Origin of the sequence: Pseudomonas sp. R28(2017), from assembly GCF_002112505.1 — a bacterium.
Lineage (GTDB): Bacteria > Pseudomonadota > Gammaproteobacteria > Pseudomonadales > Pseudomonadaceae > Aquipseudomonas.
Genome location: NZ_NEHW01000004.1, coordinates 112,402 through 227,332, shown reverse-complemented (window position 1 = coordinate 227,332; position 114,931 = coordinate 112,402). Strand labels below are relative to the sequence as shown.

106 protein-coding genes and 1 other RNA gene (2 of these 107 running past the window's edge) are annotated in these 114,931 nt (G+C 63.4%); 45 read left to right on the top strand and 62 right to left on the bottom strand.

Annotated features, from left to right (window positions below; translation table 11 throughout):
* The 6 genes from CAF78_RS09085 to CAF78_RS09060 all read left to right on the top strand — a co-directional run.
* Positions 1-837, top strand: partial view of an imelysin family protein gene (locus CAF78_RS09085; protein WP_085675109.1) — the 3' portion only. It extends 501 nt beyond the left edge of the window; 837 of the gene's 1,338 nt are visible here — the last part of the coding sequence; its start codon lies off the left edge, out of view; the stop codon is at positions 835-837.
* A gap of 198 nt (positions 838-1,035) precedes the next feature.
* Positions 1,036-2,463 (top strand): di-heme oxidoredictase family protein, encoded by a 1,428-nt coding sequence (locus tag CAF78_RS09080; protein WP_085675108.1) that lies wholly within the window; start codon positions 1,036-1,038, stop codon positions 2,461-2,463.
* Positions 2,464-2,482: 19 nt separating this feature from the next.
* A complete protein-coding gene (locus CAF78_RS09075) occupies positions 2,483-3,547 on the top strand; it encodes an imelysin family protein (RefSeq protein WP_085675107.1) in 1,065 nt (354 codons plus the stop codon).
* A gap of 2 nt (positions 3,548-3,549) precedes the next feature.
* A complete protein-coding gene (locus CAF78_RS09070) occupies positions 3,550-4,647 on the top strand; it encodes a DUF1513 domain-containing protein (RefSeq protein ID WP_085675106.1) in 1,098 nt (365 codons plus the stop codon).
* 229 nt (positions 4,648-4,876) lie between these two features.
* Entirely contained in the window at positions 4,877-6,025 is a 1,149-nt protein-coding gene (locus tag CAF78_RS09065) for an efflux RND transporter periplasmic adaptor subunit (RefSeq protein ID WP_085675105.1), read from the top strand.
* Between the two features lie 13 nt (positions 6,026-6,038).
* Positions 6,039-9,083 carry a multidrug efflux RND transporter permease subunit gene (locus CAF78_RS09060; RefSeq protein WP_085675104.1) on the top strand — a complete coding sequence of 1,015 codons (3,045 nt, stop codon included), beginning with the start codon at positions 6,039-6,041 and terminating at the stop codon, positions 9,081-9,083.
* A gap of 95 nt (positions 9,084-9,178) precedes the next feature.
* On the opposite strand, the gene CAF78_RS09055 is transcribed toward CAF78_RS09060, so the two are convergent.
* The 5 genes from CAF78_RS09055 to colR all read right to left on the bottom strand — a co-directional run bounded on the left by CAF78_RS09055 (position 9,179) and on the right by colR (position 12,867).
* Positions 9,179-9,400: a hypothetical protein gene (locus CAF78_RS09055; protein WP_085675103.1), complete on the bottom strand. Its 222-nt coding sequence runs from the start codon at positions 9,398-9,400 to the stop codon at positions 9,179-9,181.
* Positions 9,397-10,098, bottom strand: a complete 702-nt coding sequence (locus tag CAF78_RS09050; RefSeq protein WP_085675102.1) for a lipopolysaccharide kinase InaA family protein — start codon at positions 10,096-10,098, stop codon at positions 9,397-9,399. The genes CAF78_RS09055 and CAF78_RS09050 overlap by 4 nt, the downstream gene beginning before the upstream one ends.
* A gap of 6 nt (positions 10,099-10,104) precedes the next feature.
* Positions 10,105-10,785, bottom strand: coding sequence for a class I SAM-dependent methyltransferase (locus tag CAF78_RS09045; RefSeq protein ID WP_085675101.1), 681 nt, complete (start codon positions 10,783-10,785; stop codon positions 10,105-10,107).
* 107 nt (positions 10,786-10,892) lie between these two features.
* Positions 10,893-12,194, bottom strand: coding sequence for a HAMP domain-containing sensor histidine kinase (locus tag CAF78_RS09040; protein WP_085675100.1), 1,302 nt, complete (start codon positions 12,192-12,194; stop codon positions 10,893-10,895).
* A complete protein-coding gene (gene colR, locus CAF78_RS09035; RefSeq protein WP_003255215.1) occupies positions 12,184-12,867 on the bottom strand; it encodes a two-component system response regulator ColR in 684 nt (227 codons plus the stop codon). The genes CAF78_RS09040 and colR overlap by 11 nt, the downstream gene beginning before the upstream one ends.
* Before the next feature lie 179 nt (positions 12,868-13,046).
* Here colR and CAF78_RS09030 point away from each other — a divergent pair, with 179 nt between their 5' ends.
* Positions 13,047-13,775: a phosphatase PAP2 family protein gene (locus CAF78_RS09030; RefSeq protein ID WP_085675099.1), complete on the top strand. Its 729-nt coding sequence runs from the start codon at positions 13,047-13,049 to the stop codon at positions 13,773-13,775.
* Between the two features lie 97 nt (positions 13,776-13,872).
* On the opposite strand, the gene groL is transcribed toward CAF78_RS09030, so the two are convergent.
* The 5 genes from groL to CAF78_RS09005 form a co-directional block, all read right to left on the bottom strand.
* Positions 13,873-15,513 carry a chaperonin GroEL gene (gene groL, locus CAF78_RS09025; protein ID WP_085675098.1) on the bottom strand — a complete coding sequence of 547 codons (1,641 nt, stop codon included), beginning with the start codon at positions 15,511-15,513 and terminating at the stop codon, positions 13,873-13,875.
* 50 nt (positions 15,514-15,563) lie between these two features.
* Positions 15,564-15,857: a co-chaperone GroES gene (locus CAF78_RS09020; protein ID WP_009684394.1), complete on the bottom strand. Its 294-nt coding sequence runs from the start codon at positions 15,855-15,857 to the stop codon at positions 15,564-15,566.
* Positions 15,858-16,110: 253 nt separating this feature from the next.
* On the bottom strand, positions 16,111-16,572 hold the full coding sequence (locus CAF78_RS09015) for an FxsA family protein (protein WP_085675097.1): 462 nt from the start codon (positions 16,570-16,572) through the stop codon (positions 16,111-16,113).
* A 67-nt stretch (positions 16,573-16,639) separates the two neighbouring features.
* Complete coding sequence (locus CAF78_RS09010; protein WP_085675096.1) at positions 16,640-17,371, bottom strand: HugZ family protein; 732 nt, start codon at positions 17,369-17,371, stop codon at positions 16,640-16,642.
* Positions 17,372-17,446: 75 nt separating this feature from the next.
* Positions 17,447-18,457, bottom strand: a complete 1,011-nt coding sequence (locus CAF78_RS09005; protein ID WP_085675095.1) for a DUF481 domain-containing protein — start codon at positions 18,455-18,457, stop codon at positions 17,447-17,449.
* 153 nt (positions 18,458-18,610) lie between these two features.
* On the opposite strand from CAF78_RS09005, the gene CAF78_RS09000 reads away from it, so the two are divergent.
* Positions 18,611-18,964, top strand: a complete 354-nt coding sequence (locus CAF78_RS09000; RefSeq protein WP_085675094.1) for an MGMT family protein — start codon at positions 18,611-18,613, stop codon at positions 18,962-18,964.
* Positions 18,965-19,007: 43 nt separating this feature from the next.
* Positions 19,008-20,555 (top strand): AmpG family muropeptide MFS transporter, encoded by a 1,548-nt coding sequence (locus CAF78_RS08995; protein WP_085675093.1) that lies wholly within the window; start codon positions 19,008-19,010, stop codon positions 20,553-20,555.
* Between the two features lie 132 nt (positions 20,556-20,687).
* On the opposite strand, the gene CAF78_RS08990 is transcribed toward CAF78_RS08995, so the two are convergent.
* The 3 genes from CAF78_RS08990 to CAF78_RS08980 all read right to left on the bottom strand — a co-directional run bounded on the left by CAF78_RS08990 (position 20,688) and on the right by CAF78_RS08980 (position 23,598).
* Positions 20,688-21,932, bottom strand: a complete 1,245-nt coding sequence (locus CAF78_RS08990) for an MFS transporter (protein WP_085675092.1) — start codon at positions 21,930-21,932, stop codon at positions 20,688-20,690.
* Positions 21,933-22,156: 224 nt separating this feature from the next.
* Positions 22,157-22,999, bottom strand: a complete 843-nt coding sequence (locus CAF78_RS08985) for a mechanosensitive ion channel family protein (RefSeq protein ID WP_085675091.1) — start codon at positions 22,997-22,999, stop codon at positions 22,157-22,159.
* A gap of 113 nt (positions 23,000-23,112) precedes the next feature.
* Positions 23,113-23,598, bottom strand: coding sequence for a YajQ family cyclic di-GMP-binding protein (locus tag CAF78_RS08980; protein ID WP_054884610.1), 486 nt, complete (start codon positions 23,596-23,598; stop codon positions 23,113-23,115).
* A 102-nt stretch (positions 23,599-23,700) separates the two neighbouring features.
* Here CAF78_RS08980 and CAF78_RS08975 point away from each other — a divergent pair, with 102 nt between their 5' ends.
* Genes CAF78_RS08975 through CAF78_RS08965 form a run of 3 tightly spaced genes read left to right on the top strand, consistent with a single transcriptional unit; the run spans position 23,701 to position 27,247 of the window.
* Complete coding sequence (locus CAF78_RS08975; protein WP_085675090.1) at positions 23,701-24,618, top strand: putative 2-dehydropantoate 2-reductase; 918 nt, start codon at positions 23,701-23,703, stop codon at positions 24,616-24,618.
* Positions 24,619-24,648: 30 nt separating this feature from the next.
* Complete coding sequence (locus CAF78_RS08970) at positions 24,649-26,679, top strand: ATP-binding protein (protein WP_085675089.1); 2,031 nt, start codon at positions 24,649-24,651, stop codon at positions 26,677-26,679.
* A 1-nt stretch (position 26,680) separates the two neighbouring features.
* Positions 26,681-27,247 (top strand): cob(I)yrinic acid a,c-diamide adenosyltransferase, encoded by a 567-nt coding sequence (locus CAF78_RS08965; protein ID WP_085675088.1) that lies wholly within the window; start codon positions 26,681-26,683, stop codon positions 27,245-27,247.
* A 129-nt stretch (positions 27,248-27,376) separates the two neighbouring features.
* On the opposite strand, the gene CAF78_RS08960 is transcribed toward CAF78_RS08965, so the two are convergent.
* From CAF78_RS08960 to secA, 4 genes are all read right to left on the bottom strand, one after another.
* On the bottom strand, positions 27,377-28,318 hold the full coding sequence (locus CAF78_RS08960; RefSeq protein ID WP_085675087.1) for a Nudix family hydrolase: 942 nt from the start codon (positions 28,316-28,318) through the stop codon (positions 27,377-27,379).
* Positions 28,315-28,947, bottom strand: coding sequence for a glutathione S-transferase family protein (locus CAF78_RS08955; RefSeq protein ID WP_085675086.1), 633 nt, complete (start codon positions 28,945-28,947; stop codon positions 28,315-28,317). Before CAF78_RS08955 ends, CAF78_RS08960 begins: the two co-directional genes overlap by 4 nt.
* A 153-nt stretch (positions 28,948-29,100) precedes the next feature.
* Positions 29,101-30,318: a bifunctional glutamate N-acetyltransferase/amino-acid acetyltransferase ArgJ gene (gene argJ / locus CAF78_RS08950; RefSeq protein ID WP_085675085.1), complete on the bottom strand. Its 1,218-nt coding sequence runs from the start codon at positions 30,316-30,318 to the stop codon at positions 29,101-29,103.
* 87 nt (positions 30,319-30,405) lie between these two features.
* Positions 30,406-33,141, bottom strand: coding sequence for a preprotein translocase subunit SecA (secA, locus tag CAF78_RS08945; RefSeq protein ID WP_085675084.1), 2,736 nt, complete (start codon positions 33,139-33,141; stop codon positions 30,406-30,408).
* Positions 33,142-33,457: 316 nt separating this feature from the next.
* On the opposite strand from secA, the gene CAF78_RS08940 reads away from it, so the two are divergent.
* Entirely contained in the window at positions 33,458-33,919 is a 462-nt protein-coding gene (locus CAF78_RS08940) for a DUF721 domain-containing protein (RefSeq protein ID WP_085675290.1), read from the top strand.
* Between the two features lie 52 nt (positions 33,920-33,971).
* On the opposite strand, the gene lpxC is transcribed toward CAF78_RS08940, so the two are convergent.
* The 18 genes from lpxC to rsmI all read right to left on the bottom strand — a co-directional run bounded on the left by lpxC (position 33,972) and on the right by rsmI (position 53,359).
* Positions 33,972-34,883, bottom strand: coding sequence for a UDP-3-O-acyl-N-acetylglucosamine deacetylase (lpxC, locus tag CAF78_RS08935; RefSeq protein WP_060508542.1), 912 nt, complete (start codon positions 34,881-34,883; stop codon positions 33,972-33,974).
* Positions 34,884-34,997: 114 nt separating this feature from the next.
* Positions 34,998-36,194, bottom strand: a complete 1,197-nt coding sequence (gene ftsZ / locus CAF78_RS08930; protein WP_003251871.1) for a cell division protein FtsZ — start codon at positions 36,192-36,194, stop codon at positions 34,998-35,000.
* Positions 36,195-36,249: 55 nt separating this feature from the next.
* On the bottom strand, positions 36,250-37,512 hold the full coding sequence (gene ftsA / locus CAF78_RS08925) for a cell division protein FtsA (protein WP_008097595.1): 1,263 nt from the start codon (positions 37,510-37,512) through the stop codon (positions 36,250-36,252).
* A 14-nt stretch (positions 37,513-37,526) separates the two neighbouring features.
* Positions 37,527-38,396 carry a cell division protein FtsQ/DivIB gene (locus CAF78_RS08920; RefSeq protein ID WP_085675083.1) on the bottom strand — a complete coding sequence of 290 codons (870 nt, stop codon included), beginning with the start codon at positions 38,394-38,396 and terminating at the stop codon, positions 37,527-37,529.
* Positions 38,397-38,401: 5 nt separating this feature from the next.
* Positions 38,402-39,358 carry a D-alanine--D-alanine ligase gene (locus CAF78_RS08915; RefSeq protein ID WP_085675082.1) on the bottom strand — a complete coding sequence of 319 codons (957 nt, stop codon included), beginning with the start codon at positions 39,356-39,358 and terminating at the stop codon, positions 38,402-38,404.
* Positions 39,355-40,803 (bottom strand): UDP-N-acetylmuramate--L-alanine ligase, encoded by a 1,449-nt coding sequence (gene murC, locus CAF78_RS08910; RefSeq protein WP_027917994.1) that lies wholly within the window; start codon positions 40,801-40,803, stop codon positions 39,355-39,357. The genes CAF78_RS08915 and murC overlap by 4 nt, the downstream gene beginning before the upstream one ends.
* Positions 40,796-41,875 (bottom strand): undecaprenyldiphospho-muramoylpentapeptide beta-N-acetylglucosaminyltransferase, encoded by a 1,080-nt coding sequence (gene murG / locus CAF78_RS08905; RefSeq protein WP_085675081.1) that lies wholly within the window; start codon positions 41,873-41,875, stop codon positions 40,796-40,798. Before murG ends, murC begins: the two co-directional genes overlap by 8 nt.
* On the bottom strand, positions 41,865-43,079 hold the full coding sequence (ftsW, locus tag CAF78_RS08900) for a putative lipid II flippase FtsW (protein ID WP_085675080.1): 1,215 nt from the start codon (positions 43,077-43,079) through the stop codon (positions 41,865-41,867). Before ftsW ends, murG begins: the two co-directional genes overlap by 11 nt.
* Positions 43,076-44,422, bottom strand: coding sequence for a UDP-N-acetylmuramoyl-L-alanine--D-glutamate ligase (murD, locus tag CAF78_RS08895; protein ID WP_085675079.1), 1,347 nt, complete (start codon positions 44,420-44,422; stop codon positions 43,076-43,078). The genes ftsW and murD overlap by 4 nt, the downstream gene beginning before the upstream one ends.
* 6 nt (positions 44,423-44,428) lie before the next feature.
* Complete coding sequence (gene mraY, locus CAF78_RS08890; protein ID WP_079226637.1) at positions 44,429-45,511, bottom strand: phospho-N-acetylmuramoyl-pentapeptide-transferase; 1,083 nt, start codon at positions 45,509-45,511, stop codon at positions 44,429-44,431.
* A complete protein-coding gene (gene murF, locus CAF78_RS08885; protein ID WP_085675078.1) occupies positions 45,511-46,878 on the bottom strand; it encodes a UDP-N-acetylmuramoyl-tripeptide--D-alanyl-D-alanine ligase in 1,368 nt (455 codons plus the stop codon). The genes mraY and murF overlap by 1 nt, the downstream gene beginning before the upstream one ends.
* Positions 46,871-48,361, bottom strand: coding sequence for a UDP-N-acetylmuramoyl-L-alanyl-D-glutamate--2,6-diaminopimelate ligase (locus CAF78_RS08880; protein WP_371856888.1), 1,491 nt, complete (start codon positions 48,359-48,361; stop codon positions 46,871-46,873). Before CAF78_RS08880 ends, murF begins: the two co-directional genes overlap by 8 nt.
* Positions 48,358-50,091, bottom strand: coding sequence for a penicillin-binding protein 2 (locus CAF78_RS08875; RefSeq protein WP_177408517.1), 1,734 nt, complete (start codon positions 50,089-50,091; stop codon positions 48,358-48,360). The genes CAF78_RS08880 and CAF78_RS08875 overlap by 4 nt, the downstream gene beginning before the upstream one ends.
* Positions 50,091-50,384: a cell division protein FtsL gene (gene ftsL / locus CAF78_RS08870; protein WP_054899260.1), complete on the bottom strand. Its 294-nt coding sequence runs from the start codon at positions 50,382-50,384 to the stop codon at positions 50,091-50,093. The genes CAF78_RS08875 and ftsL overlap by 1 nt, the downstream gene beginning before the upstream one ends.
* Positions 50,381-51,328: a 16S rRNA (cytosine(1402)-N(4))-methyltransferase RsmH gene (rsmH, locus tag CAF78_RS08865; protein ID WP_085675076.1), complete on the bottom strand. Its 948-nt coding sequence runs from the start codon at positions 51,326-51,328 to the stop codon at positions 50,381-50,383. The genes ftsL and rsmH overlap by 4 nt, the downstream gene beginning before the upstream one ends.
* The gene (mraZ, locus tag CAF78_RS08860) at positions 51,325-51,780 is read right to left on the bottom strand and encodes a division/cell wall cluster transcriptional repressor MraZ (protein WP_011535546.1); all 456 of its coding nucleotides are present in this window, start codon (positions 51,778-51,780) and stop codon (positions 51,325-51,327) included. Before mraZ ends, rsmH begins: the two co-directional genes overlap by 4 nt.
* A 309-nt stretch (positions 51,781-52,089) precedes the next feature.
* Positions 52,090-52,449: RNase P RNA component class A (gene rnpB / locus CAF78_RS08855), an RNA gene on the bottom strand.
* A gap of 67 nt (positions 52,450-52,516) precedes the next feature.
* Entirely contained in the window at positions 52,517-53,359 is an 843-nt protein-coding gene (gene rsmI / locus CAF78_RS08850) for a 16S rRNA (cytidine(1402)-2'-O)-methyltransferase (protein WP_177408512.1), read from the bottom strand.
* Between the two features lie 221 nt (positions 53,360-53,580).
* Here rsmI and CAF78_RS08845 point away from each other — a divergent pair, with 221 nt between their 5' ends.
* From CAF78_RS08845 to CAF78_RS08825, 5 genes are all read left to right on the top strand, one after another.
* Positions 53,581-55,398: a penicillin-binding protein activator gene (locus tag CAF78_RS08845; protein WP_085675074.1), complete on the top strand. Its 1,818-nt coding sequence runs from the start codon at positions 53,581-53,583 to the stop codon at positions 55,396-55,398.
* On the top strand, positions 55,398-55,769 hold the full coding sequence (locus CAF78_RS08840) for a YraN family protein (RefSeq protein ID WP_085675073.1): 372 nt from the start codon (positions 55,398-55,400) through the stop codon (positions 55,767-55,769). Before CAF78_RS08845 ends, CAF78_RS08840 begins: the two co-directional genes overlap by 1 nt.
* Positions 55,770-55,855: 86 nt before the next feature.
* On the top strand, positions 55,856-56,449 hold the full coding sequence (locus tag CAF78_RS08835) for a phosphoheptose isomerase (protein ID WP_008097558.1): 594 nt from the start codon (positions 55,856-55,858) through the stop codon (positions 56,447-56,449).
* A complete protein-coding gene (locus CAF78_RS08830) occupies positions 56,446-57,024 on the top strand; it encodes a BON domain-containing protein (protein ID WP_085675072.1) in 579 nt (192 codons plus the stop codon). Before CAF78_RS08835 ends, CAF78_RS08830 begins: the two co-directional genes overlap by 4 nt.
* A 79-nt stretch (positions 57,025-57,103) precedes the next feature.
* Positions 57,104-57,322 (top strand): YgdI/YgdR family lipoprotein, encoded by a 219-nt coding sequence (locus CAF78_RS08825; protein WP_085675071.1) that lies wholly within the window; start codon positions 57,104-57,106, stop codon positions 57,320-57,322.
* A 51-nt stretch (positions 57,323-57,373) separates the two neighbouring features.
* On the opposite strand, the gene CAF78_RS08820 is transcribed toward CAF78_RS08825, so the two are convergent.
* From CAF78_RS08820 to rplM, 7 genes are all read right to left on the bottom strand, one after another.
* Positions 57,374-57,805 carry a ClpXP protease specificity-enhancing factor gene (locus CAF78_RS08820; RefSeq protein ID WP_085675070.1) on the bottom strand — a complete coding sequence of 144 codons (432 nt, stop codon included), beginning with the start codon at positions 57,803-57,805 and terminating at the stop codon, positions 57,374-57,376.
* Between the two features lie 10 nt (positions 57,806-57,815).
* Positions 57,816-58,439, bottom strand: coding sequence for a glutathione S-transferase N-terminal domain-containing protein (locus CAF78_RS08815; RefSeq protein WP_085675069.1), 624 nt, complete (start codon positions 58,437-58,439; stop codon positions 57,816-57,818).
* A gap of 117 nt (positions 58,440-58,556) precedes the next feature.
* Positions 58,557-59,336: a cytochrome c1 gene (locus CAF78_RS08810; RefSeq protein WP_027918011.1), complete on the bottom strand. Its 780-nt coding sequence runs from the start codon at positions 59,334-59,336 to the stop codon at positions 58,557-58,559.
* Complete coding sequence (locus CAF78_RS08805; RefSeq protein WP_016395499.1) at positions 59,336-60,547, bottom strand: cytochrome bc complex cytochrome b subunit; 1,212 nt, start codon at positions 60,545-60,547, stop codon at positions 59,336-59,338. The genes CAF78_RS08810 and CAF78_RS08805 overlap by 1 nt, the downstream gene beginning before the upstream one ends.
* On the bottom strand, positions 60,547-61,140 hold the full coding sequence (gene petA / locus CAF78_RS08800; protein WP_016395498.1) for a ubiquinol-cytochrome c reductase iron-sulfur subunit: 594 nt from the start codon (positions 61,138-61,140) through the stop codon (positions 60,547-60,549). The genes CAF78_RS08805 and petA overlap by 1 nt, the downstream gene beginning before the upstream one ends.
* A 264-nt stretch (positions 61,141-61,404) precedes the next feature.
* On the bottom strand, positions 61,405-61,797 hold the full coding sequence (gene rpsI / locus CAF78_RS08795; RefSeq protein ID WP_003260797.1) for a 30S ribosomal protein S9: 393 nt from the start codon (positions 61,795-61,797) through the stop codon (positions 61,405-61,407).
* Between the two features lie 14 nt (positions 61,798-61,811).
* Positions 61,812-62,240: a 50S ribosomal protein L13 gene (rplM, locus tag CAF78_RS08790; protein ID WP_003251819.1), complete on the bottom strand. Its 429-nt coding sequence runs from the start codon at positions 62,238-62,240 to the stop codon at positions 61,812-61,814.
* Positions 62,241-62,497: 257 nt separating this feature from the next.
* Between rplM and CAF78_RS08785 the strand changes: the two genes are divergently transcribed.
* Together CAF78_RS08785 and CAF78_RS08780 are read left to right on the top strand one after the other, a co-directional pair.
* On the top strand, positions 62,498-63,538 hold the full coding sequence (locus tag CAF78_RS08785; protein ID WP_085675068.1) for an NADP(H)-dependent aldo-keto reductase: 1,041 nt from the start codon (positions 62,498-62,500) through the stop codon (positions 63,536-63,538).
* 223 nt (positions 63,539-63,761) lie between these two features.
* The gene (locus CAF78_RS08780; RefSeq protein WP_177408515.1) at positions 63,762-64,682 is read left to right on the top strand and encodes a GlxA family transcriptional regulator; all 921 of its coding nucleotides are present in this window, start codon (positions 63,762-63,764) and stop codon (positions 64,680-64,682) included.
* Between the two features lie 32 nt (positions 64,683-64,714).
* On the opposite strand, the gene zapE is transcribed toward CAF78_RS08780, so the two are convergent.
* From zapE to CAF78_RS08765, 3 genes are all read right to left on the bottom strand, one after another.
* On the bottom strand, positions 64,715-65,809 hold the full coding sequence (gene zapE, locus CAF78_RS08775) for a cell division protein ZapE (RefSeq protein WP_085675067.1): 1,095 nt from the start codon (positions 65,807-65,809) through the stop codon (positions 64,715-64,717).
* Positions 65,810-65,894: 85 nt separating this feature from the next.
* Complete coding sequence (locus CAF78_RS08770) at positions 65,895-67,244, bottom strand: tryptophan--tRNA ligase (protein ID WP_085675066.1); 1,350 nt, start codon at positions 67,242-67,244, stop codon at positions 65,895-65,897.
* 25 nt (positions 67,245-67,269) lie between these two features.
* The gene (locus CAF78_RS08765) at positions 67,270-67,905 is read right to left on the bottom strand and encodes an alpha/beta hydrolase (RefSeq protein ID WP_085675065.1); all 636 of its coding nucleotides are present in this window, start codon (positions 67,903-67,905) and stop codon (positions 67,270-67,272) included.
* Positions 67,906-68,040: 135 nt separating this feature from the next.
* On the opposite strand from CAF78_RS08765, the gene CAF78_RS08760 reads away from it, so the two are divergent.
* On the top strand, positions 68,041-68,478 hold the full coding sequence (locus CAF78_RS08760) for a YhcB family protein (RefSeq protein WP_027918018.1): 438 nt from the start codon (positions 68,041-68,043) through the stop codon (positions 68,476-68,478).
* Positions 68,479-68,763: 285 nt separating this feature from the next.
* On the opposite strand, the gene CAF78_RS08755 is transcribed toward CAF78_RS08760, so the two are convergent.
* Positions 68,764-69,960 (bottom strand): methionine gamma-lyase, encoded by a 1,197-nt coding sequence (locus tag CAF78_RS08755; protein WP_085675064.1) that lies wholly within the window; start codon positions 69,958-69,960, stop codon positions 68,764-68,766.
* A gap of 127 nt (positions 69,961-70,087) precedes the next feature.
* On the opposite strand from CAF78_RS08755, the gene CAF78_RS08750 reads away from it, so the two are divergent.
* The 6 genes from CAF78_RS08750 (at position 70,088) to CAF78_RS08725 (ending at position 74,236) form a co-directional block, all read left to right on the top strand.
* Entirely contained in the window at positions 70,088-70,567 is a 480-nt protein-coding gene (locus tag CAF78_RS08750; RefSeq protein WP_085675063.1) for an Lrp/AsnC family transcriptional regulator, read from the top strand.
* A gap of 113 nt (positions 70,568-70,680) precedes the next feature.
* The gene (locus CAF78_RS08745) at positions 70,681-73,059 is read left to right on the top strand and encodes an S-type pyocin domain-containing protein (protein WP_085675062.1); all 2,379 of its coding nucleotides are present in this window, start codon (positions 70,681-70,683) and stop codon (positions 73,057-73,059) included.
* Complete coding sequence (locus tag CAF78_RS08740) at positions 73,056-73,319, top strand: bacteriocin immunity protein (protein ID WP_085675061.1); 264 nt, start codon at positions 73,056-73,058, stop codon at positions 73,317-73,319. Before CAF78_RS08745 ends, CAF78_RS08740 begins: the two co-directional genes overlap by 4 nt.
* Before the next feature lie 121 nt (positions 73,320-73,440).
* Positions 73,441-73,797: an S-type pyocin gene (locus tag CAF78_RS08735; protein WP_371856887.1), complete on the top strand. Its 357-nt coding sequence runs from the start codon at positions 73,441-73,443 to the stop codon at positions 73,795-73,797.
* Positions 73,794-74,057 (top strand): bacteriocin immunity protein, encoded by a 264-nt coding sequence (locus tag CAF78_RS08730; RefSeq protein WP_085675287.1) that lies wholly within the window; start codon positions 73,794-73,796, stop codon positions 74,055-74,057. Before CAF78_RS08735 ends, CAF78_RS08730 begins: the two co-directional genes overlap by 4 nt.
* A complete protein-coding gene (locus CAF78_RS08725) occupies positions 74,054-74,236 on the top strand; it encodes a hypothetical protein (protein ID WP_085675059.1) in 183 nt (60 codons plus the stop codon). The genes CAF78_RS08730 and CAF78_RS08725 overlap by 4 nt, the downstream gene beginning before the upstream one ends.
* A 258-nt stretch (positions 74,237-74,494) precedes the next feature.
* Here CAF78_RS08725 and cysN read toward each other — a convergent pair whose 3' ends face one another.
* The 3 genes from cysN to CAF78_RS08710 form a co-directional block, all read right to left on the bottom strand.
* Entirely contained in the window at positions 74,495-76,396 is a 1,902-nt protein-coding gene (cysN, locus tag CAF78_RS08720) for a sulfate adenylyltransferase subunit CysN (protein WP_085675058.1), read from the bottom strand.
* Positions 76,397-76,411: 15 nt separating this feature from the next.
* The gene (gene cysD, locus CAF78_RS08715; RefSeq protein ID WP_060508578.1) at positions 76,412-77,329 is read right to left on the bottom strand and encodes a sulfate adenylyltransferase subunit CysD; all 918 of its coding nucleotides are present in this window, start codon (positions 77,327-77,329) and stop codon (positions 76,412-76,414) included.
* Between the two features lie 229 nt (positions 77,330-77,558).
* Positions 77,559-78,317: a Nif3-like dinuclear metal center hexameric protein gene (locus tag CAF78_RS08710; protein WP_085675057.1), complete on the bottom strand. Its 759-nt coding sequence runs from the start codon at positions 78,315-78,317 to the stop codon at positions 77,559-77,561.
* A gap of 169 nt (positions 78,318-78,486) precedes the next feature.
* On the opposite strand from CAF78_RS08710, the gene algW reads away from it, so the two are divergent.
* Positions 78,487-79,647 (top strand): Do family serine endopeptidase AlgW, encoded by a 1,161-nt coding sequence (gene algW, locus CAF78_RS08705; protein WP_085675056.1) that lies wholly within the window; start codon positions 78,487-78,489, stop codon positions 79,645-79,647.
* Between the two features lie 134 nt (positions 79,648-79,781).
* Here algW and CAF78_RS08700 read toward each other — a convergent pair whose 3' ends face one another.
* From CAF78_RS08700 to CAF78_RS08685, 4 genes are all read right to left on the bottom strand, one after another.
* Complete coding sequence (locus CAF78_RS08700) at positions 79,782-80,546, bottom strand: amino acid ABC transporter ATP-binding protein (protein WP_003251792.1); 765 nt, start codon at positions 80,544-80,546, stop codon at positions 79,782-79,784.
* A 10-nt stretch (positions 80,547-80,556) separates the two neighbouring features.
* Positions 80,557-81,654 (bottom strand): amino acid ABC transporter permease, encoded by a 1,098-nt coding sequence (locus CAF78_RS08695; protein ID WP_085675055.1) that lies wholly within the window; start codon positions 81,652-81,654, stop codon positions 80,557-80,559.
* A 10-nt stretch (positions 81,655-81,664) separates the two neighbouring features.
* Positions 81,665-82,843 (bottom strand): amino acid ABC transporter permease, encoded by a 1,179-nt coding sequence (locus CAF78_RS08690; protein ID WP_085675054.1) that lies wholly within the window; start codon positions 82,841-82,843, stop codon positions 81,665-81,667.
* A gap of 66 nt (positions 82,844-82,909) precedes the next feature.
* Positions 82,910-83,938 carry an amino acid ABC transporter substrate-binding protein gene (locus CAF78_RS08685; RefSeq protein WP_085675053.1) on the bottom strand — a complete coding sequence of 343 codons (1,029 nt, stop codon included), beginning with the start codon at positions 83,936-83,938 and terminating at the stop codon, positions 82,910-82,912.
* A 331-nt stretch (positions 83,939-84,269) separates the two neighbouring features.
* Between CAF78_RS08685 and CAF78_RS08680 the strand changes: the two genes are divergently transcribed.
* Entirely contained in the window at positions 84,270-84,926 is a 657-nt protein-coding gene (locus CAF78_RS08680; RefSeq protein ID WP_085675052.1) for an alpha/beta hydrolase, read from the top strand.
* Between the two features lie 101 nt (positions 84,927-85,027).
* Positions 85,028-86,503 (top strand): ATP-dependent RNA helicase RhlB, encoded by a 1,476-nt coding sequence (gene rhlB, locus CAF78_RS08675; RefSeq protein ID WP_085675051.1) that lies wholly within the window; start codon positions 85,028-85,030, stop codon positions 86,501-86,503.
* A 160-nt stretch (positions 86,504-86,663) separates the two neighbouring features.
* Here rhlB and moaE read toward each other — a convergent pair whose 3' ends face one another.
* From moaE to CAF78_RS08650, 5 genes are all read right to left on the bottom strand, one after another.
* Positions 86,664-87,110 carry a molybdopterin synthase catalytic subunit MoaE gene (gene moaE, locus CAF78_RS08670; RefSeq protein ID WP_079226613.1) on the bottom strand — a complete coding sequence of 149 codons (447 nt, stop codon included), beginning with the start codon at positions 87,108-87,110 and terminating at the stop codon, positions 86,664-86,666.
* Between the two features lie 2 nt (positions 87,111-87,112).
* Entirely contained in the window at positions 87,113-87,358 is a 246-nt protein-coding gene (locus CAF78_RS08665; protein ID WP_085675050.1) for a MoaD/ThiS family protein, read from the bottom strand.
* Positions 87,358-87,828 (bottom strand): cyclic pyranopterin monophosphate synthase MoaC, encoded by a 471-nt coding sequence (gene moaC / locus CAF78_RS08660; RefSeq protein ID WP_085675049.1) that lies wholly within the window; start codon positions 87,826-87,828, stop codon positions 87,358-87,360. Before moaC ends, CAF78_RS08665 begins: the two co-directional genes overlap by 1 nt.
* A 96-nt stretch (positions 87,829-87,924) precedes the next feature.
* On the bottom strand, positions 87,925-89,319 hold the full coding sequence (locus tag CAF78_RS08655) for a PhoH family protein (protein ID WP_085675048.1): 1,395 nt from the start codon (positions 89,317-89,319) through the stop codon (positions 87,925-87,927).
* A gap of 283 nt (positions 89,320-89,602) precedes the next feature.
* Positions 89,603-90,730 carry a polysaccharide deacetylase family protein gene (locus CAF78_RS08650; protein ID WP_085675047.1) on the bottom strand — a complete coding sequence of 376 codons (1,128 nt, stop codon included), beginning with the start codon at positions 90,728-90,730 and terminating at the stop codon, positions 89,603-89,605.
* Between the two features lie 137 nt (positions 90,731-90,867).
* Between CAF78_RS08650 and yaaA the strand changes: the two genes are divergently transcribed.
* The 15 genes from yaaA to CAF78_RS08575 all read left to right on the top strand — a co-directional run bounded on the left by yaaA (position 90,868) and on the right by CAF78_RS08575 (position 110,187).
* Positions 90,868-91,647 carry a peroxide stress protein YaaA gene (yaaA, locus tag CAF78_RS08645; RefSeq protein WP_085675046.1) on the top strand — a complete coding sequence of 260 codons (780 nt, stop codon included), beginning with the start codon at positions 90,868-90,870 and terminating at the stop codon, positions 91,645-91,647.
* Between the two features lie 803 nt (positions 91,648-92,450).
* A complete protein-coding gene (locus CAF78_RS08640) occupies positions 92,451-93,767 on the top strand; it encodes a nucleotide sugar dehydrogenase (protein WP_085675045.1) in 1,317 nt (438 codons plus the stop codon).
* Between the two features lie 74 nt (positions 93,768-93,841).
* A complete protein-coding gene (locus CAF78_RS08635) occupies positions 93,842-95,323 on the top strand; it encodes a glycosyltransferase family 2 protein (RefSeq protein WP_085675044.1) in 1,482 nt (493 codons plus the stop codon).
* Between the two features lie 37 nt (positions 95,324-95,360).
* Entirely contained in the window at positions 95,361-96,527 is a 1,167-nt protein-coding gene (locus CAF78_RS08630) for an alginate biosynthesis protein Alg44 (protein WP_085675043.1), read from the top strand.
* Positions 96,528-96,668: 141 nt separating this feature from the next.
* Positions 96,669-98,063 (top strand): alginate biosynthesis TPR repeat lipoprotein AlgK, encoded by a 1,395-nt coding sequence (algK, locus tag CAF78_RS08625; RefSeq protein WP_085675042.1) that lies wholly within the window; start codon positions 96,669-96,671, stop codon positions 98,061-98,063.
* Positions 98,060-99,538, top strand: coding sequence for an alginate export family protein (locus tag CAF78_RS08620; protein ID WP_085675041.1), 1,479 nt, complete (start codon positions 98,060-98,062; stop codon positions 99,536-99,538). Before algK ends, CAF78_RS08620 begins: the two co-directional genes overlap by 4 nt.
* A 16-nt stretch (positions 99,539-99,554) precedes the next feature.
* Positions 99,555-101,114 carry a mannuronan 5-epimerase AlgG gene (gene algG, locus CAF78_RS08615; RefSeq protein WP_085675040.1) on the top strand — a complete coding sequence of 520 codons (1,560 nt, stop codon included), beginning with the start codon at positions 99,555-99,557 and terminating at the stop codon, positions 101,112-101,114.
* A 13-nt stretch (positions 101,115-101,127) separates the two neighbouring features.
* On the top strand, positions 101,128-102,570 hold the full coding sequence (locus CAF78_RS08610; RefSeq protein WP_085675039.1) for an alginate O-acetyltransferase: 1,443 nt from the start codon (positions 101,128-101,130) through the stop codon (positions 102,568-102,570).
* A 7-nt stretch (positions 102,571-102,577) separates the two neighbouring features.
* Positions 102,578-103,681, top strand: coding sequence for a mannuronate-specific alginate lyase (locus CAF78_RS08605; protein WP_085675038.1), 1,104 nt, complete (start codon positions 102,578-102,580; stop codon positions 103,679-103,681).
* A gap of 194 nt (positions 103,682-103,875) precedes the next feature.
* Positions 103,876-105,333: an MBOAT family protein gene (locus tag CAF78_RS08600; protein ID WP_085675037.1), complete on the top strand. Its 1,458-nt coding sequence runs from the start codon at positions 103,876-103,878 to the stop codon at positions 105,331-105,333.
* 10 nt (positions 105,334-105,343) lie between these two features.
* A complete protein-coding gene (locus CAF78_RS08595) occupies positions 105,344-106,501 on the top strand; it encodes an alginate O-acetyltransferase (protein ID WP_085675036.1) in 1,158 nt (385 codons plus the stop codon).
* 20 nt (positions 106,502-106,521) lie between these two features.
* Positions 106,522-107,169, top strand: a complete 648-nt coding sequence (locus CAF78_RS08590) for an alginate O-acetyltransferase AlgF (protein ID WP_085675035.1) — start codon at positions 106,522-106,524, stop codon at positions 107,167-107,169.
* Between the two features lie 35 nt (positions 107,170-107,204).
* Entirely contained in the window at positions 107,205-108,659 is a 1,455-nt protein-coding gene (locus CAF78_RS08585; protein WP_085675034.1) for a mannose-1-phosphate guanylyltransferase/mannose-6-phosphate isomerase, read from the top strand.
* A 100-nt stretch (positions 108,660-108,759) separates the two neighbouring features.
* The gene (locus CAF78_RS08580; RefSeq protein WP_085675033.1) at positions 108,760-109,224 is read left to right on the top strand and encodes a multidrug transporter; all 465 of its coding nucleotides are present in this window, start codon (positions 108,760-108,762) and stop codon (positions 109,222-109,224) included.
* Between the two features lie 150 nt (positions 109,225-109,374).
* On the top strand, positions 109,375-110,187 hold the full coding sequence (locus CAF78_RS08575; protein ID WP_085675032.1) for an SDR family oxidoreductase: 813 nt from the start codon (positions 109,375-109,377) through the stop codon (positions 110,185-110,187).
* Between the two features lie 121 nt (positions 110,188-110,308).
* Here the strand turns inward: CAF78_RS08575 and CAF78_RS08570 are convergent, their stop codons facing one another.
* The 4 genes from CAF78_RS08570 to CAF78_RS08555 form a co-directional block, all read right to left on the bottom strand.
* A complete protein-coding gene (locus tag CAF78_RS08570) occupies positions 110,309-111,103 on the bottom strand; it encodes an SDR family NAD(P)-dependent oxidoreductase (RefSeq protein WP_085675031.1) in 795 nt (264 codons plus the stop codon).
* A gap of 152 nt (positions 111,104-111,255) precedes the next feature.
* On the bottom strand, positions 111,256-112,695 hold the full coding sequence (locus CAF78_RS08565; RefSeq protein ID WP_085675030.1) for an efflux transporter outer membrane subunit: 1,440 nt from the start codon (positions 112,693-112,695) through the stop codon (positions 111,256-111,258).
* Positions 112,692-113,753: an HlyD family secretion protein gene (locus CAF78_RS08560; RefSeq protein WP_085675029.1), complete on the bottom strand. Its 1,062-nt coding sequence runs from the start codon at positions 113,751-113,753 to the stop codon at positions 112,692-112,694. Before CAF78_RS08560 ends, CAF78_RS08565 begins: the two co-directional genes overlap by 4 nt.
* 27 nt (positions 113,754-113,780) lie before the next feature.
* Positions 113,781-114,931, bottom strand: the 3' portion of a protein-coding gene (locus tag CAF78_RS08555; protein ID WP_085675028.1) for an MFS transporter. Its footprint extends 391 nt past the window's final position; the window shows 1,151 of its 1,542 coding nt (coding positions 392-1,542); its start codon lies beyond the right edge, outside the window — the gene reads right to left on this strand; its stop codon occupies positions 113,781-113,783.

Here is a 114,931-nt window from a genome sequence, read left to right as displayed (position 1 = left end):
GTCGGCGAAGAGAAGGTCGACGTCAAGGACATCACCGCCGAGAAGCTGGCCAGCCTGAACGAACTGGCAGGCTCCGAAGCCAACGTCGCCACCGGCTACCACGCCATCGAATTCCTGCTCTGGGGCCAGGACCTCAACGGCACCGGCCCAGGCGCCGGCGCCCGCCCGGCGTCCGATTACCTGGAAGGCAAAGGCGCCACCGGCGGCCACAACGACCGTCGCCGTGCCTACCTGAAGGCGGTCACCGAGCTGCTGGTCAAGGACCTCGAAGAGATGGTCGGCAACTGGGCGCCAAACGTCGCCGACAACTACCGTGCCACGCTGGAAGCCGAGCCTGTGGCCGATGGCCTGCGCAAGATGCTGTTCGGCATGGGCAGCCTGTCGCTGGGTGAACTGGCCGGTGAGCGCATGAAGGTCTCGCTGGAAGCCAACTCGCCGGAAGACGAGCAGGACTGCTTCAGCGACAACACCCACTACTCGCACTTCTACGACGCCAAGGGCATCCGCAACGTCTACCTGGGCGAATACACCCGTGTCGACGGCACCAAGCTGACCGGCCCGAGCCTGTCCTCGCTGGTGGCCAAGGCCGATCCGGCAGCCGACGCCACCCTCAAGGCCGACCTTGAAGCCACCGAAGCGAAGATCCAGGTGATGGTCGACCACGCGCTCAAGGGCGAGCACTACGACCAGCTGATCGCCGCCGACAACGCTGCCGGCAACCAGATCGTGCGCGATGCCATCGCCTCGCTGGTCAAGCAGACCGGTTCGATCGAGCAGGCTGCAGGCAAGCTGGGTATTGCCAACCTGAACCCGGACACCGCCGATCACGAATTCTGATCTGCAGTAACGGTACTGAAAGAGGCGGCCTTCGGGTCGCCTTTTTTCTGTGCGGCCCTTTTGCGGGCAAGTACAGGCTCATGAAAATGCTGGCATTTCACATCCTTTTCACCCGGGTAATTGCAAATTGCTCTTATTCAAACAACGCCGGCCTGCTAAGCTTGCACGCCGGTTTTTCGTCCACGCCCAGGATTTTGCATGTCCTCGTCGCTGTCCCGACTCTCCCCCCTGCTGCTGGCCCTCGCCCTTGCCGCCTGTGACGACGCCCCGCGTTTCACCCAGGCCGAGCCCGGCGAAGCGCTGTCTGGTGGCCAGGCAACGGTCCAGCGCGACGACCGCAAGGCGTTTTCCCTGCCCTCGGCCAACCTCTCGGCCGAACGGCGCCTGGACTTCGCCGTGGGCAACAGCTTCTTCCGCAGCCCATGGGTGATCGCCCCGTCCACCACCACCGCGCGTGACGGCCTGGGCCCGTTGTTCAACACCAATGCCTGCCAGAACTGCCACGTGCGCGACGGCCGCGGCCACCCGCCAGAGCCGGGCGACAGCAATGCCGTGGGCATGCTGGTGCGCCTGTCGATCCCCGATCAGCCTTACCTGGCCAAAGAAATCGAGCGCCTGGGCGTGGTCCCCGAACCCGTCTACGGCACCCAGTTGCAGGACATGGCCATCCCCGGCGTGGCGCCGGAGGGCAAGGTGCGGGTGAGCTACACCACCCAGACCGTCACCTTCAACGACGGCCACCCAGTCGAGCTGCGCCGCCCGACCCTGCAGATCACCCAGCTCGGCTATGGCCCGATGCACCCCGATACGCGCTTCTCCGCCCGCGTGGCCCCGCCGATGATCGGCCTGGGCCTGCTCGAGGCCATCCCCGAGGCGGACATCCTGGCCAACGAAGACCCGGACGACCGCAACCACGACGGCATCCGCGGCCGCGCCAACCGGGTCTGGGACGACGCCCAGGGCAAGACCGTGATCGGCCGCTTCGGCTGGAAGGCCGGGCAGCCCAACGTCAATCAGCAGAACGTGCACGCCTTCAACGGTGACATGGGCCTGACCAGCACCTTGCAAGCGAAGGACGACTGCACCGCGGCCCAGCTCGACTGCCTGGCCGCGCCCAATGGCAACGGCGAAGGCGACGAGAAGGAAGTCAGCGACAACATCCTGCGCCTGGTCACCTTCTACACCCGCAACCTCGGCGTGCCTGCCCGTCGTGACGTCGGCGCGCCGCAAGTGCTGGCCGGCAAGAACCTGTTCTTCCAGGCCGGTTGCCAGGCCTGCCATACCCCGCAGTTCACCACCGCCGCCAACACCGCCGAAGCGGAGCTGGCCAACCAGGTGATCCGCCCATACAGCGACCTGTTGCTGCACGACATGGGCCCGGGCCTGGCCGACGAGCGCACCGAATTCGCTGCCAACGGCCAGGACTGGCGTACCCCGCCGTTGTGGGGCATCGGCCTGACCGAAGCGGTCAGCGGCCACACCCAGTACCTGCACGACGGCCGCGCCCGCAACCTGCTCGAAGCCGTGCTCTGGCATGGCGGCGAAGCCCAGCCGGCGCGCGACCATGTCTTGACCTTCAATGCCGAGCAGCGCGCCGCGTTGCTGGCCTTCCTGAACTCACTTTAAAACGCGCAAGGAGCCGGGCATGTTCCGACCCAAACTGTTGTTCACCAGCCTCGCCGCACTCGCCCTGGGTGCCTGCTCGCCGCAGGACCCACAGGCAGTGACTTCCGCCGCCATCGCCAAGCAGGTGATCCTGCCGACCTACAGCCGCTGGGTCGAAGCCGACCGCCAGCTGGCCGCCAGTGCCCTGGCCTACTGTGAAGGCAAGGAAAGCCTGGACACCGCACGCGCCGATTTCCTCAACGCGCAGAAAGCCTGGGCCGAACTGCAACCACTGCTGGTCGGCCCGCTGGCCGAAGGCAACCGCGCCTGGCAGGTACAGTTCTGGCCCGACAAGAAGAACCTGGTCGGCCGCCAGGTCGAACAGCTGGTCAACGGCGACAAGCCGGTCGATGCCGCCGCCCTGGGCAAGGCCAGCGTCGTGGTGCGCGGCCTGTCGGCTTACGAATACATCCTCTTCGACAGCAAGCCGGACATCGCCACCGCCGAGCAGAAAGCCCGCTACTGCCCGCTGCTGGTGGCCATCGCCGATCACCAGAAGGGCCTGGCCGAAGACATCCTCAAGACCTGGAACAGCACCGACGGCATGCTGTCGCAGATGACCAAGTTCCCCAACCAGCGCTACGCCGATTCCCACGAGGCGATCGCCGACCTGCTGCGCTCTCAGGTCACCGCCCTGGATACCCTGAAGAAGAAGCTGGGCGCGCCGATGGGCCGCCAGAGCAAGGGCATTCCACAGCCGCTGCAGGCCGAAGCCTGGCGCAGCCACTCCTCGCTCAAGAGCCTGGAAGCCACCCTCAAGGCTGCCCAGGCCGTGTGGGTCGGGGTCGACAACCAGGGCCTGCGCGGCCTGCTGCCCAGCGATCAGAAAGCCCTGGCGCAGAAGATCGACGACGCCTACGCTACGGCGCTCAAACTGCTGGCCGACAACCAGAAGACCCTCGGCGAGCTGCTGGCCGACGACGCCGGGCAGCAGACCCTCAACCAGATCTACGATGCCCTCAACGCCGTCCACCGCCTGCACGAAGGCGACCTGGCCAAGGCGCTGAACATCCAGCTGGGCTTCAATGCCAACGACGGTGACTGATCATGCTGCGACGCCAGGCCCTCAAACTCGGTAGCGTATTGCTCAGCGCCCTGACCCTGGGCGGTTGGAGCCTGCTGCGCAACAAAGGCAGCGAACCTTTGCTGCTGTCGGCGCGTGACGATGGCGACGGCAAGCATTATGCGGTCGGGTTCCGCCTGGACGGCACCCAGGTGTTCAGCACCCAGGTCGCCCAGCGTTGCCATGCCATCATCAACCACCCCGAGCTGCCGATCGCCCTGTTCGTCGCGCGCCGCCCCGGTACCGAAAGCTACCTGGTCGACCTGCGCGACGGGCGCCTGCTGCAGACCGTCACCTCGCAACCGAACCGGCACTTTTATGGCCATGCGGTGATCCACAAAGGTGGCGAATGGCTGTATGCCACCGAGAACGACACCACCGACCCCGGCCGTGGCGTGCTCGGCGTGTACCGTTTCGAGGGCGAACGCCTGGTACACACCGGCGAGATCCCGACCCACGGCATCGGCCCTCATGAAGTGGCCTGGCTGCCGGACGGCGAAACCCTGGTCGTGGCCAACGGCGGTATCCGCACCGAGGCCGAAAGCCGGGTCGAGATGAACCTCGACGCGATGCAGCCGAGCCTGGTGCTGATGCAGCGCGACGGCACCCTGCTGAGCAAGGAGACCCTGGCCCAGCAGATGAACAGCGTGCGCCACCTGGCGGTGGGCGACGATGGCACCATCGCCGCCTGCCAGCAGTTCATGGGCGCTGCCGACGAAACCGCCGAGCTGCTGGCGATCAAGCGCCCGGGTGAGCCGTTCAAGGCCTTCCCGGTACCAGAGCGCCAGCTGCAATCGATGGCCCAGTACACCGCCAGCGTCGCCATCCACAGCGACCTGCGCCTGGTGGCGCTGACCGCACCGCGGGCCAACCGCCTGTTCGTCTGGGACCTGGACAGCGGCGCGGTGAAGCTCGATGCACCGATGCCCGATTGCGCCGGAGTTGGCGCGGTCAAGGATGGCTTTGTCGTCACCTCCGGGCAGGGCCGTTGCCGCTTCTACGACTGCCGCAAGGCCGAACTGATCGGGCAACCGATGGACCTGCCGTCCGGGTTCTGGGACAACCACCTGCACCTGGTCTGATCTGACACCTGTACCAGCCTCTTCGCGGGCAAGCCCGCTCCCACAGGGTTCTCACTAATCCCGAGATTACACCGCTCCTGTGGGAGCGGGCTTGCCCGCGAAGAGGCCGACGCAGGTAATCATCTCCCCTTCCCTCGAAAAACAGTCAATACTTCCCTCATCCGCACGTGGGCAGGATCGCCCGTTGTCGTGTCAAAACGAATAACAACACATCCAAGGAACCGGACTTATGCTGCGCCGCCGCATGCTCATCATGTTGGCCGTCGTTCTGCTGATCGTGCTGGCCCTGGGGGGCTACAAAGGCTTCTCGATCTACCAACAGATCCAGATGTTCTCCGCCCCTCGGCCGCCCATCACCGTTGCCGCTGCCCCGGCCGAACAGCGCCAGTGGCAAGAGCGCCTGCCTGCCGTAGGCAGCCTGAAGGCATTGCAGGGCGTCGAGCTGAGCCTGGAAGTGGAAGGCATCGTCAAGGCCCTGTACTTCGACTCCGGGCAAAAGGTCAAAGCCGGGCAGCCGCTGCTGCAGCTCAACGACGACCAGGAAACCGCCCTGCTCGGCACCGCCCAGGCCGACCTGGGGCTGGCCAAGGTCGACTTCGGCCGCGGCAGCCAGCTGGTCGGCGATGCCGCCATCTCCCGCGGTGAGTTCGATCGCCTGTCCTCCCAGTACCGGCGCAATCAGGCGGTGGTCGAACAGCTCAAGGCGCAGAAGATCAAGAAAAGCATCAACGCGCCGTTCAGTGGCACCATCGGCATTCGCCAGGTGGACATCGGCCAGTACCTGGCCGCCGGCACGGTGATCGCCACCCTGCAGGACCTGTCCAGCCTGTACGTCGACTTCAACGTACCGGAGCAGGCCTTGCCGCACCTGAGCCTGGGCCAGCAGGTGCTGGTGCAGGTGGCGGCGTATCCGGGGCAGACGTTCCCGGCCAGCCTCAGCGCGATCAACCCCAAGGTCGATGAGAACACCCGCAACCTGCTGGTGCGCGCGACCCTGGCCAACCCGGACGACAAGCTGCTGCCCGGCATGTTCGCCAACCTGCTGATCCTGCTGCCCGACCCGCAGCCCCAGGTGGTCGTCCCGGAAAGCGCCATCACCTACACCCTGTACGGCAACTCGGTGTACGTCGCCACACCGAAGAAGGACAAGGACGGCAACCCTGAAAACGACGAAAAGGGCCAGCCGCAGCTAAGCGCCGAACAGCGCACCGTACAGACCGGTGAGCGCCGCGATGGCGTGGTGGTGGTCAGCAAGGGCCTCCAGGCCGGCGAACAGGTGGTGACCGCCGGGCAGCTCAAGCTGACCCCGGGTGCGGCCATCCGCATTGGCCAGGACAGCGCGCTCAAGCCCGAACAGGGCACACCGCGCACCGACTGAGCAGGAGGCAGGCATGGCGTTCACCGACCCGTTCATCCGCCGCCCGGTGCTGGCCAGCGTGGTCAGCCTGCTGATCCTGCTGCTCGGCTTCCAGGCCTGGAACAAACTGCAGATCCGCCAGTACCCGAAAATGGAAAACGCCCTGATCACGGTGACCACCGCCTACCCCGGGGCCAACGCCGAGACCATCCAGGGCTACATCACCCAGCCGCTGCAACAGAGCCTGGCCAGCGCCGAAGGCATCGACTACATGACCTCGGTCAGCCGGCAGAACTTCTCGGTGATTTCCATCTACGCACGCATCGGCGCCGACAGCGACCGCCTGTTCACCGAGCTTTTGGCCAAGGCCAACGAGGTGCGCAACCAGTTGCCGCAGGACGCCGAAGACCCGGTCCTGAGCAAGGAAGCCGCCGATGCCTCGGCGCTGATGTACATCAGCTTCTACAGCAAGGAGATGAGCAACCCGCAGATCACCGATTACCTGTCGCGGGTGATCCAGCCCAAGCTGGCGACCCTGCCGGGCATGGCCGAGGCGGAGATCCTCGGCAACCAGGTGTTCGCCATGCGCATCTGGATCGACCCGGTGAAGCTGGCCGGCTTCGGGCTTGCGGCCACCGACGTGACCAATGCCGTACGCCGCTACAACTTCCTTTCCGCCGCCGGCGAGGTGAAGGGCGAGTACGTGGTCACCAGCATCAACGCCAGCACCGAGCTGAAATCGGCCGAAGCCTTCGCCGCATTGCCAGTCAAGGTGTCCGGTGACAGCCGGGTGCTGCTGGGCGACGTGGCACGGGTGGAGATGGGCGCAGAGAACTACGACACGGTCAGCTCCTTCGATGGCACGCCGTCGGTCTACATCGGCATCAAGGCCACCCCGGCGGCCAACCCGCTGGACGTGATCAAGGAAGTGCGGCGCATCATGCCGGAACTGGAAAGCCAGCTGCCGTCGGCGCTGAAGGTCTCGATCGCCTACGACGCCACGCTGTTCATCCAGGCTTCCATCGACGAAGTGATCAAGACCTTGGGCGAGGCGGTGCTGATCGTCATCGTGGTGGTGTTCCTGTTCCTCGGCGCCCTGCGCTCGGTGCTGATCCCGGTGGTGACCATTCCGCTGTCGATGATCGGCGTGCTGTTCTTCATGCAGATGATGGGTTATTCGCTGAACCTGCTGACACTGCTGGCGATGGTGCTGGCCATCGGCCTGGTGGTGGACGATGCCATCGTGGTGGTGGAGAACATCCACCGGCACATGGAGGAAGGCAAGTCACCCTTCGATGCGGCCCTGGAAGGTGCGCGGGAAATCGCCATGCCCGTGGTGTCGATGACCATCACCCTGGCAGCGGTCTACGCCCCCATCGGCTTCCTCACCGGGCTCACCGGCGCGCTGTTCAAGGAGTTTGCCCTGACCCTGGCCGGCGCGGTGGTCATCTCCGGCATTGTCGCCCTGACCTTGTCGCCGATGATGTGCGCCCTGCTGTTGCGCCAGGAGCAGAACCCCAGCGGCCTGGCCCATCGGCTGGACGTGCTGTTCGAAGGCCTCAAGGTGCGCTACCAGCGCCTGCTGCACGCCACCCTGGACAGCCGCCCGGTGGTGCTGGTGTTTGCCGTGATCATCCTGTGCCTGATCCCGGTGCTGCTCAAGTTCACCCAGAACGAACTGGCGCCCAACGAGGACCAGGGCGTGATCTTCATGATGAGCAGCTCGCCGCAGCCGGCCAACCTCGATTACCTGAACGCCTACACCGACCAGTTCACGCCGCTGTTTAAGAGCTTCCCAGAGTACTACTCGTCGTTCCAGATCAACGGTTTCAACGGCGTGCAGAGCGGCATCGGTGGCTTCCTGCTCAAGCCATGGAATGAACGCCAGCGCACCCAGATGGAGCTGCTGCCGCTGGTGCAGGCCAAGCTCGAGCAGATCGGCGGGCTGCAGATCTTCGGCTTCAACCTGCCGTCGCTGCCGGGTACCGGTGAGGGCCTGCCGTTCCAGTTCGTTATCAACACCGCCGGCGACTACCCTGCCCTGCTGGAAGTCGCCCAGCGGGTCAAGCAACGGGCCCAGGAATCGGGCAAGTTCGCCTTCCTCGACATCGACCTGGCGTTCGACAAACCCGAAGTGGTGGTCGACATCGACCGGGCCAAGGCGGCGCAGATGGGCGTTTCGATGGATGCGCTGGGCGGTACCCTGGCTACCCTGCTGGGCGAGGCGGAAATCAACCGTTTTACCCTCGAGGGCCGCAGCTACAAGGTGATTGCCCAGGTCGAGCGGCCCTATCGGGACAACGCCGGCTGGTTGAACAACTACTACGTGAAGAACGAGCAAGGGCAGCTGCTGCCCTTGTCGACCCTTATCACCCTCAGTGACCGCGCGCGCCCGCGCCAGCTCAACCAGTTCCAGCAGCTGAACTCGGCAATCATCCAGGGGGTACCGATGGTCAGCATCGGCGAGGCGTTGCAGACCGTGGGCGATATTGCCCGGGAAGAAGCACCGGAAGGCTTTTCCTTCGACTATGCCGGCACAGCACGGCAGTACGTGCAGGAAGGCAGCGCGCTGTGGGTGACCTTTGGCCTGGCGCTGGCGATCATATTCCTGGTGCTGGCCGCGCAATTCGAGAGCTTCCGCGACCCGCTGGTGATTCTGGTAACCGTGCCGCTGTCGATCTGTGGCGCGCTGCTGCCGCTGTTCCTGGGCATCTCCAGCATGAACATCTACACACAGGTGGGGCTGGTGACGCTGATCGGCCTGATCAGCAAGCACGGCATTCTGATCGTCGAGTTTGCCAACCAGTTGCGTGAGGAAAAGGGCTTGAACGTTCGCCAGGCCATCGAGGAAGCTGCCGCCATTCGCCTGCGGCCGGTACTGATGACCACGGCGGCGATGGTGTTCGGCATGGTGCCGCTGATCCTGGCCACCGGGGCAGGTGCGGTGAGCCGGTTCGATATCGGCACGGTGATCGCCACCGGGATGTCGATCGGCACCTTGTTTACCCTGTTCGTGCTGCCGTGTATCTACACCTTGCTGGCACACAAGTCAGCCGCCCGGCAGCCGATAGCTGCATGAACGCGCCCCCTGTAGGAGCGCGCAAATGCTTTGAGTCACAAAAACAAAGGCCTCGCGATTGCGAGGCCTTCATCTTGCATCTTGCTCGAGCTGTATCAGCCAAACGGCCGAAGCCCCTGGCGCATGCCGAAGAGGAACAGCAACAGGTCCTGATCCGGCTGGGCCTGGCTCTGCTGCGCCTTGACCTCACGCGGTATCGCACACTGGTCTGCCTTGCTGAATACCACAGGCCGCGGCTCTTCCCAGGCCGCTACCGCCGCCGTGGTCACGGCCAAGCCAGCCACCAGGAACAAAGCTCGAGCGATTTCTAGTTTCATTGCCCTAACCCTTTGACAGCGCTGCCAAACGCCATCTGGTAAAAATAGAGCAGCGTTTGCCATTCCGTGTCATTTAGCGACGAGTGGCGGCGCAGCTGGCGCAGGTCGTTACCCGCAGCCCGCTGACAGCTGATGCGTCGTCGGCACTTTTCCAGGTCCAGGAGTGCTACCTCGACGCGGGCCTGCTCACCCTCGCCGATGACCTTGATGAAGACGTGCTTGCCGTACAGGCAGCCATGCTGCCAGTGGCCCAGGTGCATGCGCGCCAGGTTGTCGGCCAGGTCCTTGAGCATGCGTTCATGCACGGCCTGAGGATAGCGCTCGCGGGCGCCTTCGGCGTGCCACGTGTCGAGTTCGACAAAGCCGTCCAGCGCCTCGCTGACCAGCAGCGCCCGCCATTGGTGCTCGGGGTCACGCTCGGCACCACAAAACACGATGCGTGGCACGCGCACACCCAGTTGCTCGAAGCTGTTCAGTGCATCGAGTTCGCGCAGCACGGTCGGCCTGCCGAATGGGTGCAACAGGCTGCGATAGATGTGGCCGACCTGACGCTTGGCATACAACACCTTGCCGTTGCCATCGTTCAGGCGTTGCACGCCACTTTCACCACCGCGCCGCTGGTTGGGTTCCTCGACCCATTCGCCCTGCTGGCGCCAGTAATAATCGAACCGCGACTCCCCATTTTGGGCTACAGCCATCAAACACTACCCCTTACGCAATACATATACCCGCCACATGGCATAGAACGGCAGGAAGTCGAGGTGTTCCTGGATTCTGAAGCCGGCGGCCTTGAATTCTGCTTCAACCGTTTCTGCCGGTAACACGAAACGGTTCTGATAGCTGCCCTGCTCGGCCTTGGCACTGCGCTTGCGCTCGAGCTTCTGGCGGCGCCAGGCCTTGAAGTTACCGTCCACCCACAATGACAGGATTACACTGTCACGGCTAACCCTTTGAAACTCGTCGAGAATGGTCTTGCGGTGAGCCGCCTCGCCAATATGGTGGAACAACCGCATGCAGAAGATGCTGTCGACCGAATTATCCGGCAAGTCGATCGCGAATGCCGATGTTTGCAAAGGACGTACCCGCGCCACCACCGCTGGCGGTTGTGCGGCACATGCCGTCTGGATCATCGCCTCGGAGTTGTCGGCACCGATGATCACCCGGTTGGGCTTTTCCGCCAGCAGCGGCCAGAAACGGCCCGCGCCGCAGGGCAGGTCAAGTACAAGGCCCGGCTCCCCGGCCAGCGCCAGGGCACGACGGGCCAACTGCTCGTCACGCTTGTGGGACAGGCGCCGTGCCAGTCCGTCCTGGTGCTTGAGGAAGTACTCCCTGGCATGTTGCTGGTCGTACTTCTCGGAAAATTCGAGTTTGATCGGGCTGCGCATCGAATGGCTCCTGTTTCCAATGCGCTTACCTTAGGTAGCGGATCGTTGGAAACAGGTCATGCCAATGTGAAAATAATGTCATCAGCCTGTAGCTATGTTTCACGTTGTTACTGCGTGGGATCGGTCTTTTCCGCGCTCTGGCTAAGGTCTACCTGGAAGCGGCAGCCATGCGGCGCCGTGGCGGTCAGTGTCACCCGCCAGCCCTGGTCATCGCAGATCCGCTGCACCAGCGACAGGCCCAGGCCAAGGCCCTCGCCACGGCGCTCCTCGCCGCGCACGAAAGGCTGGAACATGGCCTCGCGCTGCTCTTCCGGAATCCCCACGCCACTGTCCTCGACGCTGAATCCATTGAGCTGCAGGCTCAGGCGGATGTAACCGCTATCGGTGTAATGCGCGGCATTGCGCAGCAGGTTGCCCATCACCGATTGCAGGAACGTGGCGTTGTACAGGAGCGGGCCAGCACTGACCTGGCCATCGTAATAGAGCGCCAGGCCCTTCTGCTCGATGGTGTCACGCCATACCCCCGTCAGGTCGTCGGCGACTTCGCGCAGGGTTGCCTGGGACGCCACGGCCCCTTGGTCACGCTGGGCACGCGCCAGCATCAGGAAGGTCTTGACCAGCTCGCGCATCTCTTCCGTAGCACGCGCAATGCGCTCCACCTGGCTGCGCGAGCGGGTATCCAGATTGGGGTTTTCCATCAGCAGTTCGCACGAGGTGGCCAGCACCATCAGCGGCGTGCGCAGCTCATGGCTGACATCGCTGGTGAACAAGCGCTCGCGGGTCAGCGCATCGCGCAGCCGGCCCAGGGTATCGTCGAACGCCACCGCCAGCTGGCCCACTTCGTCGGCGGCATAGTCCGGCGCCAGCGGCGGCGCCAGGCCAAGCAACTGATCACGATGGCGAACCTGTCGCGCCAGGCGGATGACCGGTGCCATCACCCTGCGCGCCAGCAGCCAGCCGAGCACCACCGCCAGCACCAGACTGAGCACGAACCCCACCACCACGACGGCAAACAGCACGCGCTCGCGCTCTTCGAAATCGCTCTGGTCCTGCAGCAGCACATAGCGGCGACCATCGACGATCTCGACCATCGCGTGGTAGGACAGCTGGTCGCGAAACACCTCATGGAAGCCGACATCGAGGTGGCGCAGGTCCTTGGGCAGCTCGAAATCGTCGCGTCCGCCACTGAAATAGAACAGCTGGTCAGGCCGTGGCCGGTGGCTCCAGTCGCTGACGCTGTCCATGCGCAGCAAGCGCTGCAGGTCGCCGCCGAGCACCGATGAGATCAGGCGCTCCTCGACCAGGTGCACGGTGGCGACGATACCGAAGGCGAAGGCGCCAGCCACCAGCGCGCTCATCAACGCGAAGGCGATGATGATGCGCTGGGCAAGGCTTTGCTTAAACTCCATCGCGGCCCTCGGCGAGGCGATAGCCGACGCCATGGACGGTATGCAACAGGGGTTTTTCGAACGGTTTGTCGATCACCTGGCGCAGCTGGTGCACATGGCTGCGCAAACTGTCGCTGTCAGGGCAGTCATCGCCCCACAGGGCTTCTTCCAGCACCTCGCGGCGCAGCACGTGCGGGCTCTTCTGCATCAACACGGCGAGCAGCTTGAGGCCAACCGGGTTGAGCTTGAGCAGGCGGCCCTGGCGGGTCACTTCGAGGGTATCGAGGTCATAGCTCAAGTCCGCGACCTGCAAAGTGCGGCGCCCGCCGCCCTGGGCACGGCGCAGCACTGCTTCGATGCGCGCGGCCAGCTCGGACAGGGCAAATGGCTTGAGCAGGTAGTCATCGGCACCGGAGCGGAAGCCCTGCAGGCGATCGTCCAGCTGGTCGCGGGCCGTGAGCATGATCACCGGGGTATCGCGGCGGGCATCCTCGCGCAGGCGCTTGCACAGGGTATAGCCATCGATACCGGGCAGCATGATGTCGAGCACGATCAGGTCGTAGTGCTCGGTGGCGGCCAGGTGCAGGCCGGAGAGGCCGTCCTGGGCGCAGTCGACGGTGTAGCCTTTCATGCCCAGGTAATCGGCAAGGTTGGCCAGAATATCGCGGTTGTCTTCAACCAAAAGAATACGCATCGGGTTCTCCTGTGCGGCGCTTCGCAAGGGTGCGCGGCAGGCGCAGCTTAAGGCCATCGCCGGTACTGTGCCAGCCCTTGGGCAAATTCAGCGAACTTGACAGTTTTTTCACTGATCCTTCACGGACAGAGGATAGCGGGCGCATGACAATGCCCGGTCTTTTTACCCCTGGAGTCGTCATGCAACAACGCACTCGTCCGCGTCCGATCAATCCCTGGCTGTACCTGGGCATACCCCTGGCTGTGGCTGCGACCCTGCTGCTGCTGGAACTGACCTCGATCGACATGGACGTCGCCAACCTGTTCTTCGACCCCGCCGCCGGGCAGTTCATCGGCCGTCACAGCTACCTGCTGGAAACCGTCATGCATGACCGGGTCAAGCAGGGCGTGATCCTGCTCGGGCTGATTTCCCTCGGCGCGTTCGCTTCGAGCTTCGTCTGCAAGCCGCTGTTCAGCTGGCGTCGCGAGCTGGGTTGCCTGGTGTTGGCATTGGGGCTGTCGACGGCCTTCGTCACGCCGTTGAAGAAGGTGACCCAGGTGCAATGCCCGTGGAGCCTGACCGAGTTCGGTGGCAAGGAAACCTACAGCAAGCTGCTGGAGCACCGCCCGGCGACCGACAAGCCCGGCCTGTGCTGGCCGGGTGGGCATGCCGCCACCGGTTTCTGCCTGTTCGGCCTGTTCTTCATGCTGCGTGACCGCCGCCCTAAACTGGCGCGGGTGGCGTTCGGGGTGGCCCTGGTGGCCGGCTCGACGCTGGGGTTGGGGCGGATGCTGCAGGGCGCGCACTTCCTGTCGCATAACGTGTGGACAGCGGTGTTCTGCTGGTTGATCGGCTTGGGGTCGTATTACCTGGTGCTGTATCGCAGGGGCATGGCCGAAGCGCCAGCCGGCGAACGTAGCGTCGCCTGACAGAGGGGCTGCTTTGCAGCCCCAGTGGCCGGCACAGGAAAACGAAAAAGCCCCGCACTAGGCGGGGCTTTTTCTTGTTGCAGGGGGTGAGGCTGGCTTACATCATGCCGCCCATGCCACCCATGCCGCCCATGTCAGGCATGCCAGCTGCTGGCTTGTCTTCCGGCAGGTCGGCAACCATGGCTTCGGTGGTGATCATCAGACCGCCGATCGAAGCTGCGGCTTGCAGAGCCGAACGGGTGACCTTGGCTGGGTCGAGGATACCCATCTCGATCATGTCGCCGTATTCGCCGGTAGCGGCGTTGTAGCCGTAGTTGCCCGAACCTTGCTTGACCTTGTCAGCGACAACGCTTGGCTCGTCGCCGGCGTTGGCAGTGATCTGGCGCAGCGGCGCTTCTACAGCGCGACGCAGCAGGGAGATACCGACGTTCTGGTCTTCGTTGTCGCCTTTGAGGTCAACGATGGCAGCCAGGGCGCGAACCAGGGCCACACCACCGCCAGGCACCACGCCTTCTTCGACGGCTGCACGGGTAGCGTGCAGGGCGTCTTCAACGCGGGCTTTCTTCTCTTTCATTTCAACTTCGGTGCCAGCACCGACCTTGATCACGGCAACACCGCCAGCCAGCTTGGCCAGACGCTCTTGCAGCTTCTCACGGTCGTAGTCCGAAGAGGTTTCTTCGATCTGGGCACGGATCTGCTTGACGCGTGCTTCGATGTCGGCGTCAACGCCAGCACCGTCGATGATGGTGGTGTTTTCCTTGGACAGGATCACGCGCTTGGCGTTACCCAGGTGCTCCAGGGTGGTGGTTTCCAGGGTCAGGCCGATTTCTTCGGAGATGACCTGGCCGCCGGTCAGGACGGCGATGTCCTGCAGCATGGCCTTGCGGCGGTCGCCGAAGCCCGGTGCCTTGACCGCAGCAACCTTGACGATGCCGCGCATGTTGTTGACCACCAGGGTAGCCAGGGCTTCGCCTTCGACGTCTTCGGCAACGATCAGCAGTGGGCGGCCGGCCTTGGCAACGGCTTCCAGAACTGGCAGCAGCTCACGGATGTTGGAGATCTTCTTGTCGACCAGCAGCAGCAGCGGGCCTTCCAGCTCGGCAACCATGGTGTCTGGCTTGTTGACGAAGTACGGCGACAGGTAGCCGCGGTCGAACTGCATGCCTTCTACAACCGACAGTTCGTTTTCCAGGCCCGAGCCTTCTTCAACGGTGATCACGCCTTCTTTACCAACTTTTTCCATGGCTTCGGCGATGATTTCACCGATGGAGTTGTCGGAGTTGGCGGAGATGGTACCTACCTGGGCGATGGCCTTGGAGTCGGCGCATGGCTTGGACAGGTTCTTCAGCTCGGCGACAACGGCGGCGGTGGCCTTGTCGATACCGCGCTTCAGGTCCATCGGGTTCATGCCGGCAGCGACGGCTTTCAGGCCTTCGTTGACGATGGCCTGAGCCAGAACGGTAGCGGTGGTGGTGCCGTCACCGGCAGCGTCGTTGGCCTTGGAAGCGACTTCCTTGACCAGCTGGGCGCCCATGTTTTCGAAGGCGTCTTTCAGCTCGATTTCTTTGGCGACGGAAACGCCGTCCTTGGTGATGGTCGGAGCGCCGAAGCTCTTGGCCAGCACTACGTTACGGCCTTTCGGGCCGAGGGTCGCTTTTACTGCGTCGGCCAGAACGTTGACACCAACCAGCATTTTCTTACGGGCGGAATCGCCGAATTTTACGTCTTTAGCAGCCATGATCGTTTAATCCTTGGAATTCTTTGGAGTAACGGGAAGTCGGAGGGAAATCAGCCTTCGATGACGGCGAGGATTTCGTTCTCGGCCATGACCAGCAGGTCTTCGCCATCGACTTTCACGGTGTTGCTGCCCGAGTAAGGGCCGAAAACCACTTTGTCACCGACTTTGACGGCCAGTGCACGTACTTCGCCGTTTTCCAGGACGCGACCGGTGCCAACAGCAACGACTTCGCCGCGGTTTGGTTTTTCAGCGGCCGAACCCGGCAGGACGATACCGCCAGCGGTTTTCGATTCTTCTTCGCTGCGACGGATGACTACGCGGTCATGCAGAGGACGAAGCTTCATTGTCGATCTCTCCCAAATTGTGGTTTTCATCGGCCGGTATCGACACCGGCGGGGTTGATGCGGTCCGGCGTTGCCGGGGGTGGCCCGCCGAGGGCGAACCACCTGTGTCATGTCTGGTGTTGCCACCAGAAACCTTGCGGTGACCACATACATGAGGCCGCCATATTCAATTACAAGGCTTGAGATGGAAAATTTTTCAGCCCGTTGAAAAAGACCGGGGCCGCTTGTGCGGCCCCGGAGGTTACAGGTGTATCTATTTGTCGCGGCGCTCGTACTCGCCTTCGATCACGTTCGGGCGATGGCCGCCATCACGCGGCTGTGCCTGGAACGGGTCGTCCTGGAACGCGCGCTGGCGCATGGCCTGGGCTTCGGCACGCTCGCGCATCTTGCGCGCCGCCAGGTGGCGGGTGAACGGCAGCAGGCACAGCAGGCCCAGCACGTCGCTGATGAAGCCTGGCAGCAGCAGCAAACCACCCCCCACGGCCAGCATCAGGCCCTGGAACATGTCCTCGGCGGGCAGTTCGCCACGCTGCAGGCTTTCACGGGCACGCAGCGCGGTGGCGAGGCCCGCCACACGCACCACCAGCACCCCGAGGGCGGAGCCGGCGATGATCAGCAGCAGCGCCGGAAAGAAACCGATCGCGGCGCTGACCTTGACGAAGACGAACAACTCCAGCACCGGGAACAACAGAAACAGCAATAGAAAAGCACGCATCAAAGCATTCCTCGTCGGAAGAAACCCTTCCAGTAAGACCTACAAATGGATGCGTGCGCTCGGTATTTCAAGCCTCGACTTCCGTCGCAGTCGGCCATTGGTCGGCGCGCGCCAGCAAAACCAGGGCTTCGCGCACTTGTGTCGGCGTGTTGCAAGACGCGGGGAACGCCAACCAGTAGATACCCTGGCCGATACGCAGGTGCATGCCTTCGCTGTCGATGCCGACCATCTGTGCCGGTACGTTGCTCGGCAGGTCGCTCAGCGCTACGTAATGGGCGATGGCACTGGCATGGTCGCTGTTCATGTGTTCGATCATGCTCGCCTCGGCCTTGCCGGCGAACGGATTGGCCAAGGTCACCTGGTCGAGCCAGTGGATGGCACCGAAGCCGCCAATGTAGCGATGGCGCACCGGCTGCAGGACCCAGAAGTCGAAATCGTGGGCCTTGTGATAGTTGGCCGCATCGGGGAAATAGCGGTAGTAGCGTTCGGCCGCCGCCTCGATGGCCGTCTCATCGACTAACTTGTGCGCCTCGGCCATGACCGTCAGGCGGCCAACGGCCTGCACGTCCTCTGCCTCACGTTCACCCACCAGCAGCGAGCACTTGGGGTCCTTGAGCAGGTTGTGGGTGTGTTGGGCGATGCGGCTGATCAGGATCAGCGGGTTGCCCTCGGCATCCAGGCAGTAAGGCACCACCGAACCGAACGGGAAACCCGGCATGGACTTGGAATGGGTCGAGAGCACGCCGCGGTATTCCTTGAGCAGCAGTTCCCGGGCGGGGCGGATGGCATGGGTACTCACTGAGGGCGGCTCCTGTTGGCGGCTGGATGGGTGACAAGATAAGCATTATCACCCACCACCGCCACTGGCGAGCGCTTACCAGGTCACGCCAAACCCTGCGGTGTAGCGGGTCTTGTCCAGGTCGCTTTCGCGCGTGCCGGTGATGATGTCCTTCTCCGCCTTGAGGTTGAGCGAGGCCCATTCGGTGACCTTGTAACGCAGCCCCACCTCGGCATCCAGCGAGTAGTCGGCCACGCCGCCCAGCGGCTTGGCGAACTCGCCATTGGTGAACAGCTGGACGTTCTTGCCGATCAGGTAGCGGGTGTAGTCCCACTTCACTGCCGCCGAGTAGAAGTTGTCCTTGGCACCGTCCTGGTACTCGAAATCGGTACGGTTGATCAACGAGCCCAGCGAGAACGCGCCCAGCTCGTCGTCCCAGAACTGGTAGCCAGGGCCGGTACCGACGGTGCGCTGGCGGGCCAGGTCTTCGACCCGGTCGCGCTTGTACTCCATGCGCCCCTGCCAGAACCACTTCTCGGTGATGAAGCGGTCGAGTGCGTACTCGGCGCTCCAGTTCTCGGTGGTGGTCACGTCGTCCTTGGTCTCGCGGTTGTACTCGCCTTCGGCGTTGTGCCGCCAGCGACCGTGCCGCGCGGTGGTCTTGAAACCGATGTCATAGTCGTCGGTATCGTTCTCGGCACGCTTGTAATCCATGGCCACGTCGACGTTGCCCTTCCAGACGAAGTCCTCGACCAGTGGCTTGGGCTTCATGATCTGCTCGATACTGGCAAGCTCCACGGTTTTGGGTGCATCACCATTGGCCAGGGTGACCTTGCCTGGCTCGGCAGCCTTGAGCGATTTGGCCTTCTCACCGGTGTAGGCGTCCTGCTTGACCAGCATCTCCTGGTCGCTTTCCAGCGTCTGGACCTGTTTCCAGTCCAGTGCGATGGAGCCGCCGTAGGGGGTCTCGAGCAACAGCTTGCCGCCGTCGAACACCTTGATCTTGCCCGAAAGGCGGTCACCGTTCTTCATCCACACGGTGTCGGCGAACGCCGGGGCGGCGCACAGGGAAGCGGTCAACAGGCACAGCAAGGATCTAGAATACATAAGCGCGCTACAGGTTCGATTTGACGAAAAAAGCCGGGCATTATCCAGATACCGACGACCAGAGCAAGGACAGACCCAGGAGCATGCCATTGAGTTCAACTCTCATTTGCCGCAACCATTCGTCCGGTTTCATCCCAGGCCAGGGCTGCCCTGATGTCTGAGGGATATGAGCACACGCAGGCGTCGCCCGAAGCCCGACGAACGGCCCTGTATTCGGTGCTTGGCCAGGTACCCGAAGGCAAGGTGGTCAGCTATGGCCAGCTTGCCGAGCTGGCAGGGCTCGGGCGAGCGGCACGCTGGGTTGGCCGCACCCTCGGGCAGTTGCCAGCCGATACCCGCCTGCCCTGGCATCGGGTACTCGGCGCGGGCGGGCGCCTGAGCCTGGCGCTGGGCACGCTTTCGGGCGATGAACAGCGGGCCAGACTGCGCGCAGAGGGGGTGAATGTGACTAACAATCGTGTGGATATGATGCGCCATGGCTGGCGCCCGATGGAGCACAGCGGTTAGAGTGCGCGCTTTGTTTTCGCAAATTTGAGGCAGATGTTGGCCCATGCCCCGTAAAACCTGGCGCGCTGCGCTCGCTGCCTATGCCAGCCCGTCAACCTTGGTACTTTTGCTGCTGGGCTTCGCCGCCGGCCTGCCCTACATGCTGGTGTTCTCGACCCTGTCGGTGTGGCTGCGCGAAGCGGGTGTGGCCCGTGAAACGATTGGCTATGCCAGCCTGATCGGCTTGGCCTACGCCTTCAAATGGGTCTGGTCACCCCTGCTCGACCAGTGGCGCCTGCCGTTGCTTGGCGGCCTGGGGCGGCGGCGTTCGTGGCTGTTGCTCTCGCAGTCGCTGGTGGTGATCGGCCTGGTCGGCATGAGCCTGTGCGACCCGCAGCAACACCTTTCCTGGCTGATTGCCCTGGCGGTGCTGGTGGCCTTTGCCTCGGCCACCCAGGACATCGCCGTCGACGCCTACCGCCTCGAAATCGCCGACGATCAGCGCCAGGCCGCCCTCGCCGCCAGCTACATGGCCGGTTACCGGGTTGCCGCCCTGCTCGCCACCGCGGGCGCACTGTTCTTTGCCGAATGGTTCGGTTCCACCGGTTTCAGCTACCTGCACAAGGCCTGGGCCGGCACCTACGTGCTGTTCGGCGTGATGATGCTGCCGGCACTGTTTACCACTCTGGTGATGCGGGAGCCGCCGGTGCCGATGCGCACCCAGCTGTCGGCTGCGCGCTACGGCCTGATGCACCAGATGGCCTCGGTGTTCGTGCTGATCATCCTGCTGGTGTCGGTACCGGCCAGCTTCACCCAGATGTTCAACACCGGCTGGTCGAGCGTCATTTCCGGCGATGCGACCCCCCTCGACCTGCTGCTCGAAGACCGTGCCTTCCTGCGCCTGATCCTCTACGTGCTGCTGACCTGGGCCTGCCTTTCGAGCCTGGGCCGCCGTGGCCTGGCGCCGGTGCTGACACCGGTGCACGACTTCATCGCCCGCTACCGCTGGCAGGCCCTGTTGCTGCTCGGGCTGATCGCCACCTATCGCATGTCGGACACGGTCATGGGCGTGATGGCCAACGTGTTCTACATCGACATGGGCTTCACCAAGGACCAGATCGCCAGCGTCAGCAAGGTCTTCGGCCTGATCATGACCCTGGTCGGTGCCGGCGTCGGTGGCTTGCTGATCGTGCGTTTCGGCATTCTGCCGATCCTGTTCATCGGCGGTGCGGCCTCGGCGGCCACCAACATCCTGTTCCTGATGCTGGCCGACATGGGGCCGAACCTGGAGATGCTGGTGGTGACCATTTCGCTGGACAACTTCAGCTCGGGCCTGGCCACCTCGGCGTTCGTCGCCTACCTGTCGAGCCTGACCAACCTGAAGTTCTCGGCCACGCAATACGCGCTGCTCAGCTCGATCATGCTGTTGCTACCGCGGCTGATCGGCGGGTATTCAGGGGTGATGGTGGAAAAGTACGGGTACCACGACTTCTTCCTGATCACTGCGCTGCTCGGCGTGCCCACGCTGATCCTGATTGCGCTGCACTGGCGCCAGGAAGTGAGCCGGGGAAAGCAGGTGCCGGTGGATAACCCGGCGGCCGAGCAGCCCTGACAGCGCTCTACTGCCTGTACCGGCCTCTTCGCGGGCTCGCCCGCTCCCACAGGTTCTCCACTTGCCCTGAAAGCAGTGGTGTACCTGTGGGAGCGGGCGAGCCCGCGAAAGCGCCGCTGCAAGCAACCAGGATTATTGCGCCACAGCCCCTTCCCCAGGCCGCCCGCCTACCACGAACCAGAGCGGCCACAGCGCCAAGGCCCCTGCCACGCCCGCCGCCAGGGCAAAGTGCAGCAAGCTCGCCCCTGCCCCGATCATCGCCAGTACCGCGCCACCCAGCCCCAGCAGGGCAATGGTGATCATCCCCAGCATCGCCGACACCAGCCCCTTGCTCTGCTCGCTGGCGAACAGCGTCATGCGGTACAGCACCGCATTGGCCACACCCAGCCCCAACGCATACAGCGACATGCCCGCGACCACGCTGGTGACCGTCGGCCAGCACCAGGTCGCCAGCACCATCAGGCACAGCCCGGCCAGGTACGGCCACAGCGCACCGCGCACCAAGGCCGGCAGCGGGTAACGATCAGCGATGCGGTTGATGATCAGGTTACCCAGGATCAGCCCACCGAACACCGGCAACTGCCACAGTGCATATTCCATCGTGCTCAGCCCCTCATCGTGGATCAGCAACACCGGCGACAGGCCGATCCAGCCAATCAGCGGCAGGCCTACCAGGCCCAGCGCGGCACTGCCGGCGACGAACTTGCGGTTGGCCAGCAGCTGGCCGTAGCCGACGAGCAGTGGCAGCAGGTGGATCGGCGTGAACGGCAGGCGTGAGCCATCACGACGCTCCACACCGAGGGTTTCCGGCATGAGGCGGTACAGCAGCAACCAGCAGAGCACCGCACCGATGGCAAAGGCCACGAACAGCCAGCGCCAGTCCAGCCACTGCAGCATCAGGGTACCGACCAGCGGGCCGAGCAGCGGCGACAACAAGGCGATGTTGGCCAGCAACGCCATCATGCGCACCGCGTCGGCTTCGCTGAACGACTCGTTGAGCGCCGGGTAGCTGACCGTCACCACGAAGCCCAGGCCGATGCCCTGCAGCAGGCGCAGCAGGTTGAACAAGCCGATGTCCTGCACCCAATAGGTGGCCAGGCAGGCAACGCCAAAGAAGGCACAGCCGGCCAGCAGCAGCGGGCGGCGCCCATAGCGGTCGGCCAGCGGGCCGATCAGCCATTGCAGCACCACCCCACCAAGCAGGTACAGGTTGAGCGCATGGGGAATGTATTCGGGGCTGGCGTTCAGGTGCTCGACCACCACCGGCATGGCCGGCATCACGGCATCGCTGGCCAGGTAGGTGAGCAGCTCGAACAGGGCCAGGGTCAGGCCGAACAACAAGGCCCGGAGGGGGGTGATGTATAGCAGTGGTTTCATGATGGCGTATCGGGTGCAGGCAGGACGGGTCAGGGTATATGCCAGAAATGGCGGGCAATTGCTGTGAACAAGTGTAAGGAGCTGAAAAAGCCGGGGCCGCTGCGCACCCCTTCGCGGGCAAGCCCGCTCCCACAGGTCTGCACAGGGATCGAAGCCCGCGACATTCCTGTGGGAGCGGGCTTGCCCGCGAAGAGGCGCACAGCGGCCCCAGCTTTCAAATCGCGTTACTGCGCTGCAGTCTCCTGCACCACGCGAATCACCCGCTGCGGGAACGGGATATCGATCCCTTCGGCCTTCAACCGGTCACGGGCATGCTCGTTGAGCATGAACATCACGTCCCAGTAGTCGGAGGTCTTGGTCCACAGGCGCAGCGACACGGTGATCGAGCTGTCGCCCAAGGTCGCCACCACCGCCTGCGGAGCAGGGTCCGGCAGCACGCGCGGGTCCTGCGCCAGCTCCAGTAGCACGTTGCGCGCCTTCTGCAGATCGGCCTCGTAGTCCACGCCTACGTCGAACACCACCTTGCGCGTCGGCTGGCGGTTGGTGTTGGTGATGATGCCGTTGGACAGGCTGCCGTTGGGCATGATCACGGTCTTGTTGTCACCGGTACGCAGCACGGTGTGGAAGATCTGGATGCTGTCGACGGTGCCGGATACGCCCTGCGCTTCGATCCAGTCGCCGATGCGGAACGGGCGGAACAGCAGGATCAGCACACCACCGGCGAAGTTGGCCAGGCTGCCCTGCAACGCCAGGCCGATGGCCAGCGTGGCACCACCGATCGCCGCCACGAACGAAGTGGTTTCAATGCCGATCATCGAGGCAACGCTGATCGCCAGCATGACCTTGAGGATGATGTTGGCCAGGGTGCGGATGAAGCCCTGCAGTGCCGGGTCTTGTACGCGCAAACCCACCAGCCTGGCGAGGCGATCGCTGACCACATTGGTAAGCCACCAGCCAATGGCCAAGGTCAGCAGTGCCAGCAGCAGGCGGCTGCCGTATTCCATGATCAAGGGGACCCAGGTCTGCGATTGGCGGACCAGCTGATCGACTTCAGCGTTCAAATCCATGTTCATCTCCTGATGCCGAACGGCATGTACACGTATAGCAGGCCGCCGTCGGTTCGGCGGCCATGGACCCCATGGACATCATTACGCCATCGGGGTTCCGGACAACCCTGCGATCAGTCGCGGAAGTTGTTGAACTGCAGCGGCATGTCGAATTCCTTGGTGCGCAGCAGGGCGATGGCTTCCTGCAGGTCGTCGCGCTTCTTGCCGGTGACACGCACCTGCTCACCCTGGATGGCGGCCTGGACCTTGAGCTTGCCGTCCTTGATGGTGGCGACGATCTTCTTGGCCAGGTCCTTGTCGATGCCTTCGCGGAACTTGGCTTCCTGTTTCTTTTCCTTGCCCGAGGCGTACGGGTCCTTGGTTTCCAGGCACTTCACGTCGATCTTGCGCTTGACCAGCGCCAGGCGCAGGATTTCCAGCATGGCTTCGAGCTGGAACTCTTCCTCGGCGGTCAGCACCACGGTCTGCTCCTTGTCCTTGAACTCGAAGCTGCCCTTGCCCTTGAGGTCATAGCGGCGGTCGAGGTCCTTGATGGCGTTGTCGACCGCGTTCTGCACTTCGTGCTTGTCCAGTTCCGATACCACGTCGAACGAAGGCATGGGTATTCTCCATAAAATAAAAGCGCGCTCAGTCTGAACATGGAGCGCGTCGGTGTTAGAAGGTTAAAATGCGGGCTCATTATAACGGGTTGCGAAACGCAGATGAGCAGCACCTGGCATATTCTCGGCGCCGGTAGCCTCGGCAGCCTCTGGGCCTGCCGCCTGGCCCGCGCCGGCAAGGCGGTACGCCTGATCCTGCGCGATGCGCAGCGCCTGCAGGCCTACCAGCAGGCCGGTGGCCTGACGCTGGTCGAACAGGACCAGGCGAACCTCTACGCCATCCCGGCCGAAACAGCCGAGTCCGGCGGCCCCATTCATCGCCTGCTGGTGGCCTGCAAAGCCTACGATGCCGCGCCCGCCATCGCCCGCCTGGCACCGCGCCTGGCTGAAGGCGCGGAAATCGTGCTGTTGCAGAACGGCCTCGGCAGCCAGGACGAAGTCGCCGACCAAGCCCCCCTCGCCCGCTGTATCTTCGCATCCAGCACCGAAGGCGCGTTCCGCGAGGACGACTGGCGGGTGCATTTTGCCGGCCATGGCTTCAACTGGCTGGGGGACCCGGCCAACCCCACCACCCCCGAATGGTTCGATGACCTGAACGACGCCGGCATCCCGGGCCAATGGACTGTCGACATCCTGACCCGCCTGTGGCGCAAGCTGGCGCTGAATTGCGCCATCAACCCGCTGACCGTGCTGCACGATTGCCAGAACGGCGGTTTGCTCGGGCACCTCGATGAGGTCGAGGCGCTGAGCAGGGAACTGGCCGAATTGCTGCGCCGTTGCGGCCAGCCCGAGGCAGCGGCCGATCTGGACGAAGAAGTGCAGCGGGTGATCCTCGCCACCGCCGCCAACTACTCTTCCATGTACCAGGACGTGCGCGCTGGCCGGCGTACCGAGGTGCACTACCTGCTGGGCCACGTCTGCCGGGCAGCCGCGCGCCACGGCATGTTGCTGCCAGGGCTGGAACACCTGCACCGGCGCCTGGTCGATAACCTGCGTGCGCGTGGTTTGCCCAGCGCCTGACCCCAACCCAATACGGACATTGCCTTGCCCATGAGCCTGCGCCAACGCCTGGAAAACCTCCCGGTCGGGCAGAAACTGCTGGCGGCCCTGCTGGTCCTGCTGGTGACCATCCTGCTGGTGGCCAACCTGACCTTCATCAGCGCCGCCTACTGGATCACCCAGGAGAGCATGGCGCCGCAGGCGCTGCAGACCATCGGCAAGCTGGTGGCAACCCCGCAGCTGTCGGCCCGTGCCGGCGACTCCGCCGAGACCGCCACGGCCCTGCTCAAGGAGCTGGACAGCTACACCCCGCTACGTGCGGCCGCCGTCTACGGCGGCGACGGCAACATGCTGGCCCAGCTGCAGCACGGCGAGCCACTGGTCCTGCCCAAGCGCTATCGCAACATCGACGGCTGGCGCCTGATGGAGTTCCGCAGCACCCAGCTGATCCGCATCCCCCGCGATGCCAGCCCACCGGCACACTTGCTGCTGGTGGCCAGCAGCGAGTTGCCCACCGCGTTCTACACCGGCACGCTCAGCGCCAGCCTGGCGATCCTGGTGTTCAGCATCCTGCTGTGGATGATCATCGCCCGGCAGATCAAACGCCTGATCACCCAGCCGATCAACCAGCTCGAAGAACTCAGCCGCCAGGTCACTCGCGAGGAAAGCTATGCCCTGCGCGCCACCCGCGGCAACGACGACGAGATCGGCAGCCTCGCCGAAGCCTTCAACACCATGCTCTCGCGCATCGAGGCCCGCGAGCAGCAGCTCAAGCGCACCCGCGACGAATTCCAGACGGCCTACGACCAGGCCCAGGGCCTGGCCGAAGAAACCCGCCACACCAACCGCAAGCTGGAACTGGAAGTCCAGGTGCGCAGCAAGATCGAAAAGAAACTCACCGGTTTCCAGAACTACCTCAACAGCATCATCGACTCCATGCCCTCGGCACTGATCGCCCTCGATGAGCAGCTCTACGTCACGCAATGGAACCACGAGGCCACGGTGCTCTCCGGCACGCCGCTGGACGAAGCGCTGAACCAGCCGATCTTCATCGCCTTCGAGCCGCTCAAGCCGTTCCTGCCACAGCTCAAGGAAAGCGTCGAGAAACACCGGGTGGCGAAGATCGAGCGGGTCACCTGGCCCAAGGGCGAGGACCTGCGCCACTACGCCCTGACCTTCTACCCGCTGATGGGCGGTGGCGGCCGCGGCGTGGTCATCCGTATCGACGACATCACCCAGCGCCTGTCGCTGGAAGAGATGATGGTGCAGTCAGAGAAGATGCTCTCGGTCGGGGGCCTCGCGGCCGGCATGGCCCACGAAATCAACAACCCGCTGGGCGCAATCCTGCATAACGTGCAGAACATTCGCCGGCGCCTGTCGCCGGAACTGCCGCGCAACCAGGAACAGGCGAGCGAACTGGGCATCGACCTGCCCAGCGTCAACCGCTACCTCGAGAACCGCGAAGTGCCGCAACTGCTCGACGGCATTCAGCAGGCTGGCGCGCGCGCCGCCAAGATCGTCACCCACATGCTCAGCTTCAGCCGCCGCAGCAACCGCCAGCTGGCGCCCTGCGAGCTGCCGGCGCTGATCGACCAGGCCGTGGAAATTGCCAGCAACGACTTCGACCTGACCATCGGCTTCGACTTCAAGGGCCAGGCCATTGTCCGCCAGTTCGACCCCAACCTCGGCCCGGTGCCCTGCACCGCCAACGAGCTGGAACAGGTGCTGCTGAACCTGCTGAAGAACGCTGCCCAGGCCATCCACCAGCGGCCACAGCCCAGCGAGCCAGGGCGTATCACCCTGCGCACCAAACTCAACCCACCCTGGGCCGAGATCCAGGTCGAGGACAACGGCGTGGGCATGCCCGAAACCGTGCGCAAACGCACCTTCGAGCCGTTCTTCACCACCAAGGAAATCGGCCAGGGCACCGGGCTCGGGCTGTCGGTTTCGTACTTCATCATCACCAACAACCACAAGGGGCAGATGGAGGTGCAGTCCACGCCCGGCCAGGGCACCTGCTTCACCCTGCGCCTGCCCCTCGGCCAGCCGCCAGCGGCGGTGCCGACCCACACGGAGGCATGACATGGGCTATCGCCTGTCGAAGATCTACACCCGCACTGGCGACCAGGGCGAGACCGGCCTGGGCGACGGGCGGCGGGTGCCCAAGGACCACCCGCGGGTCGAAGCGATCGGCGAGGTGGACAGCCTCAACAGCCAGCTCGGGCTGTTGCTGGCGGGCCTTGCCGAGCAGGGGCTGGAAGAAGTGAGCAACGTTCTGGCGCCTTGCCAGCATCGCTTGTTCGACCTTGGCGGCGAGTTGGCGATGCCCAGCTACCAGGCCTTGAACCAGGCAGAGGTGGAGCGGCTGGAGGCAGCGATCGATATATGGAACGAGGAACTGGGACCACTGAAGAATTTCATTCTGCCCAGTGGTTCGACGCTGGTGGCGCAGGCCCATGTGTGCCGCAGCCTGGCGCGGAGCGCGGAGCGGCGGTGCCAGCAGTTGAATGCGCTGGAACCGTTGGCGGGGGTTGGGTTGGCGTATATCAACCGGCTTTCCGATCTGCTGTTTGTGGCGGCGCGGATCATCGGGCGGCGGCAAGGTGTTGCAGAGGTGCTGTGGCAGCCTGCAGAGAAGCCTCAGGGCTGATATCACCGGGGCTGCTTTGCAGCCCATTCGCGGGCAAGCCCGCTCCCACAGGTACGGCGCATCGTTCGAATCCGGCGCTGTACCTGTGGGGGCGGGCTTGCCCGCGAATGGGCCGCAGCGCGGCCCCAGTTATTCCGGCCAGAACGCGCGGATCCCGGCGACACCTTGGGCTCCGGCTTCCCAGGCCTTTTCCCGCTCACCCGGCCCCACCCCACCCAGCAGATACACCGGCTGGTTGAACCCGGCAATCAGCCGTTGCGCCTCATCCCACCCCAGCGGTACCGCCTCGGGATGGGTCTGGGTCGCCTGCACCGGCGACAGGGTGACGAAGTCCACGCCCATCTGCTCGGCCAAGGCCAACTCTTCGGCGCTGTGGCACGACGCCGCCAGCCAGCGCTCCTTTGGGAACGGACGGCCTTTGGCGGCATACTTGCGCAGCTGCGCGGCGGTCAGGTGCCAACCGGCGGACGGGAAGTCTCCCAGCCACTCCAGCGGCCCCTTGAGCATCAGCTGCGCCTTGCCGGCGCACAGGCCCACCGCGTCCACCGCCACATCGCGGTACTTGGGGTCGTACATGTCCGGGGCGCGCAGCTGGATCAGGCGGATACCACTGGCGACGGCCTTCTGGATACCCTTGAGCATCGCCGGCACTCCCAGGCCATCCGGCGTGATCAGGTACTGATCCGGCAAGCGCGCAGCCGCGACGATCGGCTTGTTGGCCTCTGGGAATTCGTACTGCGCCAGGTCACGCGGCGCGACCCAGGCCAGAGGCTGGCCTTCCGCGCCATGGGGCTCGCCGGTAAACGCGTCGACCTCGCGAACATCCAGCAGCACCTGCTTGTCCGGGTAGTCGTGGCTGACCTTGATCAGCGCCCGTGAAGCGGTCACCTCAATGCCCAGTTCTTCACGCAGCTCACGGGCCAGCGCCGCTTCGACGCCTTCGCCTTCTTCCACCTTGCCGCCAGGGAATTCCCACAGGCCACCCTGGTGCTGGGTATCGGCGCGGCGCGCAATCAGAATGCGCCCGTCAGCACCGCGGATCACCGCGGCTACAACATGAATCCGTTTCAACCTTCACACTCCGCCAGGCCAGCTTGCTGCCAGGCCTGGAAGGCCGGCCACTGGTAAATGGTTTCGATATAGGTGGCGGCCTCAGCAGGCACTTCCACGCGGTAGGTGCGCAGGCGCACCGCCACCGGGGCGAAGAAGGCATCGGCCAGGGTCGGTTTGCCGAACAGGAACGGCCCGCTGTCCTTGGCGACCAGGCGGCACTCGGACCACAGCGCGACGATACGGTCAATGTCCACTTGCACGTCCAGCGGGATGTTCTCCAGCGCCTGGTCACGGGTCAGGTCGAACGACATGGCACCGCGCAGGGCGAAGAAGCCGCTGTGCATCTGCGCGCAGGCCGAACGAGCCTGGGCACGGGCGGCCACATCGGCCGGCCACAGCTGGGCCTCGGGGTGGCGTTCGTTGAGGTATTCGGCGATGGCCAGGGAATCGGCGATCACCCCGTGCTCGGTCTTGAGCAGCGGCACCTTGCCGGTGGCGGAGAATTCGAGGATGCGCTTGCGGGTGTCGGGCTGGTTCAGTTTGATCAGCGATTCTTCGTATGGCACGCCAGCCAGCTCGAGGGCCAAGGCGCCACGCAGCGACCAGGAGGAATATAGCTTGTCGCCGATAATCAATTGATAGGTCATGGTTCGGCTCCATGGATTTGGGGATTTTGGGGCTGCTTTGCAGCCCTTCGCGGGCTTGCCCGCTCCCACAGGTACAGCACAAGGCCTGAATATTGTGCAGTACCTGTGGGAGCGGGCAAGCCCGCGAAGGGCCGCAAAGCGGCCGCATTAACATCAGGTGCGATATTCGGCGTTGATCTTCACGTACTCGTGGGACAGGTCGGTGGTCCAGATGGTTTCGCTGCACTGGCCACGGCCAAGCTCGATACGGATGGTGATCTCTTCCTGGGCCATCACTGCCGAACCCTGCGCTTCGGTGTAGCTCGGGCTGCGGCCGCCCTGGCTGGCGATGCACACGTTGTCGAGGTACACGTCGATCAGGCTGACATCCAGCTCCGGCACACCAGCACGGCCCACGGCAGCCAGAATCCGGCCCCAGTTCGGGTCGGAGGCGAACAGTGCGGTCTTGATCAGTGGCGAGTGGGCCACGGCGTAACCGACATCCAGGCACTCCTGGTGGTTGCCACCACCGTTGACCTGCACGGTGACGAACTTGGTGGCGCCTTCGCCATCACGGACGATGGCCTGGGCCACGTCCATGCACACTTCGAACACCGCCTTCTTCAGCGCTTCGAACAGCGCGCCGCTGGCTTCGGTCACTTCCGGCAGGTTGGCCTTGCCGGTGGCGATCAGCATGCAGCAGTCGTTGGTCGAGGTGTCACCGTCGATGGTGATGCGGTTGAACGACTTGTTGGCGCCGTCGAGCATCAGGTCCTTGAGCACCGCCGGGGCGACCTTGGCGTCGGTGGCGATGTAGCCGAGCATGGTGGCCATGTTCGGGCGAATCATGCCGGCGCCTTTGCTGATACCGGTCACGGTGACGGTCACGCCATCGTGCTGGAACTGGCGGCTGGCACCTTTTGGCAGGGTGTCGGTGGTCATGATGCCGGTGGCGGCTTCAGCCCAGTGGTTTTCCGACAGGTTGTCCAGGGCGGCCTGCAGCGCGCCTTCGATCTTCTCGACCGGCAGTGGCTCACCGATCACACCGGTGGAGAACGGCAGCACGGATTCGGCCGGCACGCCGGTCAGCTCGGCCAGCTTGGCGCAGGTACGTTCGGCAGCGGCCAGGCCTGGCGCGCCGGTACCGGCGTTGGCATTGCCGGTGTTGGTCAGCAGGTAGCGCACGGTACCCTGCACGCGTTGCTTGGACAGGATCACCGGAGCGGCACAGAAGGCGTTGAGGGTGAACACGCCAGCCACGCTGGAGCCTTCGGCACAGCGCATGACCACCACATCCTTGCGCCCGGGGCGCTTGATGCCAGCAGAAGCGATGCCGAGTTCAAAACCCGGAACCGGGTGCAGGGTGGGCAAAGGACCAAGACCAACAGCCATTAGAGCGCTCCTAGAAAACGGTGAATATGGAAAAAGGGGGCCGCAATGCGGCCCCCAGGGTTGTCACGATACAACAATCAGCTCAGGTCACTCGATCTGACCATGGCAATGCTTGAATTTCTTGCCCGAACCACACCAGCACGGCTCGTTGCGGCCCAGCTTCAGGTCGTTGCGCACCGGGGCAGCGGCCACGGCCACTTCGGCGCCCTCCTCGCTCAGCTGCTCGCTTTCAAGGCCCGGCGCGGCGGCATGCTGGAACTGCATGCGGCTGGCCAGTTCCTCGGCTTCGCGGCGCAGGCGGGCTTCTTCTTCGGCCGGGTCTTCGCGGCGCACCTGAACGTGCGACAGCACGCGGATGGTGTCGCGCTTGATCGATTCGAGCAGTTCCTGGAACAGCGAGAACGACTCGCGCTTGTACTCCTGCTTCGGGTTCTTCTGCGCATAACCACGCAGGTGGATACCGTGACGCAGGTGGTCCATGGTCGACAGGTGGTCTTTCCACAGGTCATCCAGCACGCGCAGCAGGATCTGCTTCTCGAAGGTACGCAGGGCCTCGATACCGGCCTGGTCTTCCTTCTCGGTGTAGGCGGTGGTGATCTCGTTCAGCAGCTTCTCGCGCAGGGTCTCCTCGTAGAGGTGATCGTCCTCGTCCAGCCACTGCTGGATCGGCAGCTTCATGGCGAAGTCGCTGGCCAGCGATGCTTCGAGGCCGGCCACGTCCCACTGCTCTGGCAGAGACTGTGGCGGAATGTGCTGGCTGATGGTGGCGTCCAGCACCTCCTGACGGAACTCGGCGATGGTGTCGCCAATGTTCTCGGCCGCCAGCAGGCTGTTGCGCATGTGGTAGATCACCTTGCGCTGTTCGTTGGCCACGTCATCGTATTCGAGCAGCTGTTTGCGGATGTCGAAGTTGCGGCCTTCGACCTTGCGCTGGGCTTTCTCGATGGCGTTGGTGACCATGCGGTGCTCGATGGCCTCGCCGGACTGCATGCCCAGTGCCTTCATGAAGTTCTTCACCCGGTCAGAGGCGAAGATGCGCATCAGGCTGTCTTCCAGCGACAGGTAGAAGCGGCTCGAACCCGGGTCGCCCTGACGGCCGGAACGGCCACGCAGCTGGTTGTCGATACGGCGCGATTCGTGGCGCTCGGAGGCGATCACGTGCAGGCCGCCGGCTTGAATCACCTGCTGGTGACGCTTCTGCCAATCGGCCTTGATCTGGGCGATCTGCTCGGGCGTCGGGTTTTCCAGGGCGGCCACTTCGGCTTCCCAGTTACCGCCCAGCAGGATGTCGGTACCACGGCCCGCCATGTTGGTGGCAATGGTCAGCGCACCCGGAGCACCGGCTTGCGCGATGATCTCGGCTTCCTTCTCGTGGTACTTGGCGTTCAGTACCTTGTGGTCGATACCTTCCTTCTTCAGCAGGTTCGACATGTGCTCCGAGGTTTCGATGGTGGCGGTACCCACCAGGATCGGGCGGCCCTGGGTCATGCTCTCTTTGATGTCGGCGATGATCGCGGCGTATTTCTCGTCGGCGGTCAGGTACACCAGGTCGTTGAAGTCCTTACGCGCGAGCGGCTTGTTCGGCGGAATGACCATCACGTTGAGGGCGTAGATCTGGGCGAACTCGAACGCCTCGGTGTCAGCGGTACCGGTCATGCCGGACAGCTTGCTGTACAGGCGGAAGTAGTTCTGGAAGGTGGTCGAAGCCAGGGTCTGGCTTTCGGCCTGGATGTTCAGGTTTTCTTTCGCCTCGATGGCCTGGTGCAGGCCTTCGGACAGGCGACGGCCGGGCATGGTACGGCCGGTGTGCTCGTCAATCAGCAGGACCTGGCCGTCCTGGACGATGTACTCGACGTTGCGGTGGAACAGCTTGTGCGCACGCAGGCCGGCGTAGACGTGGGTCAGCAGGCCCAGGTTGTGCGCCGAGTACAGGCTCTCGCCTTCGGCCAGCAGGCCAGCCTGGGTGAGCATTTCTTCGATGTACTGGTGACCGCCTTCGTTGAGCTCGACCTGGCGGCTCTTCTCGTCGATGGTGAAGTGGCCTTCCTGGGTGACCTGGCCTTCGACTTCTTCGATGTGCTGGGTCAGGCGCGGGATCAGGCGGTTGATCTCGATGTACAGCTTGGAGCTGTCTTCGGCCTGGCCGGAGATGATCAGCGGGGTGCGCGCTTCGTCGATGAGGATCGAGTCGACTTCGTCGATCACGGCGAAGTTCAGTTCACGCTGGAACTTCTCTTCCTGGCTGAACGCCATGTTGTCGCGCAGGTAATCGAAACCGAATTCGTTGTTGGTGCCGTAGGTGATGTCGGCGGCGTAGGCGGCGCGCTTTTCTTCAGGCGGCTGGAAGGCCGAGACGATGCCCACGGACAGGCCGAGGAATTCGTACAGCGGGCGCATCCAGTTGGCGTCACGACGGGCCAGGTAGTCGTTCACCGTGACCACGTGTACACCCTTGCCGGACAGGGCGTTGAGGTAAACGGCCAGGGTACCGACCAAGGTCTTGCCTTCACCGGTACGCATTTCTGCGATCATGCCCTCGTGCAGGGTCATGCCGCCGATCAGCTGCACGTCGAAGTGGCGCATGCCCATGACGCGCTTGCCGGCCTCACGGGCCACGGCGAAGGCTTCGGGCAACAGCTGGTCCAGGGTCTCGCCTTTGGCCAGGCGCTCCTTGAACTCTGCGGTCTTGGCCCGCAGTTGCTCATCGGAGAGGGCCACCATCTTCTCTTCGAAGGCATTGACGATAGATACCGTCTTGAGCATGCGTTTGACTTCACGCTCGTTCTTGCTTCCAAAAAGTTTCTTTAACAAAGGCGCAAACATATCGGCAGGATCTTCCACACGTAGGGATGGAGGGCGGCCCCATGAGTCGCCCGTGCAGCCCTGAGGCCGCATGCGAACGAGCATTCTACCCGGAAACGATGGTGAGGAAAGTGGTCGATTGCCACGATGCTGGCACAGCGCTTAGGCGGGGGCTTTTCTAAGATAGGGGCATTTTCCCTGAGTTCAACCCAGAGGAGGATGAAAGGTATCGAGAATGGCTCGTATCTTGTATCGCCTGTACCGGCCTCTTCGCGGGCAGCACGAGCAACAGAGGTGTTAGACTGCCCATCTTGGTTGCCACCTCATGCATATCGCCATGGCCTTCAAACCCTCCCCCGCCCAGCCGCCCGCCGCCCTGCTGCGCCAGAACCGCCCGCTGCGCCTGCTGCTGAACCAGGCCGAACGCCTGGAGCACCTGCAGCGCCTGCTGGAAAGCCAGCTGCAACCGGCTGCCCGCGAGCATTGCCATGTGGCTTCGTGGCGCGATGGCACCCTGCTGCTGGTGGTTACCGACGGCCACTGGGCTACCCGCCTGCGCTACCAGCAAAAGCGCCTGCAGCGGCAGCTGCAGGCGCTGGAAGCCTTCGGCAACCTGCAGCGCATCCTCTACAAGGTGCAGCCACCGCTGGTGCCGGCCAAGCGCGGCAGTAACACGACCGAGCTGTCGGACAATGCCGCCGAGAGTATCCGCGACTCCGCTGAAGGCATCGCCGATCCCAAGCTGCGTGCTGCCCTGGAGCGACTGGCCAGCCACGCCAAGCACAAAGAAAAGCGCTGAAATAAAAAAGGCCACCCGAAGGTGGCCTCAATGAACTAGAGAGTGTTCGAACTTACACGGCCGCAACAGGGCGCATGTACGAGATCGGTGCCGTGCTGGCATCTTCGAAAGTGACCACTTCCCAGGCATCGGTTTCCGCAATGAGCTTGCGCAGCAGCTGGTTGTTCAGCGCGTGGCCGGACTTGTAGCCCTTGAACTCGCCGATCAGGCTGTTGCCCAGCAGGTAAAGGTCGCCAATGGCGTCGAGGATCTTGTGCTTGACGAATTCGTCATCGGAACGAAGGCCGTCTTCGTTGAGCACACCAGTCTCGTCGACCACGATGGCGTTCTCGACACTGCCACCCAGCGCAAGGTTGTGCTTGCGCAGGTACTCGATGTCACGCATGAAACCGAAGGTACGGGCGCGGCTGACTTCCTTCACGAACGAGGTGCTGGAGAAGTCGACGACCGCACTCTGGGTCTGGCCCTTGAGGACCGGGTGATCGAAGTCGATCTCGAAGCTCACCTTGAACCCGTCGAATGGCAGGAAGGTGGCGCTCTTGTCGCCCTCCACCACTGTCACTTCGCGCAGGATGCGGATGAACTTCTTGGCTGCGTCCTGTTCTTCCAGGCCGGCAGACTGAATCAGGAATACGAAGGGACCGGCGCTGCCATCCATGATCGGCACTTCCGAGGCGGAGAGCTCGACGTAGGCGTTATCGATGCCCAGGCCCGCCATGGCGGAGAGCAGGTGCTCGACCGTATCGACCTTGACGTCACCGTTGACCAGCGTGGTGGACATGGTGGTCTCACCGACATTGGCCGCACGCGCCGGGATCTCGACCACAGGGTCAAGGTCGGCGCGACGGAAGACGATGCCGGTGTCGACAGGCGCAGGCTTGAGGGTCAGGTAGACCTTCTCCCCGGAGTGCAGGCCGACGCCCGTGGCACGGATGGTATTCTTCAGGGTGCGTTGTCTAATCATGGCATTGGCCGCTTCAGCGCAAATAATGCGAACAGGTATCAACAAAGGCTGGGGATGATAACAGACCCGGCCTTTGCTGAACACCAATCACCCTTATACCCCTGATAAATTCCATCAATCGGCCTGACGACGCAGGAAGGCTGGGATATCGAGGTAGTCCAGGTCATCCTGAGGGTTGAGTTTAGCTGCCGCAGCGGCACCTGCGTGGGCCTGGTTGCGCATCACGGTCGGGCGCTCCAGGTCACGGTAGTTGACGGCTGGCTGCTCCTGGCGAACGGGCGCCGGGTTGGAAGCCTCGTAGGCCTGCTGAGCGGTCTGCAGGGTGTTGTCGACCACCTTCACCGGTTTTTCGATGCGCGCGCCCAGACCCGTGGCAACCACGGTCACGTGCAGTTCGTCGCGCATGTCAGGGTCGATCACGGTGCCCACCTTGACCATGGCGTGGTCGGAGGCGAAGGCTTCGATGATGCTACCCACGTCGGAGTATTCACCCAGCGACAGGTCCGGACCTGCGGTGATGTTCACCAGAATGCCGCGGGCGCCCTGCAGGTTGACGTCTTCGAGCAGCGGGTTGCGGATCGCCGCTTCGGTGGCTTCGCGAGCGCGGTTCGGGCCGCTGGCGCAGCCGGTACCCATCATCGCCATGCCCATTTCACCCATGACGGTGCGCACGTCGGCGAAGTCGACGTTGATCATGCCCGGGCGCTTGATGATGTCGGAGATACCGCGAACGGCACCGGCCAGGACATCGTCGGCCTTGGCAAAGGCGGACAGCAGGCTGGCATCCTTGCCCAGGATGGTCAGCAGCTTCTCGTTGGGGATGGTGATGAGCGAGTCGACGCTCTCAGCCAGCATGCGGATGCCTTCGTCGGCGATCTGCATGCGCTTGCGGCCCTCGAACGGGAACGGACGGGTCACCACTGCAACGGTGAGGATGCCCATTTCCTTGGCCACTTCGGCGATGATCGGCGCCGCGCCGGTACCGGTACCGCCGCCCATGCCGGTGGTGATGAACACCATGTTGGTGCCCTGCAGCACCTCGGCGATGCGCTCACGGTCTTCCAGCGCGGCCTGACGGCCGACTTCCGGATTGGCACCGGCACCCAGACCCTTGGTCACGCCGGTACCCAGTTGCAGGATGGTGCGTGCGCCGATGTTTTTCAGCGCCTGGGCATCGGTGTTGGCGCAGATGAACTCGACGCCTTCGATGCTGCTCTTCACCATGTGGTTGACGGCGTTGCCGCCGCCACCGCCGACGCCGATCACCTTGATGACCGGACTTTGCGGGACGTTGTCTACGAGCTCGAACATTTTCCCTCTCCTTACAGTTCTCTAGTTGTCGCGCCTACCACTACTGCTTTGAAACTTAGAAGTTGCCCTGGACCCAGCGCTTGAAGCGTTCAAGCACTGGAGCCTTCGGTTCATCGCCATAGCTGTTGTTGCTGCTGTTGCTGTTACCGGTCAGGACCATGTCCTCGGACTGCTTGAGCAGGCCGTAGGTGAGCAAGCCCACGCCGGTGGAATAGATCGGGTTGCGCACCACGTCGCTCAGCCCCCGAACGCTGTGCGGCACGCCCAGGCGTACCGGCATGTGGAAGATTTCCTCGGCCAGTTCAACGGCGCCTTCCATCTTCGCGGTGCCGCCGGTGAGGACGATGCCGGCCGGCACCAGGTCCTCGTAGCCGCTGCGGCGCAGCTCGGCCTGGATCAGGGTGAAGAGCTCGTCGTAACGAGGCTCCACCACCTCGGCCAGGGCCTGGCGCGACAGCTCGCGCGGTGGGCGGTCGCCCACGCTCGGCACTTTGATGGTCTCGCCGGCGCCGGCCAGTTTGGCCAGGGCGCAGGCGTAGCGGATCTTGATTTCTTCGGCGTACTGGGTCGGCGTACGCAGGGCCATGGCGATGTCGTTGGTGACCTGGTCACCGGCAATCGGGATCACCGCGGTGTGGCGGATCGCGCCCTCGGTGAAGATGGCGATGTCGGTGGTACCACCACCAATGTCCACCAGGCACACGCCCAGCTCTTTCTCGTCATCGGTCAGCACCGAGTAGGCCGAGGCCAGCTGCTCGAGGATGATGTCGTCGATTTCCAGGCCGCAGCGGCGTACGCACTTCTCGATGTTCTGCGCCGCGTTGACCGCGCAGGTGACCACGTGGACCTTGGCTTCCAGACGCACGCCGGACATGCCCAGCGGCTCGCGCACGCCTTCCTGGTTGTCGATCACATAGTCCTGCGGCAGGGTGTGCAGCACGCGCTGGTCAGCCGGGATGGCCACGGCCTGGGCAGCGTCGAGCACGCGCTCGAGGTCGGCCACGCTGACCTCGCGGTCGCGGATGGCGACGATGCCGTGGGAGTTCAGGCTGCGGATGTGATTGCCGGCCACGCCGACGAACGCCGAGTGGATGCGGCAGCCGGCCATCAGCTGGGCTTCTTCCACCGCGCGCTGGATCGACTGCACGGTCGACTCGATGTTCACCACTACGCCTTTCTTCAGGCCGCGGGACGGATGGGTGCCGATACCCACGATCTCGAGGGTGCCGTCTTCGCCCACTTCACCCACCAGCGCCACCACCTTGGAGGTGCCGATGTCCAGCCCGACGATCATTTTGCCGCTATGCGCGTTTGCCATGGTCCTGCCTCTCTCTAATTCTTCGCAACGGCGGGTTGGGCCGTCGTCGGTGCGTTCGGTTCCCGCCAGCCAACGGCAAGTCCGTTGGCGTAACGCAGATCAATGCGGGCGATATTGGTGATCTGCTCTTTGAGTGTCTTGTCGTAAATGGCAATGAAACGGCGCATCTTCTCCACCAGATGGTCGCGCCCCAACAGCAGTTCGATACCTGGCCCTGCGCTGCTCGCACCGGTGGTCAGGAACCAGCTGCCGCGCTCGCGCAGCTCCAGGCGAGCGATGGAAAAGCCCAGGGGGCGCAGCATCTGGCTCAATACCTGATACTGCTGCATGACTTGCTGCTGAGCGCGCTGCGGCCCGGCCAGCTGCGGCAGGTGCTCGTAGTTGGCCAGTTCGCGCGGGGTGAACGCCTGGCCCTGGTTGTTGAGCAGGGCCTCGTCACCCCAGCGTGCCACCGGCAGCTGTTCTTCCAGGCGAATCACCACTTCATCCGGCCACACCCGGCGCACTTCGGCGTGGGCGATCCACGGCATCTGCTCGAGCTCGGCACGCATCGCCGTGAGGTCGACGCTGAAGAAGCTCGCCGCCACATACGGGGCTATGCGCTGTTGCACCGACTGCTGGCTGATGTAGCTGAGGTCACCCTGCACGTCGATCTTGGTGATCGGCCGGTCGGCATAGGGCATCAGGCGGATGGCGCCCTCATAGGCGCCGAAGCCTGCAGCCACCAGCACGATCGGCCACAGCAGGCGCTTGAGGCCGCCCAGGCTTGGCCGCGGCAGGCGCGCCGATACGGGCTCGTCGGCCACCAGTCGGCTGGCACCGCGCGGCACCGGCTTGCTACGGCCGGTAACGGGTTGCTGCTGACGTATCATTGCGCCTTGCATGATGGTTAACCTCGCGTCGCCACGCTTTCAGCCAGGATCGCCAGCACCAGTTGCTGGAAGTCCAGGCCGGCCGCGCGGGCCGCCATGGGCACCAGGCTATGGTCAGTCATGCCGGGTGCGGTGTTGACTTCGAGCAGCCAGAACCGGCCCTGCTCGTCCTGCATCACGTCCAGCCGGCCCCAGCCTTCGATGCCGATGGCATCGCAGGCGCGCGCGGTCAGGTCGATCAGTTCCTGCTCCTTGGCACTGTCCAGGCCGCACGGGATGCGGTACTGGGTGTCATTGGCGATGTACTTGGCGTCGTAGTCGTAGAACACATGCGGAGTGCCCAGGGCGATCGGCGGCAGCACCTGGCCACGCAGAACGGCGATGGTGAACTCCGGGCCGTGAATCCATTGCTCGACCAGGACTTGCGAATCGTATTGGGCGGCATCCTTCCAGGCGTCGACCAGCGCTTCCACGCTGTTCACCTTGGCCATGCCGATGCTGGAACCTTCATGGGCCGGTTTGACGATCAACGGGAAGCCCAGTTCCGTGCCGGCGGCAACACAATCGTGTTCGCTGGCCAGCACCGCGTGACGCGGGGTCGGAATACCCAGGCTCTGCCACACCTGCTTGGTGCGCAGTTTGTCCATGGCCAGCGCCGAAGCGAGGATGCCGCTACCGGTGTATGGGATGCCCAGGCACTCGAGCAGGCCCTGCATGCTGCCGTCTTCACCGCCACGGCCGTGGAGGATGATGAAGGCGCGGTCGATCTTCTCGTTCTGCAGGCGAGCCAGCAGGTCGTCACCCACATCGATGCCGACCACGTCGACACCGGCGGTGGTCAGCGCATCGATCACTGCGGCGCCGGACTTCAGCGACACTTCACGCTCGGCGCTCTTGCCGCCGTACAGCACGGCCACGCGGCCGAACGCGTTCACGTCCAGGGTCGAGTGCAGTTGTTCGTAAGCGCTGGTCATTTCGACTTCTCCTGCTTGGCGCCTGCGAACAGCGGGCTTTTCATCAGTTGCGGGGCCAGGCCACCGACATCACCGGCACCCTGGCAGATCAGGATGTCGCCGGCACGCAGCAGCGGCTTGACCAGCGGCGCCAGCTCGGCACCACGTTCGATGTAGATCGGGTCCAGCTTGCCGCGCTGGCGGATGCTGTGGCACAGCTGACGGCTGTCGGCTCCGGGGATCGGCTCTTCACCGGCCGGGTACACCTCCATCAGCAGCAGCACGTTGGCATCGCCCAGCACCTGGACGAAATCGTCGTACAGGTCGCGGGTACGGCTGTAGCGGTGCGGCTGGTAGACGATCACCAGGCGGCGGCTTGGCCAGCCACCGCGCACGGCCTTGATCACCGCGGCCACTTCGGTCGGGTGGTGGCCGTAGTCGTCGACCAGCATCACGCTGCCGCCGTCGACCGGCAGTTCGCCGTAAACCTGGAAGCGCCGGCCGACGCCCTGGAAGCCGGACAGGCCCTGGACGATGGCTTCGTCGCTGATGCCTTCGTCAGTGGCGATGGCGATGGTGGCCAGGGCGTTGAGCACGTTGTGATTGCCGGGCATGTTCACCGACACTTCAAGCGGCTCGCGGTCGCGACGCAGCACGGTGAAGTGGGTCTGCATGCCCTGCTGGCGCACGTTGATGGCGCGGATGTCGGCCTCTTCGCTGAAACCGTAGGTGACGGTAGGGCGCTTGACCTGCGGCAGGATCTCGCGCACCACAGGGTCGTCCAGGCACATCACGGCCAGGCCGTAGAACGGCAGGTTGTGCAGGAACTCGACGAAGGTTTTCTTCAGCTTGTTGAAGTCGCCTTCGTAGGTCGCCATGTGGTCGGCGTCGATGTTGGTGACCACGGCAACCATCGGCTGCAGGTGCAGGAAGCTGGCATCGCTTTCGTCAGCTTCGGCGATCAGGTAACGGCTGGTGCCCAGCTGCGCATTGGTGCCGGCAGCGGTCAGGCGGCCACCGATGACGAAGGTCGGGTCCAGGCCACCGGCGGCGAACACCGAAGCCAGCAAGCTGGTGGTGGTGGTCTTGCCGTGGGTACCGGCAACCGCGACGCCATGGCGGTAGCGCATCAGCTCGGCGAGCATCTCGGCACGCGGCACCACCGGAATGCGGCGTTCCAGGGCAGTGGCGACTTCCGGGTTGGCCGGGTTGATCGCACTGGACACCACCAGCACATCGGCATTGGCGGCGTTCTCGGCGCGGTGGCCGACGAAGATTTCGGCACCGAACGACTCCAGGCGCTCGGTAACCGGCGACGCCTTGAGGTCGGAACCGGACACCTGGTAGCCCAGGTTCAGCAGCACTTCAGCGATGCCGCACATGCCCACGCCGCCGATACCGACGAAGTGGATGCGGTTGATGCGGCCCATCTTCGGCTGGGGCATGGCTTTCTGGCTTTCAACCATGGGCCACCTCCAGGCAGATATCGACCACGGTGCTGGTTGCAGCAGGTTTGGCCAGGCGCCGTGCGGTGCCAGCCATGGTGTTGAGTTTTTCGGGTTGCATCAGCACCTCGTTCAGGCGTTCAGCGAGTTGCGCTGCGCCAGTTGTCGCTTGTGGCATGAGGAAGGCAGCGCCTTCCCGGGCCAGATATTGGGCATTGTGGGTCTGGTGGTCGTCGATCGCGTGGGGCAACGGCACCAGCATCGAAGGCAGGCCGGCCGCCGCGAGTTCGCTGACGGTCAGGGCACCGGCCCGGCAGACCACGATATCGGCCCAGCCATAGGCATGGGCCATGTCCTTGATGAACGGTTCGACCTGGGCCTCGACGCCCGCTTCGCGGTAACGCTCGGCAGTGGCCGGCGCATGGTGCTTGCCGGCCTGGTGGAACACCTCTGGGCGCAGGCTCGCCGGCACTTCGGACAGGGCCTTAGGCAACAATTTGTTCAATGGTTCCGCACCCAGGCTGCCACCCATCACCAGCAGGCGCGCGCGGCGCTCGGCCAGGGGTGCACGCCGGGCATCCATGAACAGCTCCGGACGCACCGGGTTGCCGGTGGTACGCAGCTTGTCGCTGGCGTCGAAGGTTGCCGGGAAGGCTTCGCAGACACGCGCAGCCAGCGGCAGCAGCAGCCGGTTGGTGGTGCCGGCGCGGGCGTTCTGCTCGTGGATCACCAGCGGCACACCGCACAGCCGAGCGGCAACGCCGCCCGGGCCGGTCACATAGCCGCCGAAGCCGACCACGCACACCGGCTTGAGCTCGCGCACGATACGGCGCGCCTGGAGCACCGCCTTGACCAGGGTGAACGGCGCCTTGAGCAACGAGAGCTTGCCCTTGCCGCGCAGGCCGCTGACCTGGATCAGGTGCAGTGGCAGACCGGCTTGCGGCACCAGCTCGTTCTCGATGCCGCGCGGGGTGCCCAGCCAGTGCACGGTGTAACCGCGCGCCTGGAATTCACGGGCGCAGGCCAGGGCCGGGAACACATGCCCCCCAGTGCCACCGGCCATGATCAGTACGTTCTTGCCGTCAGCGGCCATGACTGGTCTCCTCGGCAAAATCGCTTTCTTTGAATTCGTGCTCCTCGCTGCCCAGGTGCGTGCGACTCTCCCATTCGATGCGCAGCAACAACCCCACACAGGCACAGCAGATCACCAGCGATGAACCGCCATAACTGAGGAACGGCAGGGTCAGCCCCTTGGTCGGCAGCAGGCCGACGTTCACGCCGATGTTGATCAGGAATTGGCCGATCCACAGGAACGCCAGGCCGAACGCCATGTAGGCGGCGAAGAACTGCTTGGCCTTCTCTGCCCACAGGCCGATGTACAGCGCGCGGATGGTGACGAAGACGAACAGCGCGATGGTTACCAGCGAACCGACCACGCCCAGCTCTTCGGCCAATACCGAGAACACGAAGTCGGTATGCGCTTCGGGCAGGTAGAACTGCTTCTGCACGCTATTGCCCAGCCCCACGCCCAGCCACTCACCACGACCAAAGGCGATCAATGCCTGGGTCAGCTGGTAGCCGGAGCCGAACTGGTCGGACCAAGGGTCGGTGAAGGTGATCAGACGCGCCATCCGGTACGGCTGCGCCTGCACCAGGATGAACACCGCGGCCACCGCCAGCACCACCATCAGGCTGAAGCGGAACAGCCCCACCCCGCCGAGGAACAGCATGGCTGCGGCAGCACCCATCATGACCACGGTGGCGCCGAAGTCCGGCTCCATCAGCAACAGGGCGGCCATCGGCAGCAGCACGATGAAGGGCTTGAAGAAGCCCATCCAGGTTTCGCGCACCTCGGTCTGCCGACGTACCAGGTAACCGGCCAAATAGATGACCACGAAGACCTTGGCGATTTCCGATGGCTGCACGTTGAAGAAGCTGAAGCCGATCCAGCGCATCGAACCGTTCACTTCGCGGCCGATCCCCGGCACCAGCACCAGCACCAGCAGGCCGAAGGCACCGATCAGCATCATGAAGCCCATGCGCTGCCAGGTGGCGATCGGCACCATCATGGTCGCACCGCAGGCGACCAGGCCAAGGAACACGTACACCAGGTGGCGGAACATGTGGTACAGCGGGTTGCCGGACTGCACCGCGGCCACTTCCGAGGACGCCGAGGTGATCATCACCAGGCCCAGGCCGAGCAGCGCCAGGCAACCGGCCAGCATGGCGAAATCGAGGTCGATGCCACGGCCGCTGATCAGCGGCGACGGGTAAGGCTTGAGGATGCCGAAGATCATGCCAGCCCTCCCGCCGCCTGGGCGAACAGCCGCCCGCGTTCTTCGAAGTTCTTGAACATGTCGAGGCTGGCGCAGGCCGGCGACAGCAGTACGGCATCGCCGGCCACGGCCAGCTCGGCGCATTGCTGCACCGCGTCGTCCAGGGTCTTGACCCGCACCAGCGGCACGTCATCGCCCAGGGCCTCGGCCAGGCGTTCGGCATCACGGCCGAGCAGCACCACGGCGCGGCAGAAGCGTTTGACCGGCTCGCGCAGGGCGGCGAAATCGGCCCCCTTGCCGTCGCCACCGGCGATCAGCACCAGCTTGCCGTCGATGTCCGCCCCCAGGCCTTCGATCGCTGCCAGTGCGGCACCGACGTTGGTGGCCTTGGAATCGTCATACCAGTTGACGGCGTTGCGCTCGCGGATCCACTGGCAGCGGTGCGCCAGACCCTTGAACTCACGCAGCGCTTCGAGCATCGGTGCGAACGGCAGGCCGGCGGCATGGCCAAGGGCCAGGGCCGCCAGGGCGTTGCTCTGGTTGTGGGCGCCACGAATCTTCAGCTCACGCACCGGCATCAGCGTCTGGAATTCGTACGCCAGGTATTTTTCGCCGTCGACTTCACGCAGGCCAAAAGCCTTGAAGTCCGACTGGTTGAGGCCAAAGGTGAAGCATGGGCGACCTTCCACCGGTAATGGCCGGCTCAGGGCATCCTGGCGGTTCACCACGACCTGGCGGGCACCGCGGAAGATCCGGTGCTTGGCCAGGTGGTAGGCCGGCAGGCCGCTGTAGCGGTCCATGTGGTCTTCGCTGATGTTCAGCACGGTGGCCACTTCGGCGTTGAGCTGGTCGGTGGTTTCCAGCTGGAAGCTGGACAGCTCCAGCACATACAGCTCGACATCGTCGCTCAGCAGATCCAGCGCCGGGGTGCCCAGGTTGCCACCCACGGCCACGCGCTTGCCGGCCTTGGCGGCCATTTCACCGACCAGGGTGGTGACGGTGCTTTTCGCGTTGGAGCCGCTGATCGCCACGATCGGTGCCTTGGCATGGCGGGCGAACAGTTCGATGTCACCGGACAGTTGCACGCCACGCGCCGCCGCCTGCTGCAGGGCCGGTGTGGCCAAGGCCAGGCCAGGGCTCACGTACAGCTCGTTGGCGCGGCACAGGAAGTCCACGTCCAGCTCACCACAGCGCACTTCCACCTGCGGGTAATCACGGCGCAGGGTTTCCAGTTCCGGCGGTTGCTCGCGGGTGTCGGCGACCGCAAAGGCAATGCCCCGGTTCGCCAGGAAGCGAACCAGGGACATGCCGCTCTTGCCGAGGCCGACAACGATGCGGAATTGGTCGGAAGCGATCAATGACACGCTTTTCTACCTCAGTTTCAGGGTTGCCAGGCCGATCAGCACCAGAATCACGGTGATGATCCAGAAGCGGACGATCACGCGCGGCTCAGGCCAGCCCTTGAGTTCAAAGTGGTGGTGGATCGGCGCCATGCGGAACACGCGCTTGCCGGTGAGCTTGAACGAAGCGACCTGGATCACCACCGACAGGGTTTCCATCACGAAGATGCCGCCCATGATGAACAGCACGATTTCCTGGCGCACGATCACGGCGATGGTGCCCAGTGCGGCGCCCAGCGCCAGTGCGCCGACGTCGCCCATGAACACCTGGGCCGGATAGGTGTTGAACCAGAGGAAGCCCAGGCCGGCACCGATCAGCGCACCGCAGAACACGATCAGCTCGCCAGAGCCCGGCACGTAGGGGATCAGCAGGTATTCGGCGAACTTCACGTTACCCGACAGGTAGCAGAAGATACCCAGCGCACCGCCGACCATCACGGTTGGCATGATTGCCAGACCGTCGAGGCCGTCGGTCAGGTTGACCGCGTTGCTCGAACCGACGATGACGAAGTAGGTCAGGACCACGAAGCCGATGCCCAGCGGGATGGTGACGTCCTTGAGGAACGGCACGATCAGGGTGGTTTCGACGCTGGTCGGTGCGGTCATGTACAGGAACACCGCCGCGCCAAGGCCGAACACCGACTGCCAGAAGTACTTCCAGCGGCTCGGCAGGCCACGCGAGTTCTTTTCGATCACCTTGCGGTAGTCGTCGACCCAGCCGATGGCACCGAACAGCAGCGTGACGATCAGCACGGTCCAGACATAACGGTTGGACAGGTCGGCCCACAGCAGGGTGCTGACGCCGATGGCAGACAGGATCAGTGCACCACCCATGGTCGGGGTGCCGGACTTGGACAGGTGCGATTGCGGGCCGTCGTTACGCACGGCCTGGCCAATCTGGCGAATCTGCAGGGTACGGATCATCCACGGCCCCAGCCACAGCGCCAGCGACAACGCGGTCAGTACGCCAAGAATCCCGCGCAGGGACAGGTACTGGAAGACCGCGAAGCCCTTGTGGAACTGTTGCAGATACTCGGCCAACAGCAGCAGCATTAATGTTTCTCCCCGCTGGCACCGCACAGTGCAGCCACGACGTTTTCCATCGCAGCGCTGCGCGAGCCCTTGATCAAGATAGTGGTGTCGCTGGCAGTCTCGCCGCGAACGGCGTCGATCAGCTCAGCTTGAGTAGCGAAATGACGGCCATTGGCGCCGAACGCCTTGACCGCATGAATCATGTTGGAACCCGTTGCATACACGGCGTCAACCTTGCCACGTGCGTAGTCACCCACCTGCCGGTGGCCTTCTTCCGCCCACTGGCCCAGTTCGCCGATATCTCCAAGCACCAGAACGGTGCGCCCGGAAAAGCCGGCGAGTATATCAATGGCCGCACACATGGAGGTGGGATTTGCGTTGTAGCTGTCGTCGATGACCCGCACACCGTTCGGCGCGATTTGCGCCACGGTGCGGCCCTTGACCGGTTGCACGGCGTTGAGGCCGGCGGCGATGCCGCTCAGGCTCAGACCAACGGCATGGGCAGCGGCGGCAGCGGCCAGGGCGTTGCTGACATTGTGGGTGCCCAGCAGGTTCAGTTGCACCGGCACACTGCCATCAGGACCATGCAAGGTGAACGACGGGCAGCCACGGGCATCACGGCCTATGTCGCTGGCATGGAAGTCGGCCTGCGGGTTGTCCAGGGCGAAACTGAAGATGCGGTGGTTGCCAGCGCGCTTGCGCCAGATCTCGAACGCCTTGTCGGCCAGGTTGAGGATGGCGGTGCCGCCCTCGCCCAGGCCTTCGAGGATCTCGCCCTTGGCTTCGACGATTTTCTCCGGGCCACCGAACTCGCCAACGTGGGCAGTGCCGGCGTTGTTGATGATCACCACCTGCGGCTGGGTCAGGCCAACGGTGTAGCGGATCTCGCCGATGCGCGAGGCGCCCAGCTCGATCACCGCGGCGCTGTGCTCCGGGGCGATTTCCAGCAAGGTCAGCGGAGCACCGAGGTCATTGTTCAGGTTGCCGCGGGTGGCATGCACCAGGCCACGGGTGCGCAGGATGCTGGCGAGCATCTCCTTGACCGTGGTCTTGCCGCTGGAACCGGTGATGGCGACGACTGGCTTGTCGAAGGCGGCGCGGTTCAGCGCACCAAGCTGGCCAAGTGCAGCGCGACAGTCGGCGACCAGCAGCTGCGGCAGATCGACATCGGCGATTTCACGCTCGACCAGCGCGGCGACGGCACCCTTGGCCTTCACGTCGGCGAGGTAGTCATGGCCATCGAAGCGCGGCCCGGTCAGGGCCACGAACAGCTGGCCGGCAGCGACGCTGCGGCTGTCGATGCTGACGCCGGTGAAGCTGGCGTCGGCGTTAACCAGGCGCGCATTCAAGTCGCCGGTCAGCTGGCTGAGGGTCATGGGCTTAAGCATGTGGAGCCTCCCAGGCTGCAAGTGCCTTTTCGGCTTCGATCAGGTCGGAGAAGGCATGGCGCTCGCCATGGATCTCCTGGTAATCCTCGTGCCCCTTACCGGCCAGGACGATCACGTCATCGACCGCTGCGGTGGCGATCAGGTGGGCGATGGCCTCGCCACGGCCAGCGACGAACTCGACCGCGGCTGGCTTGGCGAAACCGGGGCGAATGTCGTCGAAGATACGCAGCGGGTCTTCGGTGCGCGGGTTGTCGTCGGTGACCAGCACGCGATCGGCCAGGCGCTCGGCCACTTCGGCCATCAGCGGGCGCTTGCCGCGATCGCGGTCGCCACCACAGCCGAACAGGCACAGCAGCTTGCCGTGAGCGTGCGGGCGCAGGGCTTCGAGGACCTTTTCCAGTGCGTCGGGGGTGTGGGCGTAATCGACCACCACCAGCGGCTTGTCACCGCCACCCAGGCGCTGCATGCGTCCGACCGGCCCCTGCAGTTGCGGGGTGACCTTGAGAATCTCGTCCAGCGAGTAGTCCAGCGCCAGCAGCGTGGCCACGGCCGCGAGCATGTTGCTCAGGTTGAAGCGGCCCAGCAGCTGGCTGCGCAGGGTGCGTTCGCCTTGGGCGGTGACGAGAATGGCGCGCACACCATCATCATCGAAATGCGCTTCGCGGCAGAACAGCGAAGCATCCGGGTTTTCCAGGCTATAGCTGAGCAGCCGCGTCTCGATATGGTCGGCAGCCGGGCGGCAGGCGTAATCGTCGGCCAGGCGGCGACCGAATGCATCGTCCAGGTTGACCACCTGGCAACGCAGGCTCGGCCAGGCGAACAGCTTGGCCTTGGCGGCCTCGTAAGCCTCCATGCTGCCGTGGTAATCCAGGTGGTCACGGGACAGGTTGGTCATGACCGCGATGTCGAATTCCAGCGCAGCGACACGGCCCTGCTCCAGGGCGTGGGAGGAAACCTCCATGGCCACGGCCTTGGCGCCACCTTTCTTGAGGTCGTTCAGGGTCGACTGCACGGCAATCGGATCAGGCGTGGTCAGGCGGCCGCTCTGCAGCTCACCATAAAAGCCGGTACCCAAGGTGCCAATCAGACCACAGCGCTGGCCCAGCGCATCGAGCGCCTGAGCCACCAGTTGCGTGACGCTGGTCTTGCCGTTGGTGCCGGTGACGCCCACCAGGTTCAGCTGGCGGCTCGGCTCGCCGTAGAAGCGCCCGGCAATCTGCGACAACTGGCCGATCAACCCCTTCACCGGAATCAACGGCACATCGGTGATCGGCAGCACGTTGACGCCCTGCTCTTCATACGCCACGGCCGCAGCACCACGCGACAGCGCATCGGCAATGTGCTCACGGCCATCAACCTTGGCACCGGGCACCGCCAGGAACAGGTCACCCTGGCGCACCTGACGGCTGTCCAGGGTCAGTTCACGGATCAGCGGATCGCGGCTGGCATGGGCGAAAAGCTTGCTCAATGGCATCGTCATCATCCACGCCCTCCCTTGGCGGGTACTGCACTGGCCTGCTGCGGATCGCTCGGCGGCGGCAGGTTGTCTGGCGGCACGTTCATCAGGCGCAGGGTGCCCGACATGACCTTGCTGAATACGGGGGCCGATACCAGGCCGCCGAAGTAGCCACCCTTGCCCGGCTCGTCGATGACCACGACGATGGCGTAGCGCGGGTCGCTCATCGGGCCGAAGCCGGCGAACAGCGAACGGTAGGCGTTTTCGGTGTAGCCCTTGGAGCCAACGGTGGCCTTACGTGCGGTACCGGACTTGCCGGCCACGTGGTAGAACGGCACCTGGGCACGGAACACCCCGCGCGGCGCTTCGATCACTTGCTGCAGCATGCCCTGGATGGTTTCGGCGGTTTCCTTCGGAATGGCCTGCACCGCTTCTGGCGCCTTGTCGACCTTGAGGATCGACAGCGGCACCATCTTGCCGTCGTTGGCCAGCGCCGCGTAGGCGTGCACCAACTGCAGGGCGGTGACCGACACACCGTAGCCATAGGACAGGGTCGCGGTTTCAGCCTTGCGCCATTCGCGGTGGTTGGGCAGGTTGCCGACGCGCTCGCCCGGGAAGCCAAGGCCGGTGTACTGGCCCAGGCCGACCTGGGACATCACCCGGTAGATGGCCTCACCGCCGATGTCGAAGGCGATCTTGCTCATGCCGACGTTGGAGGAGTTGATCAGGATGCCGGTCAGGTCGAGGATCGGGCCCTCGCTCTTGGACACGTCCTTGATGGTGTAGCGGCCGATCTGCAGGCTGCCCGGATACACCTCGACCTTGTCGGTCGGCTTCCAGCGGCCGCTCTGCAGCGCCGCACTCATCGAGATCGGCTTCACCGTCGAACCCGGCTCGAACACGTCGATGATCGCCCGGTTACGCATGGCGGCCGGGAACATGCTGCGGCGGTTGTTGGGGTTGTAGGTCGGCTGGTTGACCATGGCCAGGACCTCACCGGTCTTGACGTCCATGATCACCAGGCTGCCGGCCTTGGCGTCCTGTTCGGCGATGGCGTTGCGCAGTTCGCGGGTGGCCAGGTATTGCAGGCGTAGGTCGATCGACAACGCCAAGGTCTTGCCGGCCTTGGCGTTCTTGGTAACCTGGATGTCCTTGATCAACCGGCCACGCCGGTCCTTGATCACTTGCCGCTTGCCGGGCACGCCGGCCAGCCATTCATCGTAGGCCAGCTCCACGCCTTCACGACCGTGGTCGTCGAGGTCGGTGAAGCCGACCATGTGCGCGGTCACGTCACCGGCCGGGTAGAAACGCCGGAACTCTTCCAGGCCATACACGCCCGGCACCTTCAGGTCGAGCACGTGCTGGCCCTGCTCCGGGGTCAGTCCGCGGACCAGGTAGATGAATTCCTTGTTGGCCTGCTGGGTCAGGCGCTCGGTCAGCTGCTGGGCGTTCTGCCCGAGGGCAGCGGCCAGTTGCGGCCAGCGGTCCTTGGCCACCTGCATTTCCTTGGGGTTGGCCCACAAGGTGGTGACCGGAGTACTGACGGCCAGGGGCTCGCCGTTGCGGTCGGTGATCAGGCCACGGTGCGCGGGAATAGGAATGTGACGCAGGCTGCGGGCATCGCCCTGGCCCTTGAGGAAGTCACGGTCGACAACCTGAAGGTCGATGATGCGCCAGCAGATCGCTCCGACCATCAGCGCCAGCAAACCGATCACTACCCGGAAGCGCCAAGGGTAGAGTGCGCCTTCGAGCTTCATCATGGCGCCACCATCCGTACTTCGTCAGCAGCAGGCACGCGCATCTTCAGCTGCTCGGAGGCGAGGTTCTCGATGCGGCTGGAGGCGGTCCAGGTGCTCTGTTCAAGAATCAGCCGGCCCCACTCGGCCTGGGCCTTGTCCCGCTCGTTCAACTCGCCGTACAGGGTGTTGAGCAGCTGGCGATTCCAGTGGGCGCTGTAAGACACGGCGATGGCCGAAACGAGCACACCGACAAACAGCAGAAGCATCAGGAAGCTTCCGCCTGGCAGAGGTTTGGCGAATAGCCGGCTCACCGAAGCTTCTCCGCCACCCGCATCACGGCGCTGCGCGACCGCGGGTTGGCCTTGAGTTCGGCTTCGGAGGCAAACTGGGCCTTGCCGATCAGCTTGATCTTCGGCTCGAAGACCTTGTGCTGCACCGGCAGGTTGCGCGGCAGGTTGTCGGCCTCGCCCTTGACCAGCTTGCGCATGAACAGTTTGACGATGCGATCTTCCAGCGAGTGGAAGCTGATCACCGCCAGGCGGCCGCCCACTTCCAGGGCGTCGAGCGCAGCCTCAAGGCCAGCCTCGAGGTCACCCAGTTCGTTGTTGACGTGGATGCGCAGCCCCTGGAAAGCACGGGTCGCCGGGTTCTTGCCCTTTTCCCAGGCCGGGTTGGCGACCTTGAGCACTTCCGCCAGGTCGGCGGTGCGGGTGAAAGGCTGCTTCTCGCGGCGCTCGACCACGGCACGCGCCATGCGCCCGGCGAAGCGCTCTTCGCCGTATTCCTTGAAGACGCGGGCAATTTCTTCGACAGGTGCGGTGGCGATGAACTCGGCGGCGCTGATGCCCTGGTCCGGGTTCATGCGCATGTCAAGCGGGCCGTCGTTGAGGAAGCTGAAGCCGCGCTCGGGGTCATCCAGCTGCGGCGAGGACACGCCCAGGTCAAGCAGAATGCCGCTGACCTTGCCGGCCAGGCCGCGCTCGGCCACTTCCGCGCCCAGCTCGGCAAAGCTGCGCTGCACAATGACAAAGCGGCCGTCTTCGGCCGCCAGCGCTTGCCCGGTGGCAATCGCTTGAGGATCTTTGTCAAAGCCCAGCAGCCGCCCTTGCGGCCCGAGCTTGCTGAGGATCAGGCGGCTATGGCCGCCACGCCCGAAGGTGCCGTCCAGATAGCAACCGTCGGCGCGCAGGGCCAATGCCTCGACAGCTTCGTCGAGCAGGACGGTGATGTGGTTGAAGCCGCTATCTATGGTCACAGGATCAGGTCACGCAAATCGTCGGGCATGGCGCCCGGTTGTTGAATAGCTGCAAGGTCGGCTGCCGAAACCGCGTTCCAGGCATCCTCATCCCACAGCTGGAATTTGTTCAGTTGCCCCACCAGCATCGCCTTCTTGTCCAGCTTGGCGTACTCACGCAGGCGGGGCGGTACCAGGAAACGCCCACTGCCATCGAGCTCCAGGTCAACCGCATTGCCGATCAGCAAACGCTGCAGGCGGCGGTTTTCCTCACGCAACGACGGCAAGGCACGCAACTTGGCTTCAATCTGTTCCCACTCATCGAGGGGATAAACACACAAGCAGGGGTCAACGGCGTCGATGGTCACGATCAGCTGACCATTGCAACGCGAATCGAGCTCGTCACGGTACCGGCTCGGCATGGCGAGACGGCCCTTGGCATCGAGGCTGACGGCGTTGGCTCCGCGGAACACGGCTGCGATTCCCCACAATGTTAGCTTTTTTGTGCCAGAAAACCCACTTCATCCCACTTTCTGCCACTTGCGCACACTATAGGAATCCGCCTGCTGCACCGTCAAGGCACGTTCATAAGGAAAACCCTTACAGGACCGAGATTTAGCGCATTAAAGGAAGGAGGAAGGTGTACCGGAGGATGAAAAAAACGTGAAAAATCAAACCCACTCAAACGAATGCCGTTCGAAGTTAAAGTGAATTATTAAGAGTAAGATCTTTTTGGTATTACCAGGAGGGATCTGCTATCGATTCAAGCAGGGGATGAAAAGGTGGAGAGTCGATCTGTAAGCCGGGTTTTGTCGAGGACAGTCATTCCTCTACGACGGCCATCACTGGACGCCTCTAGCAACCTACCCGGTTCCGACGCGGGCCACGCCTGATGGAACCCTATTTGGTCTTGCTCCGAGTGGGGTTTACCTAGCCACGAACTGTTGCCAGCCGTGCGGTGCGCTCTTACCGCACCTTTTCACCCTTACCGGCACCGAAGTGCTTAGGCGGTTATTTTCTGTGGCACTTTCCGTAGGCTCGCGCCTCCCAGGCGTTACCTGGCACTCTGCCCTATGGAGCCCGGACTTTCCTCCCCCATCTTTTGCGGAACAAAAGACGGCAGCGACTGTCCGATCGACTCTCCGCCGACAAGGTTAACGGCACGCGCGCGCAAGAACAAGCGATACCGTCAACTCTGTCTAATTGCCACTACTGTGCTTTCTGTTTTTCCAGAGCCGCCTGATACAGCAGGTTCTTGCGCACACCGGTGATTTCCGCAGCCAGTGCCGCCGCTCTTTTCAGCGGTAGTTCGGCCAGCAACAGGTCCAGCACGCGCTGCGCCTCGGCGCTGATCGCATCCTCGCCTTCAGGCGCACTCCAGCCACCGACCAGCACCACGCATTCACCCCGCTGCTGATTGCTGTCGCCGGCGACAAACGCACGCAGCTCTGCCAACGGCAGGCCTTTGAGGGTCTCGAAGGTCTTGGTCAGTTCGCGCGCCAGCAACGCCGGGCGCTCGCCCCCGAACACCAGCTCCATGTCTTCCAGGCACTCCAGGATGCGGTGCGGTGCCTCGTAGAAGATCAGCGTGCGCGGCTCTTCCTTGACTTGCTCCAGACGCGCCCGACGGCCGGCAGTCTTGGCCGGCAGGAAGCCTTCGAAGATGAAGCGGTCGGATGGCAGGCCGGCAGCCGATAACGCGGCAATCAATGCGCAGGCGCCCGGCACCGGCACCACGCTGACGCCAGCGGCCCGGGCCTGACGCACCAGGTGATAGCCCGGGTCGGAAATCAGCGGCGTACCGGCATCGGAGACCAGCGCCACGTCTTCGCCCGCGAGCAACTTGGTGATGAAGCGCCCGCCTTCGTCGCGTTCGTTGTGCTCATGGCAGGCCGCCAGCGGCGTATCGATGCCGAAGTGCTGCAGCAGACGAACCGAATGCCGGGTGTCCTCGGCGGCGATCAGGGCGACATCGGCCAGCACCTTGAGCGCCCGTGCGCTCATGTCGTCAAGGTTGCCGATGGGGGTCGCGACCACATAAAGCGTCCCCATGGTGGATTTCGAAGTCCCGGCCACATCAGTCACTGCACACACCCTGCCTTTCGGATCAAAGGCGCCATTGTAGCCCGAGCGCCGGTAACAGGGCGCAAAGAACTTCATCGGCGACCCTCGGCGAGCGGCCTATAGTGAAGGTTCTGCCAACGGCAGATCGCGCCCCGGCCGCCGCTTGGGTACAATTGCCGGCCAACTTGATCGAGTAACAGGACCTTTACATGATCGCTTGCCTGCGGCTGTTCACAGCCCTCTGCCTCGCTGCTCTGCTGGCAGCCTGCGCCAGCTCGCCCTCATCCAGCCTGGGCGAACTGCCACGCACCCCGGATGCCAGCATCGAGCAACTGCTCGAGAAGGCCGCCACCAGCAAGTCCGCCGAAGACGCTGCCCTGCTGCGCCTGAGCGCCGCCGACCTGGCCTACAAGCAGAAGGACTTCCCACGCGCCGCACGCATCCTCGAGCAGGTGCCGATGGACACGCTCAAGCCGGCCCAGCAGATATTCGCCGCCACCCTCGGCGCCGAGCTGGCCATGAGCCGCAACCAGCCCAAGGCCGCCCTGACCGCCCTGTCCCACCCGAGCCTGCAGCACATCGCCGAGCTGCCTGAGCAACAGCAGGTACGCACCTACAGCGTCCACGCCGCCGCCCTCGAGGCCGACGGCCAGGCCCTGGCCGCCGCCCAGCAACGCGTGCTGCTGAGCCCGCTGCTCAGCGGCCAGGCTGCCAGCGCCAACAATGACGCGACCTGGGCCCTGGTCGCCTCGCTGCCGGCCGAACAACTGCAACAACCGGCCAACAACGAGATCCTGGCCGGCTGGACCAGCCTGGCGCTGGCGGTGAAAAGCGCCGGCACCCTGGAGCAGCAGCAGGCCGCCATCGAAACCTGGCGCAAGCAGCACCCTGACCACCCGGCCGCCAGGCAACTGCCGCTGGCCCTGACCAAGCTCAAGGAACTGGCCAGCCAGCCGCTGACCAAGATCGCCCTGCTGCTGCCTCAGGAAGGCCCACTGGCCGGTGTTGCCCGCGCCCTGCGTGACGGCTTCATGGCTGCCCACTTCCAAGCCCAGCAGGCGGGCGGGCAAGCGCCTGCCGTGCAGGTGTACGACAGCTCGCGCATCGGCTCGCTCGACGATTTCTATCGCCAGGCCCAGGCCGACGGTGTACAGCTGGTAGTCGGCCCACTGGAAAAGCCGCTGGTGAAAAAGCTCGCGGCCAACGCGCAACTGCCCATCACCACCCTCGCCCTGAACTACGCCGACGCCGGCCAGAAGGCACCGCCGCAGCTGTTCCAGTTCGGCCTCGCCGCCGAGGACGAAGCCCGCGAAGTGGCACGCCGCGCCCGCGCCGACGGCATGGTCCGCGCCGTGGCCCTGGTACCGAGCGGTGAGTGGGGCGACCGCGTGCTGGCCGCCTTCCGCCAGGACTGGGAAGGCAATGGCGGCACCATCATCGCTGCCGAGCGCATCGCTCAACCCGTCGCCCTGGCCCAGCAGATCGCCAACCTGTTCCAGCTGCGCCAGAGCGAAGGCCGCGCCCAGAGCCTGCAGAGCACCGTGGGCGGCAGCATCGCAGCACAACCGTCGCGCCGCCAGGACATCGATTTCATCTTCCTCGCCTCGACCCCACAGCAGGCGCAGCAGATCAAACCGACCCTGAACTTCCAGTACGCCGGTGACGTACCGGTCTACGCCACCTCGAACCTGTACAGCGCCAGCGGTGACGTCAACCAGTACAACGACATGAACGGCATTCGCTTCTGCGAAACCCCGTGGCTGCTCGACACCAGCAACAGCCTGCGCCAGCAGGTGGTGCAGCAATGGCCACAAGCCGCAGGCAGCCTCGGCCGCCTGTACGCCATGGGCGTCGACGCCTACAGCCTGGCGCCACGCCTGGGTCAGCTCAAGGCGCTGCCGGACAACCGTGTGCAAGGCCTGTCTGGCAGCCTGAGCATCAACGCCAGCCAGCGCGTCGAGCGCCAACTGCCGTGGGCCGAGTTCTCTGGTGGCCAGGTCAAGCGCCTGCCAGACACCACGCACTGATGCCCGAAGCATCGCCCAGCAGCGCCGGCCAGGCGGCAGAAACCCAGGCCCTTGAGTACCTTCAAGGGCAGGGCCTGCAACTGCTGGCACGCAATTGGCGATGCAAAGGCGGCGAGCTTGATCTGGTCATGCTCGACGCCGATACAGTAGTATTCGTCGAAGTCCGCTATCGGTTGCACGCGGACTTCGGTGGCGCCCTCGGCAGCATTGACGGGCGCAAGCAGAAACGGCTGGTGCTCGCCGCCACACTGTTCCTGCAGAAGGAGTCCCGCTGGGCCGATCACCCCTGCCGCTTCGACGTTGTCGCCCTGCAGGGCAGCCACCATGCAGGCCGGCCATTGCAATGGCTGAAAAACGCCTTCGAATGCTGAACCCACTCCGTATTTTTTGCTCTATGTTTCGCGGGCTGGTCCCTGTTGCGCGTCGCGCCGGCCACCGCCCCACTTAAGGTCACCAGATGGACATGCAATCCCGAATTCGCCGGCTGTTCCAGGCCAGCATCGACACCAAGCAACAGGCAATGGACATCCTGGCACCGCACATCGAGCAGGCAAGCCTGGTCATGGTCAATGCGCTGCTCAACGAGGGCAAGATGCTCGCCTGCGGCAACGGCGGCTCGGCCGGCGATGCCCAGCACTTCTCTTCGGAGCTGCTCAACCGCTTCGAGCGTGAGCGCCCGAGCCTGCCGGCCATCGCCCTGACCACCGACAGCTCGACGCTGACCTCGATTGCCAACGATTACAGCTACAACGAGATCTTCTCCAAGCAGATCCGCGCCCTGGGGCAACCCGGCGACGTACTGCTGGCGATTTCGACCAGCGGCAACTCTGCCAACGTGATTCAAGCGATCCAGGCCGCACATGATCGCGAAATGATTGTCGTAGCATTGACCGGACGTGACGGTGGCGGCATGGCTTCGCTGCTGCTGCCCGAAGACGTGGAAATCCGCGTACCGTCGACGGTCACTGCACGTATCCAGGAAGTCCACCTGCTGGCGATCCACTGCCTGTGCGATCTGATCGACAGCCAATTGTTCGGGAGTGAAGAATGACCCCCATCCGCCTCGGCCTGATGGCCCTGACCCTGTGCCTGAGCGTCACCGGCTGCAGCTCGGTACTGACCTCGACCCGCAATTCACCGATCGAGGATGATCGTGGCACCCGCACCATCGGCAGCAAGATCGACGACTCGCTGATCGAGACCAAGGCCTCGGTCAACATTGCCAAAGCCAGCCCTGACCTGGACAAGAGCTCGCACATCGTCGTCAGCAGCTACAACGGTATCGTCCTGCTCGCCGGGCAAACCCCGCGCGCCGACCTCAAGAGCCTGGCCGAACAGACCGCCAGCCAGGTCCAGCGAGTGAAGAAAGTACACAACGAACTGCAGGTGATGCAGCCCTCGTCCATCCTGGCGCGCAACAACGACGCCTGGCTGACCACCAAGATCAAGACCCAGATGCTCACCGACAATGCCGTGCCCAGCTCGCGGATCAAGGTGATCACCGAGAACGGCATCGTCTACCTGCTGGGCCTGGTGACCCAGCAAGAGGCCAACTCCGCCACCGCCGTGGTTCAGGGCGTGTCTGGCGTACAGAAGATCGTCAAGCTGTTCGAGTACATCGACTGATTCGGTTGCCGCCGATACCAGCTTCTGGCCGGCACTGGCGGCAACTTGCTCCACTTGTCCAATTTCTAGGAAACACCGCATGAAAAAGCTTCTGCTGCCCGCCCTGCTGTTCGGCACCTTCGCCACCCTGGCCGGCTGCTCCACCCCAAGCCTGATCACCCTCAACGACGGCCGCGAAATCCAGGCCGTCGACGCGCCGAGCTTTGACAAGGACACGGGCTTCTACGAGTTCCAGCAGCTCGACGGCAAGCGCACCCGCATCAACCGTGACCAGGTCCGCACCATCAGCGACCTGTAAGCACGACTTCGCGGCAAACAAAAAGGCGATCCATGCGGATCGCCTTTTTTGTTACTTGACCACCTTCAAGCTGGGTCGCCCGCTTGGGCGCGGTGGCTGCCCCCCCCCTTGCGGCGGGCCATCGTCATCCGGCTCGACGTCTTCGTCTTCAATGTCATCGCCATCCATCATCGGCGACTCCAGTTCGAAGACCATGCCTTGGCCGTTCTCCCGGGCATAGATACCCAGAATGGCACCCGCCGGCACGAACAGCGAATGGGAGACGCCACTGAAGCGCCCCTCGAAACTGACCGCCTCATTGTCCATGTGCAGATTGCGCACAGCGCTCGGCGAGATATTCAGGACGATCTGACCATCACTGGCGAAGCCCTGGGGCACCTGGACCGCCGGGAATTCGGCATTGACCAGCATATGGGGGGTGCAATCGTTGTCGACGATCCACTCGTACAGTGCTCGAACCAGATAGGGGCGACTGGAGTTCATCAACGGCTCCTTAAAGCTTGCGCATTTCACGTTCAACGGAGGACAGGCTCGCCAGGAAAGGCTCGCGAGCGAACTGTCGCTCCATGTAATCCAGCAGCGGCTTGGCCTGCCGCGGCAATTCGATACCCATGACCGGCAAACGCCATAGTATGGGCAATAGACAACAGTCGACCAGGCTTTGCTCCTCGCTCATGAAGCAAGCGAACTCGCCGAACAGCGGCGAGACGCCGGTCAGGCTCTCGCGCAGCGCCTTGCGCGCCTCGGTGCGGGCGGCCTCGGCGCTGCGTGGATCGAGAATGATATCAGCCAGGGCGCACCAGTCACGCTGGATGCGGTGCATCAGCAGGCGGCTGTTGCCTCGCGCCACCGGGTACACCGGCATCAACGGCGGATGCGGATAACGCTCCTCGAGGTACTCCATCACCACGGTCGATTCGTACAACGCCAGATCACGATCCACCAGGGTCGGCACGCTGCCATAAGGGTTCACCTCTGCCAGCTTGGGCGGCAGCCGCGCCGGGTCGACGTCGATGACCTGCACGCTGACACCCTTCTCGGCGAGCACGAGCCGCACCCGATGAGAATAAGGATCAGCAGGGTCGGAATAGCAGGCTAACCGGTTGGTTGCGCCCATGTAGCGCCTCCTCGCAAGGAATGCTTGTAGAACTCTAAATGAAAACGCGCCCGCGGGCCCCTGGCAAAACTGCCAGGGGCCCGCGGGCGCGTTCAACTACCAGAAATTACTGCGTGATCAGTGCACGTCCTTCCAGTATTCGCGCTTGAGCAAGTAGGCAAATACGAAGAAGAAAGCCAGGTACAGCAACACGTAGGTACCGATGCGCTGGCTTTCCAGTTTGACCGGGTTGGCCGAATAGGCCAGGAAGGTCACCAGGTTCTTGACCTTCTCGTCGAACTGCTCGGTGTTCAGGGTACCGGAATTCGGCGTAATGGTCAGCTGGTCGCAGGCCTCATGGGTCAGCGGGCTACCCGTCAACGGGTCGAATTGCTTCTTGCCATCGACCACCATCTGCACCTGCTTGCAGCCAACCACCTGATTGCCCTGCAGGCCGACCAGCACGTTGGGCATGCCGACGTTCGGGAACACCTTGTTGTTGACCCCGTACGGGCGCGACTTGTCTTCATAGAAGCTGCGCAGGTAGGTGTACAGCCAGTCGGTACCGCGCACCCGGGCGACCAGGGTCAGGTCAGGCGGTGCGGCACCGAACCAGGTCTTGGCATCGCTGGGCTGCATGCCGATCTGCATGTGGTCACCGATCTTGGCACCGGTGAACACCAGCTTCTCGAGCATCAGCTCATGGGGGATGCCAAGGTCATCGGCCACCCGCTCATAACGCTGGAACTTGGCGCTGTGGCAACCCATGCAATAGTTGGCGAAGGTGCGCGCACCGTCCTGCATGGCCGCCTTGTCGGTGAGGTCGATGTCGACCTTGTCCAGCTCCAGGCCATGTTCGGCAGCGAAGGAAAAGGCAGGCATCACTGCCAGCAAAAATACTGCAATCAACTTTTTCATCAGCCAGTCACCCTTTCCGGAACCGGTTTGGTCTTCTCAAGCCTTGTGTAGAACGGCATCAACAGGAAGTAGGCGAAGTACAGCACCGTGCACACCTGTGACAGCAAGGTCCGCCCAGGCGTAGGGGCCAGGACGCCGAGAATGCCGAGGATGACGAAGGCAATGCAGAACACCAGCAGGAAGACCTTGCTGATCCAGCCCTTGTAGCGCATGGAACGCACCGGGCTGCGGTCGAGCCAGGGCAGCACGAACAGCACGGCGATCGCCGCGCCCATGGCGATTACGCCCATGAGCTTGTCAGGCACGGCGCGCAGGATTGCGTAGAACGGCGTGAAGTACCACACAGGGGCAATATGCTCTGGCGTCTTGAACGCGTTCGCCTGCTCGAAGTTGGGTTTTTCCAGGAAGTAACCGCCCATTTCCGGGAAGAAGAACACCACGGCGCAGAACACGAAGAGGAATACCACCACGCCGACGATGTCCTTGACGGTGTAGTACGGGTGGAACGGAATACCGTCGAGCGGGATGCCGTTTTCGTCCTTTTTCTTCTTGATGTCCACACCATCAGGGTTGTTCGAACCCACTTCGTGCAGGGCCAGGATATGCAGCACGACCAGGCCGAGAATCACGATCGGCAGGGCCACCACATGCAGGGCGAAGAAGCGGTTCAGGGTGATGCCCGAGATCAGGTAGTCACCGCGGATCCACTGGGTCAGGTCGCCGCCGATCACCGGGATGGCGCCGAACAGCGAGATGATCACCTGGGCGCCCCAGTACGACATCTGCCCCCATGGCAGCAGGTAGCCCATGAAGGCTTCGGCCATCAGCGCCAGGTAGATCAGCATGCCGAACAGCCATACCAGCTCTCGGGGCTTCTGGTAGGAGCCGTAGAGCAGGCCGCGGAACATGTGCAGGTAGACCACGATGAAGAACGCCGAGGCGCCCGTGGAGTGCAGATAGCGCAGGATCCAGCCGTACTCGACGTCACGCATGATGTACTCGACCGAGGCGAAGGCCTCTTCCGCCGAGGGCGTGAAGCTCATGGTCAGCCACACACCAGTGACGATCTGGTTGACCAGCACCAGCAGCGCCAGCGAGCCGAAGAAATACAGGAAGTTGAAGTTCTTGGGCGCGTAATACTTGCTCAGGTGATCTTCCCACATCTTCGTGGCGGGGAAGCGAGCGTCAATCCAGTCCATGAACTTGCTCATCATGCTTTCTCCTGGTCGACGCCGATGACGACGATGTCGTCCGACTCATAAGAATGCGGCGGCACTGGCAGGTTGAGAGGCGCCGGCTGCGACTTGTAGACACGACCGGCCAGGTCGTAGTGGGAGCCGTGGCACGGGCAGAAATAGCCACCGACCCACTTCGGCCCCAGGTCGGCGGGCGCGACTTCCGGGCGGAAGGTCGGCGAGCAGCCCAGGTGCGTGCAGAGACCGACGAGAATGAGGATTTCCGGCTTGATCGAGCGAACCTCGGGGTCGACATAGGTCGGCTGCACCGAACTCTTCGACTGGGGGTCGGAGAGGTCACCTTCGATCTTCTTCAGGTTGCCAAGAATCTCCTGCGTTCGCCGCACGATGAACACCGGCTGGCCACGCCACTCGGCAACCATCTGCTGCCCCGGCTCGACCTTGGCAATATTGACCTTCACCGGTGCGCCGGCCGCCTTCGCCTTGGCACTGGGAAACCATGACCCCACGAACGGTACCGCAGCCCCCACTGCCCCCGCTGCCCCGACCACGGATGTCGCGGCTACGAGGAAGCGGCGCCGGCCTGCGTTGACGCCGTCATTGCTCATTCAGTCCTCTCCCATCAGCTTTGCTTGGCCAGTTGGACCTGGCCTGTACTTAGGTTGTGTCTGTGGCGCTAAAAATTGGCCGCCATGGTAAGAAACAAATCCACACAGTGACAAGGTGATTACCCCCACAGGGAGCTATAACCCGCGCTTTGCTTGATCTGCGTCTATGCGACAAGTGGTCACCGACATGCTGACAGGTTAGTTCAAGCACAAAAAAAAGCCCGGTTCCAAGGAACCGGGCTTTTTTCGACTGCCGAAGCGGTATTAACGCTTGGAGTACTGAGGACGCTTACGCGCTTTACGCAGACCCACTTTCTTACGCTCGACTTCACGAGCGTCGCGGGTGACGTAGCCAGCACGACGCAGAGCGCCACGCAGGGTTTCGTCGTATTCCATCAGCGCGCGGGTGATACCGTGACGGATCGCACCGGCCTGACCGCTGACACCACCACCGGAAACGGTGACGTAGATGTCGAACTTCTCAACGGTTTCGGTCAGCTCGAGCGGCTGGCGAACAACCATGCGAGCGGTTTCGCGACCGAAGAACACGTCCAGAGAACGGTTGTTGATGGAAATGTTACCAGTACCCGGACGCAGGAAAACGCGAGCGGTTGCGGTCTTGCGACGGCCAGTGCCGTAATTTTGAGTCGCCGACATAATGAACTTTCCCGTTAGATCTTCAGTTCTTGAGGCTGCTGAGCAGTGTGTGGGTGAGCAGCACCCGCGTACACTTTCAGCTTGCGGTACATGTCGCGACCCAGCGGGTTCTTAGGCAGCATGCCCTTGACCGCGGTTTCGATAACACGCTCAGGGGCCTTGGCGATCAACTTCTCGAAGTTGATTTCCTTGATACCGCCTGGGAAACCGGAGTGGGAGTAGTACATTTTGTCGGAAGACTTGGCACCAGTCACACGAACCTGTTCAGCGTTGATGACGACGATGTAGTCGCCGGTGTCAACGTGAGGGGTGTATTCTGGTTTGTGTTTGCCACGCAGACGGGTAGCGATTTCGGTAGCCAGACGACCCAGGGTCTGGCCAGCGGCGTCAACTACGAACCACTCGCGCTTTACTGTTTCCGGTTTAGCAGTAAAAGTTTTCATTCTCTAAAGCCTCAGAGGCCGCCCAGCGAAAAATAGACGGCGAATCTTACTGGATAGTGCACAGCTTGCCAAGGGCAAGCGCGCAGCCGAACGCTGACGCTTTTGGGGGCTCGGGTCAGGCACGCCAATGTTCGACGGGGTTCTTCCTGCGTGGTGGTGCATCACTTCCGCCACACGGAGAGGGGCAGAATTATCCAGATTGCGCGAAAAATTTCAACCTGCTTTGATGGGCTTCTTTGCCAAGGAGTGTTTTCCCGATGGAATACCGCAAGCTCGGCCGTACCGACCTCGACGTCAGCGCCCTGTGCCTGGGCACCATGACCTGGGGCGAGCAGAATACCCAGGACGAGGCCTTCGAGCAGATCAAGCTGGCCAAGGCCAGCGGCATCAACTTCATCGACACCGCCGAGATGTACCCGGTGCCGCCCCGCCCCGAGACCTACGCCGCCACCGAGCGCATCATCGGCAACTGGTTCCGCGCCAACGGCGACCGCGACGACTGGGTGCTGGCCAGCAAGGTCGCCGGCCCCGGCAACGGCATCAGCCACATCCGCGACGGCCAGCTCAAGCACAACCGCCAGCACATCGTTGCCGCGCTGGACGAGAGCCTCAAGCGCCTGCAGACCGACCGCATCGACCTCTACCAGCTGCACTGGCCGGAGCGCAGCACCAACTTCTTCGGCAAGCTCGGTTACCAGCACCTGGCCAACGACCTGTTCACCCCACTGGAAGAAACCCTCGAAGTGCTCGACGAGCAGGTGCGTGCCGGCAAGATCCGCCACATCGGCCTGTCCAACGAAACCCCGTGGGGCACCATGAAGTTCCTGCACCTGGCCGACAGCCGTGGCTGGCCGCGGGCGGTGTCGATCCAGAACCCGTACAACCTGCTCAACCGCAGCTTCGAAGTGGGCCTGGCGGAAGTGGCGATCCGTGAGCAATGCGGCCTGCTGGCCTATTCGCCGCTGGCGTTCGGCATGCTTTCGGGCAAGTACGAGAAAGGAGCCCGGCCAGAGAAAGGCCGCCTGACCCTGTTCAGCCGCTTCGCCCGCTACTCCAACCCACAGACCGTGGCGGCCTGCAGCCGCTATGTGCAATTGGCCCAGGCGCATGGCCTGGACCCGGCGCAGATGGCCCTGGCGTTCGTCACCCGGCAGCCGTTCGTGACCAGCAACATCATCGGCGCGACTGACCTGGTGCAACTGCAGAGCAACCTGGACAGCCTGCAGCTGAACCTCAGCGACGAGCTGCTCGCGGCGATCGAGGCGATTCACCAGGACCAGCCGAACCCGGCGCCTTGAGCTGAACCCGGTGTCGACTTCTTCGCGGGTAAACCCGCTCCCACAGGGTTCGGTGCAGACCTGGGAGTGCGGGGTAGACACAATCGCCAAAAAATAAGACGATCCAGCCGGTGATTGACCACTCTACCCTATAAGAACAATGACAATGATGTTTACCCAACCCTCCGCGTCGTTGCGGCGCGTCAGCATCCTGGCCATTGACAAGGTGTTCGCTTCGACCTTGATGCAGGCCAAGGATTTCTTCCATCTCGCCAGCCTGCGCTACAGCAAGCAGCTGGGCCTGGGCTTGCAGCCCATGTTCGAGATCCACCTGGTAAGCCCCGATGGCCAGCCGGTGGACAGCTTCAGCAACGTGCAGTTGCCGGTCGATGGCGGCCTCGATGATGCCGACGTGATCATCCTCCCGGCCTTCTGGGAAGATTTCGACACCCTCCAGCAACGTTATCCACAGGTGCTGCCATGGCTGCGTGAACAGCACGCCCGTGGCGCGGTGTTGTGCGCGGAAGCCAGCGGGGTGTTCTGGCTGGCCGAGTCCGGCCTGCTCGACGGCAAGGAGGCGACCACCTACTGGCGCTTCTTCAGCAGTTTCGCCGAGCGCTTCCCGAAGATCCGCCTGAACCAGGACAAGCACCTGACCGACGCCGACAACCTGTACTGCGCCGGTGGCACCACGTCAGCCTGCGACCTGTACATCTACCTGATCGAGCGTTTCTGCGGCGCCCACGTGGCCCGTGCCGTGGCCCGCGACATCCTCTACGAGGTGCAGCGCAACTACACGCCAGGGCGCATGGGCTTCGGCGGCCAGAAACTGCACCAGGACCTGATCATCCTGCAGATCCAGCACTGGCTGGAGGAGCACTTTGCCGACAAGTTCCGCTTCGAGGATGTGGCCCGCAACCATGGCATGAGCATCCGCAACTTCATGCGCCGCTTCCAGGGGGCGACAGGGGACAAGCCGCTGCACTACCTGCAGCGGCTACGCATCGAGACGGCCAAGGGGCTGCTGTCGAGCACGCGCAAGAGCATCAAGACCATCAGTTATGAGGTCGGCTATGACGATGCGAGCTTCTTTGCGCGACTGTTCCGCCAGCATACGGAGTTGTCGCCGAACCAGTATCGGCAGCAGTTCATGCAAGAGGCTTGAGGCCAATGGGGCCGCTTTGCGGCCCCAGGATCTCAGGGCTTGTGCGCGCGCGCGAGGAATTCGTGCGACTGCATTTCCAGCAAGCGGCTCAGGGTCCGCTGGAACTCGAAGCTCAGGCGCCCACCGGTGTACAGGTCTTTCAGCTCCACCTCGGCCGAGATGATCAGCTTGACGTTGCGGTCGTAGAACTCGTCCACCATGTTGATGAAGCGGCGGGCGATGTCGTCGGTAGTGACGCCCATCTGCTCCACGTTGCTCAGCAACACGGCATGGAAGATCTTGCCCAGTTCGATGTAGTCGTTCTGGCTGCGCGGCCCGTCGCACAGGGCGCGGAAGTCGAACCAGGCAACGTCGTCGCAGGTGCGCAGGGCATTGATCGGGCGGTTTTCGATCATCAGCACGTCGTTCTCGACGGCCTGGGTGCACTCGGGCGTCAGCGCCTTGAAGCTGGCGCGCATGCTCTGGTGCGCCGCGTCATCGAGCGGGAAGTGGAACAGTTCGGCCTGCTCCAGGTGGCGCAGACGGTAGTCGACACCGCTGTCGACGTTCACCACATCGGTAAACTGCTTGATCATGGCGATGGCCGGCAGGAAGCGCGCACGCTGCAGGCCGTCCTTGTACAGGCCGTCAGGGACGATGTTGGAGGTCGCCACCAGCGAGACACCGTTCTTGAACAGCTCTTCCATCAGGGTGCCGAGGATCATGGCATCGGTGATGTCGGACACGAAGAATTCGTCGAAGCAGATCACCTTGGCCTCTTCGCTGAAGCGCTTGGCGATGATGGTCAGCGGGTTCTTCTCACCCTTGAGGGTTTTCATTTCCTCGTGGACGCGCTTCATGAAGCGGTGGAAGTGCGTACGCATCTTCTGCTTGAACGGCAGCGCTTCATAGAAGGTGTCGACCAGGTAGGTCTTGCCGCGCCCTACTCCGCCCCAGAAGTACAGGCCCTTGACCGGCGTCTGTTCCTTCTTGCCGAACAGCTTGCCGAACACGCCCGGCTTGTTGTTCTGCGCGTGCACCAGGTCGTCGTACAGACGCTGCAGGTGACGCACCGCAGTTTCCTGCGCCGCGTCATGGAAGAAGTCGGGACGTTTCAGATCTGCTTGATATCGTTCTAGGGGCGTCATGATTTCGTTAGCGAGGCAACAAAAAACGGGCCGTCACTGTAGCGACAGGCCCGCTTAATGGCAATCAGACTTGCGGCGAAATGCCTCAGTCTTGTTGTGGCTGAAGCGCTACACGCAGGCTTTCGATAGCCGAATCTCGGGCTTCGGCGCTGTCGAACTGCGGCCCGTCGGCAACCTGCTCGCCGCTCAGCCACAGGCTGAAGCCCAGGCCTTCGACACGCACGTCGGCTTCGCCACCTTGCTGCAACTGCTTGCTTACGGCACCGGCGCTCTTGCCGTCGGCGAAGCTGCGCGACAGCAGCAGTTGCTCGCCATCGGCGGCCAGCAGGCGGAAGCGGAAGCTGCCATCTTCATCACGGAAGCTGACGAAGCGCGCGCTCTTGGCCGCTTTCTTCTTCACTTCGGTACTGGCCTGCACGCTGCTGCGGAACGAACGCAGACCAACGGCCTCACGCAGCTGCTCGAGGAACGGGGTGGCGATCTTGCGGGCCTTGGCGGCGCCAGCCAGGAGGATGTCCTCGAGGTCGTTGGGGCGCGAGATCAGCTGGTGGTAATGCTCGCGTTTCTCTGCCAACTGGCCGTCGAGCAGCTGGAACAGGCGCTGCTTGGCCTCGCCCCAGCCCAGGCCCTGCAGCAGCTCTTCGCGGAATTCGGCGCACTGCCCCGGCGTCGAGAACGCCTGGAACAGGGTGAACAGGTGCGAATTGTCCGGATCCTTGGCTTCGCCAGGGGCACGCGAGTCGGTGACGATGCGCGAAATGGCGTCTTTCATGTCCTTGGCGCTGGTGAACAGCGGGATGGTGTTGTCGTAGCTCTTGGACATCTTGCGCCCGTCCAGGCCCGGCAGGGTCGCCACACTCTCCTCGATCACCGCTTCGGGCAGGGCGAAGAAGTCCTTGCCCTGGCCGAACAGGTGGTTGAAACGCTGGCCGATGTCACGGGCCATTTCCACGTGCTGGATCTGGTCGCGGCCGACCGGCACCTTGTTGGCGTTGAACATCAGGATGTCCGCCGCCATCAGCACCGGATAGCTGAACAGGCCCATGGTCACGCCGGCATCCGGGTCTTCACCGTTCTCGACGTTCTTGTCAACCGAGGCCTTGTAGGCGTGGGCGCGGTTGAGCAGGCCCTTGGCCGCGACACAGGTCAGCAGCCATGTCAGTTCCGGGATCTCGGGGATGTCGGACTGGCGATAGAAGGTCACCTTGTTCGGGTCCAGGCCACCGGCCAGCCAGGTGGCGGCGATTTCCAGGCGCGAGCGCTGGATGCGCAGCGGGTCGTCGCACTTGATCAGGGCGTGGTAGTCGGCCAGGAAGTAGAACGAGTCGACACCGGGCTGCTGGCTGGCGACGATCGCCGGGCGGATGGCGCCGGCGTAGTTGCCCAGGTGCGGGGTGCCGGTGGTGGTGATACCGGTGAGGATGCGCGTGGTCATGGGTGTTCGCTTATTCAGGCTTGGCTCAGTTCGAAAGGCGCGGCAGCAGCAGATCCTTCAGATCGGTCAGCTTGCCATGGAAGAAGTGTCCGCATTCTGCCACTTTCAGCAGCTCATGGGGGCGGCCGAGTGCGTCGGACCATTGGTAAACCAGCTGTGGATCGACGACTTCGTCGGCATCAGGCTGCACCACGGCGATCGGGCAGCGCTGCGGCAGCGGGAAGTCGGCAGTCAGGCGCATCACCGCCGGGGCGATCATGAACAGCTGCTGCAGCGCCACACCTTGCGCCTCCAGGCGCCCGGCCAGGCTGGCGGCGACGAAGCCGCCGAACGAGAAGCCCATCAGCACCAGCGGCAGCTCGGGGTGCTTCGCGCGCAACCACGCTGCGGCGGCCTCGGCATCGGCCACCTCGCCAGCGCCCATGTCATGGCTGCCGGCACTCTGGCCGACACCGCGGTAGTTGAAGCGCAAGGTCACATAGCCGGCGTCACGCGCGGTACGCTGCAGGGTCGAGACCACCTTGTTGAGCATGGTGCCGCCCTGTACCGGGTTGGGGTGACAGATCAGCACCGCACCGCGGGCATCGGCCACATCCAGGTACAAAGCTTCCAGCTGGCCGATCGGGCCGTCGATGAACAAGGGGGTTTCGCGAACAAGCAAGGCACTACTCCGTGACCTCGAGGGGGGTCGTTTCGTCTAGGTGAGGAATTCTGTTCTGATTTGCGATCGCTCGCGGTATACAGCGCAGGTCTGAGCCGTTAACGTAAAGCAAAGCCGTTTATAGAGGAAGGACTCGTGGAACTCTCGCTCCTTGTTTGGTTGTTGCCAACCCTGGCCCTGGTCATCGGTGTGGCGGTCGGTTTCATCGTGGCCCGCCTGCTGCCCAATGCGGCGCCCAGCAGCACCCAGCGTCAGCTGGACGATATCCAGCAGCGCTTCGACAGCTACCAGAACCAGGTGGTTACCCACTTCAACAGCACCGCGGTACTGGTCAAGAAGCTGACCCAGAGCTACCAGGACGTGCAGGATCACCTGGCCGACGGCGCCAACCACCTGGCGCTCGACGAGCTGACCCGCCAGCGCCTGCTCGCCGCCCTGCACTCCGAGGGCACCCAGGGGCCACGTGACCGCCTGACCCCGCCGAAGGACACCGCCGAAGTGCCACGCGACTATGCACCGAAGTCGCCGAACTCGCCGGGCATGCTCGACGAGAGCTACGGGCTCAAGCGCTGAACCGTTAAAGTGAAAAAGGCCTCGAAAGAGGCCTTTTTTCTTGCACGTTCGAAACACACCAGGCAACCCCGCCATGGCGGAGCGCCCGCTCAGCTCAAGGCTTGCGCCACGACTGACCACCCTCATCGTCATCCCCGCCCGCGCGGCGGATGATCAGGTCGAGTTCGTTTGCAGATACATTCATGGTGATACTCCTCTGGGATGCGCTGGTCATGACACCAGCGCGGCCAGAGTGCCTGCGCCATGCCGTTGCAAGGCATCGGGCAGCGCTTCCCGAACCGTGCGTCATGCACAGGCGCTCAACGCCTGCTCGACGTCCGCCAGCAGATCCGCCACATCCTCAAGCCCCACCGACAACCGCACCAGCCCTTCGGAAATGCCGTGATGCGCCCGCTCTTCAGGCGTATAGCTGGAATGGGTCATGCTCGCCGGATGCTGCGCCAGCGATTCGGCATCACCCAGGCTGACCGCCCTGGCAAACAGTTGCAGCGCATTCATGAAACGCCGCCCGGCCTCGATCCCGCCCTTGAGCTCGAAAGCGATCATCCCGCCCGGCAAGCGCATCTGCCGCTGCGCCAGCTCGTATTGGGAAAACGAGGGCAGCCCCGGATACTGGATCAGCTCCACCTGCGGCTGGCGCGCGAGAAATTCGGCAACCTGCTGGGCATTCGCGCAGTGGCGGTCCATGCGCAACGCCAGCGTCTTGATGCCACGCATCAACAACGACGCGTCGTGCGGCGACAGCACTGCGCCAGTCATGTCCTTGAGGCCTTCCAGGCGGATCCGGTCCAGCAGTGCCTTGCGCCCGATCACCAGGCCAGCCGTGATATCACCGTGGCCGCTGAGGTACTTGGTCGCCGAATGCACCACCAGGTCGGCGCCCAACTCCAATGGCCGCTGCAGGTACGGCGTGCAATAGGTGTTGTCGACCACGATATGCAGGTCATGCCCCCGCGCCGCTTCGGCCACCGCGGCGATGTCGACCAGCTGCATGTTCGGGTTGGCCGGGGTTTCGAAGTAGATGATCCGTGTCTTGCTGTTAATCGCTGCTTTCAGCGCCTTGGTGTCATTCAGGTCGACATGGCGAATCTTCACACCGAACTCGCCGATCCCATGGTGCATGAACGCGAAGGTGCAGCCATATACCGTGCGCCCGACGATCAGTTCGTCACCAGGGCGCAGCAGGGTCCACAAGGTCGAGGTGATGGCGCCCATGCCCGACGCCAGCGCCAGGCCCGCCTCCCCCCCTTCCAGCGAGGCCATGCGCTGCTCCAGCAAGGCCAGGGTCGGGTTGGAAATGCGGCTGTAGAAGTGCCCGCCCTCCTCTCCGGCAAAACATGCCGCGCCGTATTCGGCGCTGGGGAAGGCATAGGTTGCAGTCTGGTACACCGGCGGCACCAAGGCACCGCCGTGGGAAAGCGGGTCGTAGCCATGGTGGATGGCGCGGGTGGAAAAACCGGTGTTGTTATGGGAGTCGCGCATGGCAACAGCCTCTGGTGGTTTGTTATAAGCTTATGCCACCGAGCTGCCTGAATTTTTCCAAAATTGCTCACGTATTTGCGCACTTTTTGGGAAGAAAACAACAAATAAAACACCAGGAGGGCAAATTATGCCTTCAAGCCTCGACCGCACCGACCGCGCCCTGCTCGCAGCCTTGCAGGACAACGCCCGCCTCACCGTTTCCGAACTCGCCGATCAGGTCGCGCTGACCACCTCGCCGTGCTGGCGGAGGGTCAAGTTGCTGGAGGACAACGGATATATCACCGGTTATCAGGCCATCTTGTCGCCCAAATCGCTGGGGTTTGGGGTAACGGCGTTTGTCAGCATCATGATGGATTCGCATACCAAGGACATGGCGCTGGCGTTCGAGCAACGGTTAATGGAGATTCCCGAGATTGTTGCTTGTCACAACATCTCTGGACGGTATGACTTTCTATTGGAGATTCTGGCGAGGGATCTGGAGTCGTTTGGGGAATTTACCCGGGAAGTGCTGCAGCGGTTGCCTGGGGTGAAGGAGATCTATTCGAGTTTTTCCTACAAGGCTGTTAAGGAAAAACGCGTTATTCCTGTTGCTGAAAAACACATCTGAAACAGATCTTTCCAGTCAGTAGGAATCCTCCTACTGATTGACGAGCAGCGCCTGACATACGGGAAACACTGCCTGGAGCACGCTTGCCATGTAGCGACCAGGAGGATGACTACATGGCTCAAAATGAAACCGTCAAATTTGGTGAACCCTTCCGTGATTCCCGCGGTGCGCTGAATCTGAATGAGGGTGTCTTGACGCGCGCGCAAGCCCCAGATCGAGTGCCTCTCAGCCCGTTGCCCCCGCTGTCTGGGACCGGCTATGGCGGCTGGGGGCTGGATGCAGGGCGGCCTCGAGGTACTGGAGGGCCTAGCCCTTTCGCCCAGGAAAAAGGCTGGCGAACGGTTTTCGGCGAGGAGTTTACTGCCGTCAACAATATCCACGCCGAACAATATGCACCCGCTCTTGAGCAACTTCCCGCGCAAATCAACGCTGAACGCGCTGCCATCGAACAACAGGCAATCTCGGGAGCTGCGGGTCAGCCTGTCCAGCATCTGGTACTACGCCAACAACTGGCCACGACAAACTTGCAACAAAGGCGCGCCGAGTATCTCCAAATCGCTCCCGTGGCAACCAGCTTCTACGGTGCCATTCCTTTTTATAAACGCTACGACTCATTCGCCACCCGGTTGAATGACGATGGCGCATTCCCGATAGGCACCTCTGGCGAGGCATGGGGCCGACAGGTCTGGGAGACTTTCAACGCTTCTGTCGATGCCGCCTACCGCTTGCACATCGCAGCGCAGAAGTTTCAGGCGTTGGCGGTGGACCTGCCTGAAATGGCTCGCCAGGTCGACGAGGCAGAAATTGCGCAACCTGCTGTCGACCTCGCCAAAGCCATCGAACGGCGGTATGGGCAAATTCTTCATGAACAGCAGATCTGCTTCGACTGCCTGCCCAGCTTCCTGCAGCAGCAAGTGGCTCAATCCACCCCAACCCAGGAAACCGATACCCTCATTCAGCGCTTTTCGGCCTATGCAAACACTGCCAATGCGCTGATCACAGCGAAGCAAGCCGAGATACCTGCTTTCAGTGACTCCAACCCGAACATCGTCGGGCCACTTTCCAAGCCTCAAACCGAGGCACTGCAAGACCTCGTCGACGAACAGGCCACCCGCCGGGCCGGCGTGCTTTGGGCAGCTTATCACCGGGCCCTGGCGCTCACAGAGTCCATCCGCTATTTGCAGCAATTCAGCGCGTCCATGGCGAACCTCACCCAGCGAGCGGTGGAAATGGAACAACTGCAGACAAGGATTGCGGCCGAGCATGCAGCTGCCGAGGAGGCTGCACGTCAGCAAGCAGAGGCCGAACGAGTAGCTGCCGAAGAGGCTGCACGTCAACAAGCAGAGTCCGAGCGAATAGCTGCCGAAGAGGCTGCACATCAACAAGCTGAAGCAGAGCGTCAAAGTATCAACTTCATCAACGACACGCGCATAGCCGCATCTGCGCCTGCCATCATTCCAATTGGCGTAGCGACCTTTGCAATCGCCGAAGCAGCCAGGATCGCCCTTCGGGTAGCGATCAGTGCTGCCGTGGCCCGCCTGGCTACGGCAGCGGCAGCCTCTGCCCCCACCTTGGCCGTGGCCGTGCTGTCGGTGGCATGGCCAGCAGCCCTGGGCAATGCCGAAAGGCGCTACCTGATCAGTACGCCCCTTTCCAGCCTTTCTCCTCCCGGCGGCCCTGACCTGGCCGCCCTTGCCCTTTCGTCAGCAAGCATCGATGTGCCTTATCTATTGGCAAGCAGCGAAGAGGAAAGCGGCCTCGGCCTGTATGTGGTGCCAGGCGGGAAACCGGTGGCCGTAAGGGCGGCGACATTTGATACAGAACGGCAGGTTTACAGCCTGGCGCTCGACAATCCACAGCGCATCCTCACCTGGACACCGGCCAGCGCACCAGGAGGTGAAGAAGGTAGCGCCACCAGCTTGCCGCCAGTTCCGCAGGGCACGATTGTTTACACTGGCAGCAGCCTGAATCCAGCGAGCAACGAAACGGAAAGCTATCCCGCACTGGATCTGCTGGATCAGGAACGGCTGATCATTACCTTCCCGATTGACTCGGGATTGCCGCCTATTCTGGTGGTGTTCAAGAGTCCTAGGTATGAGCCAGGTACCGCCACCGGAATCGGTGCACAAGTAACAGGGCTCTGGCTTGGCGAGGCCACACGCGGCGAAGGCGCGCCGATACCGGCACATATTGCTGACCAGCTTAGAGGTATAGAATTTCGGAGTTACGATGCTTTTCGAGAAAAACTCTGGAAAATCGTAGCAACTGACCCCGAGCTTTCAAAGCAGTTTTCCAAACAGAACATTATTCGCATGCGAGAAAATGGGTACGCACCCAGAGCAAGAAATCCTGACGTTTACGGAAAAAGGAAGAGCTTTGAACTGCATCATGTTGTGCCAATCAGCGAAGGCGGCGAAGTGTACGACATCGACAACATAAGGGTTGTCACACCAGCAGCTCATCACAAGATTCATTATGGAGACAAGTCATGAGTATTAAACCCAACTACAGCGATTACACGGAGTTGGAGTTCATTGAATTTTTAAAGGAAATCTATCGCGCCAATGCCGAGGAGCCAGATGAGATACTAGATCCATTGCTGGAGCACTTTTCTGCAGTTACCGAGCACCCTAGCGGTACAGACCTGATTTACTGGCCTGAAAATGATGAGCAAGGTGAGCTTGAAGCAGTTCTGAGCATTATCAAAGCGTGGCGTGCAGCTAACGGAAAACCTGGATTCAAGGAAAACTGAACGTACACCCCGCTCCGGCGGGGTGCCTGTCTTTGGAGTGAGAACGCTCCTACAGATTCTTCAAAAATAACCTACATCCAATGTAGCACGGTGAATATTTCCATCCCCAGAAAGCACAGCCATGATCTCGGCATCACTTCAAGAGAGAAACAATGACATGGCACTCCCACTCCCCGAGCACATCGCAAACAAACTTGCTGAACAAACCTTCAACGACTTCGACGATTTCTCCCAAGCCTTCTGGCTGGCAATCGCTGAGGACCCGATCTACTCCCAACAATTCGTTACCTCGCAACTCAACCGCATCAAGCAAGGCTGGCCACCCCGCGCGCCTTTCGGTGAAACCGCAAAAGGCGTGCGCAACTATCAGATCTGCCACCTCGACCCACCCGCCTTTGGCGGTGCGATGTACGACGCCGAGAATCTACGGATCATGAGCGCCCTGCAGTACGCGCTGTCATCGGAGGTGAAGTGGTGATCAGTCAAAAACACTCCCTTGCCGACTACACCTGCGCCGAATTCAGGACGGTGGTTGAGGAATTGCTACAGGCATCTGGTACCTCCGTCTGGCAGGATCGCTTGCTCGAACACTTTATCGACATGGCCGGACATCCGGATGGCTCTGACCTCCTCTACTACTCGGCAAACCATCTGAAGGGCTGCGCCGTGGGGGTGATCGCACGGATCATCACTTGGCGAAAATCAAAGGAACTTCCCCTGTTCAAGGACATGCAATGAACAAATCTGTAGGGGTGTTGATACTGCTTCTATCAGGTTGCGCCGACGGCAGGATCCTCATTCTGCCTGATCTGCAGGACCAGAAGTTCGCCTGCGACATGGATCCTTACAAACAAGGTTGCGAACGCCATAGTGACTATGACCGGCACTACAAGTTGCTCGAGGACAAAAAGGGCTAGCTAGCATATGCCGTTAATTCAGCGCTACCCGTCAGCGGTCTACACGGTGACGGGGTCGATGCAGGGGTGCAACCTTGTCTTGTTCGAAGGCCGTGAGTGCCAAGTCGACGCACTAAGTCACCAACTTGCCTATGCACAGAGGCTATGGGCGCCTCACTACACATGTCAATCTGTCAATTAGTCTGCATGTAAAGATTTTGCTCACTTTACAGATACAAAAAACCCCGCCGAAGCGGGGTTTTTCTCAAGCAGCACTAGTTAGATCGCGCCACGCTGACGGAGCACATCCAGCACCTGCTTCACGCCTTCTTCAACGCTGGTGTTCTGGGTATCGATCACCAGGTCAGCATCCAGCGGCACATCGAACGGGAAGCTTTCGCCCGGGATGTTGTCGCCACCGGCAGCGTACAGGCCCTGTGGGTCGCGCTCGCGGCACGCCAGCGGCGAGGCCTGAACGTAAACGGTCACCAGGCGCTCCTTGCCGATCAGCGCCTTGGCCTGCTCGCGGCCTTCGGCATCCGGGGCGACGAACGCAGCCAGGGTCAGCAGGCCGGCTTCGTTGAACTGGCGCGCCACGTGGGCGGCGCGGCGCCAGTTCTCGGTGCGGCCGGCGCGGTCCTGTGGCAGGCCTTTGTTCAGGTCGTGGCGCAGGTTCTGGCCATCGAGCACGTACACCGCACGGCCCATGTCGAACAGCTTGCGCTCGACGGCATAGGCCAGGGTGCTCTTGCCAGCGCCAGACAGGCCGCTGAACAGCACGGTGGCTGGCTGCTGGCCGAAGCGCAGGGCGCGCTCTTCGGTGGCCACGTGAGCGAGCTTGCCATGCTGGCCAGTGCCGCCATGCGGCAGGACCGGTGGCGCGATGATCATGCCAGCGCCGACGGTGCCGTTGGTCAGGCGGTCGATGACGATGAACGCACCGGTGGTGCGGTTGCTGTCGTAACCGTCCAGGGCGATCGAGGCGTCCAGGGCGACCTTGACGCGGCCGATCTCGTTCAGCTGCAGCGCGCTGGCTGCGCCCTGCTCCAAGGTGTTCACATCGACCTTGTGGGTGATGCTGGCAATCGAGCCCGGCACGTAGCTGGTGGCGCGCTTGATGTCGTATTTCTTGCCCGGGAGCATCGGCTCCTCGGCCATCCACACCAGCATGGCGTCGAACTGGTCGGTCACCGGCGGCACGTTATCAGCGTGCACCAGCAGGTCGCCACGGGAAATGTCGATCTCGTCTTCCATGGTCAGGGTCACGGCCTGGCCTGGGCCGGCGTTTTCCAGTTCACCTTCGTAGGTGACGATGGACTTGACCCGGCTGCTCTTGCCCGACGGCAGCACGACCACTTCGTCACCCTTGTGCACAACGCCGCTGGCAATGGTGCCGGCGAAGCCGCGGAAGTTCAGGTTCGGACGGTTGACGTACTGCACCGGGAAGCGCAGGTCGGTGAAGTTGCGGTCGGCCGAAACCTCGACGGTTTCGAGGATTTCCATCAGCGTCGGGCCGGCGTACCACGGCGACTGCTCGCTGTGGTTGACCACGTTGTCGCCCTTGAGCGCCGACATCGGCACGAAGTGCAGGCTGCTTGGCTTCAGGTTGATGGCGTCGGCGAACTTCAGGTAGTCGGCCTTGATCGACTCGAACACGCCTTCATCGAAGCCCTTGAGGTCCATCTTGTTGACCGCGACCACGATGTGCTTGATGCCCAGCAAGGATGCGATGTAGCTGTGACGGCGGGTCTGGGTCTGCACGCCGTAGCGGGCATCGACCAGGATGATCGCCAGGTCACAGGTGGATGCACCGGTGGCCATGTTGCGGGTGTACTGCTCGTGGCCGGGGGTATCGGCGATGATGAACTTGCGCTTGGCCGTGGAGAAGTAGCGGTAGGCGACATCGATGGTGATGCCCTGTTCACGCTCGGCCTGCAGGCCGTCGACCAGCAGCGCAAGGTCGACTTCTTCGCCGGTGGTGCCGACTTTCTTCGAATCACGGGTGATGGCCTCGAGGTGGTCCTCGTAGATCATCTTCGAGTCGTGCAGCAGGCGCCCGATCAAGGTGCTCTTGCCATCGTCGACGTTGCCGCAGGTCAGGAAGCGCAGCAGTTCCTTGCGCTCGTGCTGGGCCAGGTAGGCGAGGATGTCCTCGCTGATCAGATCAGATTGGTGCGACATGGAGTAACCCTGAAATTAGAAGTAGCCTTGGCGTTTCTTGTCTTCCATGGAACCGGCGCCATCGTGGTCGATGACACGGCCCTGGCGTTCGGACGTACGGGTCAGGAGCATTTCCTGAATGATGTCCGTCAGGGTCTCGGCTTCCGACTCGACAGCGCCCGTCAACGGGTAGCAGCCGAGGGTACGGAAACGCACCTTCTTCTTGACGATGCGCGCCTTCTCTTCCTCGGAGAGGTGCTCGAGGATGCGATCGTCGTCGATCATGATCAGGGTGCCGTTCTTCTCGATGACTTCACGCTCGGCGGCGAAGTACAGCGGCACGATCGGGATGCCTTCGAGGTAGATGTACTGCCAGATGTCCAGCTCGGTCCAGTTCGACAGCGGGAAGACGCGGATCGACTCGCCTTTGTTGACCTTGCCGTTGTAGACGTTCCACAGCTCCGGGCGCTGGTTCTTCGGGTCCCAGCGGTGCTTGCTGTCACGGAACGAATACACGCGCTCCTTGGCCCGCGACTTCTCTTCGTCGCGGCGCGCGCCACCGAAGGCGGCGTCGAAACCATGCTTGTCCAGCGCCTGCTTGAGGCCCTGGGTCTTCATGATGTCGGTGTGCTTGGAGCTGCCATGGGTGAACGGGTTGATGCCCTGCGCCACACCCTCGGGGTTGACGTGGGTGATCAGCTCCAGGCCCATTTCCTCGACCATCTTGTCGCGGAAGCTGTACATCTCCTGGAATTTCCACTGGGTGTCGACGTGCATCACCGGGAATGGCAGCTTGCCCGGGAAGAAGGCCTTGCGCGCCAGGTGCAGCATCACGGCGGAATCCTTGCCGATCGAGTACAGCATCACCGGGTTGTCGAACTCGGCGGCCACCTCGCGGATGATGTGGATGCTTTCCGCCTCCAGCTGTTTCAAGTGCGTCAGTTTGTCGACCATGGCTACTCACGAAAAACGATCTTATGGACGGCCTGCGGGCCGTGTTCGAGCGAGCCACTTTATCACAGCGGCTGCTTCTATTTAGGCGGCGCACTAGATCGAAAAAGTCTAACGATATGACTGGGGGTTTGGGCTGCCAGGACCGGACTCTTCGCGGGCAAGCCCGCCCCCACAGGGATTGCGCAAGCCTGTGGGAGCGGGCTCGCCCGCGAAGCAGGCGACACCGCTGTCAGATCGGATTCGGGCAGTCGATGAACAGATGCTCCAGGGCAAACCGACGCGCCAAGTAATCGCCCAGCGCCTGCACCCCATACCGTTCGGTGGCATGGTGCCCCGCTGCAACGAAGCTCACCCCGTTCTCCCGGGCGCTGTGATAGGTCTGCTCCGACGCCTCGCCGGTGAGGTACAGGTCCACCCCGGCGGCAATCGCCGTATCGATGTAGCCCTGCCCGCCCCCGGTGCACCAGCCGACCCGGCGAATCATCGCGTCACCTTCCACCAGCAATGGCTCACGCCCGAGCACTTCCTGCACCCGACGGGCGAAATCCCGTGCAGTCACAGGCTCCGCCAGCGAACCGACCAGCCCGACCACCTTGGGGTTTTCCGGGTCCAGCGGGCCTTCGACGGTGATGTCGAGCTGCCGCGCCAGCTGCACGTTGTTGCCGACCTCCGGGTGCACATCCAGCGGCAGGTGAAATGCCAACAGGCTGATGTCGTGCTTCAGCAAGGTCTTCAGCCGACGCTGACGGATCCCGGTAACGCAAGGATTCTCGCCCTTCCAGAAGTAACCATGGTGCACCAGGATCAGGTCGGCCTCGGCCTCGACCGCGGCATCCAGCAGCGCCTGGCTGGCGGTGACGCCACTGACGATGCGACTGACCTGCGGCCGACCCTCGACCTGCAAGCCATTGGGGCAATAGTCCTGGATCTTCGCGCTGCCCAGGTAGCGTTCGGCTTCCTCGACCAGGGTGTTGAGTGCGACGGCCATGAAAATCTCCTCGAAATCTGCGCTTTTCCCGGGCGCAACGCCTGGAGAACGCCCGTATAATGCCGGCCATTATGGGCCGTCGCCGGCATCGGGGGAACCGGTGTATGATCGCGCGCGCTCATGCCCCACTGCGCGGCCAACGGCCCCCGCTCTTTTCCAGGACTCGTTCATGTTCAAGGCTTTGCGTTACTTTGGCTGGCCCCTGCTCACCGGTACTCTGATCGCGGTACTGATCATCCAGCGCTACCCCGAGTGGGTCGGCCTGCCCAGCCAGGACGTCAACCTGCAACAGGCCCCGCAGACCACGCGAATCATGCAGGGGCCGGTGTCCTACGCCGATGCCGTGACCCTCGCCGCCCCGGCCGTGGTCAACCTGTACACCACCAAGGTGGTGAACAAGACCGCTCATCCACTGTTCGAGGACCCGCAGTTCCGCCGCTTCTTCGGTGACAACCTGCCCAAGCAGCGTCGCTGGGAGTCGAGCCTGGGTTCGGCGGTGATCATGAGCCCCGAGGGTTACCTGCTGACCAACAACCACGTCACCAGCGGCGCCGACCAGATCGTCGTGGCCCTGAAGGACGGCCGCGAAACCCTGGCGCGGGTGATCGGCAGCGACCCGGAAACCGACCTGGCGGTACTGAAGATCGACCTGAAGAACCTGCCCGCCATCACCATTGGCCGCTCCGACACCATCCACATCGGTGATGTGGTACTGGCCATCGGCAACCCGTTCGGCGTTGGCCAGACCGTGACCATGGGCATCATCAGTGCCACTGGCCGCAACCAGTTGGGCCTGAACAACTACGAAGACTTCATCCAGACCGACGCGGCGATCAACCCGGGCAACTCCGGCGGTGCGCTGGTCGACGCCAATGGCAACCTGGTCGGCATCAACACGGCGATCTTCTCCAAGTCCGGCGGCTCCCAGGGCATCGGCTTCGCCATCCCGATCAAGCTGGCGCTGGAGGTGATGAAGTCGATCGTCGAACACGGCCAGGTGATTCGTGGCTGGCTGGGCATCGAGGTGCAGCCACTGAGCCAGGAACTGGCCGAATCGTTCGGCATGCAGGGCCGCCCAGGCATCGTGGTGGCCGGTATCTTCCGCGACGGCCCGGCGCAAAAGGCCGGCTTGCAGCTGGGTGACGTGATCCTGAGCATCAACGGCGAACCGGCCGGTGACGGGCGCAAGTCGATGAACCAGGTGGCGCGGATCAAGCCGACCGACAAGATCACCATCGAGGTGATGCGCAATGGTCAGCAGCTGAAGCTGATTGCCGAAGTGGGCCTGCGCCCGCCACCGGCACCGGCCGCCAACCCGGAAGAGAAATGATTCGATAAATGGGGCTGCTTTGCAGCCCTTCGCGGGCAAGCCCGCTCCCACAGGGCAGCACCGACTTTGAGTGCTGTGCAGTACCTGTGGGAGCGGGCTTGCCCGCGAAGGGCCGCAAAGCGGCCCCAGTTGCCTCAGTGCAGGATCTGGCTGAGGAACAACTTGGTCCGGTCACTGCGCGGCCGGTCGAAGAAGTCATCCGGCGCCGCCTGCTCGACGATCTCGCCCTTGTCCATGAAGATCACCCGGTTCGCCACGGTCCGGGCAAAGCCCATTTCGTGCGTCACGCAGAGCATGGTCATGCCGTCCTCGGCCAGGCCGACCATGGTGTCGAGCACCTCCTTGACCATTTCCGGGTCCAGCGCCGAAGTCGGCTCGTCGAACAGCATGATCTTCGGCTTCATGCACAGCGCCCGGGCAATAGCCACGCGCTGCTGCTGGCCACCGGACAGCTGCCCCGGGTACTTGTGCGCCTGCTCCGGAATACGTACCCGCTCCAGGTAGTGCATGGCGATTTCCTCGGCCTTGCGCCGCGGCATCTTGCGCACCCACATCGGTGCCAGGGTGCAGTTCTCCAGAATGCTCAGGTGCGGGAACAGGTTGAAGTGCTGGAACACCATGCCCACCTCGCGGCGGATCGCCTCGATCTGCTTGAGGTCGTTGGTCAGCTCCACGCCATCGACCACGATGCGGCCCTGCTGGTGCTCTTCCAGGCGGTTGAGGCAACGGATAGTGGTCGACTTGCCCGAACCGGACGGCCCGCACAGGACGATACGCTCGCCCTGGCGCACGTTCAGGTTGATGTCCTTGAGCACATGGAACTGGCCGTACCACTTGTTCACGCCCTGCATCTGGATGATGCCTTCGGGGCCGGCAGGCTGCTTGATCGCTTCACTCATTTCGAAACTCCTAACGCTTGTGGCCAGTGTCCAGCTTGCGCTCCAGGTGCATGGAGTAGCGGGACATACCGAAACAGAAAATCCAGAACACCAGGGCGGCGAACACATAGCCCTCGGTGGCCATGCCCAGCCACGCCGGGTCGGCAGCGGCTTGCTTGACGCTGTTGAGCAGGTCGAACAGGCCGATGATGATCACCAGGCTTGTGTCCTTGAACAGGGCGATGAAGGTGTTGACGATGCCGGGGATCACCAGCTTGAGCGCTTGCGGCAGAATCACCAGGCCCATCGCGCGCCAGTAGCCCAGGCCCATGGCCGCGGCGGCTTCGTACTGGCCCTTGGGGATGGCCTGCAGGCCACCGCGCACCACCTCGGCAACGTACGCCGACTGGAACAGGATCACCCCGATCATCGCCCGCAGCAGCTTGTCGAAGCTCATGCCTTCAGGCAGGAACAACGGCAGCATCACCGACGACATGAACAGCACGGTGATCAGCGGCACGCCACGCCAGAACTCGATGAAGGTGACACAGACCACCTTCACCGCCGGCATCTTCGAACGCCGCCCGAGGGCCAGCAGAATGCCCAGCGGCAAGGCACCGACGATGCCCACGGTGGCGATCACCAGGGTCAGCATCAGCCCGCCCCACTGGCTGGTGGCGACGTTGCTCAGGCCCAGCAGGCCACCGTGCAGCAAGGTGTAGGCGAGCACCGGGTACAGCACCAGGAAGCCCAGGCCGTAAACGGCCTTGCGCGGGAAGCGCTTGATGAACAGCGGCGCGGCACCGAGCACGGCCAGCCACACGGTGAGGTCGACGCGCCAGCGCAGCTCCACCGGGTAGTAGCCGTACATGAACTGGCCGAAGCGCTGCTGCACGAACACCCAGCAGGCGCCCTCCTTGGTGCAGTCGGCGCGGGTGGTGCCGACCCAGTTGGCATCGAGCAGCGCCCATTGCACCAACGGCGGCACGATCAGCCACACCAGGTACACGGCGAACAGGGTCAGCAGGGTGTTGAGCCAGCTGGAGAACAGGTTGGCACGCATCCATGCGAGCACGCCGACGGTTTTCACCGGTGGCGGCATATCGGGTTTGAAAACATGGGCATTCACGGGCGTATCCTCACCGCTCGATCAGCGCAATGCGCTTGTTGTACCAGTTCATCAGCAGCGAAATGCTGATGCTGATGGCGAGATAGACACTCATGGTGATGGCGATCACCTCGATGGCCTGGCCGGTCTGGTTGAGCACCGTACCGGCGAACAGCGAGACCATCTCCGGGTAGCCGATACCGGCCGCCAGCGACGAGTTCTTCGCCAGGTTCAGGTACTGGCTGGTCAGCGGCGGAATGATCACCCGCAGTGCCTGGGGGATGATCACCTTGCGCAGGGTCGGGCCGTCACGCAGGCCGAGCGAGTGGGCCGCTTCGGTCTGGCCGTGGCTTACCGAGCGAATGCCCGAACGCACGATTTCGGCAATGAAGGCCGCGGTGTAGATGGTCAACGCCAGGGTCAGCGCCAGCAGCTCGGGGATCAGCACCCAGCCGCCAACGAAGTTGAAGCCCTTGAGCTGCGGCACTTCCCAGTGCACCGGGCTGCCGAACAGCAACGCGCAGGCGCCTGGAATGGCGATCAGCAGGGCCAGCCCCACCCAGAACTTGTGGAACGGCTCACCGGTTTCGTCGAAGCGCTTGTTGGCGTAACGCACCATCACCACGATCGCCGCCAGCGCCAGCACCAGGGCAACGACGAACGGCCAGAAGCCCTCCGCCATCGAGGCACCCGGCATGTTCAGGCCACGGTTGCTGATGAAGAAGGTGTCGTCGATGTTGATGCTGCCCCTGGGCCCCGGCAGGGTCAGGAATACCGCGAAGTACCAGAACAGGATCTGCAGCAGCGGCGGGATGTTGCGGAAGGTTTCCACATACACCGTCGCCAGCTTGCTGATCATCCAGTTCGGCGACAGCCGCGCCACACCAATGATGAAGCCGAGGATGGTTGCCAGGATGACGCCGATGAACGTCACCAGCAGCGTATTGAGCAGGCCGATGACGAACACCCGTGCATAGCTGTCGGACTCCACGTAGGGAATCAGGTGCTGGGCGATGCCGAAGCCGGCGCTACGCTCGAGGAAGTCGAAACCCGAGGTGATGCCCCGGTGTTGCAGGTTGGTCTGGGTGTTGTGGAACAGGTACCAGCCCAGGCCCACCACGAAGGCAATCGTGAGAATCTGGAACAGCCAGGCGCGCACACGCGGGTCGCTCAGGGAAAGCCCCTTGGGTGCGCCAATTTGATTTTGCATGAAGTGCCCCGAAAAATAGGGTTCGAACAACCTGCGGCGGCGGGATGCCGCCGCAGGGTGCAGCCATCAGCGCACAGGTGGCGCGTACTGGATGCCGCCGTTGTTCCACAGGGCGTTCATGCCACGGTCGATCTTCAGGTCGGTGCTCTGGCCCAGGTTCTTCTCGAACACTTCGCCGTAGTTGCCGACTTGCTTGACGATCTGCACTACCCAGTCCTTGGGCAGCTTGAGGTCCTTGCCGTACTCGCCATCGGCGCCCAGCAGGCGGGCAACGTCAGGGTTCTTGGTGGCCTTGGCCTCGGCCTCGACGTTCTTCGAGGTGATGCCGGCCTCTTCGGCGTTGAGCATGGCGAACAGCGTCCACTTGACGATGCTGAACCAGTCTTCGTCGCCTTTACGCACCACCGGGCCCAGTGGTTCCTTGGAGATGGTTTCCGGCAGGACCACGTATTCGGTCGGCGCGGCCAGCTTGGAACGCTGGGCGAACAGCTGCGACTTGTCCGAGGTCAGCACGTCGCAACGACCGGACTCCAGCGACTTGGCGCTCTCGTCAGAGGTGTCGAAGGTGATCGGGGTGTACTTCAGGCCATTGGCACGGAAGAAGTCCGACACGTTCAGTTCGGTGGTGGTACCGGCCTGGATGCAGATGGTCGCGCCGTCGAGCTCCTTGGCGCTGGAAACGCCAAGCTTCTTGTTGACCAGGAAGCCGACACCGTCGTAGTAGGTGACACCGGCGAACACCAGGCCCATGCCGGCGTCGCGCGAGCTGGTCCAGGTGGTGTTGCGCGACAGCACGTCGACTTCGCCCGACTGCAGCGCAGTGAAGCGTTCCTTGGCGTTGAGCTGGCTGAACTTGACCTTGGTCGCGTCACCGAACACGGCGGCGGCCACGGCGCGGCAGACGTCGGCGTCGATACCGACGATCTTGCCCTGCGCATCAGGTACCGAGAAGCCTGGAAGACCGTCGCTCACGCCACACTGGACGAAGCCCTTCTTCTTTACCGCATCGAGAGTGGCGCCGGCCTGGGCGGTGCTCACGGCGCCCAGCGCGGCGGCAGCGGTCAGGACTGCCAGGGTGGTTTTCAACATCTTCATTCACAACCTCCAAATCGCTCTTGTTGTACGAGCCGGAATTGCACCGCACCCTTATGAGGCGCATCCGACCCTTGTTGGCTTGTTATTGGGTCAATTGGCGCAATGGGCTGTTCTGTGACAGCCTTCGCGTGCAAAGGGTGTTACCGTCACGGCCTGCCCTTTGCATCAAATGAAGAATTGCAAAGCGCGTACCAGATTTGTTGGCTGTAGCGTTTAAGCGCTAGTCAAGTAGGGAAAGTTGTATCGTTGCGACATTCTCTTTCTGTCAGATAATTCCTACGCCTTGTTTTCACGCACCCTTTTGAAAGGCACGCACACTTTCGGAGCAGTCATGACCAACCCGCTGATTCTCGAACCCCAGAAAACCGCTGACGCCTGTGTGATCTGGTTGCACGGTTTGGGTGCCGACCGTTACGACTTCCTACCTGTGGCCGAATTCATGCAGGAACGCCTGCTCAGCACCCGTTTCATCATGCCCCAGGCGCCGACCCGCCCGGTGACCATCAACGGCGGCTACGCCATGCCCAGCTGGTATGACATCAAGGCCATGACCCCGGCCCGCGCCATCGATGAAGCGCAGCTGGATGAGTCGGCCGAACAGGTCATCGGCCTGATCAAGGCCGAGCAGGCCAAGGGCATCAACCTGTCGCGGATTTTCCTCGCCGGCTTCTCCCAGGGCGGCGCAGTGGTGCTGCACACTGCCTATATAAAGTGGCAAGAGGCGTTGGGCGGCGTGATTGCCCTGTCCACCTATGCCCCGACCTTCACCGACAGCCACCAGCTGAGCGCCTGCCAGCAACGCACCCCGGCCCTGTGCCTGCATGGCGTGCACGACCCGGTGGTGATCCCGTCCATGGGCCGTACCGCATTCGAATACCTCAATACCTGGGGCGTTGCCGCACGCTGGCACGAATACCCGATGGAGCACGAAGTGGTGGTGGAGGAACTGAGCGACATCCACGACTGGCTGAGCAAGCAATTGCAATAAGCCAACCCCATTTGTAGTTGTGGGAGTTTTCCGCTACGCCGCGCCCAGATCTTGCATTACACTGCCCGGCGTACATTCCTTAACCAGTTGATGAGACGATCGTGCTCAAGGCACTCAAGAAAATATTCGGCAAAGGAGACGCCGCGCCACAGGCCGTCGCTCCTGCTGCCAGCGTGACGCCAACGGCGCCTGCGCCCACTGCCGAGGCCCGGCCCGAGCCCAAACCGGCCGCCCCTCGCGCCAAACCGGCCGCCAAGCCCGCCGCCAAGGCAGAAGCACCCGCAGATGCCCCAGCGCCCACCGACAAGCCGGCCAAGGACAAACCCCGCCGCGAACGCAAGCCCAAGCCCCAGGCGAGCCTGTGGAAGCCGGAAGACTTCGTGGTCGAGCCGCAGGAAGGCAAGACCCGCTTCCACGACTTCAAGCTCTCCAACGAGCTGATGCATGCCATCCACGACCTCGGTTTCCCGTACTGCACGCCGATCCAGGCGCAGGTACTGGGTTACACCCTGCGTGGCCAGGACGCCATCGGTCGCGCCCAGACCGGTACCGGCAAGACGGCGGCATTCCTGATTTCGATCATTTCCCAGCTGCAGCAGACGCCGCCGCCCAAAGAGCGCTACATGGGCGAGCCGCGTGCACTGATCATCGCGCCAACCCGCGAGCTGGTGGTGCAGATCGCCAAGGACGCCATCGCCCTGACCAAATACACCGGCCTGAACGTGATGAGCTTCGTCGGCGGCATGGACTTCGACAAGCAGCTCAAGGCCCTGGAAGCTCGCCACTGCGACATCCTGGTGGCCACCCCGGGCCGCCTGCTGGACTTCAACCAGCGCGGCGAGGTGCACCTGGACATGGTCGAGGTGATGGTGCTGGACGAAGCCGACCGCATGCTCGACATGGGCTTCATCCCCCAGGTCCGGCAGATCATCCGCCAGACCCCACCGAAGAGCGAACGCCAGACCCTGCTGTTCTCCGCCACCTTCACCGACGATGTGATGAACCTGGCCAAGCAGTGGACCACCAACCCGGCGATCGTCGAGATCGAGCCGGAGAACGTCGCCAGCGAAACGGTCGAGCAACATGTGTATGCGGTGGCCGGCAGCGACAAGTACAAGCTGCTGTACAACCTGGTGACCCAGAACAAGTGGGAACGGGTGATGGTGTTCGCCAACCGCAAGGACGAGGTGCGGCGCATCGAGGAAAAGCTCGTGCGCGACGGCATCAATGCCGCGCAGTTGTCGGGCGACGTGCCGCAGCACAAGCGTATTCGTACCCTCGAGAGCTTCCGTGAAGGGCGCATCACCGTGCTGGTGGCCACCGATGTGGCCGGGCGCGGGATTCACATCGACGGCATCAGCCACGTGATCAACTTCACCCTGCCGGAAGACCCGGACGACTATGTGCACCGTATCGGCCGTACCGGCCGTGCGGGTACCAGCGGTGTGTCGATCAGCTTTGCCGGTGAGGATGATTCCTACCAGCTGCCGGCGATCGAAGAGCTGCTGGGGCGCAAGATCAAGTGCGAGATGCCGCCGGACGAACTGCTCAAACCAGTACCGCGCAAGCACCACTGACCTGTACCGGCCTCTTCGCGGCGGTTCGGCGCCCCGACAAGCCCGCTCCCACAGCTGCATCACAGCTTCCGAAGCCTGTGTGCAGTCTTTGTGGGAGCAGGCTTGTCGGGGCGCCGAACCGCCGAGAACCGGGGCGAAGCCCCGGCCATAAACCTCCTACCTACCAGCGCCCTGCGGCATCCTGGTCACTCTGCTTGCCTTCCACCCACCTCGGCCCTTCCTGGGTATTTTCCTTCTTCCAGAACGGCGCCCGAGTCTTCAGGTAGTCCATGATGAAGTTGCAGGCATCGAACGCCGCCTGCCGATGGGCACTGGCCACGCCGACGAATACGATCGGCTCACCCGGCTCCAGCGCACCGATGCGGTGCAGCACCTCGACCTTGAGCAACGGCCAGCGCTGCTCGGCCTCGACCACGATCTTGGCCAGGGCCTTCTCGGTCATGCCCGGGTAATGTTCGAGGAACATCCCCGCCACCTCACGCCCATCGTTGAAATCGCGCACATAGCCGACGAAACCGACCACGGCGCCGACGCCGACATTGGCCGCATGCATGGCATTGACCTCGGCCCCTGGGTCGAACGCACCCTGCTGCACTCGCACTGCCATGTTCAGCCTCCGGTCACCGGTGGGAAGAACGCCACGTCGTCGTCCTCTTCCAGCGGCTCGTCGAGCCGGCACAGCTCTTCGTTGCGCGCGCACATCAGGTTCTGCTCGGCCAGCACCGCATACTGCCCACCTTTGGCCACCAGCGCCTGGCGCACGTCGTCGAGCACCTTGAATTCGCCTTCCAGGCGCTCGGCATCGACACCCAGCAGCTCGCGGTAGCGGGCGAAGTACATCACCTTGACCTTCATCATGCCTCCACCTTGTAGTGCCCGCTCTTGCCACCCACCTTTTCCAGCAGGCGCACCTGTTCGATGACCATGCCCTTGTCCACGGCCTTGCACATGTCGTAGATCGTCAGCGCAGCAACGCTGGCGGCGGTCAGCGCCTCCATCTCGACGCCGGTCTGCCCGGCCAGCTTGCAACGGGCGACGATGCGCACCGCGTCCTGGCCTTCGGCGCTCAGTTCGACCTTGACGCTGGTCAGCATCAGCGGGTGGCACAGCGGGATCAGGTCGCTGGTCTTCTTCGCCGCCTGAATACCGGCAATACGCGCCACGGCGAACACATCGCCCTTGGGATGCTCGCCATCGACGATCATCTGCAAGGTCTGCGGCAACATGCGCACCCGCGCTTCGGCCACGGCCTCGCGCTCGGTCACGGCTTTTTCAGTGACGTCGACCATGTTGGCGCGCCCCTGGGAATCGAGATGAGTCAGCACTGCTCTGCTCCTGTGAAGGGAACAGAGAGTGTAAACCCGTGGGTCAGGATTGCGCAGCGGAAAAAAGCCGGGCGGCGGGCCGCCCGGCTGGGAGGGTTACAGGTGAGACTCGGCGTACTCGGCCAGCACCGAGCGTGGCACACCCTGCAGGGTGATGTGCACACCATGGGGGAAGTCCTTGAAACGCTCGGTCAGGTAGGTCAGGCCCGAGCTGGTCGCGGACAGGTAAGGTGTATCGATCTGTGCCAGGTTGCCCAGGCACACCACCTTGGAGCCGGAGCCGGCCCGGGTGATGATGGTTTTCATCTGGTGCGGTGTGAGGTTCTGGCACTCGTCGATCAGGATCAGGCTCTGCTGGAAGCTGCGCCCACGGATGTAGTTCAGTGACTTGAACTGCAGCGGCACACGTTCAAGGATGTATTCGACGCTGCCATGGGTGCTTTCGTCATCCATGTGCAAGGCTTCGAGGTTGTCGGTGATGGCGCCCAGCCAAGGCTCCATCTTCTCTGCCTCGGTGCCCGGCAGGAAGCCGATCTCCTGGTCCAGCCCCTGCACGCTGCGGGTGGCGATGATGCGCCGGTAGCGCTTGCTGACCATGGTCTGCTCGATGGCTGCGGCCAGGGCCAGGATGGTCTTGCCGGAGCCGGCAGCGCCGGTCAGGTTGACCAGGTGGATATCCGGGTCGAGCAAGGCGAACAGCGCCAGGCTCTGATGAATGTCCCGCGGCTTAAGGCCCCAGGCTTCCTGGTGCAGCAAGGGCTCCTGGTGCAGGTCGAGCAGTAGCAGCTCGTCATTACGGATGCCTTTCACCCAGCCGACAAAACCTTGCTCGTCGATGATGAACTCGTTGATGTGCACCGCTGGCAGGTTGTCGATCATCTGCACCCGATGCCAGGTGCGGCCACGCTCCTGGCGGGTATCGACCTTGCTGACGCGGTCCCAGAACGAACCGCTGACCGAGTGATAGCCCTTGGACAGCAGAGAGACGTCGTCGACCAGCTGGTCGGTGCTGTAGTCCTCGGCGGCGATCCCGCAGGCGCGCGCCTTCAGGCGCATGTTGATGTCTTTGGTGACCAGCACCACGTCCAGGTCGGAGCGCCGGCTGCGTACGTCGAGCAGGGTGTTGATGATGATGTTGTCGTTGAGGTTTTCCGGCAGCAACTTGCTGGGCTCGTTGCGCGGGCTCATCAGGATCGACAGGTAGCCCTTGGGCCCGCTCTTGCCCCGCTGGATCGGCACGCCCTGCTCGACATCGCTGGGCGAAGCGTCACCGAGGGTCTGGTCGATCAGGCGGATGGCCTGGCGACATTCGGCGGCGATGGTCTGTTTACCGGTCTTGAGCTTGTCGAGTTCCTCCAGCACCGTCATCGGTATGGCGACGTGGTGCTCCTCGAAGTTGAGCAATGCGTTGGGGTCGTGAATCAGGACGTTGGTATCGAGCACATAGAGGATTGGCTTGCTGGAGGAAGGGTTGCGTCCTTGGTCATCCATACTCGGTCACCTTATGTCGAAGCCACACGGCACGCTCTGTAGTGCGCCGCAGAGTGACCGCCGTTCTCCCCGTATCCGCGTTGCTACGGGCGGGAAGCGAACCTGGCAAGGTGGGCCTGGATGACGCCACCTGTGCTGCAGGAATCGGCTGTCTGGTTTCTTCATACCGCAAAAACCATGACCGAAAAAAGCATTTTTACGAGATTTTGAAGTTTATTTTTCCGATTGACGAAGAGCGCTTGGCGGCAAAGCCAGACGGGACTACAGTCAGAAGTCATACCCTCTATTCGCGATACGCGTAATCGCGGCAGTCCTCCCAGCCGATTCCACTTTGCACCGTGCTGTGCAGCAGCCACTCGACCGCCGGCTGCGCCTTGGGCAGGCTGTCATGGAACTGGATCACCCCTTTGCGCCAGAGCAGCATCAAGGTCACCACGCGCTGCGCCGACGCTTCGGCGGTGAGCGGGCCATCATCCTGAGCATCGATATCCCATAGCGACACCCGCAGCTGCTGGCTGGCCATGAATGCCTCGCCGTCGGCCCGGCGCTGGCCGTAGGGCGGGCGGAACAACGGCACGTATTGCGCCGGCAGGTCAGCCTGAACCCGGGCCTGGGCGCGCCTGATCGAGTCCTGCCAGCCCTGCCACTGGGCATGAGAGCGGTACTCCCAACCCTGGATGCCCACGCATTGGCCGGCATAGAGCGTGCCCAGCGCATCGGCTGCACCGGCATCGCGCCGCTGCTGCAAGCGGTTGCCCAAGACAAAGAAGGTGCCCTGCAGCTTCTGCTTGCGCAGGTATTCGGTGAGCGCATCGGTGCTTCCGCCATCCGGCCCTGGGCCACCGACGAAGGTCAGCAGGAACATGCGGTCGTTCAGTTCATCGCCATTGCGCTCGCGGCTGGACAGGCGCTCGACCTCGCTGCTGGTCTGCGGCAGCAACGCGGCCTTGCGCAGTTGCTCATCCAGATAACGCACATGGAACTGATGGCTGGGTTCGATCCAACCGGTGTAGAACGTGCCGACTTCTGTGGCGAACGTCGCCGCCCTGGTGCGCAAGTCGGCCATGGACTCGAGCAGGTAACAGAACGAGGCATCCTGTTCGCAACTGCGCTGGGCCTGCTGGTAGCCCTGCCACAAGCGCTGCCACATGTGTGCGCGCACCGCGCGGATCTTCTGCAGGTTGATCTGCCGCAAGCCCAACCGCGCAGCCAGCGCGCCATCATCGAGCAGTTCGCTTTCGTGCAACACCTGGGCAAATGACAGGATCTCGGCCCGCGAGGCGACGTCGAACAGCACCGGGCTGTCCAGCTGCTCGGGCCACTGGCTGCGGTCGAGGCTGGCCGGCGGCAGGGGGGCGGCCTGGGCGGCCAGGCTCAACAAGGTGGCCAGCAAGGCCCCGGCAATGCGCACGATCGGTCTCTCCGTGACAGCCAAAACGCGCACTATAGCGCCTGCTTCGGCGATGGTCTGTGACTATTGTCGCCATAGTTTGGCGTTACCGGCCGCGATCCGTAGAATTCACCGCAACGATTCCAGGAGCCGACCCGATGCTGACGGTGATTTCCCCCGCCAAGACCCTCGACTACGACACCGCGCCGGTGACGGAGCGCTTCACCCTGCCGCAATACCTGGACGATTCCCAGGAACTGATCCTGCAGCTGCGCGAACTGTCGCCGGCGCAAATCAGCGAGCTGATGCACCTGTCCGACAAGCTCGCCGGGCTCAATGCCGCGCGTTTTGGCAGCTGGACCCCGGATTTCACCCCGGCCAACGCCAAACAGGCGCTGCTGGCGTTCAAAGGTGACGTGTACACCGGGCTGGATGCCGAAACCCTCGGCGAGGACGACTTCAGCTACGCCCAGGCGCACCTGCGCATGCTCTCAGGCCTGTACGGCCTGCTGCGCCCGCTCGACCTGATGCAGCCCTACCGCCTGGAAATGGGCACCAAGCTGGCCAACGCCCGCGGCAAGGACCTGTATGCCTTCTGGGGCACGCGCATCAGCGAATGGCTGAACCAGGCGCTGGCCGACCAGGGCGACGACCTGCTGTTGAACCTGGCCAGCAACGAGTATTTCAGTGCGGTGAAACGCAGCGCGTTGAAGGCTCGGGTGATCAACGTCGACTTCAAGGACCTGAAGAACGGCCAGTACAAGATCATCAGCTTCTACGCCAAGAAGGCCCGCGGCATGATGAGCCGCTTCGTGATCCAGGAACGGGTGAACGACCCGGAGCAGCTCAAGCAGTTCGATGTGCAGGGCTACTACTACAGTGCCGAGCAGTCCAAGCCGGATCACCTGGTGTTCCTGCGCGATCACGCTGCCGAGTAAACCTGTTCGGGCCTCTTCGCGGGCAAGCCCGCGAAGAGGCCAGTAGCCTTGATACATCCCTCCCGCCCTGCAATAGGGCAAGCTTCAAAGCGCCATCAAGTCATTATTCCGACGCCAAAAAACCAGCACCCATCTCTATATCGCCAAACGCCATAAGACCGTTCGTACTTTTTTGACGAATTTTGAAAAATATTTTTTCATGGTGGCATAACAACACCGCGCTTCAGTCTCGTCCTTTATAACCGGGGGTGAAACTGTGACGTGCTATCAATTTGAAAGTATTTGCCACTGAAAAATTATTTAGAAATCTTTCATCGAAGCGGAATGCCCTCAGGAACTTCTACTACGACCTATCGCTCATAGTGCCGTAACGAATTTCCTGCCCTTGGGGTGTGAGAGATGACTTACAGATGACAACCGGCAGGTATCACTACCCGCTTCGATAACCTGGCAAGCGCAACGGGAAACCCCGAAGGCACTGCCAACCGAGGAGTAACGCGCCCTTTAAAACTCGTCCTAGTGGTTGATTTCAAAGGATTTTTCCACTTGAAAAAACAAGCACAGCAAGGCGCCAAGTAGCGCTTTGCAATAAAGACGGCTGCATTACAGGGCACGCCTTTTAAATACTGGCTTAATACTGCCAACTATTAGTGCACAACTTTGTGCGCGACGGATTTATTCATGCCTGCGCTCGGCGAAGTGAGCTTTTCGCCATGGACCCGTGCGCCCGAAAACTGTTGTTAATCAACCCAGTCCGGCTCTTCCCGGAGGAGCTGGCGTGATAAACACATGAGGTGATAGCGATGCGTATCAGCATCTTTGGTTTGGGTTATGTGGGTGCGGTCTGTGCAGGCTGCCTGACGGCGCGAGGCCATGACGTGATTGGTGTGGACGTGTCCAAGACCAAGATCGACCTGATCAATCAGGGCAAGTCGCCCATTGTCGAACCTGGCCTGGAAGCACTGCTGCAACAAGGCATCGCCAACGGCCGCCTGCGTGGCACCACCGACTTCGCCGAGGCCATCCGTGCCAGCGACGTGTCGATGATCTGCGTCGGCACTCCGAGCAAGAAGAACGGCGACCTGGGCCTGGAATACATCGAGTCGGTGTGCCGCGAGATCGGCTACGTGCTGCGTGACAGCGAGCGCCGCCACACCATCGTGGTACGCAGCACCGTGCTGCCAGGCACCGTCAAGAACGTGGTGATCCCGATTCTCGAAGACTGCTCCGGCAAGAAGGCCGGCGTCGACTTCGGCGTGGCAGTGAACCCGGAGTTCCTGCGTGAAAGCACCGCGATCAAGGACTACGACCAGCCGCCTATGACCGTCATCGGTGAACTGGACAAGGCCAGCGGCGACGTGCTGCAAGCCCTGTACGAAGAACTCGACGCACCGGTCATCCGCAAGCCGATCGAAGTGGCCGAGATGATCAAGTACACCTGCAACGTGTGGCACGCCACCAAGGTCACCTTCGCCAACGAAATCGGCAACATCGCCAAGGCCGTCGGCGTCGATGGCCGCGACGTGATGGACGTGGTCTGCCAGGACAAGGTGCTGAACCTGTCGCAGTACTACATGCGCCCAGGTTTCGCCTTCGGCGGTTCGTGCCTGCCGAAGGACGTGCGTGCCCTCACCTACCGCGCCGCCTCCCTCGACGTGCGTGCACCGCTGCTCGATTCGCTGATGCGCAGCAACGAGTCGCAGGTGCAGAACGCCTTCGAACTGATCGAAGCCCACGACAAGCGCAAGGTCGCCCTGCTCGGCCTGAGCTTCAAGGCCGGCACCGACGACCTGCGCGAAAGCCCGCTGGTGGAACTGGCCGAGCGCCTGATCGGCAAGGGCTACCAGCTGGACATCTACGACGAGAACGTCGAGTACGCCCGCGTCCACGGGGCGAACAAAGAGTACATCGAGTCGAAGATCCCGCACGTCTCGTCGCTGCTCAACGCCGACTTCCAGAAGGTCATCGCCAACGCCGACATCATCGTCCTGGGCAACCGTGACGAGCAGTTCCGCGCCCTTGCCGAGCAAGCGCCGGAAGGCAAGCAGGTGATCGACCTGGTTGGCTTCATGAGCAAGCCGACCTGCACCACCAGCCGTACCGAAGGCATTTGCTGGTAAATGCCCGACCGGGCAGCGGTGGCCTCCCCACCATCGCTGCCCACTCTTTCCCGAATTCTCGACGGATGCTGAACATGCAAAGGCTCCAGACAGTGCTGTTGCAGTGCGCCGGGTGGCTGCTCTACATGAGCCTGCTCATGCTGATCGCCCTGGCCCTGCCAGCCGATATCTTCGACTCGCAATCGAAGCACTTCATCTTCCTGGTCGGCGCAGTCGGCATCTGGCGCTATTCCATGGGCGCCACCCATTTCATCCGCGGCATGATCTTCCTCTACGGCGTCTACCCGTACCTGCGCCGCAAGGTGCAGAAGATGGGCGATGCCGCCGCGCCGTCGCACGTGTACCTGATGGTCACCAGCTTCCGTATCGAAGCGCTGACCACCGCCCAGGTGTACAGCTCGGTGATCCGCGAGGCGATCGAATGCGGCTACCCCACCACCGTGGTCTGCTCGCTGGTGGAGATGTCCGATGAACTGCTGGTAAAGAGCCTGTGGGCCAAGTACAACCCGCCCGCACACGTCACCCTGGACATCGTGCGCATTGCCGGTACCGGCAAGCGCGATGGCCTGGCCTATGGTTTCCGCGCCATCTCGCGGATGCTGCCGGACGAAAACGCCGTGGTCGCGGTGATCGACGGCGACACCGTGCTCGGCGAAGGCGTGGTGCGCAAGACCGTGCCGTGGTTCAAGCTGTACCCCAACGTCGGTGGCCTGACCACCAACGAATTCTGCGAAGTACGCGGCGGCTACATCATGAGCGAGTGGCACAAGCTGCGCTTCGCCCAGCGCCATATCAACATGTGCTCGATGGCCCTTTCCAAGCGCGTGCTGACCATGACCGGGCGCATGTCGATGTTCCGCGCCAGCGTGGTGACCAACCCCGAATTCATCGCCGATGTCGAAAGCGACTCGCTGATGCACTGGCGCCTGGGCCGCTTCAAGTTCCTCACCGGTGACGACAAGTCCAGCTGGTTCAGCCTGATGCGCCTGGGCTACGACACCTTCTACGTGCCGGATGCCGCGATCAACACGGTCGAGCACCCGCCGGAAAAGAGCTTCCTCAAGGCCAGCCGCAAGCTGATGTACCGCTGGTACGGCAACAACCTGCGGCAGAACTCCCGTGCGCTGGGCCTTGGCCTGCGTCGCCTGGGCCTGTTCACCAGCATCGTGTTGTTCGACCAGCGCGTGTCGATGTGGACCAGCCTGCTGGGCCTGACCGTGGCGGTGATCGCCAGCCTCAAGTTCGGCATGGCCTTCCTGCTGGTGTACCTGCTGTGGATCGGCATCACCCGCCTGATCCTCACCATCATGCTGCTGTGCTCGGGCCACAACGTGGGCCCGGCCTACCCGCTGATTCTCTATTACAACCAGATCGTCGGCGCGCTGATGAAGATCTACGTGTTCTTCCGCCTCGACAAGCAGTCCTGGACCCGCCAACCGACTGCCCTCAAGCGTGACCTCGCCAGTTTTCAACAATGGTTCAACACCTGGTCCTCGCGGACCATGACCTTCTCGGCTGCCAGCATCTTCGTCGCTGTGCTGTTCATGGTCGTGTGAGCCCAACCCGGATCGGAACTAACAGGAACAAACCCAGATGAATACCGCCGTGAACGTCAACGTCGTGCATGAGTCCGAAGCCCAGCGCCAACACGCCCGGGTGCGCATCCCCGCCAAGCTGCGCTTCCTCGACAAAGAGCGCCAGGCCCACGATGTGAAGGTCGACGACCTCTCCGCCGGTGGCCTGAGCTTCCACACCAAACAGCCACTGTCGGTCGGTGAAGTGCTGCGCGGTCGCCTGCAGTTCACGGTCGACAACCTCGGCCTGTCGATGGACATCGAGTTCCAGGTGCGCGCCTACAACACGGGCAGCGGCCGCACCGGCGCACAGTTCCAGAACCTCGAACCCCGCGACATCGCCACCCTGCGCCACATCATCACCAGCCACCTTTCCGGTGAACTGATCACTGCGGGCGACGTGCTCAGCACCCTGCAGCGCGACAACTTCACCAAGGCCCGCAAGCAGAAGGACGGTGGATCCGGCCTGTCCGCCTTCGGCCGGCTCAAGGCGGTGACCGTGACCCTGGGCGTGTTCGTGGTCGGCGTGGCCGCCTTCGGCTTCGTCGCCAAGTCGCTGTACGGCATGTACTTCGTCAGCCATGCCGAAGCCGGCGTGGTCGCCGTGCCGACCACCACCGTCACCATGCCGCGCGACGGTACCGTGAACAGCCTGGCCGAAACCGGTGGGCAGATCGTCAAGGGCGCGCCACTGGCAACCTTCACCACCAGCATGCTGGACATGCTCAAGGGCAACCTGGACGACTCGCAGCTGGAGCCGGCGAAGATCGAGGAGCTGTTCGGCAAGCAGCTCTCCGGCACCCTCACCAGCCCTTGCGATTGCGTGGTCGCCCGCCAGCTGGTGGACGACGGCCAGTACGCCGCCAAGGGCCAGCCGATCTTCCAGCTGGTGCCGCGCACCACCACACCAATGGTCGAGGCACGCTTCAGCTACCGCCAGTTCGACGAGGTCAAGCCAGGCACACGGGTCAACTTCCAGGTGGCCGGCGAAGACGAAATGCGCACTGGCCAGATCGTCAGCAGCGCCAGCCTCAACAGCGATGACCTGGCCTCCGACATCCGCGTGCAGATCAAGCCCGACAGCGCCATGCCGGCCGAACTGGCCGGGCGCCCTGCCTCGGTCAACAGCGACCGTGGCCCTTCGCTGAACTGGCTGATCGACAAAGCCGTGGCCCGTGGCCTGTAAGAGGATCGGACAATGATCTCTGAAATCAACGCGATCTCTGTGGGAGCGGGCTTGCCCGCGAAGAGACCAGCAGGGTCAACGTCGTCGGCAGTGGCAGTTCGCGGGCAAGCCCGCTCCCACAGGGTCCGAGTGAACCTTGGAATGTGTGCATTGGCTGCAGCCATCACCCTGGCCGGCTGTGCGGGCCTGCCCGACCAGCGCCTGGCCAACGAAGCCCTCAAGCGCGGCGACACCGCGCTGGCCGAGCGCAACTACAAGGCCCTGGCCGACCTGGGCTACAGCGACGCGCAAGTGGGCCTGGCCGACATCAAGGTGGCCACCCGTGACCCGGCAAAAATCCGCGAAGCCGAAGCCACGTACCGCGCTGCCGCCTCCACCTCGCCGCGTGCCCAGGCGCGCCTCGGCCGCCTGCTGGTGGCCAAGCCCGACAGCACCCAGGCCGAACGTGAAGAAGCCGAAACCCTGCTCAAGCTCGCCGCCAAGCAAGGTGAAAGCAACACCCTGATCCCGCTGGCGATGCTCTACCTGACCTACCCGCAGAGTTTCCCCAAGGTCAACGCCCAGCAGCAGATCGACCAGTGGCGCGCCGTCGGCAACCCGGAAGCGGGCCTGGCCCAGGTGCTGCTGTATCGCACCCAGGGCACCTACGACCAGCACCTGGGCGACGTCGAAAAAATCTGCAAGGCCGCGCTGAACACCACCGACATCTGCTACGTCGAGCTGGCCACCGTGTACCAGAAGCGCGGCCAGGCCGATCAACAGGCCGCCCTGCTCGGCCAGCTGAAATCCGCCTACGCCCGTGGCGCGGTGCCGGCCACCCGGGTCGACAGCGTCGCCCGCGTGCTGGCTGACCGCAGCCTCGGCCAGACCGACGAAAAAACCGCCAAGGACCTGCTCGAGCAGGTCGCCCCGGCCAACCCGGCGTCCTGGGTCAGCCTGGCGCAGCTGCTGTACGACTTCCCCGAACTGGGCGACACCGACCAGCTGATGGCCTACATCGACAAGGGCCGCGAAGCCGAACAGCCACGCGCCGAACTGCTGCTGGGCCGCCTGTACTACGAAGGCAAGACCTTGCCCGCCGATGCGGTGAAGGCCGAGCAACACCTGCAGGCCGCCGCCGACGCGGGTGAAGTCAGCGCCCATTACTACCTCGGCCAGCTGTACCGCCGCGGCTACCTGGGCAAGGTCGAGCCGCAGAAGGCCGTCGATCACCTGCTGGCTGCCGCCCGCGGTGGCCAGAACAGTGCCGACTACGCCCTCGCCCAACTGTTCAGCGAAGGCCACGGCATCCGCCCGCAACCGGGCAATGCCTGGGTGTTCGCCCAGTTGTCACAGGTCAACCCGACGCCACAGTCCAGCGAACTGCTGCAACAGCTCGACCAGCAACTCACGCCTGACCAGCGCAGCCAGGCACAGAGCCTGCTGGCGCAGGAAAAGCAGGCCCGCGGCAGCATGGTTCAGGGCGCCAACAGCACCCTGGCCCTCGAAGCCCTGCAAGACGACGAAAAAGAAGTAGAAGGTGAGGACTCGCTATGACGCTCAATCCATTCGTGAAAGCCGGCATTGGCCTGAGCTTCGCCCTGCTGTGGTCCTGCCCGACCCTGGCGGAAATGACCGCTGAAAAGAACTTCGGCCTGGATGTGAAAATCACCGGCCAGTCGGAAGACGACCGCGACCTCGGCACCCGCCCAGGCGGCGATGTCAACGGCCTGGGTCTCGACCTGCGCCCTTGGGTGTACGGCGAGCGCGGCAACTGGAGCGCCTATGCCATGGGCCAGGCGGTCACCGCCACCGACACCATCGAAACCGACACCCTGCGCCAGAACGACGACGGCACCAGCACCGACACCGCCGCCGACGGCCGCAAGCAGGACAAGAGCTACCTGGCCATGCGCGAGTTCTGGGTCGGCTACAGCGGCCTCACCGCCTACCCCGGCGAGCAGCTGCGCCTCGGTCGCCAGCGCCTGCGCAGCGACGACGGCATGTGGCGCGACACCAACATCGAAGCGCTGAACTGGACCTTCGACACCACCCTGCTCAAGGCCGACCTGGGCGTGGCCCAGCGCTTCAGCGAGTACCGCACCGACCTCACCGAGCTGGCCCCCGAAGACAAGGACCGCACCCACCTCTACGGCAACGTCGCCACGCAGTGGACCCCAGGCCACTGGGTCGGCCTGCGCGCCCACCACACCCATGACAGCGGCAGCCTGAAGAACCCGGGCGAAACCGTCGATGCGCTGGACAAGACCCGCACCGGCGACCTCACCTGGCTGGGCCTGGAAGCCAACAGCGACGCCTACAACTGGCGCAACGACCACACCGTCAACTACTGGGGCAGCGTCACCTGGCTGACCGGTGACCGTGACACCCTGAGCAGCCAGACCGTCGGCGACCAGACCGTGGCCACCGGCAAGCAGAGCGGCAACGTCAACGCCTGGGCCACCGACCTCGGCATCCGCCTGCGCCTGGACCCGCAATGGCAGGTCGGTGCCGCCTACGCCCGTGGCAGTGGCGGCGGTGGCGACGACGGTTCGAGCAACTTCGAACAGACCGGCCTGGAGAGCAACCGCTCCAACTACACCGGTACCCGTTCGCGCGTGCACCGCTTCGGCGAAGCCTTCCGCGGCGAGCTGGGCAACCTGCAGGCGGCCACCCTGTTCGCCTCCTGGCAGCTGCGCGACGACTACGACGCCAGCCTCATCTACCACAAGTTCTGGCGTGTCGACGGCAATCAGAACATCGGTTCCAGCGGCATCAATGCAGTGGTCAACGACGACGGCGTGAACCGCCCGCTGGTCGATGGCGAAAAAGACCTCGGCCAGGAAATGGACGTGGTCGTCACCAAGTACTTCAAGCAAGGCCTGCTGCCGGCTTCGATGAGCCAGGCGATCGACGAGCCGTCCGCCCTGGTGCGCCTGCGTGCCGGCGTGTTCAAGCCGGGCGACGCCTATGGCAAGGAAGCGGACTCGTACATGCACCGTGCCTTCGTCGACGTGATCTGGCGCTTCTGAGGCCGGGAGAAACCTGATGAACCTTCACCCGCACTTACGTCACAGCCTTCTGGCCAGCGCATTGCTGCTGGCCAGCGGCCTGGCTGTCGCCGCAGAGCCCCAGGTGATCGCCAAGGAGCTGCAGCAGGCCAAGACCTACACCGTGGCCAGCGCCCCGATCGAGCCGCTGCAGATGGACCCGCCGAAACTGCCCGACCTGACCGGCTACACCGCCGAAGCGGTGCAGAAGAAGATCGACCGCCGCCACAAGGGCAAAGTCAGCGTGCGCCGCATGTTCCAGGAGGACACCCTCAAGGAATTCGTCGGCGGCGACAACAAGGCCGCCGAATGGGTGCAACGCCAGCATGGCATCCCTCAGGCGATCTTCGTCGATGACGGTCATGTCGACCTGGTCGAGCTGAGCAAGAAGGTGCCCAAGCAGTACCTCAGCGAAGTCGAACCCGGCGTGTACCTGGCGCGCCTGCCGATCGTGGTCGGGCAGAAGGGCATTCTCGAGATCGACAGCAAGGTCAAGCAGCTGCGCCTGTCCCAGGAAGGCGGCGCGTTCCTGGTCAACGATGGCAAGCTGTTTGTCACCGACACCCAGGTGACCGGCTGGCGCGAGAAGGACAACGGCCCGGCGACCTTCCGCTCGCCCAAGGAATTCCGCCCGTTCCTGCTGTCGTGGGGCGGTACCGAGACCTACATCGTCAACACCAGCATGGCCAGCTTCGGCTATGCCAAGTCCAAGTCGTACGGCGTGAGCATCTCGCAGTACACGCCGAACATGTCCAAGCGCATGGGCCGTGCGGAACCGACCGGCTGGATCATCGGCTCGACGTTCAGCGACATGTGGTACGGCTTCTACTGCTACGAGACCTCCGACTTCGTGGTCAAGGACAACACCTACCACGACAACATCGTCTACGGCATCGACCCGCACGACCGTTCGCACCGCCTGATCATTGCCGGCAACACCGTGTACGGCACCAAGAAGAAGCACGGCATCATCGTTTCGCGTGAGGTCAACGACAGCTGGATCATCAACAACAAGAGCTACGACAACAAGCTCTCCGGCGTGGTGATCGACCGTAACAGCGTCAACAACCTGGTGGCCTACAACGAGATCTACCGCAACCACACCGACGGCATCACCCTGTACGAAAGCGGCGACAACCTGATCTGGGGCAACAAGCTGATCAACAACCGCCGCCACGGCATCCGCGTGCGCAACAGCGTGAACATCCGCCTGTACGAAAACGTCGCCGTGGCCAACGGCCTGGTCGGCGTGTACGGGCACATCAAGGACCTGTCCGACACCGACCGCGACATCGCCCTCGACCCGTTCGACACCAAGGTGTCGCTGATCGTGGTCGGCGGCGAGCTGGCCGCCAACGGCTCCGGCCCGCTGTCGATCGACTCGCCGCTGTCGGTCGAGTTGTACAAGGTGTCCATGCTCGCCCCGCGCAAAGCCAGCGGCATCAGCCTCAACGGCATCCTCGGCGAGCGCCAGGACGAAATCCTCGACCTGCTGGTGCGCCAGCAGAAGGCCGTGCTGATCGACCCGGTCGAACGCCAGACCGAAATGATCGATTAAGGAAGCCCAGACCATGACTCCACACCTGATGAAACTGCTGGGCCTGTCCGCCGCCCTCCTGGCCATCAGCCAGGGCGTGCGCGCAGACGAGGTGAAGGCCCCGACCTTCACCGCCGAGCCTTGCTGCCAGCTGTGCCCCGAGGCGCATGACGCCAGCCGCTACACCACCCGCTACCAGCAGAACTTCACCACGCTGGTGCAGGCCCAGGGCGACTGGCTGTTCCGTACCCGCGAAGACCTGCGCACCGAGTTCAACACCACGCCGGCCGGCTACAAGCGCCTGCAGCAGGTGCACGATGCGTTCAAGAAGCGCGGTGTGGAGCTGGTCGTGGTCTACCAGCCGACCCGTGGCCTGGTGAACCGCAACATGCTCAAGCCCGAAGAGAAAGCCGCCTTCGACTACCAGAAGGCACTGGGCAACTACCAGGCCATGCTCAAGCGCTTCGCCAGCATGGGCTACAACGTGCCCGACCTGTCGCCGCTGACCAACGAGCAGCTGGCCGCCGCCGACCAGGGCAAGGACTTCTACTTCCGCGGTGACCAGCACTGGACGCCATACGGCGCCGAGCGCGCGGCGAAGATCGTGGCCGACACGGTGCACAAGATGCCGGCCTTCGAAGGCGTGCCGCGCAAGGAATTCGAAACCCACAAGTCCGGGCGCATGGGCAAGACCGGCACCCTGCACAACGTGGCCGGCCAGCTCTGCGGCACCAGCTACGCGGTGCAGTACATGGACCAGTTCGCCACCGAGCCGAAGGGCTCGGACGGCGGCGGCGACGACCTGTTCGGTGACAGCGGCAACGCCCAGATCACCCTGGTCGGCACCAGCCACAGTGGCAAGAACTACAACTTCAGCGGCTTCCTCGAGCAGTACATCGGCGCCGACGTGCTCAACGTCGCCTTCCCCGGTGGCGGCCTGGAAGGCTCGATGATCCAGTACCTGGGCAGCGAGGAATTCCAGAAGAACCCGCCGAAGATCCTCATCTGGGAGTTCTCGCCGCTGTACCGCCTGGACCAGGAAACCATCTGGCGGCAAATCCTCGGTCTGCTCGACGACGGCTGCGACGACCGCCCGGCTCTGATGAGCGCCAGCGCCACCCTCAAACCCGGCAAGAACGAGCTGATGGTCAACGGCAAGGGTGGTGTGATCAAAGACCTGATCAACCGCAACATGCAGATGGACGTCAAGTTCGAAGATCCGTCAGTGAAGGTGCTGCAGGCCACGCTCTGGTACCTCAATGGCCGCCACGAAGACATCAAGCTGGAGAAGCCGGAAACCTCCGACACCGACGGCCGCTTCGTCTTCCAGATGCGTGAGGATGAGGACTGGGCCAGCCAGAGCCTGCTGGCTTTTGAAATCCAGGGCCCGGAACAAGGCACTCAGAAAGTCGAAGCCAAGCTCTGCAAACGCAACAACTTCGCCGTGCCTGCGCAGACCGCGCAGGCTGGCCAGTGAGGCGATCATGACCATGCTCAAGCGAATTTTCAGCCCGGCCCTGCTCACCCTCGCGCTGTTCGGCGGCGCCGCACAGGCTGCGCTGGTGCCTCCGCAGGGTTACTACGAGGGCATCGAGAAGCTCAAGACCGGTGAAGGCAACTTCCGCTGCGAGCCGGCTCCCAAGCCGTACACCGGCGCGTTGCAGTTCCGCAGCAAGTACGAAGGCTCGGACAAGGCCCGGGCAACGCTCAACGTCGCCTCGGAGAAAGCCTTCCGCAAGTCCACCGAAGACATCACCACGCTGGAGAAAGGCGTGAGCAAGATGGTCGGCCAGTACATGCGTGACGGCCGCCCCGCGCAGCTCGACTGCACCCTGGCCTGGCTCGGCAGCTGGGCACGCGCGGGGGCGCTGCTGTCCACCGACTACAACCACACCGGCAAGTCCATGCGCAAATGGGCGCTGGGCAGCATGAGCGGGTCGTGGCTGCGCCTGAAGTTCTCCAACTCGCAGCCGTTGGCCGCGCACCAGGCCGAGGCCGAGCTGATCGAGAAGTGGTTCGCCCGCCTCGCCGAACAGACCGTGCGCGACTGGAGCGACCTGCCGCTGGAGAAGATCAACAACCACAGCTACTGGGCGGCCTGGTCGGTGATGGCCACCGCCGTGGCCACCGACCGCCGCGACCTGTTCGACTGGGCCGTGAAGGAATACAAGGTTGGCGCCAACCAGATCGACGACCAGGGCTTCCTGCCCAACGAGGTCAAGCGCAAGCAACGCGCCCTGGCCTACCACAACTATGCCCTGCCGCCGCTGGCGATGATTGCCAGCTTCGCCCAGGCCAACAACGTCGACCTGCGCAGCGAAAACAACTTCGCCCTGCAGCGCCTGGGCGAAGGCGTGCTGGCGGGCGCACGCGACCCCAGCCACTTCAAGGAGCGCGCCGGCGTGAAACAGGACCTGACCGACCTCAAGGTCGACAGCAAGTACTCGTGGCTCGAGCCCTGGTGCGCGCTGTACCACTGCGTCGGCGACACCCTGCAGCGCAAGCAGCACATGCAGCCGTTCAACAGTTTCAGGCTCGGCGGCGACATGACCCGGGTCTATGACCCGAGCGCAGAAAGCAAGAAATGAGTTAACCCCGTCAAGGGATCGGAACCTGTGGGAGCGGGCTTGCCCGCGAAGAAGGCACTGCGGTGCATGGCAAGGGCTTCGCCCTTGTTCGCGGGCAAGCCCGCTCCCACAGGGACCAAGGTATCTCTCACTTTTGAGTGGGGGGTTTGGGGGGCGCTTTGCCCCGGATGCTGTGAACAATTAGGAGAACCGGGATGGTCTTCTCGTCCAACGTGTTCCTGTTCCTGTTCTTGCCGATCTTCCTCGGCCTGTACTACTTGAGCGGGCAACGCTATCGCAACCTGCTGCTGCTGGTCGCCAGCTACATCTTCTATGCCTGGTGGCGGGTCGATTTCCTCGCCCTGTTCGCCGGCGTCACCCTGTGGAACTACTGGATCGGCCTGAAAGTCGGCGCCGCCGGCGTACGCACCAAGCCGGCCCAGCGCTGGCTGCTGCTTGGCGTCGGTGTGGACCTGGCGATCCTCGGTTACTTCAAGTACGCCAACTTCGGTGTCGACAGCCTCAACGCGATCATCAGCTCGTTTGGCCTGGAGCCGTTCATCCTCACCCACGTGCTGCTGCCGATCGGTATCTCGTTCTACATCTTCGAGTCGATCAGCTACATCATCGACGTGTACCGCGGCGACACCCCGGCCACCCGCAACCTGATCGACTTCGCGGCATTCGTGGCGATCTTCCCGCACCTGATCGCCGGCCCCGTGCTGCGCTTCAAGGACCTGGTCGACCAGTTCAACAACCGCACCCACACCCTGGACAAGTTCTCCGAAGGCTGCACCCGCTTCATGCAGGGCTTCATCAAGAAAGTGTTCATCGCCGACACCCTGGCCGTGGTCGCCGACCATTGCTTCGCCCTGCAGAACCCGACCACCGGCGACGCCTGGCTCGGCGCCCTGGCCTACACCGCGCAGCTGTACTTCGACTTCAGCGGCTACAGCGACATGGCCATCGGCCTGGGCCTGATGATGGGCTTCCGCTTCATGGAGAACTTCAAGCAGCCATACATCAGCCAGTCGATCACCGAGTTCTGGCGGCGCTGGCACATCAGCCTGTCGACCTGGCTGCGCGACTACCTGTACATCACCCTGGGCGGCAACCGCAAAGGCACCTTCAACACCTACCGCAACCTGTTCCTGACCATGTTGCTGGGCGGCCTGTGGCACGGTGCCAACTTCACCTACATCATCTGGGGCGCCTGGCACGGCATGTGGCTGGCGATCGAGCGGGCGCTGGGCATCGACACCAACCCGCAGCGCTTCAACCCGGTCAAGTGGGCCTTCACCTTCCTGCTGGTGGTGGTCGGCTGGGTGATCTTCCGTGCCGAGAACCTGCACGTCGCCGCCCGCATGTACGGCGCCATGTTCAGCTTCGGCGAGTGGCAGCTGTCGGAACTCAACCGCGCCCAGCTCACCGGCCTGCAAGTGGCGACCCTGGTGATCGCCTACCTCACCCTGGCGTTCTTCGGCCTGCGCGACTTCTACCGCAATGCCAAGCCAACCGCCAAGGCCACGCCGGTGCAGGTGAATGCCGACGGCTCGATCGGCCTGGACTGGACCCGGGTCATGACCCGCGCCCTGATCCTGCTGCTGTTCGTGGCCTCGATCCTCAAGCTTTCGGCGCAGAGCTACTCGCCGTTCCTGTACTTCCAGTTCTGAGGTGGATGACATGACCCGGACATTACGCGTCACCTATTCCCTGTCGTTCCTCGGCCTGCTGGTGGGCATGGGCGCCTGGTCCACCGGTGGCTTCGACAGCTTCCACCGTACCGAGCAGATGACCCTGCTCAACGGCAAGCTGGCCAAGGCCGCCGAGACCCACTACGACGACCAGTTCCCGATCAAGCGCCTGGGCACCAACCTGTGGGCCGCGCTGGATTTCAAACTGTTCAACGAAGGCCGCCCGGGCGTGGTGCTGGGCCGCGACCAGTGGCTGTTCAGCGACGAAGAGTTCAAGCCTACCGCCGGTGCCGAGCAACTGATGCAGGACAACCTGGCGCTGATCCGCGGCGTGCGCGACACCCTGCAGCAGCATGGCAGCCAGCTGGTGCTGGCGATCATCCCGGCCAAGGCGCGGGTGTATGCCGAGTACATCGGCAAGCAGCAACCGGCCAGCCTGCATGACGACCTGTACAACCAGTTCCATGCCCAGGCGCGCCAGGCCAACGTGTTCGCCCCCGACCTGATGGCAGCACTGGAACAGGCCAAGGCCCGCGGCCAGGTGTTCCTGCGCACCGACACCCACTGGACGCCGATGGGTGCCGAAGTGGTGGCGCAGGCGCTGGCCGAAGCGGTCAGCCGCCAGAGCCTGCTCAACGGCGAGCCGCAGACGTTCATCACCGAAGCCGGCAGCACCGCCCCCTACAAGGGTGACCTGACCAACTTCCTGCCGCTGGACCCATTGTTCAGCAACCTGCTGCCGACCCCGGACAACCTGCAGCAACGCACCACCCGACCTGCAGAAACCGAACGCGAATCCGGCGACGCCCTGTTCGCCGACAACCAGATCCCGGTCGCCCTGGTGGGCACCAGCTACAGCGCCAACCCGCACTGGAACTTCCTCGGTGCGCTGCAGCAGGCACTGCACAGCGACGTCGCCAACTACGCCGAAGACGGCCACGGCCCGTTGCTGCCGATGCTCAAGTACCTGCAGAGCGATGCCTTCAAGAACGCCGCGCCACAAGTGGTGGTGTGGGAATTCCCAGAACGTTATCTGCCAATGACCAACGACCTCAGCAGCTTCGACCCGCAGTGGATCGCGCAGCTGAAGAACGCCCGTAAAACCGAAGAAAACCTGGCCTTGTCGTCCACCCGGACGAATCACTGATCGATAGAGAGGAAATGCACATGACTACCAAGACTTCCATTGCCAAAGCCCTCACCCTCGCGGCCGGCCTTTCCCTTGCTTCCATGCAGGCCTTCGCCGGTGCCGACGCCGCACTGTACGGCCCGAGCGCGCCGAAAGGCTCGACCTTCGTGCGCCTGTACAACGCCGCCAGCGCCCCGGCTGCGGCCAGCGTCGGCAACACCCAGATCAAGCAGGTTGGCGCCCAGGCCAGCAGCGACTTCAGCTTCCTGCCAGGCGGTGACTACACCGCGCAGGTCGGCGGCAAGACCGTGCCGGTGAAGCTGGCCGCGGACAAGTACTACACCCTGGTCAACAACGCCGGTGGCACTCCGCAGCTGATCGAGGAACCACCGTTCAAGAACAAGCAGAAAGCCCTGGTGCGGGTGCAGAACCTCAGCGACCAGGCGGTGACCCTGAAGACCGCCGACGGCAAGACCGAAGTGGTCCCGTCGGTGGCCACCAAGGGCCGTGGCGAGCGTGAAATCAATCCGGTCAAGGTCAACCTGGCCTTGTTCGAAGGCGACAAGAAAGTCAGCGACCTGAAACCGGTCGCCCTGGAGCGTGGCGAAGCGGCCGTGCTGTACGTAACGGGTTCCGGCAGCAACTTGTCGCCGGTGTGGGTAACTCGCCCCGTGGCTAGCAACTGATCCCCCTGCCTCATAACGACTATTGGAGAAACATGATGATCCCGGTAATTCTTTCTGGTGGTAGCGGTTCCCGTCTGTGGCCTCTGTCGCGCAAGCAGTTCCCCAAGCAGTTCCTGGCACTGACCGGCGAACACACCCTGTTCCAGCAGACCATCGAGCGCCTGCGCTTCGAAGGCATGGACAGCCCGATGGTGGTCTGCAACAAGGACCACAAGTTCATCGTCCAGGAGCAGCTCGCTGCCCTGAAACTGGAAACCCAAGGCATCCTGATGGAGCCGTTCGGCCGCAATACCGCGCCGGCGGTGGCCATGGCGGCCATGAAGCTGATCAACGAAGGCCGCGACGAGCTGATGCTGGTGCTGCCTGCCGACCACGTGATCGATGACCAGAAGGCCTTGCAACGCGCCCTGGCCCTGGCCACCGTGGCCGCCGAGCGCGGCGAGATGGTGCTGTTCGGTGTGCCGGCGACCAAGCCGGAAACCGGCTACGGCTATATCCGCTCAAGCCAGGACGCGCTGCTGCCCGAAGGTGTGGCCCGGGTCGCCCAGTTCGTCGAAAAGCCGGACGAGAAGCGCGCCGCCGAGTTCGTCGCCGCCGGTGGCTACTTCTGGAACAGCGGCATGTTCCTGTTCCGCGCCAGCCGCTTCATCGAAGAGCTGAAGAAGCACGACGCGGACATCTACGACACCTGCGTGCTGGCCCTGGAGCGCAGCGCTGAAGACGGCGATGTGCTGAGCATCGACGAAGCCACCTTCGAGTGCTGCCCGGACAACTCCATCGACTACGCGGTGATGGAAAAGACCCAGCGCGCCTGTGTGGTGCCGATGTCGGCCGGCTGGAGCGATGTGGGCTGCTGGTCGTCGCTGTGGGAAGTGCACGAAAAGGACGACAACGGCAACGTCACCAAGGGCGACGTGGTGGTGCAGGACAGCCACAACTGCATGATCCACGGCAACGGCAAGCTGGTGTCGGTGATCGGCCTGGAGAACATCGTCGTGGTCGAGACCAAGGATGCGATGATGATTGCCCACAAGGACAAGGTCCAGGGCGTCAAGCAGATGGTCAAGACCCTCGACGAGCAGGGCCGCAGCGAAACCCAGAACCACCTGGAAGTGTATCGCCCCTGGGGCTCGTACGATTCGGTGGACATGGGCGGCCGCTTCCAGGTCAAGCACATCACCGTCAAGCCGGGCGCCAGCCTGTCGCTGCAGATGCACCACCACCGCGCCGAGCACTGGATCGTGGTGTCCGGCACTGCCGAGGTGACCTGTGACGAGAACGTGTTCCTGCTCACCGAGAACCAGTCGACCTACATCCCGATCGCCTCGATCCACCGCTTGCGCAACCCGGGCAAGATCCCGCTGGAGATCATCGAAGTGCAGTCCGGCAGCTACCTGGGTGAGGATGACATCGAGCGTTTCGAGGATGTCTATGGGCGTACCTCGACACCCGTCGAGCGGGGCGTTTCAGTGAAGACCATCGCGCAGTAAGCAACACCCAAGGGGCCGCCAATGCGGCCCCTTCTTTTTGAGGCCAAGCCGATTTGGCGCTACGATGGACAGACCTGCGCAACCAAGGCCTGCCTGCCCCATGATCATCGGTGCCTTTCTCATCCTCACCTGGCTGGTGCTGCTGTTGCGCTACCCGGCCAAGGCCCTGCCGATCTCGCTGGCTGCTGTCTGCGGCCTGGGCCTGGTGGCGTTGATGGTCCTCTGGCAGGACAACCGCGAAGCCTCGCAGCTGGCGCGCCTGGACCTGCGCCTGAGCTACGCCCCCGACCACTGCCCCGCCGACCGCGCGTTGCAGGTACGCATGAAGAACGGCAACGATGTCCCGCTGACCGAACTGCGCTGGCGCGTGGCGGCGTATGCACCGGGGGATACCGTGAACCTGGCCGAGAACACGTATAACGCACCGCGCTATCGTGGCCCAGGTGAACTGCAGCCGGGTGCCGAATGGACAGATTGCCTGCCTCTTCCACCACTGCGCTCGGGTTATCGCCCGCAGACTTTGGAGTTTCGTGCGGAACACCTGCAAGGTACATTTGCCAACTGATCCAGCGCCTGCTCCGGCCTCTTCGCGGGCAAGCCCGCTCCCACAGATTTGCGGCTTAGCTCAAGAACAGCTCAGTACCTGTGGGAGCGGGCCTGCCCGCGAAGAGGCCGGAGCAGGCAACCTCAAAGCCCTCAGATACAGGCCTCACCCATGCCCACCGTCCTGATCACCGGTTGTTCCAGCGGCATCGGCCGCGCCCTGGCCGACGCCTTCCGCGATGCCGGCCACCAAGTCTGGGCCACCGCCCGCAAGCCTGAGGATGTCGAGCGGCTGAACGCCGCCGGCTTCAGCGCCCGGCAACTGGATGTGAACGACAGCGAGGCCCTGGCGCGTCTGGCCGAGGAACTCCAAACCCTCGACATCCTGATCAACAACGCCGGCTACGGCGCCATGGGCCCGCTGCTCGATGGCGGTGTCGATGCCCTGCGCCAGCAGTTCGAGACCAACGTCTTCGCCGTGGTAGGCGTCACTCGCGCACTGTTCCCGCTGCTGCGTCGCTCGCGTGGCTTGGTGGTGAACATCGGCAGTGTCTCGGGCGTGCTGGTTACGCCATTCGCCGGGGCCTACTGCGCATCCAAGGCCGCCGTGCATGCCTTGAGCGATGCCCTGCGCCTTGAGCTTGCGCCCTTCGGTATCCAGGTGATGGAAGTGCAGCCAGGGGCAATCGCCTCGCAGTTCGCCAGCAATGCCCAGCGCCAGGCCGATCAGGTGCTGGCGGCGGATTCTGCGTGGTGGCCGCTGCGCGAGCATGTGCAGGCTCGGGCGCGGGCGTCGCAAGACAATCCGACGTCGGCGGCTGAATTTGCCAAGGGTGTGCTGACGGCAGTTGGCAAGTCGCCTGTGCCGGGTGTGGTGCGGTTGGGCAATGGCAGCACCGCACTGCCGTTGATGGCCCGCCTGCTGCCGCGGCGGTTGCTGGACTGGGCCTTGCGCAAGCGCTTCGGGCTACTGCGCCCCCTTTGATATCGGTGTCGGCCTCTTCGCGGGCAAGCCCGCTCCCACAGGTACGGCGCTGCCCCCAGGCTTGCGGTATTCCTGTGGGAGCGGGCTTGCCCGCGAAAGGGCCGGTACAGGCGGCGACCGGTCAGGCGATGGAACGCAGCACCCCGCCATCCACCCGCAAGGCAGCCCCGGTAGTCGCGCTGGCCTGCATGGATGCCAGATAAACCACCATGTTGGCCACCTCCTCCACCGTCGCCAGCCGCTTGATCAACGAAGTCGGCCGGTGCTCGGCGAGGAAGTTGGCTTCCAGCTCATCGGTGGAAACCCCCTGTTCCTGCGCCAGCTTGGCAAAGAAGTCGCCCACGCCCTCCGAGCGGGTGGGCCCCGGCAGCACCGAGTTCACGGTTACCCCGGTCCCCGCCAAGGTCTCGGCCAGGCCACGGGACACCGCCAGCAGCGCCGTCTTGGTCATGCCGTAATGAATCATCTCGGTCGGGATCTGCAACGCCGACTCGCTGGACAGGAAGACCACCCGCCCCCACTTGCGCTCCGCCATGCCCGGGGCGTAGTGGCGCGACAGGCGCACGGCGCTGAGCACGTTGATGTCGAAGAAGCGCTGCCAGTCGGCATCAATGATCTCGAAGAACGGCTTGGGCTCGAAGATGCCGAGGTTGTTGACCAGGATATCGGTGTGCGGCACCTGGTCGAACAGTTGCTGCGCGCCCTCTCGGGTGCCCAGGTCGGCAGCGATACCGATGATGCGCGCTTGCGGCAGACGCTCGCGCACGGCCTTGAGGGCCTCGTCGACACGGGCCTGGGTGCGGCCGTTGAGTACCACTTCGGCGCCCGCCTCGGCCAGGCCGATGGCGATCGCCAGGCCGATGCCCGCCGTGGAGCCGCTGACGATGGCGCGCTTGCCGTTGAGAGAGATGTGCATCTGTGCCTCCTCGCTAATCAGGATAATTGCCGGGGCTGCTTTGCAGCCCTTCGCGGGCAAGCCCGCCCCCACAGGCAGCGCTGTGCCTTGAGACCAACGCCATACCTGTGGGAGCGGGCTCGCCCGCGAAGGGCCGCCACGCGGCCCCATCTTCACGCGTTCTCGTCAAACGCCTGCCAGCCACCGCCCAAGGCCTTGTAAAGGCCGACCAGCGCCTGCGACACCGCCGCCGAACTGTCGATCCACTGCTCTTCGCTGGCCAGCAAGGCACCCTGCACGGTCAGCACATTGAGAAAGTCCACCGCGCCTTCCACATACTGACGCTGGGCGGTTTCCAGGGCGATGCGGTTCTGCCGCACCGCTTCGGCCAGGTGGTCGCGACGCAACTGGCTGGCGTTGTACAGGCGTAGCACATCGTCGATTTCGTGCCAGGCGCCGAGCACCACCTTGCGATAATTCAGCGCCGCTTCCTGCTGCTGTGCCTCGCGCAGTTCCAGCGTGCCCTTGAGCCGGCCACCCTCGAAGATCGGCAGCGACAGCTGCGGGCCGAAGGCGAAACGACGCGAATCCCAGCCGCCAAAATCCGCCAGCTGCATGGCCTGGAAACCGACGCTGCCAGACAGACGGATGCTTGGATAGAAGTCGGCCTTGGCGACACCAATGCTCGCGGTGGCGGCATGCAGGCGCGCTTCGGCCTGGCGGATATCCGGGCGACGTTCGGCCAGCTCGGACGGCAGGCCGATGGCGAACGTCTGCTGCGGAGCCGGCAACTCGCCCCCTTGCAGCAACTCGGCCTGCAGGCTGCGTGGCGGCTCGGCGGCGAGCAGGCTGAGGGCATTGATCAGGTCATCGCGCCGGGCTTCCAGGCTGGGCAGGCGTGCTTCGATGGAGGCGACCTGGGCACTGGCCTGCGCCACGTCGAGGCGGGTGGCAACGCCCTCTGCCTGACGGTCCTGGGAAAGCTTCAGGCTGTGCTCGGCGACCTTGAGGTTATCGCGGGTCACGTCCAGGGTGTGTTGCACGGCACGCAGCTGGATGTAGTTGCCGGCGGTTTCCGACAGCAACGCCAGCAATACGCCCCGGCGGTCGTTCTCGGCCACTTCCACGGTGGCGTCGGCCGCCTCCACCTGGCGCCGCACCCGGCCCCAGAGGTCCAGCTCCCAGCCGGCGACCAGGTCGCCCTGCCAGAGGTTGAAGGCCGATTTACCGGCGTTGCCGGAGGGATCGCTCAGGCCTTCGGCGCTGTTGCGGGCGCGGCTGTAACCGACATTGGCATCGACCGACGGTACTTCATCGGCCGCCACCGTGCTGCGCAGCGCCCGGCTTTGCAGCAGGCGCGCACTGGCCATCTGCAGGTCGAGGTTGTTGTCGGCCACGCGCTGGATCAACGCACTCAGGCGCGCATCGTGGAAGGTTTCCCACCAGCGCAGTTCCAGCGGCTCGGCCTGTGGCTGGCTCGCGGCGGCTTCACCTTGCAGCGCTGCCCATTGCTGCGGCGCCTGGCTGGCCGGGCGCTGGAAGTCCGGCCCGAGGGTGCAGCCGGCCATCAGCACGGCCAGCAGCAGCGGGCTCAAGCGTACGGCAGGTTTCATCGGGCGCTCACCTCTTTGCCGGCCAGCTTGTCACCGTGGGTATCGATGGTCGCCTCGACCGACATGCCCACGCGCAGGCGCTCGAGCAGTGGCTGGCCGTCATCGAAGACGATCTTCACCGGAATGCGTTGTACCACCTTGGTGAAGTTGCCGGTGGCGTTGTCCGGTTTCACCGCCGCGAAGGTCACGCCGGTGGCCGGGGCGATGCTCTGGACATGGCCCTTGAGGGTTTCGCCGGAGAAGGTATCGACACTGATGCTCACCGGCTGGCCCGGCTGCACATGGGTCAGCTGGGTTTCCTGGAAATTGCCGACCACGTAGGCATGCTGCAGCGGCACCACCGACAGCAGCCGTGCGCCCGGGTTGACGAAGGCACCAACACGCACTGCACGCTCGCCGACCATGCCGTCGACCGGCGCGGTGATACGGGTGTAGGACAGGTCCAGCTGGGCCTTTTCCAGGCCGGCTTCGGCACGCTTCAACTGGCCATCGGCACTGGCCACCTGGGCGGTGAGGATGTCCACCTGCTTGCGGGTTGCCACCAGCGCCGCCTGGGCGTTGGCCAGCCGCGCGCGAGCCTGGTCGACCCGGCTGCGCGCCTGCTGTGCGTTCTGCACGGTGCCGGCGCCTTGCTCGGCCAGGCGGCTGTAGCGGTTGACCTCATGGTCGGCGAACGCGGCTTCAGCCTGGGCCGCCGTTACCGCTGCCTGGGCCTGGGCAATCAGGGCGGCCTGGCGCTCAAGGGTGGCGCGGGCATCGGCGCTCTGCGCCTTGGCCACCAGCAGCTGAGCCTGGGCGGCATCCAGCGCGGCCTGGTAGTCACGCGCATCGATGGTCGCCAGCAACTGGCCAGCCTGGACCTGCTGGTTGTCTTCGACCAGCACTTCCTTGATGAAGCCGGCGACCTTGGGCGCAACCACGGTGTAGTCGGCGATCACGTAGGCATCGTTGGTGCTCTGCCGGTGGTCGCTGCCGAACAGCCAGGGGCCGACGATACCGGCCAGCACGGCCACGGCGAGCACCGAGCCGATGAGAAGGGTCTTGCGCTTGTTGGTCATGTTCAGTGTCTCGAATTCATCCAGGGTTCAGGCCACCGCACGCGGCGGATAGACCCGGGTAGGCACGAAAGGAATCAGGCAGATCAGCGCCACGGCGATGCAGGCCATGACCAGGTACAGGTCGGCCGAGGTGAGCACCAGCGCCTGGTCATGAATGCGCTTGGCCAGGCCGGCGGCGTTGCCGTCGATCAGCGGGGCATTGCCCAGGCTGTCCACCAGGTGGTTGGAATGGAAGTGCCGGCGCAGCGTGCCCAACGCATCCAGCAGACCACCGGCAATCACGGCGGCCAGGCCTTTGACGGTGTTGAACCAGCTGGAGGCGAACGGCCCCTCCTGCGGGGTCATGCCGTTGGTGGAAAGCATCAGCAGCGGCAGCACGGCCATTGGCTGGCCAAATACCTGCAGCAGGTAGAACGGGTAGAAATCGCCGCGGATCCACTCACTGGTCAGCAGGCTGCTGCCCACGCACGACACGGCCAGCATGGCCAGGCCGGTGGCCAGCACCCAGCGGCAGTCCACCGCACGGATGTTGCACAGCGCTGCGGTCAGTGGCAGGGCAATCAGTTGCGGCATGGCCACCAGCATCATCAGCGGGCTGGTCTGCGCCGGGCGGTAGCCCTGGATCTGCGCCAGGTAGGCCGATGGAATGCTGCCCACGCCGGACAGCACGATCAGCACCCCGGCCAGGGTCACCAGGGCGAAGCTGAGGTTGCGCCGCTGCAGCATGCGCAGCTGGAAGAACGGCAGCGGCTCGGACCATTCGTTGTACATGAACAGCACCAGCAGCAGCACGCCACCGCCCAGCAACCAGCAGATCAGCGGCGAGTCGAACCAGCCCCAGCGGTCACCCAGCGACAGCCCGAGGACAATGCAACTGATGGCCGGCAGGCCGAGCAGCACGCCGCGCCAGTCGAATTGCTTGAAGCGCTCCAGGCGCAGCGGGTCCTGCGGCAGGCCCCAGCCGACGCAGAACATGGCCAGTGCCGAGGGCAGGATGATCTGCCAGAACGCCCATTGCCAGCCGACGTACTCGGTCCACAGGCCCGCCAGCGGCGTGCCGAGGTTGGGCCCGAAGGTGGCGGTCAGGGCGTAGCAGGCCAGGCCGTAGACCTTGATGCCAGGTGGCAGGAAGCGCAGCGCCACGCTCATCAGCATCGGCGGCAAGGCGCCCGAGGCGA

Coding starts and splice junctions, on each gene's coding strand:
- CAF78_RS09080 (WP_085675108.1), top strand. CDS start 1,036: ATGTCCTCGTCGCTGTCCCGACTCTCCCCCCTGCTGCTGGCCCTCGCC.
- CAF78_RS09075 (WP_085675107.1), top strand. CDS start 2,483: ATGTTCCGACCCAAACTGTTGTTCACCAGCCTCGCCGCACTCGCCCTG.
- CAF78_RS09070 (WP_085675106.1), top strand. CDS start 3,550: ATGCTGCGACGCCAGGCCCTCAAACTCGGTAGCGTATTGCTCAGCGCC.
- CAF78_RS09065 (WP_085675105.1), top strand. CDS start 4,877: ATGCTGCGCCGCCGCATGCTCATCATGTTGGCCGTCGTTCTGCTGATC.
- CAF78_RS09060 (WP_085675104.1), top strand. CDS start 6,039: ATGGCGTTCACCGACCCGTTCATCCGCCGCCCGGTGCTGGCCAGCGTG.
- CAF78_RS09055 (WP_085675103.1), bottom strand. CDS start 9,400: ATGAAACTAGAAATCGCTCGAGCTTTGTTCCTGGTGGCTGGCTTGGCC.
- CAF78_RS09050 (WP_085675102.1), bottom strand. CDS start 10,098: ATGGCTGTAGCCCAAAATGGGGAGTCGCGGTTCGATTATTACTGGCGC.
- CAF78_RS09045 (WP_085675101.1), bottom strand. CDS start 10,785: ATGCGCAGCCCGATCAAACTCGAATTTTCCGAGAAGTACGACCAGCAA.
- CAF78_RS09040 (WP_085675100.1), bottom strand. CDS start 12,194: ATGGAGTTTAAGCAAAGCCTTGCCCAGCGCATCATCATCGCCTTCGCG.
- colR (WP_003255215.1), bottom strand. CDS start 12,867: ATGCGTATTCTTTTGGTTGAAGACAACCGCGATATTCTGGCCAACCTT.
- CAF78_RS09030 (WP_085675099.1), top strand. CDS start 13,047: ATGCAACAACGCACTCGTCCGCGTCCGATCAATCCCTGGCTGTACCTG.
- groL (WP_085675098.1), bottom strand. CDS start 15,513: ATGGCTGCTAAAGACGTAAAATTCGGCGATTCCGCCCGTAAGAAAATG.
- CAF78_RS09020 (WP_009684394.1), bottom strand. CDS start 15,857: ATGAAGCTTCGTCCTCTGCATGACCGCGTAGTCATCCGTCGCAGCGAA.
- CAF78_RS09015 (WP_085675097.1), bottom strand. CDS start 16,572: ATGCGTGCTTTTCTATTGCTGTTTCTGTTGTTCCCGGTGCTGGAGTTG.
- CAF78_RS09005 (WP_085675095.1), bottom strand. CDS start 18,457: ATGTATTCTAGATCCTTGCTGTGCCTGTTGACCGCTTCCCTGTGCGCC.
- CAF78_RS09000 (WP_085675094.1), top strand. CDS start 18,611: ATGTCTGAGGGATATGAGCACACGCAGGCGTCGCCCGAAGCCCGACGA.
- CAF78_RS08995 (WP_085675093.1), top strand. CDS start 19,008: ATGCCCCGTAAAACCTGGCGCGCTGCGCTCGCTGCCTATGCCAGCCCG.
- CAF78_RS08990 (WP_085675092.1), bottom strand. CDS start 21,932: ATGAAACCACTGCTATACATCACCCCCCTCCGGGCCTTGTTGTTCGGC.
- CAF78_RS08985 (WP_085675091.1), bottom strand. CDS start 22,999: ATGGATTTGAACGCTGAAGTCGATCAGCTGGTCCGCCAATCGCAGACC.
- CAF78_RS08980 (WP_054884610.1), bottom strand. CDS start 23,598: ATGCCTTCGTTCGACGTGGTATCGGAACTGGACAAGCACGAAGTGCAG.
- CAF78_RS08975 (WP_085675090.1), top strand. CDS start 23,701: ATGAGCAGCACCTGGCATATTCTCGGCGCCGGTAGCCTCGGCAGCCTC.
- CAF78_RS08970 (WP_085675089.1), top strand. CDS start 24,649: ATGAGCCTGCGCCAACGCCTGGAAAACCTCCCGGTCGGGCAGAAACTG.
- CAF78_RS08965 (WP_085675088.1), top strand. CDS start 26,681: ATGGGCTATCGCCTGTCGAAGATCTACACCCGCACTGGCGACCAGGGC.
- CAF78_RS08955 (WP_085675086.1), bottom strand. CDS start 28,947: ATGACCTATCAATTGATTATCGGCGACAAGCTATATTCCTCCTGGTCG.
- argJ (WP_085675085.1), bottom strand. CDS start 30,318: ATGGCTGTTGGTCTTGGTCCTTTGCCCACCCTGCACCCGGTTCCGGGT.
- secA (WP_085675084.1), bottom strand. CDS start 33,141: ATGTTTGCGCCTTTGTTAAAGAAACTTTTTGGAAGCAAGAACGAGCGT.
- CAF78_RS08940 (WP_085675290.1), top strand. CDS start 33,458: ATGGCCTTCAAACCCTCCCCCGCCCAGCCGCCCGCCGCCCTGCTGCGC.
- lpxC (WP_060508542.1), bottom strand. CDS start 34,883: ATGATTAGACAACGCACCCTGAAGAATACCATCCGTGCCACGGGCGTC.
- ftsZ (WP_003251871.1), bottom strand. CDS start 36,194: ATGTTCGAGCTCGTAGACAACGTCCCGCAAAGTCCGGTCATCAAGGTG.
- ftsA (WP_008097595.1), bottom strand. CDS start 37,512: ATGGCAAACGCGCATAGCGGCAAAATGATCGTCGGGCTGGACATCGGC.
- CAF78_RS08920 (WP_085675083.1), bottom strand. CDS start 38,396: ATGCAAGGCGCAATGATACGTCAGCAGCAACCCGTTACCGGCCGTAGC.
- CAF78_RS08915 (WP_085675082.1), bottom strand. CDS start 39,358: ATGACCAGCGCTTACGAACAACTGCACTCGACCCTGGACGTGAACGCG.
- murC (WP_027917994.1), bottom strand. CDS start 40,803: ATGGTTGAAAGCCAGAAAGCCATGCCCCAGCCGAAGATGGGCCGCATC.
- murG (WP_085675081.1), bottom strand. CDS start 41,875: ATGGCCGCTGACGGCAAGAACGTACTGATCATGGCCGGTGGCACTGGG.
- ftsW (WP_085675080.1), bottom strand. CDS start 43,079: ATGATCTTCGGCATCCTCAAGCCTTACCCGTCGCCGCTGATCAGCGGC.
- mraY (WP_079226637.1), bottom strand. CDS start 45,511: ATGCTGCTGCTGTTGGCCGAGTATCTGCAACAGTTCCACAAGGGCTTC.
- murF (WP_085675078.1), bottom strand. CDS start 46,878: ATGCTTAAGCCCATGACCCTCAGCCAGCTGACCGGCGACTTGAATGCG.
- CAF78_RS08880 (WP_371856888.1), bottom strand. CDS start 48,361: ATGATGACGATGCCATTGAGCAAGCTTTTCGCCCATGCCAGCCGCGAT.
- CAF78_RS08875 (WP_177408517.1), bottom strand. CDS start 50,091: ATGAAGCTCGAAGGCGCACTCTACCCTTGGCGCTTCCGGGTAGTGATC.
- rsmI (WP_177408512.1), bottom strand. CDS start 53,359: ATGGGGACGCTTTATGTGGTCGCGACCCCCATCGGCAACCTTGACGAC.
- CAF78_RS08845 (WP_085675074.1), top strand. CDS start 53,581: ATGATCGCTTGCCTGCGGCTGTTCACAGCCCTCTGCCTCGCTGCTCTG.
- CAF78_RS08840 (WP_085675073.1), top strand. CDS start 55,398: ATGCCCGAAGCATCGCCCAGCAGCGCCGGCCAGGCGGCAGAAACCCAG.
- CAF78_RS08835 (WP_008097558.1), top strand. CDS start 55,856: ATGGACATGCAATCCCGAATTCGCCGGCTGTTCCAGGCCAGCATCGAC.
- CAF78_RS08830 (WP_085675072.1), top strand. CDS start 56,446: ATGACCCCCATCCGCCTCGGCCTGATGGCCCTGACCCTGTGCCTGAGC.
- CAF78_RS08825 (WP_085675071.1), top strand. CDS start 57,104: ATGAAAAAGCTTCTGCTGCCCGCCCTGCTGTTCGGCACCTTCGCCACC.
- CAF78_RS08820 (WP_085675070.1), bottom strand. CDS start 57,805: ATGAACTCCAGTCGCCCCTATCTGGTTCGAGCACTGTACGAGTGGATC.
- CAF78_RS08815 (WP_085675069.1), bottom strand. CDS start 58,439: ATGGGCGCAACCAACCGGTTAGCCTGCTATTCCGACCCTGCTGATCCT.
- CAF78_RS08810 (WP_027918011.1), bottom strand. CDS start 59,336: ATGAAAAAGTTGATTGCAGTATTTTTGCTGGCAGTGATGCCTGCCTTT.
- CAF78_RS08805 (WP_016395499.1), bottom strand. CDS start 60,547: ATGAGCAAGTTCATGGACTGGATTGACGCTCGCTTCCCCGCCACGAAG.
- petA (WP_016395498.1), bottom strand. CDS start 61,140: ATGAGCAATGACGGCGTCAACGCAGGCCGGCGCCGCTTCCTCGTAGCC.
- rpsI (WP_003260797.1), bottom strand. CDS start 61,797: ATGTCGGCGACTCAAAATTACGGCACTGGCCGTCGCAAGACCGCAACC.
- rplM (WP_003251819.1), bottom strand. CDS start 62,240: ATGAAAACTTTTACTGCTAAACCGGAAACAGTAAAGCGCGAGTGGTTC.
- CAF78_RS08785 (WP_085675068.1), top strand. CDS start 62,498: ATGGAATACCGCAAGCTCGGCCGTACCGACCTCGACGTCAGCGCCCTG.
- CAF78_RS08780 (WP_177408515.1), top strand. CDS start 63,762: ATGCAGGCCAAGGATTTCTTCCATCTCGCCAGCCTGCGCTACAGCAAG.
- zapE (WP_085675067.1), bottom strand. CDS start 65,809: ATGACGCCCCTAGAACGATATCAAGCAGATCTGAAACGTCCCGACTTC.
- CAF78_RS08770 (WP_085675066.1), bottom strand. CDS start 67,244: ATGACCACGCGCATCCTCACCGGTATCACCACCACCGGCACCCCGCAC.
- CAF78_RS08755 (WP_085675064.1), bottom strand. CDS start 69,960: ATGCGCGACTCCCATAACAACACCGGTTTTTCCACCCGCGCCATCCAC.
- CAF78_RS08750 (WP_085675063.1), top strand. CDS start 70,088: ATGCCTTCAAGCCTCGACCGCACCGACCGCGCCCTGCTCGCAGCCTTG.
- CAF78_RS08745 (WP_085675062.1), top strand. CDS start 70,681: ATGGCTCAAAATGAAACCGTCAAATTTGGTGAACCCTTCCGTGATTCC.
- CAF78_RS08740 (WP_085675061.1), top strand. CDS start 73,056: ATGAGTATTAAACCCAACTACAGCGATTACACGGAGTTGGAGTTCATT.
- CAF78_RS08735 (WP_371856887.1), top strand. CDS start 73,441: ATGATCTCGGCATCACTTCAAGAGAGAAACAATGACATGGCACTCCCA.
- CAF78_RS08725 (WP_085675059.1), top strand. CDS start 74,054: ATGAACAAATCTGTAGGGGTGTTGATACTGCTTCTATCAGGTTGCGCC.
- cysN (WP_085675058.1), bottom strand. CDS start 76,396: ATGTCGCACCAATCTGATCTGATCAGCGAGGACATCCTCGCCTACCTG.
- cysD (WP_060508578.1), bottom strand. CDS start 77,329: ATGGTCGACAAACTGACGCACTTGAAACAGCTGGAGGCGGAAAGCATC.
- CAF78_RS08710 (WP_085675057.1), bottom strand. CDS start 78,317: ATGGCCGTCGCACTCAACACCCTGGTCGAGGAAGCCGAACGCTACCTG.
- algW (WP_085675056.1), top strand. CDS start 78,487: ATGTTCAAGGCTTTGCGTTACTTTGGCTGGCCCCTGCTCACCGGTACT.
- CAF78_RS08700 (WP_003251792.1), bottom strand. CDS start 80,546: ATGAGTGAAGCGATCAAGCAGCCTGCCGGCCCCGAAGGCATCATCCAG.
- CAF78_RS08690 (WP_085675054.1), bottom strand. CDS start 82,843: ATGCAAAATCAAATTGGCGCACCCAAGGGGCTTTCCCTGAGCGACCCG.
- CAF78_RS08685 (WP_085675053.1), bottom strand. CDS start 83,938: ATGAAGATGTTGAAAACCACCCTGGCAGTCCTGACCGCTGCCGCCGCG.
- CAF78_RS08680 (WP_085675052.1), top strand. CDS start 84,270: ATGACCAACCCGCTGATTCTCGAACCCCAGAAAACCGCTGACGCCTGT.
- moaE (WP_079226613.1), bottom strand. CDS start 87,110: ATGGCAGTGCGAGTGCAGCAGGGTGCGTTCGACCCAGGGGCCGAGGTC.
- CAF78_RS08665 (WP_085675050.1), bottom strand. CDS start 87,358: ATGAAGGTCAAGGTGATGTACTTCGCCCGCTACCGCGAGCTGCTGGGT.
- CAF78_RS08655 (WP_085675048.1), bottom strand. CDS start 89,319: ATGGATGACCAAGGACGCAACCCTTCCTCCAGCAAGCCAATCCTCTAT.
- yaaA (WP_085675046.1), top strand. CDS start 90,868: ATGCTGACGGTGATTTCCCCCGCCAAGACCCTCGACTACGACACCGCG.
- CAF78_RS08640 (WP_085675045.1), top strand. CDS start 92,451: ATGCGTATCAGCATCTTTGGTTTGGGTTATGTGGGTGCGGTCTGTGCA.
- CAF78_RS08635 (WP_085675044.1), top strand. CDS start 93,842: ATGCAAAGGCTCCAGACAGTGCTGTTGCAGTGCGCCGGGTGGCTGCTC.
- CAF78_RS08630 (WP_085675043.1), top strand. CDS start 95,361: ATGAATACCGCCGTGAACGTCAACGTCGTGCATGAGTCCGAAGCCCAG.
- algK (WP_085675042.1), top strand. CDS start 96,669: ATGTGTGCATTGGCTGCAGCCATCACCCTGGCCGGCTGTGCGGGCCTG.
- CAF78_RS08620 (WP_085675041.1), top strand. CDS start 98,060: ATGACGCTCAATCCATTCGTGAAAGCCGGCATTGGCCTGAGCTTCGCC.
- algG (WP_085675040.1), top strand. CDS start 99,555: ATGAACCTTCACCCGCACTTACGTCACAGCCTTCTGGCCAGCGCATTG.
- CAF78_RS08610 (WP_085675039.1), top strand. CDS start 101,128: ATGACTCCACACCTGATGAAACTGCTGGGCCTGTCCGCCGCCCTCCTG.
- CAF78_RS08605 (WP_085675038.1), top strand. CDS start 102,578: ATGACCATGCTCAAGCGAATTTTCAGCCCGGCCCTGCTCACCCTCGCG.
- CAF78_RS08600 (WP_085675037.1), top strand. CDS start 103,876: ATGGTCTTCTCGTCCAACGTGTTCCTGTTCCTGTTCTTGCCGATCTTC.
- CAF78_RS08595 (WP_085675036.1), top strand. CDS start 105,344: ATGACCCGGACATTACGCGTCACCTATTCCCTGTCGTTCCTCGGCCTG.
- CAF78_RS08590 (WP_085675035.1), top strand. CDS start 106,522: ATGACTACCAAGACTTCCATTGCCAAAGCCCTCACCCTCGCGGCCGGC.
- CAF78_RS08585 (WP_085675034.1), top strand. CDS start 107,205: ATGATCCCGGTAATTCTTTCTGGTGGTAGCGGTTCCCGTCTGTGGCCT.
- CAF78_RS08580 (WP_085675033.1), top strand. CDS start 108,760: ATGATCATCGGTGCCTTTCTCATCCTCACCTGGCTGGTGCTGCTGTTG.
- CAF78_RS08575 (WP_085675032.1), top strand. CDS start 109,375: ATGCCCACCGTCCTGATCACCGGTTGTTCCAGCGGCATCGGCCGCGCC.
- CAF78_RS08570 (WP_085675031.1), bottom strand. CDS start 111,103: ATGCACATCTCTCTCAACGGCAAGCGCGCCATCGTCAGCGGCTCCACG.
- CAF78_RS08565 (WP_085675030.1), bottom strand. CDS start 112,695: ATGAAACCTGCCGTACGCTTGAGCCCGCTGCTGCTGGCCGTGCTGATG.
- CAF78_RS08560 (WP_085675029.1), bottom strand. CDS start 113,753: ATGACCAACAAGCGCAAGACCCTTCTCATCGGCTCGGTGCTCGCCGTG.